The organism is Tsukamurella sp. USMM236 (assembly GCF_037148755.1).
Taxonomy (GTDB): Bacteria; Actinomycetota; Actinomycetes; order Mycobacteriales; family Mycobacteriaceae; genus Tsukamurella.
The window spans coordinates 1-111,193 of record NZ_JBBCSS010000004.1 but is presented as its reverse complement, the minus strand read 5'-3'; the positions used below and the strand labels follow the sequence as shown (position 1 = coordinate 111,193).

Sequence of the window (111,193 nt, the reverse complement as noted above, 5' to 3'; positions counted from 1 at the left end):
CCGGCAGCAAGGCCGTCACGCAGCCGCGGATCTACTACGGCGAGATCATCGGCTCCGATCCCGGCTTCTACTCCGTCGTCGGCAGCACGGGCGACCCGCGCGAGCTCGACAGCGACACCGAGCGCTCGCGCTACGAGGGCGACGGCGGCGTCGGGATCGGCAACTGGTTCACCCGCCTCGCCTACGCGATCAAGTTCACCGAGCGGAACATCCTGCTCAACGGGAACATCGGGCCGGACTCGAAGATCATCTACCAGCGCGACCCGCGCGACCGGGTCAAGCAGCTCGCGCCGTTCCTCACGGTGGACACGAAGACCTACCCGATGGTCGACTCGCGCACCGGCCGGATCCTGTGGGTGGTCGACGGCTACACCACGCTGCCGAAGTACCCGTACGCGCAGCAGACCTCGCTGTCGGACGCCACCGGCTCGCGCCAGCAGACCACGCCCGGCCAGCAGGCGCAGCGCCGCCAGGTGGACGAGAAGGTGGGCTACATCCGCAACTCGGTGAAGGCCACCGTCGACGCCTACGACGGTTCCGTGCACCTCTACCAGGTCGACGAGAGCGATCCCGTCCTCAATGCCTGGAAGAGCGTCTTCCCCGGCGTGGTCGAGCCGAAGAGCGCGGTGCCCGCCGAGGTGGCGCAGCACTTCCGCTACCCGCAGGACCTGTTCGAGGTCCAGCGCTTCCTGCTGCAGAAGTACCACACGTCGGACCCCGACACCTTCCGCCGGCAGAACGACGTCTGGCAGGCTGCCGCGGCGCCGAACGAGACGCCCGACAAGGACGGCCTGCAGTCCCCGTACTACTCGGTGGCGTCGGCGCCCGGCGGTGGCCCGGCGCAGTTCCAGCTCTCGTCGATCCTGCAGGCGAAGGACCAGCCGTACCTCGCGGGGCTCGTCTCCGTGTCGTCGGAGGGTGAGGACGCGGGCCGGCTGCTGGTGCGCGACATGCGCGAGCTGCCCGGGCGCCGGACCCCCGGCCCGATGCAGGCGGCCGACCTGATCAAGGGCGCACCGCCGGTCGTGGCCGACAACGCCAACATCCAGGCGCTCAACCCGCGCTTCGGCAACCTGCAGGCGATCGCGCTCGCGAACGGCGGACTGACCTACGTCTGGCCGATGTACGCGCAGTCGACGGGGGAGCGGGCCGCGCCCAAGCTGATCAAGGTGCTCAGCCTCAACCCGGTCACGGGCGGCGCGGGCTACCGCACGACGGTCGCGGCGTCGCTCACCGACGCCGGGTACCGGGGCGTCGACGCCGCGCTCGCGACGGCGGCGACGGGCGTCTCCGGCCCGACCCAGGGCCAGACGGTGCCGGGCGCGACGCAGCCCGGCCCGGACCAGCCGCCCACGCAGGCGACCGTGCCCGGCGCCGACACCCCTGAGGTGCAGGCCGCGGTGAAGGCCGTTTCCGACGCCTGGAGCTCGGTGCTCTCGGCGCAGCGCTCCGGCGACCAGGTCGCCGTCGGCCAGTCGATGAAGCAGCTCGGTGACGCGATCACCAAGCTGCAGGCGGCCGAGGCGAAGGCGCGGGGCGGCAACTGATCTCAGCTCTCCGGCCGGGGCGGCGACGCCCGGCCCGGCCGGAGAGACGAGCGTCACGTTCAACTGATTTGCACATCGTGAGCGCATTCCAGTAACGTGGTGTTTACCCGACGCGGGGTGGAGCAGCTCGGTAGCTCGCTGGGCTCATAACCCAGAGGTCGCAGGTTCAAATCCTGTCCCCGCTACTAGGTCGAAGGCCCCCGGAGAAATCCGGGGGCCTTTCGCATTCCGGAGCCCTTTCGCATTCCGGAGCCCTTTCGCATTCTCCGGGTAGTTCCACGGCGGTGGGTACCGTCGGGGCGTGGCCACGGAACTCCATCGGATGCTCGCCGGCGAGCGCTACCGCGACAACGATCCGGAGCTCGTCGCGATGCGGAAGTCCTGCGGCCGGCTGCTCGACCGGTTCAACGTCACCGCCGCGGACGACGACGCAGTGCGCTCTCAGATCCTCCAGGAGCTCCTGGGCGGCATCGGCGAGGGTTCCTGGGTCATGCCGCGATTCCAGTGCGACTACGGGGCGCACATCACGATCGGCGCCAACAGCTTCCTCAACTACGACGCGATCCTCATGGACTGCGCGCAGATCACCATCGGCGCCGACTGCTCGATCGGGCCGCGCGTGCAGCTGCTCACCGCGCTGCACCCCGTCGAGGACCACGCCGCGCGGCGGGCGCGGTGGGAGACGGCCGAGCCGATCACGATCGGCGACAACGTCTGGTTCGGCGGCGGCGTCATCGTGTGTCCCGGCGTCACCATCGGCCGGAACACCGTCGTTGGCGCGGGCAGCGTGGTGACCCGCGACATTCCCGATCACGTCGCCGCCGTCGGCAATCCCTGCCGCGTCGTGCGCTCGCTCCCTGCCGAGTAGCTACCCGCTCGCGCGGACCTCGGCGACGCGCTGCCGCACGCGCGGCGCGACGTCCTCGACGAACCGCCGGCACTGCTCGTAGTCGTCGTCCTCGGCGCCGAAGACGAAGGTGTCCATGCCCGTGTCCACGACGAGACCGGTCAGCTGCTCCGTCCACTGCTCGACGGTGCCGCGGAAGGGCTCGTCCGACGGCTGGTCGTCGATGGACCCGAAGATGTTGTAGACGCGCCGGATCGACGCGGGATCGCGGCCGGCGGCGCGCGCACCGTCGTCGATGGCGGCGTGCCGTTCGGGCAGGGTCGCGGGCGGGAAGAAGGAGTTCGACGGTGCCCACCCGTCCGCGTGGCCGCCGAGGAAGCGCAGCAGTTTCGGCCCGCCGACGCCCAGCCAGACCCCGATGTCGTGCGCGGGGCGCGGGCCGGGATGCACCCCGTCGAGCCGGTAGTGCTCGCCGTGGAAGCGCACGGACCGGTCGCCCGACCACATCAGGCGGATCACCTCGACGGCCTCCTTGAGCGCCCCGGCGGCCTCGCCGGGGCTGCGCTCGGGGCCGCCCATCGCGGCGATCGCGGGCCAGAACGCGCCCGCGCCGAGGCCCAGCTCGAACCGGCCCTCGGACAACAGGTCGAGGGTCGCCGCAGCCTGCGCCAGCACGGCGGGCGGCCGCAGCGGCAGATTGGCCACGTCGGGGAAGACCCGCACCTCCTCGGTGCGGTCGAGCAGCGCGCCGATCAGCGTGAAGGTGTCGACGAAGGCCTGCTGGTAGGGGTGGTCCTGCACCCCCAGGAACTCGACCTTCCCGTCCGCGAGCTCGGCGAGGGCGAAGCAGTTGTCGAGCGCCGCGGCGGACGGGGTGACGAACAGGCCGAATGCGACGGGACGCAGGTAGTCCATGTCCGCCAGCCTAGGCCCCGCCGCGGGCCCGGGCAGCGGTACGGGCATCCGTCCGGATCGGCATCGGCGGCGCCCCGGCCTGGCTACGCTCGGCCTGTGCCGACCAGCGCAGACTTTCGGGCGTGGTGCGCCGCGAGCGGGTACGCCGAGGGCGCGATCCCGGAGGCGGACCGCCGCGGGCTGCGCCTCGTCTCACTCGCGGCGTACGCCTCGGCGGCGGTGAGCTTCGGCTTCGGGGTGATCGGCCTGGCCTTCGGCGGGCCGCACCAGGTGATGCTCGTCAACGTCGTCTCCGGGGCCGCGCTGGCGCTGGTCCCGGCGCTGGGGCGATTCGGAGCGCTGGTGGCGCCGACGGCGTTCTTCGCCGTCGCGACGGTCACGCTGTGGAGCCTGTGCGTCCTCCTCGGCGAGGGCGTGGGGCTGCTGTACTACTACCTGGTCATGGCGGTCGGCGTGCCGATGATCGTGGGCGTCCGCCGGATCGTCGCCGCCACCGCGGTGGTCGTCGTGTGTCTCTCCGCGATGATCTACCTGCACTTCACCGTGCCCGAGGACACGGGCCTGGTGCCGCACTGGTTCGCCACCACGGGCTTCGTCGTCAACGTGATCGCCGCGGCGTCCCTGGCGGTGGCGATCGTCGGGGCCGGGCTGTTCCAGATCGAGCGCGCGGACGCCGCGCTCGAGGAGGAGTTCCGGCGGTCCGAGGCGCTGCTGAACAACATCCTGCCGAGGTCCGTCACGGAGCGCCTGAAGGAGCCGGGCCACGCCGAGGTCGCGGACTCCTACGACGACGCCTCGGTCCTGTTCGCGGACATCGCCGGGTTCACCGAGATGTCCAGTCGCACCGCCCCCGCGGACGTCGTCCGGTACCTCGACCGGCTCTACACCACCCTGGACGCGCTGGTGGAGCGCCACGGGCTCGAGAAGATCAAGACCACCGGGGACTCCTACATGGTGGTGAGCGGCGTCCCCGAACCGCGCCCCGACCACCTCGAGGAGCTGGCGCGGTTCGCGGTGGCGCTCCAGGGCGCGGCGGCCGGGGTGACGAACGCCGACGGCCGCGCGACGCCGCTCCGGATCGGCCTCGCGGACGGCCCCGTGGTCGCCGGCATCGTCGGATCGAAGAAGTTCTTCTTCGACGTCTGGGGCGATGCCGTCAACGTCGCGTCCCGGATGGAGTCGACGGGGGTCGTCGGCCGGATCCAGGTGACCTCATCCGTCCACGACCGGCTCGGCCGGGCCTTCGCCTTCGAGGAGCGGGGCCTCATCGCGGTCAAGGGCAAACCGGACCAGCGGACCTGGTTCCTCCTCGGCGAGCACGCGCGGTGACCGCACCGCGTGGAGGGACGGTTCAGCAGCGGTCGCAGTACCGGTTTCGGATCACGCTGATCGGGACGGTTCCGATCCTGTGACGCGCTCGGCAGAGTGACCTGTCATATCCGGACGAGTCCCCTCGTCCGCCTCAGCCGCAGGAGACCAGCATGCCCACCCTCGTCATCGTCGCCTTCGTCGGACTGCTCGGGCAGCTCGTCGACGGCAGCCTCGGGATGGCCTTCGGAGTGACGGCGACGACCTTCCTGGTCGCGCTCACGACGCTCTCGCCCGCCGCCATCAGCGCGACGATCCACCTCGCCGAGATCGGCACCAGCGCCGTCTCGGGCGCATCGCACTGGCGCTTCGGCAACGTCGACTGGAAGGTCGTGCGCCGCATCGGCATCCCCGGCGCGATCGGCGCGTTCATCGGCGCGACGGTGCTCTCCAACCTCTCCACCGAGGTCGCGAAGCCGCTGATGTCCACGATCCTGCTGCTGCTCGGCCTGTACGTGCTGCTGCGCTTCACCTTCCGCGGCATCGATACCAAGAACCTGGGCAAGCCGCTCAAGTCGCGCTTCCTCGCGCCGCTGGGCCTGTTCGGCGGCTTCGTCGACGCCACCGGTGGCGGCGGCTGGGGTCCCGTCGGCACGCCGGCACTGCTGGCCTCGGGCCGGATGGAGCCCCGCAAGGTGGTTGGCACCATCGACACCAGCGAGTTCCTCATCGCGCTCGCCGCGTCGCTCGGCTTCCTCGCCAACCTCGGCGGCGAGGGCGTGAACTTCGCCTACGCCGGCGCCATCCTGCTGGGCGGCGTCATCGCGGCGCCGTTCGCCGCCTGGCTGGTGCGCCACTTCCCGCCGCGCCTCCTCGGCGCCTCGGTGGGCGGCCTGATCATCCTCACCAACGCCCGGACCCTCGTCGGCAAGAGCGGCCTCGCGCTCGATCCGGGGACGCAGCGCGTCGTGTACATCCTCATCGTCGCCGGCTGGATCGCCGCGTTCGCGTACTCCTTCGTGCAGTACCGCCGCGACGCCGTCCTCGAGTCCGCCGATTCCATCAGCGATCTCGCGGCCCGCAACGCCGCTGCGACCGAGGATCCGAAGGAGCCGGTCCCGGCCTGATCACCGCGCTGCTTCGTCTTTCCGTCCGTAGGCTGGGCGGCATGGACGTCTGGACCGCGGACCCGCAGCGCGACGCCGGCCTGGTGGCGACGCTGCGCTACGCGTGGGCCCGGACCTCCGGCGCCACCACCGATCCCCAGGACGACGCGTTCGTGGAACAGGTGCGGGCGTGGTGGATCCGCGACGAGCGCACCGTGTTCCTGGCGGGGGAGTCCATTCCGGGCGGCGGTGGCGCGGCCGCCGGCATGGTGACGCTCCACGAGTACCGGCGGATGCCGGTGCCGGGCGCGGCCCCATCGGCCTGGGGGTACCTGGGGCATCTCTTCGTCCTGCCCGCGGCGCGGGGCGAGGGGCACGGCCGGGCGTTGATCGAGGCGGTGCAGCGCGCCGCCCACGACCGCGGCTACCGGCGACTGGTGCTCTCGCCGAGCGAGGAGTCGATACCGCTGTACCGCCGCACCGGTTTCCGCGCGGCGGACGAGCTCATGGTGTGGGAACCGGGCCCCGCCGCCACGTCGTGATGGTGGCGGGCCCGACGCCCCGGTCGAGGCCGCGCACGAGCACGGCGCAGCCGATGCCCGAGAGCACCATGCCGATGGTGAACACGGCCGGGTAGCCGAGCGCATCGCCCACGGCGCCGCCGGCGAATCCGGCGATCCCCTGCGCCGCGACCACGGCGCTCGCGAGCAGCGTGTAATCGGCGCCCGCGTCGTCGCGCTCGCACGCGTCCATCATCAGCGTGAACAATGCGACCAACGCGGCGCCGCCGAAGACGTGCTCGAGCAGCGTTGCCGCGATCACCATGCCGCCGCCGCCGATCCCGAGCGCCGCGATCACGTACAGCCCCACCGCCAGGCTCTGGCTGACTCCGCCGAACAGCAATGCCGTGCGCCGCCCGTGCCGGAAGGCGAGCCAGCCGCCCACGGCCGATCCGGCGAGGGCGCCCGCGGAGCTCAGGGCGCCGCTCACCAGCGCGATCTCCCGCAGGCCCAGGCCCGCGTCGTGCAGGAACGGGCCGGAGACGGACGACGCCATGGCATTGCCGAACTTGTAGGCGGCCAGGAGCCCGATCAACGGGATCACCCCGGGCCGGCGCAGGCGGTGCCACCACGCCGTGCCCAGGCCCTCGCGGCGGACGTGCTCGACGGGGCGGGGCGCACCGTCGGCGGGCTCGTCCCGCGCCAGCAGGACGACGGGGACCGTGCACAGCAGGATCAGCCCGCCCAGGGTGAGCAATAGGACGCGCCAGCCGCTCTCCGCGTAGATCCACAGCAGCCCGCCGCCGCCGGCGATCATGCCGAGCCGGTAGGCGCCCGTCTGGATGCCGTTGCCGAGGCCGCGGTCGCGGGGGCCGAGGAGCCGCACCGCGAGGCCGTCGGTGGCGACGTCCTGGGTGGCGGAGAGCAGGTTGATGGCGGCGATGGCGACGAACAGCCACCGCAGGGACCCGGTGAGGTCGGTGGCGGCCAGGGCGAAGGCGACGCCGGCGGAGCCGAGCTGCGTGGCGAGGAGCCACCGCCGGCGCGTGCCGATCCGGTCGACGGCGGGCGCCCAGAGGAACTTCAATCCCCAGGGGAGGTAGAGGAACGAGGTGAGGCTGATCGCGGTGAGGGACAGGCCCGCCTCGCGGAGCAGGACGGGGATCGCCTGCGTGAAGAAGCCGAACGGGAGTCCCTGGGCGAAGTACAGCCCCGTCAGCAGGAGGAGCACGCGCAGTCGCACCCCGCGATTCTGGCAGTTCGCGCCGGAAGCGGGGCGACCAGGTCTCAGCGGGCGGGACGAGGCGGTCCTCTGGGGTGCGACGCGAAAACGCCTGTGGCGGCCGATTCACGAGGAATCGACCGCCACAGGCGTCAGTCTCTGTACAGCGGGTGCGACTTAGCCGCGGCCGCCGCAGCTCGGCCACGCGCCGATGCCCTGCGAGGCCAGAACGTTCTCCGCGACGCGGATCTGCTCGGCACGCGAGGCGTTGTGCGGCAGGCCCGAGCCACCGTTGGCGGACCAGGTCGACGGGCTGAACTGCAGGCCGCCGTAGTAGCCGTTGCCGGTGTTGGTGTTCCAGTTGCCACCCGACTCGCAGGCCGCGATGGCGTCCCAGTTCACGCTGTCGGCGTTCGCAGCACCGGTGCCGAAGGCAACGGGAGCGGCGACGATCGCGCCGGTGACGGCCATCATGCCCAGGGTCTTGCGGATGTTCTTCAAGGTGTTCCTTTCGCCGGTGCGCATGCCAGGACACAGCCCGATTGGGGCGGAGGTGTCGGGGAAAGACATGGACCGTGCCTTCTCTGTCGGGCACGGCGGTGGGCTGAGGACGATCGCTCAACCGGCTTCGGCGACGTGGTGCGTCACGCTGGAAGCGGTCCGGCGCCCGAGGAAGATGCTCTCGTTTCGGCGGCGGGCCCACACATACGCGGTGGTTCGTGGATTCAATTGTGTTCCCGCTGAGCGGGTCGAGATGAACACTAGGGGCCTATCGGCGCGGTGTCATCCCCGCCGCGGGACGGTCGCGGTTTGATAACGCTTCGGTCACGATCGGCTGTGAGGACCGTAAGACCAGGTCACCCCGGAGATCGCTAGCAATAGCTTGCATAGGCAATGACCTGCGAAAAGTGATGGCAATCACAAGGGAAATGTGGCTCCCGTCACGGAGCACGAGGTTACGGAACGGTGTACGTGATCGCGCCTCGACCGACGACGAACGGCGGCGGTGCCGGCCTTTCCGCCGTCACCGCCGCCGTCCGGCAGCGCTCTTCTCCGTCGCTAGTGCGCGGTCGCCACGACGTCGCCGTCGTGGTCGTCCACCCGCCCGCTACTGGTGGCTCCGCCGCCGCTGAAGCGCTGCAGGAAGGCGTCGCGGTACGCGGGGAACCGTCCCTCGTCGATCGCGCGCCGGGCCCCGGCGGTGAGCGCGGTGAGGAACCGCAGGTTGTGCCGGGTCACCGCCTGCACCGCCGACGGTGCGTCGGTGCGGTAGAGGTGGTGCACGTACGCGCGGTTCGGAGACGGTGCCGCCCCGTCCCGATCGGGGGCGGCGTCGAGCGGACGCACGTCGTCGCGGAAGGGCCGCGTGGACACCGCGATGGGACCGTCCGCCGTCAGCGCGATTCCGCGGGTCGCGAGGTCCTGCGGCGCCGGGGATTCGATGAGATCGACGCCCGCGCCGATCGCATGCAGCAGTTCCTCGGGTCCGCGGACCGCGGCGAGGTACCGCGGAAGGTCCGCGTCCAGCGCCGCGGTGAGCAGGACGAGCGCATCGCCGGCCTGCGGATCGGTCGCGGCGCCGACGACCCGGACGCCGCCGAATCCCAGTCCGCCGGAACGGACGTCCTCCTCGTGGCGGGCGAGCAGATCGCGCAACGCGGCCCGGTCGTGGGCGAGGCGCAGGGGAACAGTGGCCCACAGCGACATCTCGCCCCGTCGCAGCGCAGTGAGCCAGTTGTGCTCGGCGAGAGCGCGCCGGGCGCCGCTCGCCGCCGCAGGTGCGAAGACGACGTCGCCGCCCAGCCGGTACGCCGCAGTGACGGCAGCGGCCGGATCGGAGGACGGGGCCGAGACGTCCACGAACAGTGGCAGATCCCACCCCGCGAAGGCGGCGAGGCCGCCGGCCTCCTCGACGGTCTCGGCGCCGGGGTGGAGTCCCAACCGGGCCCCGTCGACGGTGACACCGCTCGCGCCGAGCCGCGCGGCCGACGCGGGATCCACGCCCGGGATCGCGGCGAGCGGCGCGGATGCCACGAAGGCCGGCGTCGCGATCGCCCGGTGGGCCGTGTGCAGCGTCCCCGAGCGCGCGGCGTCCGATCCGCCCGTGACCTCGAAACGCACCGGGTCGGTCACGGATTCGGCCTGCAGCCGGGCGTGCGCGGAGAGCGATCGGTAGTCCGAACGCAGCTCGGAGAGCTCCGCCGCCAGCGCGCGATTGCTCGCGCGCAGCTCCGCCAGTTCGGCCGTGCTCCGCGGGGCCTGCGGCGCCCCGCCTCCCGCCCCGCCTCCCGCACCGGCGGGAGTCCGTGCGGGAATCAGCGTCGGGGTGACCGGCGGCGCCGCGATCGGGTGCGGTGCCGGAACGCGAGTCGAAGCCACCGTCGGCGCGGCGGCCGCGATCGCCGGGTTCTGCTGCACGGGTGCGGTGTCCGCGTCCGCGCCGGCGTCCATCGCCCGCAGCCCGTCGCCCTCCACGTCGATGCGGGGGAGCGCCTTGTCGAGCCAGCGCGGGATCCACCACGCGCGATCGCCGAGCACCGCCATCGCCGTGGGCATGATGATCATCCGCACGAGGAAGGCGTCGAAGACGATGGCCGCCGCCATCGAGAAGCCCATCAGCTTCAGGAAGGTCATGGAGGAGAGCGTGAATCCGGCGAAGACGGAGATCATGATGATCGCGGCCGCGGTCACGACGCGGGCCCCCGACCGGTAGCCGATCCGGATCGCCTCCAGAGCCGGCGCTCCGTGATGGTGCTCCTCCCGCATCCGGCTCACCAGGAACACCTGGTAGTCCATCGCGAGCCCGAAGACGATGCCGATGAGGAAGATCGGCATGAACACCAGGATCGGGCCGCGCTCCTCGGGCGCGATCCAGCCCAACCAGCCCTCCTGGAAGACGCCGACGGTGACGCCGAAGGTGGCGGCGATGGAGAGCAGGAAGCCCAGCGACGCGATCACGGGGATGATCACCGAGCGGAAGACGATCATCAGCAACAGGATCGCCAGGCCCACGACCACGATCAGGTACAGCGGCAGCTTCGAGGTGAGCGTCTCGGAGAAGTCGGCGTTGATCGCCGCGGCGCCGCCGATGCCGATGTAGGTCGACGTGGCGCCGCCCACGGTCTCCGCGCGGTCCCGCAGCTCGTCGAGCAGGGTCGCGGTCTGCTTCGTCGACGGCCCCGACTCCGGGACGATGATGAACTGCGCCGCGTCGCCGGTCGCGTTGGGCACGGGACCGATCACGCCGTCGTGGGCGATTCCCGGCAGCGTGCGGGCCTGATCGGCGAACCGCTGCGTCGCCGCCTTCAGGTCCCCCTTGCCCTGGGTGTCGACGACGGCGACGAGCGGCGACGACTTGCCGGCGCCGAAAGCGTCGCTCTGCATCTGCACCGCCGCCTTGTCCGACGGCGCGGCGAAGTCCAGGCCGAGCTCGATCTTCCCGATGGGGATGGCCGCGAGCGCGAGGATCGCGACGGCACCCACGAGGAAGGGGAGCGGCTTGCGGGTGAGGAGGTCGCCGATGCGCTGACCCATCGGGCGGCGCTCGGTCTGCTCGGGCGTCCAGAGCAGCGGCAGCCGAGGCTTGAACACGGTCGACTTGAACATGCCCAGGAGGGCGGGGAGCACCGTCAGCGCCACAAGGACGGCGAGCGCGACGGTGACCGCGGCACCGAGGCCCATCTGGGACAGGAACGACATACCCGTGATCGACAGCCCGCACAGCGCGATGATCACCGTGGCACCGGCGAAGACCACGGCGCTGCCCGCGGTGCCGACCGCGAGGCCCGCGGCGTGCGACCGGTCCGACGTGGTCATCAACTCCTGGCGGTACCGCGAGATCACGAACAGCGAGTAGTCGATGCCCACCGCGAGCCCGATCATCATCGACAGGCCGGTCGTGGAGGTGCCGAGCGTGAGGAAGGAGGTGCCGATCGCGATGATCGACGTCGAGAGCCCGATGCCGATCAGCGCCGCCCCCAGCGGCATCAGCGCCGCGAGCAGTGCCGCGAAGGTGATGATCATGACGATCACCGCCACCACGATGCCGATCATCTCCGCCGGCGGTTCGGCCTCGGTCTCGTTGGCGGAGCCGGCGCTCTCGACCTTCAGGCCCGCGTCGGTGCCCGCCTTCTTCGCCGCCGCCACGGCCTCGATCGACTCCTCCGAGACCTCCTTGACGTCGCCGAAGGAGAAGTGGATCTGCGCGGTCCGGCCGTCGCTGCTGAGGTTCTCGGCGGCGGCCGCCCCCACGGTGGGGTTGATGACGGCGGCCTTGTCGGCGGCGGTGAGTTGCGGCACCTGGCGCAGCTTGTCGACCACGGCGTTCACGGCCGTGGCGTTGCCGCCCTGGTCCAGCCGCTGCCCGTTGGTCGACTGCAGCACGACAGTGGCGGTGGGCGCCTGCGTCTTCGCGGTCTCGGGGAACTTCTCCTGCAACACGTTCTGCGCCTCGACGGCGCGGCTGCCGGGGAGGTTGAAGTCGTCCTTGAAGGGCTTGGACAGCGACGATCCCGCGGCTCCGATCGCGAGGAAGGCGACGATCCAGAGCACGAGGACGAGCCACCATTTCCGGTAGCAGAACCGTCCGACCTTGTAGAGGAATGATGCCATGCCATCCAGTGTGGCCACCGGGAGCGACGCACGGTAGGCCTCGAAAGCCCTTGTGGACGACCGATGTCCACTTCGTAGACGATGGTCGGACCGGGGCGCCGGCGACCCCCTACGAAAGTCGTACGGGTGGCACCGTCGGCCTAACGGGGCGTGAGACCGGCGTCGTGCGCGAGGATCGCGAGCTGCACCCGGTTGGCCACGTCGAGCTTGTCCAGCAGCCGCGAGACGTGGGTCTTCACCGTGGCCTCGCTCATGAACAGCTCCCGGCCGATCTGGGCATTGGATCCGCCCCCGGCGATGCCGAGGAAGACCTCGTGCTCGCGGTCCGTGAGCACCGCGACCCGGGCGAGCGCGACGCGGCGGCGGTCCTCGCGCGGATCGTCGGCGAAGCGGGCGATGAGCTTGCGGGTCACGCTGGGGGAGAGCATCGCCTCGCCCGAGGCGACCACGCGGACGCCGTCGAGCAGCTGGCGCGGCGGGGTGTCCTTGAGCATGAAGCCGGCGGCGCCCGCCTGCAGGGCGCGCAGCACGTAGTCGTCGAGGTCGAACGTGGTGAGCACGATGACCTGCGGCGGTTCGGGCTCCGCGCGCACCAGCGCGGTGGCGGCGAGACCGTCGACGGACGGCATGCGGATGTCCATGAGCACCACGTCGGGACGGCATTCGCGGACCAGGTCCACGGCCTCGGCGCCGTCGCCGCCCTCGCCGACGATCGTCAGGTCCTCGGCGGATTCGATGATCATGCGCAGGCCGGACCGCACCAGCGGGTCGTCGTCGATGATGACGATGCGGGTCACGGGTCCTCCTGGGGTCGTGACCATCCTGCCACGGCCCCCGGCGGGTCAGGCCCGCTCGACGGGGACGGGCAGCTCGGCGTAGACGCGCCACCCGCCGGCAGCGGTGGCGGCGGAGGTGATCTCGCCGCCGGCGAGCTGCACCCGCTCGGCCAGGCCGATCAGGCCGGAGCCCGAGCCGGGCAGGGGAGACGCGGGAGAGTGCGGGCGGTCGTTGACCACCTCGATGGAGAGCCGATGCGCGTGCAGCCGCACCGCGACCCGGACGGCCGCCGGGCCGGCGTGCTTGCGCACGTTCGTCAGGCTCTCCTGGACGATGCGGTAGGCGGTGCGGCCCAGGGCCTCCGGCACGGCGTGCGGCGCCGCGGAGGCCTCGTCGATCAGCAGCTCGACGGTGGCGCCGCCCACCCGGGACTCCTCGACCAGGCGGGCGAGGTCGGCGAGATCCGGCTGCGGCGCGAGCGGCTCGGCGTCGGACCCGCGCAGCACGCCGAGCACGCCCCGCAGGTCCTCGAGGGTCTCGTGCGCCGTGGTGCGGATCTCCGCCGCCGCCCGTTCGACGGTGCCGGACGCCGCGCCGGCGTTGACCTCGAGCGCGCCGGCCTGCAGCGCGATGAGCGAGACCCGGTGCGCCAGGACGTCGTGCATCTCCCGCGCGATGCGGGAGCGCTCGGCGGTGCGGGCCTGGACGGCGCGCAGCTCGCGTTCGGCCTCGGCTCGCACGGCGCGCTCGCGCAGCGACTCGATGAGGTCCCGGCGCGCGCCGACGTACGAGCCCCAGAGCGCGAAGGCCGCGGCGAGCGCCACGCTGGTGAGGGTGTCGCCGAGCTGCCACGGAACGCTCGACCACGGGCGTGGCACGGCGAGGCAGGCGGCGACGAAGGCGGTCGCGATCACCAGGACGCGGTCGCGCCGCCGCACGGCGAGGGTGAACAGGCCGAGGAGGGCCACGCCGGGGAATCCGACGGCCGCGGTGAGGATCCCGCCGATCACGGTGACTTCGAGCGGCCACCTGCGACGCCACCACAGGAGCGGCGAACCGGCGAGGCCGACCACGAGCGCGAGATTGCCGTAGGCGGTGGACCCGCCGCGCCACTCCACCGCTGCGGTGGCGACCGCGAGGAGGACCGAGAGCACGACGCATGCGCCGTCGCGGAGGCGCGGGGCGGTCCACCACCGCTGCCACCGCGGCCCGTCGACGCTCGAATCCATGCGTCCACGGTACTGGCGAGGCGCAGCGGCGGGGAGCCGCCGAAGGTCGCGGCGCGGGCCCGCGCGACTACGACTTTCGTCGCGGTCGGGTCGCGCACGCGAACGGGGCGCCGCCGCGGTCCACCGCGCCGACGCCCCGTCGTACCTCCCCTGGCTTACTTGAGCTGCGAGCTCGTGAGGTCCAGGTGACGGCGCGCGATGATCAGCTGCTGGATCTGCTGCGTGCCCTCGAAGATGTCGAGGATCTTCGAGTCGCGTGCCCACTTCTCGAGCAGCGTGCGCTCCGAGTAACCCAGCGCACCGGCCAGTTCCACGGCCTTGAGCGTGACGTCCGAGCCCACCCGGCCCGCCTTGGCCTTCGCCATCGACGCGTTCATCGAGTTCGGGAGCTTGTTGTCGGCCATCCAGCCCGACTTCAGCGTCAGCTGGTAGGCGGCTTCCCAGTCGGACTCGAGGCGGATGAACTCTGCCGCGGCGTGCGGCAGGGTGTTCACCGGCGCGTCGTAGTCGATGACGATGCCCGCGTTCTCGAGGACGGTGCGCAGCTCCTCCAGCGACGCCCGTGCGACGCCGATGGCCATGGCGGCCACCAGCGGACGGGTGTTGTCGAAGGTCTGCATGACCCCGGCGAAGCCCTTCTCGACGTTCACCTCGGGGCTGCCGAGGATGTTCTCGAAGGGGATGCGGCAGTCCTCGAAGCGGATCTCCGCGGTGTCCGAGGCGCGGATGCCGAGCTTGTGCTCGAGCCGGGCAACGGTGACGCCCGGGTGCTCGCGGGGCACCACGAAGGACTTGATCGCGGCGCGGCCGGCGCTCTTGTCCACGGTCGCCCACACCACGATGTGGTCGGCGCGCGAGCCCGAGGTCACGAAGATCTTGGTGCCGTTGAGGACCCACTCGTCGCCGTCGCGGGTCGCTGTCGCGGTGACGGCGGCCGAGTCCGAGCCGAACGACGGCTCGGTGATCGCCATGGACGCCCACACCTTGCCGAAGCGCTCGAGCTGCTCGTCGGTCGCGACGGCGGCGATCGCGGCGTTACCGAGGCCCTGGTAGGGGAAGGCGAGCATGAGGCCCGCGTCGCCCCAGCACATCTCGATCGCGTTGATGATCGACTCCATGGTGCCGCCGTTGCGGCTGCCCGCGGTGACATCGGCCGGCTTGGGCTTGGGCTTCTCCTCGCCCTCGCCCTTCTTGCGGTCGCCCGTGGCGGCCGACGGGGCCTGGCCCGCGTCCGCGAGCCCGTCGTAGAGGGCCGCGATGGTGTCGAGTTCCTTGGGGTACTCGTGCTCGGCGAGGTCGTACTTGCGCGAGATGGGGCGGAAGATCTCGGCCGCACCCTGGTGCGACATCTCGGCCGACGCCTTCAGCTTCTTGGGGAGTTCCAGATTGATTGCCATGAGGGTTCTTTCTTCTGCTCTGAAGTCGAAGGGGCCTAGAGGACGACGACGCCCTCGGCGATGCCGACGGCGCGCAGGTCGCGGTACCAGCGCTCCACGGGGTGCTCCTTCGTGAAGCCGTGCCCGCCGAGCAGCTGGACGCCGTCCAGGCCGATCCGCATGCCCTTGTCGGTGGCGAACTTCCGCGCGAGCGCGGCCTCGCGGCCGAAGGACAGGCCCTGGTCGGCGCGCGCGGCGCCGCGCCATACGAGCAGCTCCAGGCCCTCGACCTCGGTCGCCATGTCGGCCACGGCGAAGGCCACCGCCTGCCGGTGCGCGATCGGCTCGCCGAAGGCCTCGCGCTCCTTGACGTACGGGGTGACGTAGTCGAGCACGGCGCGCGACGTGCCGAGCGCGAGCGCCGACCAGCCGAGGCGGGCCAGGCGCACCACGTCGGTGTAGTTCTGGGTAGCGGTGTCGAGGTCGACCTCGCCCAGCAGCGCGGTCGCGGGAACCTTGACGTTGTTGAGGTTCAGGCGGCCGAGCGCGGCGGCGCGCAGGCCCATGCTGGGGTCGCCCTCGACGATCACGCCGTCGGTGCCGGACTCGACGATGAACAGGGCGGGCTTGCCGTCCAGCTCGGCGCCGACCACGAACAGTTCGGCCGAACCGGCCTGTGGCACCATCGACTTCACGCCGCTCAGGACGTAGCCGCCCGTGGTGCGCGTGGCCTTGGTGGACAGCGCGAACGGGTTGAACAGCGCGCCGGGCTCGGCGATCACCACGGAGGACTGCGGCACGGACTCGCCGGCGTACTCCTTGAGGTAGGTCTGCTGCTGGCCGTCGGAGCCGAACTGCGACAGCGTCACCGCGACGCCGCTGGGGGCGAGGATCGGCAGCGCGAGGCCCATGTCGCCGTGGGCGAGGGCCGCGGCGACGAGGGCGTTGGTCACCGCGCCGCGGTCGCTGCCGGCACCGTCGAGCTCCTCGGGCACGTTGATCATGGTGATGCCGAGCTCGGTCGCGCGCTCGAGCAGCGACGCCGGGGCCGCGGTCGCCGCGTCGGCGTCGAAGGCCGCCGGACGGACGATCTCGGCTGCGAAGTCCCGCACCGTGTCGACGATCATCTGCTGCTCGTCGTCCGGGGTGAGGTCGTAGTTCGACTTCGTGCTCGAGCTCAGCCGCTTCGGCTTACCGGTGCCGGCGACCACCTTGAAGGTCCGGTTCGCGGCGCCGAGCGCCTTGAATCCGTGCTTGGTGCCCTCGTAGGCGACGCGGTTCACCACGTCCTGCAGGCCGCGGTTCTGGACGAAGGGCGTCTGCACCACGGCCATCAGGGCGCGGATCAGCTGGCCCGTGGGGTTCCGCCGGATCGGGTTCTTCCCGATGGCGCTGGTGTCCCGGGGATCGGTTGACGTGCTCATCTCCACCATCTCGTCGTCGTGGCGGCGCTGGTCGCGGGGGTGATCCCGGCGTCCTGGCCGCCAACTTACTCATCAGTCAGATGAGACCTTACTCCTCGGTAAGTTAAGTGCCAAGAGATGGGACGAAAACCGTGTCGGCGTGTCAGGGAGTGAGACGTGCCAGCACCTGGGGGTGCAGCGCCGGGTTCGCGGCCACGGCCGAGCCCGCGTGCGGGCCCGGCGTCCCGTCGGTGCCGGTGAACACGCCCCCGGCCTCGCGCACCACGATCTCGACAGCGGCCAGATCCCACAGGGACACTTCGGGTTCCACCGCGATGTCCACCGCGCCCTCCGCGACCAGGCAGTAGCTCCAGAAGTCGCCGTAGCCGCGCAGGCGCCACGCGTCGGCGGCCAGCGCCAGGAAGCGCTCGCGCGATCCGGCGTCGGGGAAGTACGACAGGTCGGAGAAGGAGATCGACGAGTCCGCGATCTCCTGCACGCCCGAGACCGCGATCCGGCGCGGCTCGGCACCGTCGAAGGAGACGAACGAGCCGACGCCCGCGCCGGCGAACCAGCGGCGCTTGAGCGCGGGGGCCGAGACCACGCCCACCACGGGCACGCCGTCCTCGAGGAGCGCGATCAGCGTGCACCAGACCGGCACCGCGCGGACGTAGTTCTTCGTGCCGTCGATGGGATCGATCACCCACTGCCGGCCCTCGAAGACGGCCTCGCCCCCGAACTCCTCGCCGAGCACCGCGTCGCCGGGGCGTTCCGCGGCGAGCCGCTCGCGGATGAGCGTCTCGGTGGCGAGGTCGGCGTCGGAGACGGGCGTGAGGTCGGGCTTGGCGTCGACCTTCAGGTCCAGCGCGCCGAACCGCGCCATGGTCAGCTCGTCGGCCGCGTCCGCGAGGGCGAGGGCCAGGGCGAGGTCGGGGTTCACGGGGTTCGACGGTGCGCTCGACATGCGAGAACGGTAGCCGAGGCCGGTCACGGGCGCGGGGCGGTCCCCGTCGGTAATCTGGACATATGGAATGGATCTGGGTGCTCATGCTCGCCGCGATGCTGGGCGCGCTCGTCGTCATGTGGCAGCGCTCCAAGCGGGGCACGCTCGGGACCGCGCCGGCGGGCCCGGGCATGGAGGACGGGATGCTCACGCTCAGCGGCGTGAGCCCGCGCCCGGTCGAACCCGATCAGAAGGGGCAGGCCTTCGTCACGGTCTCCGGCACCGTCGAGGGCCCGACCACCCCGCCGACGCACGTCTACCGGCGGCTGATCGTGGACTTCACTGAGCGCTGGCCGGAGGTCGGGGACCGTCTGCCCGTCTACTACAAGGTGGGCAAGGTCGACAGCTCCTGGCAGCTCGGCTCGCTGCAGCCGCCCGCCATCTGATCGCAGGGCCTAGGTGGTGAGGAGCCGCCACAGCCCGATGGTGCCGACCACCACGATGATCGTGCGTAGCGCGGTGGGGGAGAGGCCTCGGCCGAAGCGCGCGCCGAGCGCTCCGCCGATCAGGGAACCCACCGCGATGACCCCGGCCACAGGCCAGGCGATCCGGTCGAAGGCGAACACCAGGTAGAACACCGCCGCGACCACGTTGACCAGCAGGGAGAGCAGGTTCTTCGCCGCGTTGATGCGCTGCAGGTCGTCGTGCACCAGGACGCCCATCGCGGCGACCAGCAGGATGCCCTGCGCGGCGGTGAAGTAGCCGCCGTAGATGCCGATCGCGAACGTGGCGGCGACGAGCGCGGCGAGCCGGCCCGTCGAGGGCGGTGTGTCGGCATCGTCGTGCGGGGCGGTCCACCGCTGGATGCGGGGCTGCAGGACCACGAGCGCCAGCGCCAGGACCAGGAGGATCGGGACGATCGTCTCGAACACCGTCTCCGGCAGGTGCAGCAGGAGGAACGCGCCGACCACCGCCCCCGCCACCGACGCCGGCATCTGCCAGCGCAGCCGGTCGAACTGCCCGGAGAGCTCGCGGCGGTACCCCCAGGTGCCGGAGATCCCGCCCGCGACGAGGCCGATCGCGTTGCTGATCGTCGCGGTGACCGGCGGGACGCCGAAGGCGACGAGCGTGGGGAAGGTGATGAGGGTGCCGCTGCCGACGAGGGAGTTGATGAAACCGGCCCCGACACCGGCCGCGAGGACGATCAGCAGCTCCCATCCGTCCATGACGCGACCATAGTGCGCCGTCGGCCTCGGCCATCGCGGCGGCCCAGTATCCTGGGTGACTGTGCATCCTGACGTAGCCGCAGACATCGACAGCCTCGACACCACCCTGCAGACGGTGGAGAAGGTGATCGACCTCGACGAGCTGCGCCGGCGCGTCGACGAGCTGGAACACAAGGCGTCCGACCCCGAGCTGTGGAACGACCAGGCCAACGCCCAGCAGGTCACGAGCGAGCTGTCCTACGCCCAGGCGGAGCTGCGCCGCGTCACCGACCTGCGGCAGCGGCTCGACGACCTGCCCGTGCTCTACGAGCTGGCCGACGCGGAGGAGGGCGACGACAAGGCGGCGGCGCTCGAGGACGCCGACGGCGACCGCGCCCAGCTGCGCACCGAGATCGAGGCCATGGAGGTCAAGACCATGCTCTCGGGCGAGTACGACGCCCGCGACGCGCTGGTCAACATCCGCGCCGGCGCCGGCGGCGTCGACGCCGCGGACTGGGCCGAGATGCTCATGCGCATGTACATCCGCTGGGCCGAGAAGCACGGCTACGGCGTCGAGGTCTACGACACCAGCTACGCCGAGGAGGCGGGCCTGAAGTCCGCCACCTTCGCGGTCAAGACGGACTACGCCTACGGCACCCTCTCGGTCGAGATGGGCACCCACCGCCTCGTGCGGATCAGCCCCTTCGACAACCAGGGCCGCCGCCAGACCTCCTTCGCCGAGGTCGAGGTGCTGCCGGTGGTGGAGACCACCGACCACATCGACGTCGACGAGAACGAGGTGCGCGTCGACGTGTACCGCTCGTCGGGCCCGGGCGGCCAGTCGGTCAACACCACCGACTCCGCGGTGCGGCTCACGCACATCCCCACCGGCATCGTCGTCACCTGCCAGAACGAGAAGAGCCAGCTGCAGAACAAGGTCTCGGCCATGAAGGTCCTGCAGGCCAAGCTGCTCGAGCGCAAGCGGCAGGAGGAGCGCGCGCAGATGGACGCGCTCAAGACGAACGAGGGCGCCTCCTGGGGCAACCAGATGCGCTCCTACGTGCTGCACCCGTACCAGATGGTGAAGGACCTGCGCACCGAGTACGAGGTGAACAACCCGTCGGCCGTGCTCGACGGCGATCTGGACGGCTTCATCGAGGCGGGTATCCGCTGGCGGATGCGCGGCGATGACGAGTAGCGCGCTGCTCGCGAACTCGATCCTCCCCGACGTCACGGGGTGGCGCCTCCTCATGTTCGAGCGGGTCCTGCCGATCATGCTGTGGATCATCGCCGCGGTCCTGGCGAACCGGTTCGTGAACTGGTTCTCGGCGCGGGTCACCATGCGGATCGACGCCCAGTTCAAGAACAGCGACTCGCTGGTGCGCTCGGAGTCCGCGAAGCACCAGCACGCGCTCATCCAGGTGATCAGCTGGGTCGCGATCGCCGCGATCTACCTGTTCGCCGCCTATCAGATCGTCAAGGCGCTCGGCGTGCCGATCAACGCCCTCGTCGCGCCGGCCACCGTCATCGGCGCGGCCCTCGGTTTCGGCGCCCAGCGGGTGGTGCAGGACCTGCTGGCCGGCTTCTTCCTCATCACCGAGCGGCAGTACGGCTTCGGTGATGTGGTGAACCTCTCGCTGACCGGCGGCTCGGAGGCCGAGGGCACCGTCTCCGACGTCACGCTGCGGGTCACCAAGCTCCGCAACACCGACGGCGAGGTCATCACCGTGCCGAACGGGCAGATCGTCAAGGCCACCAACCTGTCGAAGGACTGGGCGCGCGCCGTGGTCGACATCCCGTTGCCGAAGACCGTCGACATGGGGAAGGTCAACACGCTGCTGCACCGCGTCGGCGAGCGGGCCTATCACGACCCGAAGATGTCGACGCTGCTGCTCGACGAGCCCACCCTCATGGGCATCGAGTCGATCGACCTCGACCGGGTGAACCTGCGGATGGTCGCCCGCACCCTGCCCGGCAAGCAGTTCGAGGTGGGTCGCAACCTGCGCGAGCGCATCGTCCGCAGCCTGGCGACGGCCGGCATCGACGTCGCGCCCGTCACCGACACCGTCGAGGACGAGGAGGAGGTGACGCCGCAGTGAGCGACATCTCGAAGGGGTCGCCGGACGAGCCCGAGAACGACGCCGACGCCACGACGGAGATCCGCGCCCAGGCCGCGCCGCCCGAGCCGCCTCCCGCGCCGTCCGAGCCCACCCGGGCGCTCCCGGCCGCGTGGGAGCGCATCCCGAAGACGATCCCGCACACCCGCGCGCGCACCAGCACCGTCGTCCTGGGGCTGCTGTTCCTGGGGCTGATGTGGTGGTACCTCGACCTGTACGCGCAGTTCGTCCCCGAGGAGCAGCGCCGCACCGGGCAGACGCCGGTCGCCACCACGACGGCGCCCGCGCAGGAGGAGCCCACGTACGACGCGCCGGTCACGACCACGCCCCCGCGGGCACCGTCGAGCGCGGTCCCGTCGAGCGGTGGGCCGGGGGAGTCCGGCGCACCGTCGTCGACGGTGCCGGGCCGCTCGGGTGAGCCGGGGACCGCCACCACCACGGGAGGCGCGACGACCACCTCCGCGCCGGGCGGGATCGTGCTGCCGGGCGGGGTCACGCTGCCGGGGATTCCGGGCGCGACGACCGAGCCGCCCACCACCGGCGGCGCACCGACGACGGTGGTTCCGCCGGGCTAGTGCGCGGCGTCAGTAGACTGGGCGCTCGTGATCACGCTCCAGAACGTCACGATGATGTACAAGGCGTCGGCCCGGCCGGCGCTCCACGACCTGTCGCTCGAGATCGGCAAGGGTGAGTTCGCCTTCCTGATCGGGCCCTCGGGTTCCGGGAAGTCGACGTTCTTCCGGCTCCTGCTCAAGGAGGACAAGCCGACGAGCGGCGACGTCTACGTGGGCGATTACCACGTGAACAAGCTCTCCGGGCGCCGCGTGCCGCAGCTGCGGCAGTCGCTGGGGTGCGTCTTCCAGGACTTCCGCCTGCTCCAGCAGAAGACGGTGGCCGAGAACGTGGCCTTCGCCCTCGAGGTCATCGGCAAGCCGCGCAACGTCATCGACCGGACGGTCCCGCAGGTGCTCGATTACGTGGGCCTCGGCGGCAAGGCGAACCGCATGCCCAGCGAGCTGTCGGGCGGCGAGAAGCAGCGCGTGGCCATCGCCCGCGCCATCGCCAACCGGCCGCTGCTGCTCCTCGCCGACGAGCCGACCGGCAACCTCGACCCCGACACCTCCGCGGAGATCGTGGACGTGCTCGACCGGATCAACCGGGCCGGGACCACCGTGGTCATGGCCACGCACGACCGCCACATCGTGGACTCGATGCGCCGCCGCGTGATCGAGTTCCGCATGGGCGAGATGGTGCGCGACGACGCCACCGGCGTGTACGGGCTGGGCCGCTGACGGCGCCCGCCGCCCCCGCCGCCGCCGACGACGAACCGAAGGACTGAATTTCCAGTGCGAGCCAGTTTCATCACCAGCGAGGTCTTCACGGGCCTCCGCCGGAACGTGAGCATGACGATCGCCATGATCCTCACCACCGCGATCTCGCTCGGCCTGTTCGGCGGCGGCCTGCTCGTGGTGCGGATGGCGGACAAGAGTCAGGACATCTTCCTGCAGCGCGTCGAGATCCAGGTGTTCGTCGACGACAAGGTCGCCGCTGACGATCCCGACTGCCAGAAGGCCGTGTGCCAGGCGATCGAGTCGAAGATCAAGGCGCAGCCGGGCGTCGACTCGATCGACTACATCTCGCAGGACAAGGCGCTCGAGACCGCGAAGACCAAGACCTTCGCCGACCAGCCCGAGCTCGCCGAGCTGGTGCGGCCCGGCGTGTTGCCCGCGTCCTTCAAGGTGCGCGTGGGCGACGAGACGAAGTTCTCCGCGGTGATCGACGCGGTGAAGGGACAGCCCGGCGTGGCCGGGGTCCAGGACCAGCGTGAGCTGGTGGAACGGGTCTTCTCCGTGCTCAACGGCGCGCGGAACGCCGCCTTCTTCGTCGCCCTGATCCAGGCCGTCGCCGCGGTGCTGCTGATCGCGAACATGGTGCAGGTGGCCGCGTACACGCGGCGCACCGAGGTCTCGATCATGCGCCTGGTGGGCGCCTCCCGCTGGTACACCCAGCTGCCCTTCCTGCTGGAGGCGGTGATCGGCGCCGTCATCGGCGCGGTCCTCGCGATCGCCGGCCTGTTCGCGGGCAAGGCCCTGTTCTTCGACCGCGCCCTGCGCGAGATGTACGGCGTGAACATCCTGGCGCGGATCACGAACACCGACGTGCTGCTGGTCTCCCCGTGGCTGCTCCTCGTGGGCGCCGGCTTCGCCGCCATCACCGCGTACGTCACGCTGCGCTTCTACGTCCGGGAGTAGCCCCGCCGATAAGTCGCTTTCCGCGCACCGTCGCATCCCCGTACGATGGAGTGGTTGTCCAGCGTGACCGGCACTCGGTCGCGGCGTACGGAAGGGAAGGGACGATGGCGAAGGAGAAGGGGCGCTCGGTGATCGCGAGCAACCGCAAGGCGCGCCACAACTACGCCATCCTCGACACCTTCGAGGCCGGCGTGGTGCTGGTGGGTACCGAGGTGAAGGCGCTCCGCGAGGGCAAAGCGTCTCTGGTGGACGCCTACGCCACGATCGACGACGGCGAGGTCTGGCTACGCGGCCTGCACATCCCCGAGTACGGCAACGGCTCGTGGACCAACCACACGCCGCGCCGCACGCGGAAGCTGCTCATGCACCGCCGCGAGATCGACTCGCTGACCGGCAAGATCCGCGAGGGCAACCAGACCCTGGTGCCGCTGTCGATGTACTTCAACGAGGGCCGGGTCAAGGTCGAGCTGGCGCTCGCCAAGGGCAAGCAGGACTACGACAAGCGCCAGGACATCGCCCGCCGCACCGCCGAGCGCGAGCTCGTCAAGGAGCTCGGCCGGCGCGTCAAGGGCATGCGCGGCTGATTTCTTTCCGACGGTGCCCGGCGTGGCGCGTTGAGTTCCGGTCTTGGCGGGCGTTCACTTGAGATACGAGTTACTGATGTGACTCGTGGGACTCAAGTGAGGAGCGGATCCATGAGTGTCGAGAACAAGGCCAAGGTCGTTTCGCTGGCGCATCGCATCGGAGCGGTGCTGCTCACCGTGCTGATGAACATGAACGCCTCCGCCGCTGGCGTGCGGCTGCGCACCGTCTGATAATCGCTGGACAGTCGCCGATGCCGGTGCGGTAGTATGGAACTTCCACTCCGCATGGGGTGGGCTTCCGCAGAGCGGACGATGAGGGGCCGATCGGTTTCGACTTCGTTTGTTGACGCGGGGGAAGCGTGCCGGTGCAGGCTGGAGACCACCGTAAGCGTCGCAGCAACCCTATAAGCGCCGATTCCAATCAGCGCGACTTCGCTCTCGCTGCCTAAGCAGCCAGGCGAGTCTGTCAGTCCGGGTTTGCCCTCGGCCCGGGTACTGGCATCAGCTAGAGGGATTCACCCCGCGGTGCGGTCGCGGTATCGCGGGGGACATCAAACAGCGACTGGGATCGTCATCCCGGCTCGTCCGTGAGACCGGGAGATCCGAGTAGAGACAGAGCGGACTGCGCACGGAGAAGCCCCGTAGAAATGACGGAGGACCCGGGTTCAATTCCCGGCGGCTCCACAGCGAAGCGCCCCCGGCCATCGGCCGGGGGCGCTTTCGTGTCCGGTGCTACTTCTTCACCTCGCAGGCGATCCCGTCTCCGTCGCGGTCGAGGTGGCTCGCGTACCCGGGATCGCCCTTGAGCAGTGGGGCCTTGCCGGCTTTGCGCACCTCGGTGCAGTTCTTGTAGTACGGGTCGGCGTGCGACACGGCGGCGGGGGCGGCGAGGGCTGCGATCGAGAACGCGGCGACGACGACGCGGGTGAAGGTGGGGGACATGGGTACTCCTGCAGACCGGGGGAAGCGACGACCGCGGGACGGTCCCTCTCCCGCGGTTCTTACGGTGTACGCCTTTGCGGCGGCAAGCCGATTGCCGGATATGGGTAATTAGCCGGGAAAGTGACCGCATCGCACGATTCGGCGGCGATGGTGGAGCGGCCGGGCCGGACGGCTGTGGGTGAAACAAGTTCTAGAAATGTCTCTCAGTACGACGTGGGTTGGGCTATCGTCCGTGAGCATGAACCTGCGCTCCGTATGGCGACGGGCGGCCGTCGCGGCGGCCGGCATCGCGCTCCTGGCGGCGGCACCGTCGACCGCGGCGCCGCTGCCCGAGAACTTCAACTTCTTCGGCGGCATACCGTCGGAACTGACGAACGCGAACGGCTCGCTGCCGGGGACGAACGACTACTCCTGCAGGCCGACGGCTCGTCATCCCAATCCCGTCGTGCTGGTGCACGGCACCGGCGGCGGCTCGCAGACGAACTGGGGCGCGTACGCGCCGCTGCTCAAGAACAACGGCTACTGCGTCTTCTCCTTCACCTACGGCGCGCTGCCCGGCGCGCCGTGGCCGGTGAATCAGATCGGCGGGACCCGGCCGCTCGCGGCCAGCGCGCAGCAGCTCAAGCAGACGGTGGAACGCGTTCTCGCATCGACCGGCGCGAAGAAGGTCGACCTCATCGGCCACTCGCAGGGCACGCTCATGCCGTCGTACTTCGTGAAGTACCTGGGCGGCGCCGACAAGGTGGGCAAGTACGTCTCACTCGCGCCGCTCTGGCGCGGCACCGGCGGCGACCTCGGGCGCGCGGCCTCCGTCTTCGTTCGCGGCCTGAACATCCGCGATCCGTACTTCCCGGTTTTCGAGTCGATCGGCGACATGCTGCCGGGATCGCGCTTCCTCGACAAGATCTGGGCCGACGGTACGCCCTATGCGCGCGGCGTCGAGTACACGAACATCTCCACCCGCTTCGACGAGTTGGTGCTGCCGTACACGAGCGGCCAGCTCGACGGCCCGCCCGGAATCAAGGTCACCAACATCGTCGTGCAGGACACCTGCGGCCAGGACTTCTCCGACCATCTGGCCATCGCGGGTTCCCGGCGCGCGGCGTACTTCGCGCTCAACGCCCTCGACCCGCAGCATCCGCGGCCGGTGCCCTGTTACGTGGTGCCGCCGTTCACGGGGTCCTGACCAGCTAGCCTCCGCTGGCGGCCCGGCCCGCCGGGTACAGGGTGTTCGCCGCCTGGATCGAGCCGGCGGCCTCGTCGGCGCGCACGCCCTCGCACCGTCCGGCGACCGCGGCCTGGACCTGCGCGATGACGCGCGGGTCCACGGGCTCGACGGTGTGGTCGAATCCGCCGTTCCCGGTGGCCGACGGGACGGGCGTCATCCGGCACTGCGGTCCGGTGATGCGGCCGTCGGCCCACTCCTTGGCGCTCCGGATCGAGAAGTACTGCGTGGGTCCGACGGCCCCGACGCCGCTGTTCAGTGTGGCGAGGAAGCCCGAACCGGGGCACACCTCGCGGGCGGTGCCGGACTGCGAGCAGGCGGCGGGGCTGCCGTACTGCGCGGTGCCGATCGCGACGTAGTGGGTCACCTTCGGGGCTCCGCCCAGCGCCTTGAGGTAGTAGCGGGCGCTGAGGCCGCCCACGCTGTGGCCGACCAGGGAGACGGGGCCGCCGCCGGCCTTCGCCCGGTCGACGGCCGCGCCGATCGCGGCGGCGTCGGAGCGCAGGTCGAGGCCCCGCAGGTTCAGCACCTCGACCCGCGACCCGGACCGCTCGAGGGCGGCCTTCATTGGCTGGTAGGGCAGCGAAGCGATGTACTGGCCGGGAACGATGACGACGGTGCCCTGCGCGGGCGCGGCGGCAGCGGGTGCCGCGAGGGCGCCGGTCGCGGCGACGGCCGCCGCCAGGGCGAGGAGGGAGCGTCCTGCATTCATGCAGGGGAGCCTAACCTAAACAATCAGGGTTGAGAAGGATCGTGTCGCGGCTCACTCCGAGCGGTACGCCTCCCCGTGGGGCTCGTCGCAGTGGTCCTCGGCGCCGTCGTGATCGACCTGGAGGGTCGCGTGCTCGATGCCGTACTCGTCGTGCAGCATGCCGCTGATCTTCGAGCGGACGGCGTGGCAGTCCGCGGCCGCGTCGACGAGGACGTGCGCCGACAGCGCGGGCTGGCCCGAGGTGATCTCCCAGATGTGCAGGTCGTGCACCTCGGTCACGGACGGGACGGCCGCGACGTCGCGCCCGACCTCGGCGGGGTCGATGCCCTCGGGCGCGGCCTCGAGGAAGATCCGCCCCGACGCCTTGACCAGCCCCCAGCCGGCCTTGAGCATGAGCGCGGCCACCACCAGCGCGGCGATCGCATCCGCCTGACCCCACCCCGTGGCCCAGATGATCGCGCCCGCGATGGCGGTGGCGATGAAGGCGTACAGGTCGTTGAGGATGTGCTGGTAGGCGCCCTCGACGTTGAGGCTGGTGCGGTTGGCGCGCCGGATGCACCACGTGGCGGCGAGGTTCACGGCGCAGCCGGCGAGGGCGGTGAAGAAGACCAGCCGGCCGTCGACGTCGGGCGGCGTGATCAGCCGCGAGATGCCCTCGTAGACGAAGAACGCCGCGAGGAGCAGGAGGGTGATCCCGTTTGCCTGCGCCGACAGGATCTCCACCCGCTTGAGGCCCCAGGTGTACCCGCCCTTCGCCGGCTTCGCGGCGATCTTGATCGCGACCAGCGCGAGCACGATCGCCGCGGCGTCGGTCAGCATGTGCGCGGCATCGGTGATCAGCGCGAGGGAGCTCGCGATGATGCCGATCGTCACCTCGATCGCCATGAAGCCGACGATGAGCGCCAGGGCCAGGCTCAGCCAGCGCTTGTCGGCGTCCGCCGACACCCCGTGGTCGTGTCCCGCGTGTCCGCTCATCTCAGCTCCGCCCCTCGTCCGATGAGATCACCGGACGAACATACATGGCTGTATGCGCATGTATCAATGGGCGGAGCGCGGCGACGATCAGTCGAGCACGGCGAGCGCGTCGATCTCCACGAGCATGACCTCGTGCGGGAGGTCGACGAAGACCGTCGTGCGGCAGGGGAGCGCGGCGCCCTCGGGCACGTTCTCGGCGATGAACGCACCGTAGACCTCGTTCATCGGGGCGAAGTCGTCGCGCGTGGTGAGGTAGACGCGGAACATGAGCACGTCGGCCACCGAGGCGCCGCCGGCCTCGAGGATCGCCTTGACGTTCTCCAGGGTGCGCCGGGTCTGCTCCTTGACGTCGCCCTCGGCGATGTACTGGTTCGTCGCCGGGTCCATCGGGCCCTGGCCCGAGACCTGCAGCATGTTTCCGCGGCGCACGCCCTGGGAGAAGAAGTGGGCGGGAGCGGGCGCGTCGGTGGTGGAGACGGCGGTCGCGGTCATGGTGGTGATTCCTTTGCTCTCGTGAGTGTTTCGGTGTTCCCCGGGGTGTCCGGGAGGTTCAGCGCGGGCGATACCCGCAGTCGCGCGAGATGGCGGCGCACGTCGCGCGCAGCGGCTCCAGCAGGCCCAGCAGCTCGTCGAAGGGCAGGACCACGTCGGGCACCGACACGGACACCGCGGCGACGACGGTGCCGCTCGCGTCGCGGACGGGCGCGCCGATGCAGTTGATCGTGGGCTCGTTCTCCTCGCGGTCCACGGCCCAGTCCTGCGTGCGGACGCGCTCGATCTCGGCGAGGTAGTCCTCGGGGGTCACGATGGTGTTCGGCGTGCGCCGGGTGAAGTCCATCCCGGCGACGAATCGTCCCAGCTCGTCGTCGGGCAGCGTCGACAGCATGAGCTTGCCGACGGCGCTGGAGTTGAGATTGACCTCCATGCCGACCCGCGAATACATGCGGATGAGGTCGCGCGACTCCAGCTTGTCGATGTAGACGACGGCGTCGCCTTCGCGGGCCGCGAGGTGCGTGGTGCGGCCGTACTCGCGGTTGAACGCGACCAGGTGGGGCGCGGCGATCTCGCGGATCCCGCGCTGTTCCGAGGCCCGGGCGGCCAGGTCGAAGACGCGCGATCCGAGGTGGTAGCGGTGCGCCTCGTCGTGGTACGCGAAGCGCGCCTCGGTGAGCGGCCGCAGCAGGCGCAGCACGGTGGTCTTGTGCACGCCGAGCTCGTCGGCCAGCTCGTCGAGCGAGGCGGGGCCCTCGCCCAGCAGGCGGAGGATCTCCAGCGCGCGCGTCAGGCTCTGGCTCATGGTGCTCCGCTCTCGCGGGGCGGCGGGAAGTCCGCACCGCCCACGCGGATCCCGTCCGGGCCGATGTGCGCGGCGAACCAGGCGTCGTCGTTGCAGGTCAGTAACGCCGTCATCGCCTCGGGCGGCAGGGTGGCGAAGTCGGCGCGCACCGTCAGGGTCGCCGCGGCGCCCGCGTGCCCGCGGCGCAGGCAGGTGCGCATGTCCTCGTCGTGCGCGAGTCCGTGCAGGAAGCCGGCAGCGAAGGAGTCGCCGGCGCCCACGGGCTCGATCACGTCGACGGACAGCGCGGGGACGGTGATCTGCGCGCCCTCCCGGTCGACGGCGATGGCCCGCACGGCACCGTCCTTCACGACGACGGTGCGCGGTTCGGGCAGGAGCGCCCGTACCTCGGCGGGGGAGCCGGTGCCGAGCACGCGCTCGGCCTCGTCGGATCCGACCAGGACGACGTCCGCGCAGCGGGCCAGCTCGATGACCAGCGACGGGTCGCCGTCGGGCCAGAGCTGTTCGCGCCAGTTGACGTCGAAGGTGACGGTGCCGGTGATGCCAGTCCGGTCGCGGAGCAGGGCGCGGGTGAGGGCCGCGCACGACGGGGAGAGGGCGGGCGTGATGCCGCTGGTGTGCACGATCCGCGCGGTGTCGAGGGCGGCCGCGACCGCGGGGCGCGTGAGGAAGTCGGGGCCCATCGCCGCGGCCGCGCTGCCCGCGCGACGGTAGGTGCTGGCGGTTGCGGGCTCGCCGTCCGCGTCGACGCCCTCGGTCTTGGCGTACCGGCCGGTGAACCCGCTTCCGTCGACCTCGATGCCGTCGGTGAGCACGCCGTGCGCGCGCAGATGCTCGACGATCCGTCGCCCCTCGGCGTCCCCGCCGACCCGGCTGAGGAAGGCCGTGGGGGTCCCCAGGACCGCGGTGCCCGCGGCGACGTTGGCCTCCGCGCCGCCGGCGTGCATGGCGGGAGCGGGCGCGTCCAGGTCCGCTGCGGCGACCAGCGCCAGCGGTTCCCCGAGGCACGCGATCCAAGCTTCCGTCACCGTCTCGCACCGTTCTTTCATCTCGTGGTTGTGCAGGTCCTCGCCGCAATGCTAGCGTCTGTGACACGCATCACGCAACGGTGATTGCAATATACGCAACGTAGCAGATTGGGAAGCATGATGGCCAACGGGAACGGCGCGCGGCCGGCGGAGCTGAGTGTGCTCGACAAGGCGGTGCCCGCGTGGGCGAACGGCATGACGACGGCCGATTTCCTCGCCCGCGCGCCGCGCCTCGCGGAGCTCTCGACGCCGGTGCTCGTCCTCGACCGCGCGGCGATGGCCGACAACGTCGCCGAGTTCGCCCGGTGGACCGCCGCGCACGGCTTCGACCTCGAGCCGCACGGCAAGACCACGATGGCGCCCGCGCTCTGGCAGGACCAGCTCGACGCGGGGTCCACCGCCATCACCGTCGCGAATCTCCCGCAGCTGCAGGCCGCCGTCGCCACGGGCTTCCGGAACCTGCACGTGGCCAACGCGATCGCCGACCCGGCCGGCATCCGCTGGCTCGGCGAGGCGCTCGACGCCGACCCCGCGCTCGAGGTCACCCTGTGGGCGGACGGGCTCGGCACCGTCGACGTGCTCGACCGCGGCCTCGCCGAAGCGACCCGGCAGCCCACCGTGCTCGTCGAGCTGGGCGGTACCGGCGGCCGCACCGGCGCGCGCACCCTCGACGAGGCCTTCGCGATCGGCGAGCGCGTCGCCGCCTCCCCGCGGCTGCGCCTCGGCGGCGTCACCGGCTACGAGGGCGCGTTCGCGCACGACACCTCGGCTGCGGCGCTCGGCACCGTCGACGACTACCTCCGCACGCTGAAGGACCTGCACGTCCGGCTGCGTCCGCTGTACCCGGAGGGTCGCATCGTCGTCTCCGCCGGGGGCAGCGCCTATTTCGACCGCGTCGCCGCCGTCCTGGGCGACATCGACGACGCGCGGATCGTCGTCCGCTCGGGGGCGTACATCATCCACGACGACGGCTTCTATCGCGGCATCACGCCGTCCGGCCGCGAGGCCGACGCACCCCGGCTGCGGTCGGCGATGCACGTCTGGGCCCGCGTCATCTCGCGGCCCGAGCCCGGCCTGGCGCTCCTCGACGTGGGCCGCCGCGACGTCTCCTTCGACGAGGGCCTGCCCGAACCGCAGGTCGCCGCACCGGGACTCGGCGATCCCGCCCGCCCCCTGGAGGGCGAGATCTCCGCGGTCAACGACCAGCACGCCTTCCTGCGCCTGCCCGCCGGCGACCCGCTCGCCGTCGGCGACGTCGTGCGGCTGGGCTTGAGCCACCCGTGCACCGTCTTCGACAAGTGGCGCGTCATCCCCGTCGTGGCCGACGACAGCGAGAACCCGCAGGTCGTCGACATGATCTCGACGTACTTCTAGAGCGGAGTCATCATGCACGACACACTGATCCGCGCCGCCGCCGTCGTCGACGGCACCGAGGCGCCGCGCTACACGGCGGACGTCGCGATCACCGACGGTGTCATCACCGCGATCGGCACCGACCTCGGGCCTGCGCACCGCGTCATCGACGCCGACGGTCTCGTCCTGAGCCCGGGCTTCATCGACATGCACGCGCACTCCGACCTGCAGGTCCTCCTCAATCCCGAGCACCCCTCGCGGATCACGCAGGGCGTCACGTGCGAGGTGATCGGCCAGGACGGGCTGAGCTACGCCCCCGTGTCCGACGAGACGCTCGCCGTCGTGCGGCGCCAGATCGCCGGGTGGAACACCGACCCCGAGGACTTCGACTTCTCGTGGCGCACCGTCGGCGAGTACCTGGACCGGCTCGACGCCGCCGGCACCGCCACCAACCTCGCGTACCTCGTGCCGCACGGCCTGCTCCGGGCCCTCACGATCGGCTTCGGCGACGGTGTCGCGTCCCCGGCCGAGGTGGCCCGGATGCAGGAGATCCTGGCGCAGGGCCTGCGGGAGGGCGCCGTCGGCCTGTCCACCGGCCTCACCTACACCCCGGCCATGTACGCCGACGACGCCGAGCTGGCCGCGCTCATGCGCACCACGGGCGAGCTCGGCGGCTACTTCTCGCCGCACCACCGCAGCTACGGCGCGGGCGCGATGGAGGCCTACGCCGAGATGATCGACCTGTCGCGGCGCACCGGCTGTCCGCTGCACCTCGCGCACGCCACCCTCAACTTCGGGCCCAACAAGGGCCGCGCGCCGGAGCTCCTGGCGCTGCTCGACGAGGCGGTCGCGGCGGGCGCGGACGTCTCCCTCGACACCTACCCCTACCTGCCGGGCGCCACGACGCTCGCCGCGATCCTCCCGAGCTGGGCCGCGGCCGGCGGCGCCGACGCCACGCTCGCGCGCCTGCGCGACCCGCGGGACCTCGCCCGCATCCGGGAACACCTGGAGCACACCGGATCCGACGGCTGCCACGGCGTGATCGCCGAATGGAACACCATCGAGATCAGCGGCGTCGGCAGCGACGACCTGGCGGGCTACGTGGGCCGCACCATCGAGCAGATCGCCGCCGACGAGCGCCGCGACCCGTTCGACGTGTGCATCGGGATCCTCCTCGACGACCGCCTCGCCACCGGCATCCTGCAGCACGTCGGGCACGAGGAGAACGTGCGCGCCATCATGGGCCACCCCACGCACACCGGCGGCAGCGACGGACTGCTCGTCGGCGGCAAGCCGCACCCGCGAGCCTGGGGCACCTTCGCCCGCTACCTCGGCCACTACAGCCGCGACCTGGGCCTGATGAGCCTCGAGGAGTGCGTGGGCCACCTCACGGGCCGCGCGGCCCGGCGCCTGAAGCTGGTCCGACGGGGCCTCGTCCGCGAGGGCTACGCCGCCGACCTGGCGCTCTTCGACCCCGACGCAGTCATCGACCGCGCCACCTACGACGCCCCGCGCACGCCCGCAGCGGGATTCACGCACGTCCTCGTCCGCGGGGTCCCCGCGCTCGACGACGGCAACCTCACCGGCGCGCTCGCGGGCGGCGCGCTGCGATTGACCGAAGAAGGGGTCCTGTGACCGTGACCGACCATTCCGGCCTGCTCGATGCGCTCGCCGCCGACCGGGCGCTCACCGTGGTGCGCGCCCCCGAACTCCCCGACGCGGCGGCCCTGTGCCGCGCGCTCGCCGAGGGCGGGATCCGCACCGTGGAGCTGACGTTCACCACGCCCGGGGTGCTCGGCCACCTCGAGCGGGCCGCCGGCGTCGAGGGCACGAACCTCGGCGTGGGCACCGTGCGCTCCGCCGCCCAGGCCCGCGACGCCGTGAACGCCGGCGCCCGCTTCCTCGTCACGCCCGACGTCAACGAGGAGGTGGCGCAGGCCGCTCGCGACCTCGGCGTGCCCGTCTTCCTGGGCGCGCTCACTCCCACGGAGGTGGCCCGCGCGGCCGCGCTCGGCTCGGTGGCCGTGAAGATCTTCCCCGCCCGCGCGTTCGGGCCGGGTTACCTCAAGGACCTGCACGGTCCGTTCCCCGGCCTGCCGCTCCTGCCGTCCGGCGGGGTCAGTGAGGCCAATGCCCGCGAGTTCCTGGGTGCCGGCGCGGTCGCCGTCTGCGCCGGCACGTCCGTCGTGCCCCCCGACACCGTCGCCGCCGGCGACTGGGCCGACATCACCATCCGCGCCGCGCGTTTCGTCGCCGCGCTCTAATCCCCTTCCAGAACGGGAGTACCACTCATGTCCTCGGCCATCGACTGGCTGCAGCACGACACCGGGGGTCTGCTGACCCTCGCCGCGGTGTCGATCGCGGTCCTGCTCCTCCTCATCATCAAGGTCAAGCTCGAACCCTTCATCGCCCTGATCATCGTCTCGGTGGGCCTCGCGCTGGTCGCGGGCGTCTCCGTCGAGAAGCTCGTCGGGTCGCCGCAGAAGGGCGCGGCGCAATCGATCCTGGAGACCGGCTTCGGCGGCATCCTCGGGCACATCGCCCCGATCATCGGCCTCGGCACGGTGCTCGGCGCCATCCTGGAACGCTCCGGCGGCGCCGACGTGCTCACCAGCTGGCTCCTGAAGCTGTTCGGGCCCAAGGGCGCGCCGCTCGCGATGGGCGTCACGGGCCTCATCCTGGGCATCCCGGTGTTCTTCGACATCGGCATCTTCATCCTGGCGCCGCTGGTCTACGTCTGCGCCAAGCGCGGCGGCAAGTCGCTGGTCATGTACGCGATGCCCATGCTCGCGGGCCTGTCGATGACACACGCCTTCCTGCCCCCGCACCCCGGCCCCGTTGCCGCCGCGGGCCTGCTGCACACCTCGCTCGGCTGGATCATCATCATGGGCCTCGTCTGCGGCATCCCGGCGTGGTTCGCCTCGGGCATCGTGTGGGGCACGTGGATCGGCAAGCGCGTCATCGTCGACGTGCCGGAGGAGTTCGTCCCGGAGGAGGAGCACGCGAGCAAGGACAAGCCTCCGCTCGCGCTCATCGCCTTCATCATCGCGGTGCCCATGCTGCTCATCCTCGGCGGCACGTTCGGGTCCGTGTGGCTGACGCCGGGCACGAAGCCCTTCTCGATCCTGGTCTTCCTCGGCACGCCCGCGATCGCCCTGACCATCGCCGTGGTGATGGCCTTCTACCTGCTCGGCATCCGCCGCGGCATCAACGCCACCCAGCTCGCCGAGATGACGGGCGCGGCGCTCAAGCCGATCGGCATGATCCTGCTCGTGGTCGGCGCGGGCGCGCTGTTCGGCGCGGTCCTGCGGGCGACGGGCGTCGGCACGGCGCTGACGGAGTCGATGTCGAACCTGGGCCTGCCGCTCATCGTGACCGCGTACCTGGTCAGCTGCGCGCTGCGCATCGCGCAGGGCTCGGCGACGGTGGCGATCACCGCGACCGCCGGCATCATCGGCGAGTCCGTGGCAGCGGGCAACTTCTCGCAGGCGCAGATCGCGCTTATCGTCATCGCGATCTCCGCCGGCTCGATCATCCTCAGCCACGTCAACGACGGCGGCTTCTGGATCGTCGCGAAGTACTTCAACATGACGGTCAAGCAGACCCTCATGACCTGGTCGGTCCTCGAGACCATCCTGTCGGTGGTCGGCTTCGCGATGGTGCTCGTCGTCTGGGCGATCGTCTGACGATCGCGGCGTCGCGACGGTCCGCCGTCGCGACGCCGCGTCGCCGTCCCACCACCCCGGCCCCCGCTGGTGCGCCGGATTACCGCGCGCGGAACCCGACTCGGCGATACGTTGGACGACAGCGGCCGTGCGATCCGCGGCCGCGTTCCCGCACTGACGAGGTGGACTGAAGATGGCTCATGCGCGTGCCGGTCAACCGGCTCTTCCCGAGGACTTGATCGACGTCGAAGCTGTTCGTGCTGCGTACTATTCGGTCGTGCCGGACCCCGGCGACCCGGATCAGCGCGTGGCCTTCGGCACGTCGGGGCACCGCGGCACGTCGCTGAACGGCAGCTTCAACGAGAATCACATCGCGGCCACCACGCAGGCCATCGTCGAGTACCGCGCGGCGGAGGGCGTGCGCGGCCCGCTGTACCTCGCGAAGGACACGCACCTGCTGTCCGGGCCCGCGTGGGAGACGGCGGTCGAGGTGCTCGCCGCGAACGGCGTGGACACCCTCATCGACCACGACGACCGGTACACGCCGACGCCGGCCCTGAGCCACGCGATCCTCACCTTCAACCGCCGGCACGGCGGCGGCATCGAGGCCGACGGCATCGTCGTCACCCCGTCGCACAACCCGCCCGCGGACGGCGGCTTCAAGTACAACCCGTCCACGGGCGGCCCCGCCGATACCGACGCGACCTCGGCGATCGCGGCCCGCGCCAACGAGATCCTCGAGGGCGGCCTGCGCGACGTGCGCCGGATCCCGCTCGCGCAGGCCCTCGCCTCGGACGCGGTCCAGCGCTTCGACTTCCTCGACTCCTACGTCGGCGACCTGCCTTCCGTGCTGCACCTCGACAAGATCCGCGACGCCGGGATCCGGATCGGCGCGGACCCGCTGGGCGGCGCCGCCGTCGGCTATTGGGGCGCGATCGGCGACCGCTACAACCTCGATCTCACGGTGGTCAACCCGACGGTGGACCCGCAGTTCGCCTTCATGACGCTCGACACCGACGGCAAGATCCGGATGGACTGCAGCTCGCCGAACGCGATGGCCTCGCTCATCGCGAACAAGGACCAGTACGACATCGCGACCGGCAACGACGCGGACTCCGACCGGCACGGCATCGTCACCCCCGACGGCGGGTTGATGAATCCGAACCACTACCTCGCCGTCGCCATCGACTACCTCTTCGCGTCGCGGGGCGGCTGGCGCGACGACGCCGCCGTCGGCAAGACGCTGGTCAGCTCGTCGATGATCGACCGCGTGGTGGCCGAGCAGCGCCGGAAGCTCCTCGAGGTCCCTGTCGGCTTCAAGTGGTTCGTGCCCGGCCTGCTCGACGGGAGCGTCGGCTTCGGCGGCGAGGAGTCCGCGGGCGCCTCGTTCCTGCGGCATGACGGCTCCGTGTGGACCACTGACAAGGACGGCATCATCCTGGCGCTGCTGGCCTCCGAGATCCTCGCCGTCACCGGCAAGAGCCCGTCGCAGCACTTCGCGGTGCTGGGGGAGCAGTACGGCGTGCCCGCCTACGCCCGCACCGACGCGCCCGCCGGCCGCGAGCAGAAGGCCGTCCTGGCGAAGCTCTCGCCCGAGCAGGTCACCGCGGACGAGCTCGCGGGGGAGCCGATCACCGCCAAGCTCACCCGCGCGCCCGGCAACGGTGCGCCCATCGGCGGCCTCAAGGTGACCACTGAGAGCGCGTGGTTCGCGGCGCGGCCGTCGGGCACGGAGGACGTGTACAAGATCTACGCCGAGTCCTTCCGGGGGCCGGAGCACCTCGCGCAGGTGCAGGCCGAGGCGAAGGCGCTCGTGGACGGTGTATTGGGCGCCTGACGCCGCCTGACCTGCGCACTCGCCGACTGCCGCTATTGTGGTCGGCGTGAGCAAGGGTAAGAACGCGAAGTACGTTCCCGCGAAGCAGTCCAACACCATGACCTACGTGCTCGGCGGCATCGCCGTGCTCGTGGTGATCGTGGTGGTCATCGGTGGCGTCCTGCTGCTGAGCAAGAAGGAGGGCACGCCCGTCGACAAGGCGCAGGCCGCCATCGACAAGGCCACCCCGGCCTTCGTCCTCGGCAAGGCCGACGCCCCGACGAAGCTGACCTTCTTCGAGGACCCGTACTGCCCCGCCTGCGGCAACATGGAGCGCCAGTACGGCGAGCAGGTCACCAAGGCGATCGAGGACGGCAAGCTGCAGGTCAAGTTCTTCATGCTGTCGTTCCTGAACCGCCAGAGCCCGTCGGGCGACTACTCCGACCGCGCCGCCGGCGGCCTCCTGGCCATCGCGAAGTCCTCGCTGCCCGACGACCAGAAGCAGAAGGCGTGGCTGGGCGCGCACACCGCGATGTACGCGAACCAGCCCGAGGAGGGCAAGGGCGACAAGACCAACGCCGAGATCGCCACGATGCTCGCCGACGGCTCCAAGGCCAAGGGCGTCGAGCTGCCCGCCGACGTGGTCAGCGCCATCCGGGACGGCAAGTACACCGTCGAGTCCGCTCAGAACGCCGGCGCCGGCAGCCAGCTGATGCAGGACATCGGCAGCACCGGTACCCCGACCGTCGTGCACAACGGCGAGAAGATCACCGTGCAGGGCGACTGGCTGACCCCGCTCCTCAAGTAAAACCGGCACTGACCAGCCGATTTGGTGCACGAGAGCTGCCTCCTGTAATGTTCTCCGGGCGGGAAACCGCAGGTGAACAACGCAATACGGGGCTATGGCGCAGCTGGTAGCGCACCACACTGGCAGTGTGGGGGTCAGGGGTTCGAGTCCCCTTAGCTCCACAATCGAGAAACCTCCTCCGAACTGGATCGGAGGGGGTTTCTTCTTGTCCTAGGCGTGGCCGCTCGGCTCGGAAATGTCCTAACTCTGTCCTATCGCCTTCGAGAACACGTCGGCAGCGGCCTTCAGCCGGTCGTCGCTCACGCGGCCGTACACGCCCGTCGTCATCCGTTCGCTGTGCCCGTGCCACGCGGCCACCACGTCGGCGGGTACTCCGGCCTCGCGCATCCGGGAGACCGAGCTGTGACGCAGGTTGCGGAGCGTGATCGCCGGGAGGCTCGCGGCCTTCCGGCGGTCGGTGAACAGCCGCGTGTACTCCCGCACGGGTAGGGGAGTGCCGTCCATCCGGGCCAGGATCAGCGCGTCATCCGGGAGGTGCTGGCCCACGGCCAGGCGCTCCCGCCGATGGGCTGCGTGCATGGTCTTCAGCATCGCCAGCTCGCGTGGCGGGATCGGTAGATCGCGGACGCTGCGGGCGTTCTTCGGGTCGCCGACCACCTCGCGGCCGTTCACGTCGACGCGGGCCTGGCGGATGCTCAGCTCGCCCGCAGTGAGATTGAGATCCGACCAGCGGAGGCCGCCGACTTCCTCACGGCGCAGCCCGAGCAGAGTCAGCGCGAAGCACCCGGCGAGGCGGTGCTCGGCCACGGAGTCGAGGAACGTCTCCATCTGCGCGGGGCTCCAGATCTCCCCCTCGGCCACCGCGACGATGACCTTCTGGCTCGGCGGCGACAGGTGCTCGGCCGGGTCGAAGCTGATGAACCGGAGCCGCTTGGCGTGGGCGAACACCGCCTTGACGGTGACGATGGCGCGGCGGCGGGTCGCCGGAGCCAGCGGCTTCCCGGGCTTCTCGGTGCCGTCGGCGTTCGTGCCCGGCTTGGTCGTGAGGTTCAGCGACCAGTCGATCAGAGCTTCGGGCGTGACCTTCTGCACCGCCACCGGGCCGAAGGCGCGCCGGGCGTAGGCCAGCGACTCGCGATCGGCGCGCACGGTGTTCTCGCGGGTGCCGTCGTCGGCGACGCGGACCTTCAGCCAGTGGTCGGCCACGTCGTCGAACGATCGCTCGGACTTGGCCGACCAGGTGCGCTCGCTCCACTGTTTGCGCTGGTCGGTGATCCAGTCCCGCGCCGCGCCCTTGGTAGCGAAGATCTTCGTCGGCCGGACTTGCTTGCCGGTCACAGGGTCGGTGCCCAGCGTCGGCCGCGCGCGCCACTTCCCGCTATCCAGCCGCCGAATGGAGTCGTCGGTGCGGTCGCCCCGCTGGCGCGTGTCGGTCGTTGCCTCGGTGCTCATCGGTCCCGGTCCTCGGTCGTATGGTCGCGCTGGCGCGGCTGGGGGCGGCTGAGAAGGTCGTGATCGTCGAGCCACCGCTCGTCCTTCGCCCGCCGGATCAGCCGGTCGATCGTCGCGGGGGAGTAGCCGGTCTGATCCTGGACGTAGCGGCGAACGGTGCGTCCCTGCTCCTGGGCGGCGTGGACCAGTTGCGCGATCAGAAAGGCCCGATCGTCGGCCGTCTCGGGCCGCCGCTCGACTTCCTTGCGGGTCTCGCGGCCGGTGTCGATCCCGGCGGCGTGCAGCTCACGGATGGCCCTGCGCGCCGCGGTAGCGGCGAGGCGGCGCAGTGGGATGGCGCGCACCGTCGGATAGTCGACGGCCGCTCCGTCGTCGGCCTGGACCGTCAGTCGGGTGATAGCGGGGCCGCCCTCGGCGGGGGTGGCGCTGACGATGTAGGTGACGGGGTGTTCGTGTAACCGGATCTCGGTGCCCTCCGGCGTGTCGGTGACTCCGACGACATCGCCCCTGGCGGGAGCGCCTTCGCATTGTTTGCTCATAGTGATGAACATACAGTCTTGCATGATGAAGGTCTAGGCGGCACAGTTCTACACATGAGCACACAGACTGAATCTTCCACCGCCGCCTCGGATCTCTCGCTCGACGGCCTCCGATCCGGCCCGCCGACCGTCAGCGTCCCCCGCGCGGGGCAGTACATCGGCGTCAGCAAGGCGTACGCGTATCAGATGGCCCGCGAGGGTCGCCTCCCGACGATCCGCCTCGGCGAGCGGCGCGTGCGGGTGCCGGTCGTCGGGCTGCTGCGACTTCTCGGCGCGGAGGACTAGACCAACCGGCCGGGGCCTACTCCAGCCCCACCTCTCAGCGGCGGCGATCGAACGGCTACGGGCCTGGTTGCCGCCGCTGAGGCGTGCTCACCAAAAATACGACCACAGTAGGTAATTCGCCTCCACCGGGTGACCACCACAGACGCGCCGACGCCCCGCGAACCAAGCCGCGGGGCGCCGTACCACAGGATTCGATTATCGAGAGGACACCCACCACGATGCCCGAGGGCAAGAATACCCCGAACGACGGCGCAGCGGGGGAGCCGGAGGACGCGCGCTACCTTTCGCCGACTTACCTGGCGCACCTGGTCGGCAAGGACGCCGGAGCCACGGCGCTGGAGCTGATCGAGGACACCGACGCCCGCCGGGAGCTGACCACTTTCGCCATCCGGTGCGGTCTCGCGCTCGACGCCGAGACTTGGCTGGGGGATCTGCCCGCGATCCCCGCAGTGGTCGCGCACCACCTCGGGCAGCAACCCACCCGAGCCGACGTAGCCCGGTGGTCCGCTGAGACGGGCGAGATCGACCCGCACGAGATCGGCGCGGAACTGGAACAGGCCGCGGAGCGCCTGAGTGCGGACAAGCGCGAGCAGGCACGCGCCCGGCGGGAGCTGAGCAGGCAGTCGAACGGGACCGTCCGGCTCACGACAGCGTTCTCGTTCTGGACTGTCGCGGCGCTGGACACGCCCGAGGCCGAGCGTGCGGTCGCGGAGTTCTGGCGGAGCAACCGGCTTGCGTGGCGCTCTCGCGGCGCGACCAAGCGATACGAGCGGTACGAGGTCACCGCGTCTGAGCTGCGCGACTGTGGGGTTCCCGTGGCTACGATCGCGGAGATGCCGCCCATGAGCGGCGATGACATGGACCGGGCGGTACGCGAGGTCGCGCTGGCGCGTGAGACGGATCGTCGGGAACAGCGGCGTGAAGCCGAGCGACTGGAGGCCGAGCACGCGGCGGCTGACGTGGCGATTCCGCCGCGCATCGACCTGGCGACCTACGAACCGAGCCCGACGCCGTGGGTCGTCGAGAGCCTGTTGGCTCAGGGGGCCGTGCTCGGGCTGTTCGCGGAGCGCAAGGCGGGGAAGACCACCGTCGTGCGCGAGCTGGTCCGCGCGGCGGTGGATGGTGAGAAGTTCCTCGGCCGGTTCGGCGTGACGCTGGCCGACGGCGCGAGGGTCGTGGTGCTCGACACCGAGATGCCGATCGACACGCTGCACCGGGAGTACAGCCGGGCCGGTGTCGTCTCGCTCGATCGGCTGGACCTGCGGTCGCTGCGGGGTGCTGAGCGGTCGCTGGATGCGCGCACCGATGCGGTCCGGGATCGGTGGCGTCGCGAGATCGCGCCGGGTTCGCTGATCGTGGTCGACTGCATCTACACTCTGTTCGGCGCGCTGGGGGTCTCCGAGAACTCCGACGAGGTGGTGACGGTGCTGGCCGGCCTGCGCTCGTTGGCCACCGAATGCGAGGCCGCGGGGATGGTGCTGGTGCATCACCTCGGGAAAGATGCGGACAAGGGCGCGCGCGGTCACTCCAGTCTGGAGGGCTTCCCGGACGCCATCGCGCGGATCGAGTTGGAAGGCTCGCTTGCCCCGGACACGCCGCGCACCTTCTCGGCCCTCGGCCGCGACGGCGTCGCGGTCGATCGCGGCCTCCTCACGCTCGGCGACGACCACAGGCTGACGCTGGGGGTTGATCCGAAGCACGAGCGCATCGCGGCGCAGCGGGTAGGCGATGACGACGCCGTGCTGGCTCTCATCGTCGCCCACCCTCGGAGCAGCTTGCGCAGCCTCACAGATCTATCCAAGGCGACCAACGGCCTCTCTCGCCGACGGGTCCAGGCGGCACTCGCGCGCCTCGACAACACCCGCCAGATCGAGAACCAGGGCACCCCGAAGAATGCCGAGTGGGTCGCGACACCGGGGTGCGATCCGTTCGGTTCACCGCTCTCCCTGGTGCCCGGAAACGGGTCCGAATAGTGGCCCGATCCGCCGCTCGGTACGTCCCTTGCATGGGGAGGTGCGCCACTTACAGGTGGCGCACGTGTATAAGCAGCTCAGAGAGCATTTCGATCAGATCCGCCAGTTTCGGTGCGCCAGGTGCGCCGCGGTGCGCCAGTTTCAGGGTGGCGCACGATTCTCGCAGCTCAGATGCTATTTCTTTACCTAGTGCACCACCATGCGCCAGTGCTCCGGGCGAGGGGTGCGCCGGTGCGCCATCCCCCTGTGGGGGTGGCGCACTGGTGCACCTCGGGGCACGCCCGGTTTATCGGGATCAGGGAAGGGGTGGGGTTGGTGCGTCGGCGGGTGTTCTCGTCGCCCGTCGGCGGGGATCGCTGGACGACGGTCACGGGCCGAGTCCAGGGTGGCGCAACATGTCAGACCCCAGCCGTAGAACAGCGAGTATGACTGGATATTTCATTACCGCGGCAGCAGCGCTATTGGTGGGCTTCTTCGGTGGGCGCGTGGTTGACGTCTACAAGCGTGCGCAGGATCGGCGCGACGAATTGACGCTCGCTGCCGATGACGTTCTCGATGTCGTGGCTCAGATGCACGAGGACGGCGGGATGACGCAGGAAGCAATCGGCACGTTGTTGGACCGTGCACGCGGTCTACGGCGAGCAGCGAGCCGATACCTCGATGGTCGCGAGGTTGACCGGAGCAAGCATTGGAAACGGCGGGACGAACTGGCGGCACGTCTCCGTCGTCTGGTGATGTCCGGGCACGACAGGCACAGTGATTGGATAATCACGTCTCAGCTCCACCTAGAGCTGCGTTATCGCATCCGTGATCTGCCGACGTGGTCTGAAAAGTTCTTTGCGGCTGAGGCAAATTCGGGTGGTGCTCACGCTGATTACTATCACGATCAAGCTCTTAGTGAGGTCCGTTATTGTGCGCAGATTGCGCTCCGAATCCGAGACGCCGCGACTGGTCGGCCCTGGTCTCGCAACAGAGGCGGTAGCACCGCGCGGTACCTGTTTAACCAAGGCCGTCTCCCGAACCTCACGTTGACGGACCGCGTGGCAGTCGGCGGTGCTGAGATCGACAAGTGGTGATCGCCAGATCGATCCGGTGGCAGCGGCTTGAACCACCGGATAACACTGGGGGACAACAACTACCACCAGAGTAGGCGATATGGACGAATGCACGTGCATGAGGCATCTTTGAGGCCATGGTGCACACGATGCCGTTGGCGCAGAGTCGGGAGCGGGCCGAGAAGGCGAGCTTCCTGCGCGCCTGCGGAATGAGCTGGCGAGAGATCGGCCAGCAACTCGGGTACTCGTCCCACGGTGCTGTTCAGCTCGCCGTGCAGCGACACCGGAGGCGGAACCCACCGCCCTCGCCGCAGGACACGTTCATCGAGATCGGGCTGCGTCGTCAGCACGTCAACGCCACCGTCTTGCGGCAACTGGCTGTAGCGGCAGCAGGCGGCGACTCGAATGCGGTCGCGAGCCTGGCGCGGACGATCACCGCGGCCGACGAGTCGACGGCACGCATGTACGGACTGAACGCCCCTGAACGACATGAACACCTTGTCGCGGCTGCACCGGCCGACGCCGTCGCCCGGCTGCGCGGCGAGCTTCTGGACGTGATCGACGCGGAGGTTGAGCAGTGAGCACGGGAGCGGCGAGCAAGGCCCAGCGCAAGGCTGCGGTGGGCGCGGCGGTGACCCTGGCCCAGAAGATCGCGGAGACGAAGGACATCCCCGCGGACACGCTGGAGACGATCGCCGCCGGGCTCGCGACCGGCGTCGAGTTGGCCGAGGGCGGAGGTGCGGTGGATCTTGACGCTGAGATCGCCGAGACGATCACGGAGACCTTCGGCACCGTCGAGCGCGGCGGGCCGTTGTGGGAGCTGCAACTGCGGGTTGCTCGGACGGTGCTGACCCGGCTTCAGCCCGAGGAGGTCGACGAGCTGGTCAGTGCGACCCGCTGGGCCGACGACGATGCCCTCCGGTCGTTGCCCGTCCCGAACCGGGAGCCCTGGGAGGAGGCGGCGGTGCCCGTCCTGGCGCTGAGCGCCACAGAGATCGACGAACCGGCCGATCCACAGGGGTTGATTCCCTCGGAGGCGCAGAGCGGCAATGAGCCGGTCGAAGTCGTTGAGGCTGAACTGGTCGACGAGCCGGAGGAGATCGAGCAGACCACCTCCGCCCAGACTCGGTATCGGCTGCCCCAGGGGCAGAGCTACGCGCCCGGCCGTCGGTTCGGCCAAGCGCTCGGCAGCAGCGAACCACATGCGCGCGAACGTGCCGCTGCTCAGCGCCGGTTCGGGAACGACGTGTTCCTCGGCGGCTGATCAAGGTGTACATCTGGGCTGTACCTGTACGAGACACAGATCCCCGACGGTCAACGCGTACAAATAGAGTTCATATCGGATTTGATTGACAGATGTATAGCAAACCCTTAGAGTCTAAGTGTACAGATCGGCACCCGGAGGGCATCATGCGCGTTGGCTACCAGCGAGTCTCGACCATCGACCAGAACACCGAGCGTCAGCTCGACGGCATCGAGGTGGAGCGCACGTTCACCGACAAGGCCAGCGGCAAGAACACCGACCGGCCCGCGCTCGCCGAGGCGCTGAGGTATGTCCGGGACGGCGACACCCTCGTGATTCACAGCATGGACCGCCTGGCCCGGAACCTCGAAGATCTCCGGCGCATCGTCCGCGCGCTGACTGGCCGTGGTGTGCGCGTCGAGTTCGTCAAAGAGGCCCTGACCTTTACTGGTGAGGACTCCGCGATGAATACGCTCTTGCTGTCGATGCTGGGTGCGGTGGCCGAGTTCGAGCGGTCGCTGATCCTGGAGCGGCAGCGGGAAGGTATCGCGCTGGCGAAAGCTCGCGGCGCGTACAAGGGCCGCAAGGCCAAGTTGACAGAGGCGCAGGCCGAGGAACTGCGTGCCCGTCTCTTGGCTGGTGAGTCAGCCACCGCCCTCGCGAGTGAGTACGGCGTGAGCCGCCAGACGGTATACAACGTCAAAGCCGCTGCCTGAGCGCCAACAGGTTGATTGCTCTCGCAGGTCGCCGGGGTAATCGCTGGGGTTCAGGCCACGTCGGTCGGTGTGCTCCGCTAGCCTGCTGACCATGACTGAGTCCGCTGACGACGATAGCCGGGTCGTCGCGGCTATACGCCTCAGCGGGCATCGGTTCGAAGCCGCGGGAGTGCCCGCTGAATCACTCGTGGAGATCTCTACCGTCGCCGAAATTCTGCGTTCACTCGTCACGCATTACTGGCGTGGTCGGCACCCCGCCAACAAACGCGTCCCGAATGGCTATTCCGATCGGATTGCGTTGCGTCTGGTCCGGAAGATCGGTGAGGGATCGACCCGCGCAACGCTCGAATACGACCTTGGCCCTGGCGTGGTTGACATGTACGTCGAGGCAGAGCTGGAACAGGACTACGAGAGAGCCCTCAATACGGTTGAGGAGTTCATCGAGTTCGCGCTCAGCGGCGACGGCCAGATTCCCGCCGACATCCGTCAGCTTCCAGCCAGTATGGTCAAGCGGCTCGGGAACACAATGCAGCCGGGCGATGCGATCCAGGTTGCCCGCACTGAGGCCGTCGAGTGGAACACCGTGCCCAGGTACACGGTTACAGCTCGGGCCAACGCCATCGACAGCCTCGACGTCGAGACGCGCAAGCCCGCCACAGTCAAAGGGCAGGTCATCGATTTCCACGTTCTCTCGGGCAAGATGACCGTCCGCGATCGAGGATACAAGCGCGACATCACCATTCCGTATCGGGAGTCCGACGTTACGGTCGAGATCGCCTCAGCGCGACAGCTATTCGAGTGCAAAGCCGAGGGGATGGGCGAGTTCAACGCTGACGGCCAACTGACCAAGCTCGCCACCGTGAAGACGCTCAACGTCGTCGACGTCACCGAGGACGCGCGCGCCGCCCGGGCAGCGGTCGACGCGCTCGCCGACCTCGACGAAGGTTGGCTCGACGGGGAGTCAGGCGAACCGGTTGCGGCGGCGGTGATCGAAAGGGGTCGAGCGGTGATTGACGCGATGATCTCCCTGAGCAACATTACTCGGGCAGCCTTTCCTACTGAGGCTGGCGGCATCCGCTTCTTCTGGCCCGAGGCTGAGAATCAGCTCTCGATCGAAGTTGAGCCAAGTGGGGCGCTGTATGTCCATGCGACCGACCGACCCGCTGGCACCTTCTCTGAAGACGAGATCGCCCCCGACGTGGTCGATCTCGTTGTCGCCCTCGACTCCTGGCTATCGGAGAAGACCTCATGAGCGCGGGTGCGGAGAAGACTCGCGAGCGTATCACCGAGCCCGATCAGATGCTCTACCGGCCAATTGCGCGCGCATTCGTTGCTGAAGGCGTCGTTGCGCCGGATGCATTCTTGCTGAACTCCAACGACAAGGCCGATTCGAACCGACTCTCGATCACGCGGGGCTCGGTCGCGACAGCCGAGGACGCCTACAACGAGCGCGCCGCCACCCTCAAAGAAGGTTGCGAGAAGCGAGGCGTGCCGTACCGACCCCCCGTAGGCGTCCTGGGCGTGACGGTCGAAGAGGTTGAGTCCGTCGAGATCAAGTCCCCGGAAGGTTCCGAGGTGCGTCGGCCACTGACCGCGTGGGATGACTCGATGAATGAGGGTGTCTGTGACACCCACGGCCACATCGACTACAACGACGTTCCGTTCTCTGAGAAAGGTGCGCATCTCAACACCGCGAAGGCTCTGCTTGCCCGGGCGGTCGACCACGGTTGGAAGTTCGGTCCACTCGCGTAGAGATGCGCGTCGGTTGCTCATTGATCGACACGCCGGAGGCGCGACCGCGTGTCGACGAGTTCTCCCACATCCCCACTTTGTCTGACCAGCAACGACGATGACAATCACCACTAGAGTAGGTGAATTATGTTGCTGGACAACACTTGTCACGTTGGGTCAACGTCTGTAAACATTGTCGCGTGAGCAGTGACCCGCACGACTTCATGACCACCGCCGAGGTGGCGCGCCGCCTGGGCGTGGCCGAGTGGACCGTGCGGGCCTGGGCGCGGACGGGTCGACTCCGCGGGTTCCGCATTGGCGGCGGCCCTCGTGGTCGCTTGCGGTTCCGCGCCGAGGACGTGGACGCGTTGCTCACGCCTGCCGCCCACGGCGGCTGACCTGCGAACCCCCAGGGCTTGGGAAACGACCCGGAGATGACGACACGCCAGAAGATCACCAAGACGACCACAGCCGAGACCGGCGACCTCGACCTCGCAGAGATCGCAGCGGCCTTCAGTCCGTGCCCGGCGTGCGAGCGGCGCACCTACGAGGCGCTGCGTGTGGCGATCCTCGCGATGCCCGAGGGAAAGCCGGTGCGGTGGCCCGCCCTGCGCCGTCGGTTGCCGGAGGACTCGGCCGACGGGCTGGAGGCAGCGACGGCGCTGCACAAGCTCGCGGCCGAGGGCGTCCTGGTGGTGTTCGGCGGGACCGGCGGGGCCACCTGGGTCGCCCGCGCAACCGACGCCGACCGGGCGCTGTTGAACGAGGAGCGTGACCCACGCAACGGCATGCCGAACGGCATGAAGCACTACGGCTGACCCACACGGATTACGAACGGAGACAATGATCATGGCCCTGAAGGGATTCATCAGGCCCCGTCGGCCGCTGCCTGATCCGAAGCCGATCAAGTACTCGGCGGCTCAGCAGCGTGACCGGCGGCGCAATCACCTGCCGCTCGTCCTCGGTCAGGACTTCGACCTGGGCGCGGAGGTGCTCGCGGTTACCGGGCCGGTGGCCGAACGACTGAGCCGCGAGCCGCACCCGTCCGGCCGCACCGCGCTGGCGAGCGTGGCCGCGATCTCGGAGGCCGTCGCCAACCTCTGCATCGTTGCGGGTGAACTCGTCGCCGTCGATCGCGCCCGCGGTGTTGACGGGGCGGAGCAGAAGGTGAGGGCCGCGAACGCTCTGAAGGCCGTGACCCACCGAGCGGCGCTCCCGTTCGGCGCTGACGAGCTGGCCTCGGGTGCCTGGGCGGCGACCTTGGCCGACTTCGCCCGGCCGCTATCTGGCCCGCTGGCCGCGGTGTTGGGCCGGGCAGCGCGCGATCGCACCCGGCACCCGGGCGAGTCCGACCGGATGCTCGACGCGCTTCGTGAGCTGGACCGCGCCGTCCGTGATCTCGATCGGAAGATCGAGCAGACCGCTGCGTACCGTGCCGCGCTGCCGACGCCGCGGGCCGCGGCGGTGCGCGATCTCTCCTCGGCGATCGCCGCCTTGGAGGACAGCGGCGTCGAGTACGCCGACCTGATCACCGACAACGAAGGAACCGCACGATGACGACCCCGACACAGCAGAAGCTCTTGCCCGTGGAGTTCGAGGCTCCGCTGGTCAACCCGACGAGCATCGGACTCTATGGCGTGACCACGTGGGCGGCCCCCGACACCGTCCCTCGGTGGCTCCAGAGTGGCGTCCGCATTCGGCCACACAACTTCGACACCGAGAACACCGGGGTCTGGGGTGCGGATTGGTGCGACCCGGAGCCCGGCGAGGTGAAGGACGGCGAGCGGGCCGAGCTGCCCGAGCCGCACGAGGCGGTGACGGTGTGGGCGTACGACGAATGCGACTTGACCGCACCGTCGCAGGCTGAGGTCCGCACCCGCGCGCAGCAGAACCTCCGGTTGCGCGAGGAGACCGCCGTCGAGCGTGAGTTCGCCGGTCGCATGAAGCTGGACGCGGGCACCGCGGGCACCGCGGCGTCGCTGATCCTGGCCGTGGGCAAGCTGGAGGAGGCCCTGGCAGCGACGAACACCGTCGGCGTCATCCATGCGAGTGCGCGGTGGGCAGCGGCGGCGGCTGACGCAGGGGGGTTGGCCCGTACGGGTACAGGGTTCCTGACGCCGCTGGGGCATCGATGGGTGTTCGGCGGCGGCTACGCGCCGGTCCTGGGCAACGAGCTGATCGCCACGTCGCCGACGTACGGCTGGCGCACGGCGCCCGAACTGCGGGAGACCATCGACCACACGCACAACCGGTTCCTCGTGATCGCCGAGGCGTCCATCGTCGTCGGCTACGAGCAAGCGGTCGCGGCCGTCACGATCACGCCGTAACCGATGAACTTGTCGGGCGCACGGGCAAGCGCTCGACGAGGCGCGGCGCGGCGGTCCGTTCTCCTCGGTCTCTCCACCAGAAACGGACTCCGCGCCCGCTGCTTGCTCCCTCACCTCGACGACGACAGGACGACACCATGACCCCCACGAAGCGCCCACCGGATGCGACCCGTGAGGCGGCGACGCAGATCGAGGCTGCGCGGGAACGAGCAGCGATGGCGGTCCATGAGGCGGCACACGCGGTGGCGGCGGTGCTCCTCGGCGGCCACGTCGAGCTGTCTGTGCTCGACCCCGAGGACAGGTCCGACCTGAAAGGCTTGACCACGGTCGCTGAGGACTCGCTGACCGCCGACGCGCAGGCTCAGATCGCCTGGGCAGGGCCGTACGCGGAGGCCAGGTTCGACGCCGGTCGGCGACCGACCTGGCGTGGGATTGACGCCGCGATGGCGCGCAGCGGGCACGGAGATCTCGCGATGATCACCGCGGCGGGAGGCCCCGTTCAGGCCGACGTGGGCAGGGTCGAGAAGATCGTCGAGGACGAGTGGCCCGCGGTGCTCCGGCTCGCGCGGCGGATCGCTCGCGACGGATACGGGACGCATTGGCACGCTCTCGCTGAACTTGGGTTCCCGGCCGGTGACACGGGCGGTCCGACGAGCTTCACGCTCAGCTGCATCCGCGCCGGGATGCGCCCAGCCCCACGCCGCTGACTTCCACGAACTCCGATCCGCTCCGCCCTCGCGGAACCTGTCTCCCGCGAGCGGCGTCATCCGGTTGGTCGCCGGGAGCAGCGGATCGGCGGGCGGCCCCCGGTTCCGGGGTGGGGCCGTCAGGCTGGCGCGGTGGCGGGGCTTCTCCGACTCCGTCGCCGCGTCGGCCACCTCACCTCGGTTGCAGACCGGGCGGCGGTGGGATCGGGGCTGTGTGTTCCGTCCACTGCGCGCCGTCCCAGTACCGCAGTAACCCCGGGGTGCCCCGCGGGTCCGCGTGCCACCCCGCAGGTGGCAACGTGGGCGGGAGTGGTGGCACCGCCGCGGCCTGCGGAGCGCAGTCAGCGACCGCCTCGACCGACTGGGCAGGGAGGACGGGATCGAGCGTTGCGTATGGCGCCACGGGCGCTGGTTCGGGTACCTCGTCCAGGGCCTCTGGCACGGCGGCGGGTGCAGTGTTCCCGGCCTTCTGCTCGGCCTTGATCATGGCCTTCGCCTGCTTGATCGCCCGCTTCGCTTCGGCCTTGTGTGTCTCGATCTCGCGGGCAACCTTGAACGATTCCGGCTTCAATCCCGACCACGAGCGGAGCTTCGCCTCTGCGTCCGCGAGCGCAACTTCACCCGGGGTGTGGGTGCGAAGAAACGCCTCGCGGGCGACGGTCTCCTCGTCGGTGCGCGGAATTGGCTTCCGCTCGGTCTGCGTAGCCGGGGATGCCCACTGCCTCGGGCTGTCGGTCGGCTTGTTCACCGAGCCGCACCCCGCGCACCGGAGCTTCTTTCTCGCCGCCGCCGCCCCGATCAGGCCGACGGGGCCGACCAGCACCGCCCCGATCGCCGCTTTGCCGATCATCCCTCCGCCGGACCTGCCCGTGCTGAGGTTGACGCTGCCGCACTTCCAGCAGCGGAGACGGCCGTCGGCGTCGATCTGGACTTCCTCGCTCATCTCGCTACCGCCCGCCCGTGCGCGCTGCAGGTGCTCCGACCAGGGCGATTGCGGTAGTTAGGAAAACGGATATAACCGACTTCTTGATCATGCGCGAACGGTAGCAGCGCAGAGGACGCGCGGGCGCGCTATCCCCGACGACCGCATGACAAGATCACGCGGTGGATGAGAGACGGTACCGCTCGCGGGACTACGACCGGATGGCCGACGAGGTTCGCGCCTTCCGGGAGAAGGTCTCAGAACTGGTCGAGCACACGGCCTTTTTCGGGCCGCCCGGGATCGGATTCGAGACTCCGCTGGAGGGCCAGGAAGGGGTTGTAGGGAGGCTCCGAGGGGAAGTGTCCCGCCTGGCGGGCAGCGCGCAGGTGGGCTTTCTGGTCACAGGCTCGCTGATCCAGACTGCACGGGAGACCGGGCAGCTAACGACGCTGAACCCCGCTGCATCGTGGATGACCATGATGCAGCCGAAAGCGATGCTCGGCCGTGAGGACATCATCGAGGCGGCGAACCTCGCCGAGGGCAGACTCCGCTCACTCGCCCGGCAACGGGAGTCTGAGGAGCGGAGTGTGGCCGGGAAGATCGCCGCCCTGATCCGGTTCCCCAAGCACGTGCGGGAGTTGACGGGATACTCGGCGGACAGTAAGGCCGGGAAGGCGACGACCTGGTCAGTCGGTGCCCTCATGCTCGGTGTCACCGGCAGTTTGGTTGCGTCGGGGATATGGGCGATCGGCACCTACGTCTTCTAGCTCGGCGTGTCCTAACTCTGTCCTAACTCTCGGAGATACGCCGGAATACGCCCTAGACGAACCCAGCCTGAAAAGACTGGTCAGAGTGGATATTGCGTCACGCAGTAGACGTGCTGATACGCCCATCTTCACACTGGCAGTGTGGGGGTCAGGGGTTCGAGTCCCCTTAGCTCCACCGAAGAAATCCCCTCCGACGCAGGTCGGAGGGGATTTCTTGTTCTCGCGGTGATGGCGGGGTCAGTCGAGGCCCTCGACGATGCGGAAGTCGCGCTCCACGCCGTCCCCGAGCGCTGCCAGCGCCTCCTGGTAGGCGGCGCTCTCGCGGGCGGCGATCGCCTGCTCGAAGCTCTCGAACTCGATCACGATGGTGCGCTCGGAGATGCCGGCCTCGTAGGCCGCGACGCGGCCGTCGCGGGAGAGCAACCTCCCGCCGCCGGCGGCGACGGCGCGGGCCGCCAGCACGTTGTAGGCCTCGAGCTTGTCGGTATCGAGAATCGCGCGGTAGTTGCTGACCCAGTAGCCCTTGGCCACGGTGCCTCCTGTGCTCGGAGTGGTTGTCCGCGATCGGACGCGATCGCGCCGACGGTTCGGCGGGGACACCTCGATTGTGTCCCCACGTGCCCCGCCGATCGGTGGCAGGATCGAATCATGACCGACGACGCAGTGCACACCCGGATCGACGCCCTCATCGCGGAGGAGCACGCGCTCCGGGAGAAGCTCGGCGCGGGCGAGATCAGCGAGAGCGAGGAGCACGCCCGGCTCCAGGTGCTCGAGACGCAGCTCGACCAGGCATGGGACCTGCTCCGGCAGCGCCGGGCGCGGCGCGAGTTCGGCGAGAACCCGGACGACGCGGCGACCCGGTCGGCGAACACCGTGGAGAACTACCGCAACTGACGGCCGTCAGGGGACCGGCGTCAGCATCCGGTGCCGCGTGCGCAGTGCCACGGCGACCGGGTCGTCGCGCCGCCGCGGGTTCGGCCCCTCGCCAGGGCGGGTGTCGATGTCCCGCACCGTCGGGACGATGCCGCACCGTGGGCACAGGCCGGACTCCGCCAGGTCCGTCCCGCAGGTGGCGTGCGCGAAGATCCGCGCGGGGAAGTCGCCGTCGAGGTGCCGCTCGCCCCACCGCACCAGGCCGAAAACGGTGGGCCACAGGTCCTCCCCGGCGGGCGTGAGCTCGTATTCGACGGTCCGCCCGACCTTGCGGCGGGTCGCGACTCCGGCGGCGACCAGGGTGTCGAGCCGCTCGGTGAGCACGCCGCGGGAGACGTCGAGGTGCTCGAGCAGGTCGCTGAAGTGCCGCACGCCGTAGAAGAGGTCGCGCAGGATCAGCAGGGTCCATCGTTCGCCGACCACCTCGAGCGCGCGTGCCAGGTAGCAGGGCTGCGCCTCGTATCCGGTCCCCAGAGCCATGCCTTCAGCATAGTCGAAAGAGTCTTGTGAATGGACTCGTCATGGGTCATGATGAGTCTCATGACCAGACTTGAGTCCGGATACGAGCGGGTCCTCGCGACCGTCGCCGCCAGCACGCTGCTGGCGATGCTCGCGTACGCGGGACCGCTGGGCAACGCCGTCACGCTCAACGGCGCGCTGCGCGCAGGCCCGGCGGCGGCCACGTGGATCCTCGCGTCGATGAGCGTCGGGCTCGCGGCGGCCCTGGTCACCGCGGGTGTCGTCGCCGACCGCATAGGCCACCGACGGGTCTTCCTCGCCGGCGCAGCCGTCTTCGTCGTGGCGAGCCTCGCGTGCGCGGCGGTGGCCTCGGCGCCGCTGTTCGTGGCCGCCCGGATCGTCGCGGGAGTCGGGGCGGCGGGGATGATCGCCACCGGGCTGGGCCTCGTCGCCGCGGTGAGCGAACACGACGGCCACCGCGCCCGCACCGCGGTGTGGTGGAGCTCGTCGATGGGTGCGGGGATCGCCCTCGGGCCGATCCTCACCGGCCTCCTCGACCTTGCCGGCGCGTGGCGCCTGTTCTACCTCCTGCTCGCGGCGGGCGGCGCGGCGCTGTGGGGCTCCGCTCGCCGGATCCCTGCGCGGCCGGCGCACAACCCGGACCGCCCGCTCGACATCCTCGGATTCGCACTGCTCACGGGTGCCCTCACCGCCGCGGTCGCGGCCCTCGTCGAGGCGCGCGCCGGGGCGGGCGCCCTGGCGGCTGCGCTCGGGGTGGCGTCCGTGGTTCTTGCCGTCGCACTCGTCGCGAGCCAGCGCTACGGTCGCGCGCGCCTCGTCGACCCGGGCCTGTTCCGGCGGCCCCGGTTCCTCGCCGCGACCCTCGCCGCCTTCGGCACAGGTATCGGTGTCATCTCCGCGATGTCGGTCGCCGGCACCTTCGTGGTCCGTGGACTCGGACTGAGCACGCTGCAGGCGGGCGGTCTGCTCGCGCTGTGGGCGGGGACGAGCGCCGTGGCGGCGCTGGGCTTCTCGCGCCTCGCTGAGGTCCTCTCCGGTCGGGTCCACCTCGTCGGCGGGCTCGCCGGCGTGGCGTTGGGCCTGCTCCTCACCGCGGGTCTGTCCGACGGTGCCTCCCCGCTCCGCCTCGTCCCGGGTCTCCTGGTCGCGGGCGTCGCGTCCGGTCTGCTCAACACCGGACTGGCGCGCGAGGCGATCGCGAGCGTCCCCGCGGCCGACGCCGCGATGGGGAGCGGTGTGAACAACACCGCCCGCTACGTCGGCTCCGCGCTCGGCATCACGATCGCTGGGGTCCTCGCGGCGGGCACCGGCGCCGTCGCCGGGTGGAACCACATCGCGCTGGCCGCCGCCGGAGCCTCGCTCACCTGCGCTGTCGGCGCCTGGGCGCTCACGCTCCGGTCAGGTGCTCCCGCAGCCGGTCGAGGAACGCCGACTGCGCCTTCACCAGCTTCTCCGCGGCCTCCCCGGGGCTGAACCAGCCGGCGCGGTCGATCTCGGGGAAGCTCTGCATCCGGCCGGAGCCGCGGGGCCACTCCAGCTCGAACTCGTTGGAGCGGATGGTCTCCGCGTCGAAGTCGCCCTCGCGGGCGAAGACCGTCACCGTCTTGCCCCCGGACTGCCGGACGGAGCCCAGCGGCACCGTCGGGCCCGTTGGCGCGGGGGAGCCCATCTCCTCGGCGAACTCGCGCTCCGCGGCGGCCAGGGGCTCCTCGTCGGTGTACAGCCCCTTGGGGATCGACCAGGCGTGCGCGTCCTTGCGGCTCCAGAACGGGCCGCCCATGTGGCCGAGCAGCACTTCGACAGCGTCGTCGGTGCGGCGGAACAGCAGGAGCCCGGCACTGGTCGTGGTCACGTCCTCAGTGTGCACCTCACACAACTGGTCCAACCAGTTGACCAGAATCTGGAGCCGTGCCATGCTGCTCGCCATGGACGTCACCCCCATCGCCAGGACGGCGGTCTCGGACGAGGTGCTCGCGCGCATCGTCGACGAGATCCTGTCCGGGCGCCTCGCCCCGGGCGACCCGCTGCCCGCGGAGCGCGAGCTCGCCGAGCGCTTCGGCGTGAACCGCCACGCGATCCGCGAGGCCCTCAAGGGCGTGCGGCAGGCCGGGTTGGTGCACATCGCGCAGGGCGGCAAGACCCGTGTGCTCGACTGGCGGGAGAGCGCCGGGCTGGACGTGCTCAGCGCCGTCGCCGCCGCGGGCGTCGTACCACCGCTGCGGGTGCTGCGCGACGTCACCGAGATGCGCCGCACCATCGCCGCCGACGCCGCGCGGCTGTGCGCCGAGCGCGCTACCGCGGAGCAGAAGGCCACGATCGTCGCGCTCGCGCAGGGCTATCCGGACGGCGGGTACGCCGCCGACGCCGCCTTCTGGACGGCCGTGATCGACGGCTCCGGGAACCTCGCCTATCGGCTCGCGCTCAACACCCTTCTCGCCGGCATGCGGGGCGTGGGCGAGCAGACCTTCGGCGCCCTCGGGCTCGACGGTGAGCTGCTGGACCGGCAGGCGCACCTCGACCTCGCGCGCGCCATCGCCGACGGTGACGGCGATGCGGCCCACCGGACGACCTCCGACCTCCTGGCCGGCGTCGTCGCCGCCCTCGACGCCGCCTCGGCGACCTCCTAGAAAGCACCGATGCCACCGTGTTCGACCTCATCCGCGCCGCCATCCCGGTGTTCGTGCTCTGCCTCGCGCTGGAGTACCTGTCCTTCCGGTTCCGGCCGGACGACGACGAGCTCGGCTACGACCTGCGCGACGCGCGCACCAGCCTCACCATGGGGATCGGCAACGTGGTGATCAACCTGGGCTGGAAGCTGGTGGTACTGGCGGCGTTGGCCGGCGCGTACCTGATCGCGCCGGTGCACCTCCCGGCGACGAACCCGCTCACCTGGGTGCTGCTCTTCGTCGCCGACGACCTGGCCTACTACTGGTACCACCGCACCCACCACACCGTGCGCGTGCTCTGGGCGAGCCACGTCGTGCACCACTCGAGCCGCTTCTACAACCTCTCGACCGCGCTCCGCCAGACCTGGACGCCGTTCACCGCGCTGCCCTACTGGATCCCGCTGGCGCTCATCGGCATCCCGCCGTGGATGATCCTGCTGCAACAGTCGGTGAGCCTGCTCTACCAGTTCTTCATCCACACCGAGCGGGTCGGGAAGCTGTGGCGGCCGATCGAATTCGTGATGAACACCCCGTCGCACCACCGCGTGCACCACGGCTCGAACGCGGCGTACCTCGACCGCAACTACGGCGGCATCCTCATCGTCTGGGACCGCCTGTTCGGCACCTTCGAGCCGGAGGGGGAGCGGGTGCGCTTCGGGCTGACGAAGAACATCGAGACGCACAACCCGCTCAAGGTCGCGACGCACGAATACTCCGCGATCCTCGCGGACGTGCGGGGTACGCGCTCGTGGCGCGAGCGATGGGGCTACGTGGCGAAGGGACCGGGCTGGTCGCCCGCCACATCAGCGCTGCCCGCGGCGGCGTCGGCCGACTGACGCCGCGAGAGAATGGCGTTCGCGACGCCCGCACCCAGCACGACGAGGGCGGCGACCAGCGGCGCGCACTGCGCCGCCGCGGTGCCGACGTTCTCCGCGAGCGCGCCGTTCACCGCCGACGCCAGCGACTGGCCCAGGATCAGGCTGCTGCCGAGGATGGTCATGACGGTGGCGGAGCGGCCCAGCGGGCTGCGCTCGGCGCCCAGGCTGAACTCGGTCACCAGGGTCGGGCCCACGCCGATGCCCGCGATGGCCAGTCCTGCCACCAGCAGCGGGAGCGAGGGCGCGGCGGCGATCAGGGCGGCGCCGAACACGAGCACCGTGGAGAAGCTCACCCACCGCGCGGCGATGCTGAACCGCTCGGGGAGGAGTGCGGAGCCGAGGGCGAGCGCGGCGGAGCCGACGCCCATGACGCCGTAGAAGAGCCCGGCGGACTCCGCGTTGCCGGCGTCGCGCATGAAGGCCGTGAGGCCGGTGAGGGTGGAGCCGAAGAACAGGCCCATGCCGAAGACGCCGGCGATCACGGTGAACAGCAGGGGATTCGCGAGCTCGCGGGCCGGCGCCTGCACGACGGCGCCGTCGCCGTGCTGCTCGGGCGCCCGGCCGCTGGGGTGCAGGGCGAAGGCCGAGACGAAGAGCACCGTGAGCACGGCCGCGCCGATCATCGGCGCGGCGGGCGACATCGTGGTCGCGAGCAGGCCGACGATGACCGGACCGAAGACGAAGATCACCTCGTCGGCCGCGGATTCGTAGGCCATCACCGAGAGCAGCGTGCGCACCCGGCGTCCTTCGGGGAGCTTCGTGGTGATCATGGTGACCAGGCGGCTGCGCGACATCGGCCCGACCTGCGGGGCGCTCGCGCCCACCAGCGCGGCCGAGGCGAGCACCGCCCAGCCGGGCAGCGGGCTGAAGACGACCCACGTCATGAGGAGCAGCGCAAGGCTGTTCGCGATCCCCGCGGCGAGCACCGTCCGGCGCTGGCCGAACCGGTCCGCCGCCGCGCCGACGAGCGGACCGACTGCGGCGGAGCCGATGCCCACCATCGCGGAACTCAGGCCGCCGAAGGCGAGCGAGTCCCGGCCGGCGACCACCAGGGTGAGGACGCCGACCACCATCATGGCGAAGGGGAGCCGCGCGACGAAGGCCACCGGGAAGTAGCTGCGCCCGGCGACCGACATCAATGTCGGTGCGGGGGAAGGGGTCTCCTGGGGGGACGTCTCGTGGGACATGGTGGCGGTCACCGTCGTCGGGCCTTTCCGCGGCGCCGCGGCCGCCATCGTTGTCGACGTGCCGCCTTGGGTGCCCGGAGGCCGTGCCAGGTAGATACACGGAGCTGTCGCCGCGGCGTCATCGCGGCCGAATCATCCTATCAATTCTCGGCCGAGGATGCGCGCGTGCAAGAACCGGACAGCTTGTCCAAACTAATAAAACCCCAGGTAAAGAGGGGTTTTGTCCGATTGGTCACACCGGATAAGTAAGGCTAGTCTCACTCGACTATGACGAGCCTTACCTTGCATCTCGCCGCGGCCGCACCGGCCGCTCCTCCGCTGTGGCGCATCCTCACGCAGATGGGCTACTTCGGCGCACTGTCGCTGTCCGGCGGGCTGTTCCTGGCACTCGCCTTCCTGCTGCCGGCCACTGCCCGGGGCGGCGCGGCCGAGCGTGCCCTCCGCGGCCTGGTGCCGTACGTCGCGGTCTTCATCGTGGTCGCCGCCTACGCGCAGTACGCGGGGCGCATCGCGCGGAGCAAGCTGGGGCTCTCGTTCGCCGAGTCGCTCTCGCCGGCCCGATTCGGCGCGTACCTCGACCTGCCGAAGGAGAAGGGCGCGTGGATCTCGGGCGCCGCGATGGCCACGGTGCAGCTCGCCCTGTTCGCGCTCGCGGTCGTGCTGCTGCTGGCCCTGCGGCGGCTGCACGGCCGCTCGATGGCCGTCGTGGCGACCGCGGGATTCGCCGTCGTGATGCTCGCCGCGTCGGCGCCCAGCCTCACCACGGCGGTGGTGGGCATGGACGCGGCGGCCAATCGCGTCCTCAAGCTCGCGCACATCCTGGCCTGCGTCGTCTGGCTCGGCGGGCTGTTCGTGCTCGCGGCCGCCGGCCTGCGGGCGCGGCGCTCCGGGGTCGACGGTGCCGGCGCCTTCGAGCGCATGTGGGTCCGGTTCAGCGCGTGGGCGATGGGCGCCGTCATCGCGGTCGGCGTGAGCGGTCTGTGGCAGACGTGGGTGCACGTGGGCTCGTTCACGCAGTTCGTCACCACGCCGTACGGCCGGTACCTGCTGATCAAGCTGGTCCTGGTTGTGGGCATGGTGGCGGCGGGCGTCTACAACGTGCGCGTCCTCATTCCGGCGATCCGGCGGGCGCGCCTCGCCGGTGACGAGGACACCGTCGTGCGGCTGGCCCTGCATCACTTCCCGAGGGTGGTCGCGGCCGAGGCCGTGGCCGGCGTCGGTGTGCTGGTGATCGTGCCCTTCCTGTCCGGTTCCGCGCGCAAGCAGGCCGACGGTGCTGCCGCCGGCCCGTTCGACTGGGAGACCTTCGGCATCGGCGCGCTGCTCGTGGTGCTGCTGATCGGCGCGTGTGCGGCCGCGGTTCGGCTGGGCTCGGAGCGCTCGTCCGGCGCCACGGGCGTCCCGGCGGCCTAGTACCTAAACCGCGGGGACGCGGATCACCTCGAGGGGGACCGTGCTGGTGTGGAGGAAGCCCATGGCGTCGTAGAGCTTCTGCGCCGGGTTGTCGTCCGAGGTGTGCAGGAAGGGGACGTCGCCGCGCTCGCGGATGCCGTGGGCGACGGCGCGGATCAGCCGGGAGGCCAGGCCCCGCCCCCGGGCCTCGGGCGCCGTGCACACCGCGCTGATCTCGGTCCAGCCCTGCGGGTGCATCCGCTCGCCGGCCATGGCGATGAGGGCCCCGTCGGCGTCCCGGATGCCGAGGTACGTGCCCAGCTCGATGGTGCGCGGCAGGAACGGGCCGGGCTTGGTCCGTTCGACGAGCGCGGTCATCTCCGGGACGTCGGCGGCGGTGAGGCGCACGGCCTCCGGCTCCGGCGAGGTCTCGACGGCGCTGCCGTCGTACTGCACCAGGCCGATCGTCTCGACCACGGTCCATCCCGCCGGGAGCGGTGCCGAGCGGTCGCGCAGGAGGGCGATCCGGTCCGCGCCGGTCAGGCGCGCGACGTCGGCGTAGTCCTCGTCGGTGAGCTCGCGCGGGTGGCCGTAGAACACCGAGACGTCCGGGTGGTACCGCTGGATCCGTCCCGAGGCCTGCCGGAACCGCGCGTGCGGGCCGGAGAGGGCGGAGTTGACGGGGTCGGCGAGAACGGTGCGCTCGGTCACCAGCCGATCATGGCAGACGTGCCGGCGTCAGAGCGCGGCGGCGGTCTCCGCGAGGCGCGGCAGCACCACGTCTCGCCAGCCCGGACCCATGCGGTCGAAGGCGGCGGCCATCCGCTTGTCGTCCAGGTCGAATCCGCTGTGCTCCAGGAGGACGCGGGTGCCCCGCCCCTCCGGGCGCAGCGTCCACGCGAGGGTCCACGCGGGGGTGAAGGTGTAGACGAAGCGCTCGGGCGCCACCGACTCCAGGACGCGGCACGGCTGCGCGCCGAAACCCGGCATGTCCAGGGTGAACTCGTGGCCGACCTCGGGCCCGATGTCGCCCTCGGCCCACCATCGCCGCACCAGCTCCGGTTCGGTGAGGGCGCGCCACACGGCGGCCGGCGTGGCGGCGAAGAACTGATCCAGCGTGATGACGGCCATCTCACAACTCCTCTGCGACGTCGGCGAGCGCGGACAGGCGTGCGCGCCAGAACTTCTCGAACGGATGCAACCACTCGCCGAGGTCCGCCAGCGGCTCGGCCGTCAGCCGGTAGATCCGGCGCCGGCCGTCGGGGGAGTCGGCGACGAGCCCCGCGTCGCGGGGCACCCGGAGGGGCGGCCCCGCCGCCGGGCGGCGCCCCGGGAGACGCGCGCAGGGCGCGCCCCCCGCGGCCGGCCGCCCCGGGCCCCCGCGGGGCGCCGCGGGGGGGGCCGCGCCCCCCCCCCCCCCGGGCCGCCCCCCCCGGCGCGCCCCCCCCCCACGGCCGGGCGGCTCAGCGTGAACCGCTCGCTGAGCTCGCCCGCGGCGAGCGGCCCCTCGGCGAGGATGCGAAGGAGTTCGCGGCGAACGGGATTGGCGAGCGCGAGGAAGACGCGATCGGCGCTTTCCGTCTTGGTGGTCACGCCGTCGATGATATGTCGGAGATTCCTGACGTGTCAATGTTCTCCGACACTTCTCTGCCGGGCGCGAGCGGCACCGTGTCGATCCGCTCCCGCTGCAGGCGGTCGCGCCCCCAGGCGCCGAGCGGCGCGAGCGCCGCGTTCAGCGCCAGGCCGGACGCGGTCAGCGAGTACTCGACCTTCGGCGGCACCTGCGCGTACACTTCGCGCATGACGAGGCCGTCCTCCTCCATCTCCCGCAGGTGCTGGGTGAGCATCTTCTCGCTCACTCCCGGCAGTCCTCGGCGCAGCTCCGCGAACCGCCGCACGCCGTGGGCCTGCAGCTCCCACAGGATGAGGCCCTTCCACTTCCCGCTCACCACGTCCAGCGCGGCGTCGATGCCGCAGATGTACGGGCCCGATCGTGTCGATCTCGCCATGACCACCTCACTCACCAGAAGGTAAGTACCCCAGTAAATAGTGGGTACTTACGGAACCGACTGTTCCTCTCGATGATCGAGGCATGACACCGCAGAACGCAAGAGCACACGAGCCGCAGACCCTGTCGATCCTCGGACTGGGGGCCATGGGCACCGCCCTCGCCGCCGCACTCCTGGACCGCGGCGACCCCGTCACCGTCTGGAACCGCAGCCCCGGGCGCGGCGACGGCCTCGTCGAGCGCGGCGCGCACCGCGCCGGCACCATCGACGAGGCGGTGGGCCGGAGCGAGGTGATCGTCACCTGCCTGCTCCGGTACGCCTCGGTCCGGGAGACCCTCGACCCCTTCGCGGAATCGCTCCGCGGCCGCACCCTCATCGACCTCACCACCACGACGCCGGACGAGGCGCGCGAGCTGGGGCGGTGGGCCACGGAGCACGGGATCCGCTTCCTCAACGGCGCGATCATGGCGACGCCCTTCCAGATCGGCGCGCCGGGCGCGCGGATCCTCTACAGCGGACCGTCGGAGCTGTTCGAGAGCAACCGGGATGCGCTGGCCGCGTGGGCCGAGGGCGTGTACGACGGGCCCGACGTCGGGGCGGCGTCGCTGATCGACCTGGCGATGCTCTCCGCGATGTACCAGATGTTCGTCGGCATGTTCCACGGCGCGGCGATGGTGGGCTCGCAGGGGATGCCGGCCTCGGCGTTCGCCGAGCGGGTGATCCCGTTCCTCGAATCGCTCGTCCATCACTTCGCGACCGATGCGGCGATCATCGACGACGGGGACTACACCGTCGCGGGGCAGCAGGACCTGTACTTCTCCGACCTCGGCGACATCGTCCGGACCAGCGACGAAGCGGGGGTCGACTCGTCGACGATCGCGGCCGCGCAGGGCCTGATCCGGCGTCAGGTCGACGCGGGCAGGGGACAGGAGGGCTTCGCCCGGATCTACGAGAGCCTGCGCTTCCCGCGCGGCGGCGAGCAGCAGGAGCGGATCGCATGACCGCCGACGTCACCGTGCTCGGCCTCGGCGCCATGGGGCACGCGATCGCAGCGGCCTTCGTCGACGCCGGACACCGCGTCACCGTGTGGAACCGGACCCCGGGGAGGGCGGACCGTCTCGTCGCCCGCGGCGCGCGGGAGGCGGCCACCGCGGCCGAGGCCGTCCGCGCGTCCGATCTCGTCGTGGTGTGCCTGCTCGACCAGACGGCCTCCCGGGCCGTGCTCGGCCCGCTCGCCGCGGACCTGCGGGGCCGGGTGCTGGCGGACCTGAGTTCCGATGTCCCGCAGCGCGCCCGGGAGGCCGCCGCGTGGGCGAAGGAGGAGGGACTCGACTACCTGGACGGCACCATCGTCGTCAACGTGCCGATGGTGGGCGCCGACGACGCGCTGGTCCTGTACGCGGGCCCGCGGTCCGCGTACGAGCGGCACGAGCGCACCCTGCGGGCACTCGGCGGCGCCACCACGTACCTCGGCGAGGACCACGCCCTCGCGGCCGCGTACGACGTCGCCGTGCTCGACTACTTCTGGACGAGCATGGCGGGGATCGTGCACGCCTTCGCGCTGGCCCGCGCCGAGGGGATCGCGGCCGCCGACCTCGCGCCCCACCTGCTCGGCAACGGCGGACTGCTGGCCTCGATCATCCCCGCCATGGCGGCGGACGTCGACGCCGGCGAGTACCCGGGCGACGAGGACAACCTGGTCATGGACGCCGCCGGCGTCGAGCACGTGCGGCACGCCGCCGCGCATCACGGCCTGGACGTCTCCGTGCTGCGGGCGGTCGGCGAGGTGGCGCAGCGGGCGATCGCGGAGGGGCACGGCGCCGAGGGCTGGACGGCGACGGTGGAGGCGGTCCGCCGGCCCGCATAGGTGGCCCACAATGAGTGGATTCGGCGCAGATCCTCTCATCGCACCCCTACGATGGGCGGCTATGGACCTCAAGGGCATCGTCACCACACCGCTGCGCGTCGCCTTCTCGACCGCCGACGCCGCGATGTCGGCGATCGAGGGCGGCGTCGCCGTCACCCGATTCGCCGTGCAGAACGTCGACACGGAGGTGAGCAACGCGCTGCACGTCGAGGCGGGGATGTCCTCCGCCACGCCGATGCAGCTGCTGCAGCGCCTCGCCTCGCTGCTCGAACCCGACCGCCCCGTCGGCATCATCCTCTCGCGCGGCGGGCCCCTCGACCGCGTGCTCAAGTCCGGCGGCGTCGTCGACCGGCTCACCGAGCCCGGCGGCATGCTCGAGAAGCTCACCGCCCCCGGTGGCCTCCTCGACCAGGCGACCAAGGAGGACAGCCCCGTCACCCGCCTGACGCAGGAGGGCGGACCGCTCGACCGGCTCACCCGCCCCGGCGGCGTCGTCGACCAGATCACGGAGTCCGAGGGCGTCCTCGAGCGCCTCACCTCCGAGGGCGGCGTCATCGACAAGCTCACCGCGCCCGACGGCGTGCTCGAGAAGCTCATGTCCAAGGACGGCGTCCTCGACAAGCTCACCGAGAAGGGCGGCGTGCTGGACAAGCTGGCCGCCAAGGACGGCGTGCTCGACAAGCTCACCGGCCAGGACGGCCTCATCGACAAGCTCACCGAGCCGAACGGGGTCATCGACCGCGCGATCGCCGACGGGGGCATCGTCGACCAGCTCCTCGGCCAGGAGGGCGCCATCGAGCGCGCCATCGCCCCCGGCGGCACGCTGGACGCCGTCTCCCAGCTCCCCGACGTCGTCGCCGAGCTCAACGAGGCCGTCGCGCTGATGACCGCGGCGGTGAACCCGATGAGCGACCTGGTCAACCGGCTGCCCAAGCGCATCCTCAAGGGCCGCGAGGGCCGGGAGCCCCGCCGCGGCTCGTCCGCGTACGACGGTGCGCCCTCGGCCCCGTCCGGCCCGGCGAGCGCGGCGGCACAGGCGCCCCGACCGAGCGCGCCCGCGCCCCGTCCCGCCGCGCCCGAGGCGGACGATCCCGCCGCTCCGCCCCAGTAACGCCGAGGCGAACCCGAGGCCACCCCGAGGCGAACGCGGGGGATCGCGGCGGGCGCGCTCGTGAATCTCCGCGTAACCCTTGCCCAACTCCGGCGCGCGGCCCTTCCGTGTCGCCCTGGTGCCGACCTACTTTCGGCGCATGAAGATCACAGTGCTGGGTACGGGGTACCTGGGAGCCACGCACGCGGCGTGCATGGCGGAGCTGGGCCACGAGGTGCTCGGTGTCGACGTCAACCTCAGCAAGATCGCCGCGCTCTCGGAGGGCAAGGTGCCCTTCCACGAGCCGGGGCTCCCCGCGGTGCTCAAGCGGAACATCGAGGCCGGCCGGCTGCGCTTCACGGACTCCTACGAGGAGGCCGGCGCGTTCGGCGACGTGCACTTCATCGCCGTGGGCACGCCGCAGCGCAAGGGCGAGTTCGCGGCCGACATGACCTACGTGAACTCCGTGATCGATTCGCTCGTGCCGCACCTGCGCCGCGACGCGGTGATCCTCGGCAAGTCGACGGTCCCCGTCGGCACCACCGACCTGCTCCGGGCCCGCGCCGCCGAGCTGGTGCCCGCCGGCGTGAGCGTCGAATTCGCCTGGAACCCCGAGTTCCTGCGCGAGGGCCACGCCGTCAAGGACACGCTCGAGCCCGATCGCCTGGTGCTCGGCGTCGAGCCCGGCGGCCGCGCCGAGGAGGTCGCCCGCGAGGTCTACGCGGAGATCCTCGCCCGCGACACCCCGTTCTTCGTCACCGACACCGCCACCGCGGAGCTGGTGAAGATCTCCGCGAACGCCTTCCTGGCGACCAAGATCTCGTTCATCAACGCCGTCGCCGAGGTCTGCGAGGCGGCGGGCGCCGACGTGGTGGCCCTGGCCGACGCGATCGGCGTCGACTCCCGCATCGGCCGCAAGTTCCTCGGCGCTGGAATCGGTTTCGGCGGCGGCTGCCTGCCGAAGGACATCCGCGCCTTCATGGCCCGTTCGGGCGAGCTCGGCGCCGGCCACATGCACGGCCTGCTCCGCGAGGTCGACGCGATCAACATGAGCCGCCGCACCCGCATGGTGGACCTGGCGCGGGAGGCCTGCGGCGGCTCGCTGCTCGGCGCGAAGGTCGCCGTGCTCGGCGCCGCCTTCAAGCCGGACTCCGACGACGTGCGCGACTCGCCGGCGCTCAACATCGCGGGCCAGATCCAGCTGCAGGGCGCGGCCGTCTCGGTGTACGACCCGGAGGCCATGGACAACTCGCGCCGCGTCTTCCCGACGCTGGACTACGCCACCACCGCACTCGAGGCCTGCGAGGGCGCCGACGTGGTGCTGGTGCTCACCGAGTGGACCCAGTTCCGCGAGCTGGACCCGGCCGTGGTCGGCGCGGTCGTGCGCAACCCCGTATTGCTCGACGGCCGCAACTGCATGCCGTCCGCCGAGTGGGTCGCCGCCGGCTGGGAGTACCGCGCCTGACGTCGCCGCTGGACAGTTCGAGTGCACACTCGTACACTCGATCTTCGTGAGTGTTGTCGAAGATCGCCGTCGCGCCGAGGTGCGTGCTCTCGCTGAGCTGGGCTGCAGCGAGATAGCGGGCGCCGCTGACGGCGTGCACGGCGTGCACCGGGCGATCTCGGACCGGGTCTTCCGCTACGTCCGCCTGGGCGTCGGCCCTGCGGTCGCGCCGGTGCGCGCCCTGCACGACGGCATCACCGACGGCGTCTACGCGACCATCAGCACCGTCGCGCGGACCGTGGGGCGGGTCGCGGCCGTCGGCGCGGATTGGCCGGGGGACCGGCCACCGTCGGAGACGATGCGCGGGGCGACGCTGATCGGCGCCGTGCTCGGGCTCATCGGCGACGACCTCGAGACCCGGGCCTCGCCGCTGGCCGCGGACCCCGTCACGGTCCGCATCGACGGCGCTGTCGTCCACCTGGGTGAGGGGCCCGTCCCGCCCGGCCGGCTGGATCCGGCGGAGGTCTTCGACGGCGCGACGGGCCGCGTGGTGGTGCTCCTGCACGGGCTCACCGAGACCGAGCACGCGTGGGGCGTGGGCGGCCTGGAGGCCGACGACTACGGCGTGCGGCTGGCGGTCGACCTCGGCGCCACCCCGGTGTACGTGCGCTACAACAGCGGGCGACACATCAGCGACAACGGGCGCGATCTGGCGGAGCTGCTGGAGCGGCTCGTCGCGGCCTGGCCGGTCCCCGTCACGGACCTCGTGCTCATCGGCCACTCCATGGGCGGCCTCGTCGCCCGCAGCGCGGCGCATCTCGCCGACGAGGCGGTGATGGCGTGGCCCGCAGCGGTATCGGCCACCGTCAGCCTGGGGACGCCGCACCTGGGTGCCCCGCTGGAGCAGGCCGCGCACTACGGCAGCGCGGCCCTGACCGCGATCCCGGAGACGGCGCCCTTCGGACGGCTACTGCGCCGCCGCAGCGCGGGGATCCGCGACCTGCGTGGGGGTTCGATCGTCGACGAGGACTGGCGGGGCCGCGAGGCCGACGCGCTCGGCGCCGCCGCCGCGGCGGAGATCCCGCTCCTGGAGGGCGCGGAGCACTACTTCGTCGCCGCCACCTTCACCCGCGACGCGCGGCACCCGGTGGGGCGCCTCCTGGGCGACGGCCTCGTGCTCGCGCCGAGTGCGGCGGGCCGGGGAAAGGCCCGCCGCATCGGGTTCACCGCCGAGGCGGGGATGCACCTCGGCGGAGCCCATCACTTCACCCTGCTCCGCTCGGACGCCGTCTACGAGCGGATCCTGAGCTGGCTGGATCAGCCCCGCGAGCGCGCGGGGGTCACGGGCGCGTAGTCCGAGGCATCGCCCTTGAGCGCCACGCCCTCCCGGCCGTCGACGCCGACGGGCAGGTCGCCCGCGAGCGTCACGCGGCGCAGCAGGCGCTTGTGGTCGCCGTAGTCGTTGATGCCGAAGTGCTGCGTCGAGCGGTTGTCCCAGATCGCCACGTCGCCCGGCTGCCACGCCCAGCGGACGGTGTTGTCCGGGTTCTCGATCCGCCGCTGGAGCAGCGCGAGGATCGGCGCCGAGTCCTGCGTGCTCAGGCCCGCGAAGGACTTCACGAAGTGGCCCAGCAGGAGCGAGCGGCGGCCCGTCTCCGGGTGCACGCGCACCACGGGGTGCTCGGCCTCGAAGATGTTGCGGATGAACTCCTTGTGGTACTCGGCGCGCTGGTAGGTGGCGTTGTGGCCGGCGTAGTCGTAGTCGTTGGTGTGCAGCGCGCGCAGGTTCTCGGCGAGCGCCTTGAGCGGCTCCGGCAGCCGGTCGTAGGCGCGCGTGGTGGACGCCCACGTCGTGTTCCCGCCGTGCGGCGGCAGCTCGACGGGCCGCAGGATCGACGCCTTCGGCACGCGGTCGACGAAGGAGACGTCGGTGTGCCAGCTGTTCGCCGCGCCCTCGATGGGCAGCAGGTCCGAGTTCGAGCGGACCGTCGGGTGCGGGGTCGTCGGCACGCCGAGGCGCGCGGCGAAGGCGTGCTGGCCGGCGTCGTCGAGGTGGTCCTGGCCGCGGAAGAAGATGACCTCGTGCTCGGCGAGCAGGTCGAGGATCGTCTCCGCGGTCGCGTCGTCGATGTCACCGCCGACCCGGACCCCGTGCACGATCGCCCCGATGTGCTCGCCCAGCTTGGTCACGGTGATCTCGGGCGCGGTGGTGGTGGGCTCGAGCGTTGCGGTCATGGCTGCCTCCGGGGTGCGTTGCGTGCGTGGTAGACCCAGCTCACCCGATCCGGGCCGACGGGGCCAGGGTTGCGTTCAACGCGGGCGCAATCCGCTCAGTCCGCCTCCTCCTCGGCCTCCTGCTGCAGGCGGTCGATGTCGTCCGACGGGACGCCCACGGGGCCCGGCGTATACGTGACCGCGTGCAGCGCACCGGAGTACGGGAACGTGCCGCGGCGCTCGCGCAGCTCCCACGCGACCGGCCCGCGGGCGTCGAGGCCGACGGAGATCCCGGTCCACGGCGCCATGCCGATGAGCTGGACGCGGTCCGGGAGCACGGTTGCCTCGGCGCCGTCGACCGCGAGCGCGAGGTCCCAGCGCAGGTTCGGGCGCACCGTCGCCGTGAGCGTGACGGTGCGGCGTCCCGGCTCGACGGGGCCCGAGCGCGCCGCGGCGTACCGGCCGTAGGCGTTGTAGCCGACGACGACCGCTCCGTCCTCGACGTAGACGAGGTAGCCGCCCAGGGCGTCGCCGTGCGCGACGAGGACGCCCTCGGCGCCGTCGGCGAACTCGACGTCGATGTCGACGCGGAAGTCCCGGTACTGCACGAGTTTCGCCGAGCGGTACCGCTCGAGCACGGGCGTGCCGGGCAGCAGGCGCACGGGATCGGAGAGGCGCCGCTCCGCGGGATTGCGGGTGGAGCCGTCGATCACGATGGGGAAGACCGTGTTCCGCCAGGCCTCGTGCTCCCACTCGGCGGCCAGTTCGGCGACGAGGTCGGGGTGCTGCGCGGCGAGGTCGGTGGTCTCGGCGGGGTCCGCCCGGTTGTCGAAGAGCTGCCAGCGCGGCGCGAGCGGATCGTCGCCCCGGCCGTGCAGGCTCAGCAACTTCCAGCCGTCCCGGTAGTAGCCGCGGTGTCCGCGGAACTCCGAGTACTGGCGCGTGCGGGCCGATGGGGCGGCCGCGTCGGACCAGGCGGCGCGCTGCGAGAGGCCGTCGCGCTCCTGCGCGGGGAGCCCGTGCCGCGCGGCGGGCGTCGGCACGCCCGCCAGGTCCAGCAGCGTGGGCGCCACGTCGGTGACGAAGGAGAACTGCTCACGCACGCCGCGCGCCTCCGGCAGGCCCCCGGGCCAGGACAGGACGAGGGGCACGCGCACGCCGCCGGCGAAGGTCTGGCCCTTGTAGAACCGGAAGGGCGTGTTGGACACCTGCCCCCAGCCGCGCGGGTAGTGCACGCCGAGCCGCGCGGTGCCGATGAGTTCCTCGGGGTGGTCGACGTCGCCCTCCCAGCCGTCGGGCCCGATGCCGTCGGCGAACTTCACGAACTCTGCGAAGTAGCTGCGGGTGCCCTCCGGGCCGCCCTCGGCGGTGCCACCGTTGTCGGAGGTGAAGACGACGATCGTGTCGTCCAGCTCGCCCAGCTGCTCGACCGTCTCCAACAGCCGGCCCAGGCTGTCGTCGACGGTGCGCACCATCGCCGCGTACACCTGCATGTACCGGGCGAACCGCCGCTGCCGCTCGGGATCGAGCTCGTCCCACGGCGGCACATCGTAGCCGGGCTCGCTGTTGCGCTGCGCCGGCCGGACGTCCGCGCCGAACAGGCCGAGCTCCTGCTGCCGAGCGAACCGCTGCGCGCGCACCGCGTCCCAGCCGCGGGCGTAGTCGAGGTCGCCGCGCGGCAGATCCTCGCCGCGCACCTGCAGCGGACCGTGCATCGCGATGTGCGCGAAATAGAGGAAGAAGGGCTTCTCCGCGTCGTGCGCCCGCAGGTCCTTGATCCACGAGACCGCCGTGTCGGTGAGCGCGTCGGTGACGTAGAAGTCCTCCGGGTACTCGGTCACGGGGTCGACGGTGTTGTCCCGCACCAGCTGGTTCGGGTGGAAGAAGGAGTTCAGGCCCTCCAGGGAGCCGTAGTAGTGGTCGAAGCCGCGCTGCAGCGGCCACGACGAGCGGTCGGCGTCCGGGCCGAGCCGCGAGTCCTTCGCCAGGTGCCACTTGCCGACCGCGTGGGTGGCGTAGCCGGATTCGCGGAGGATCTCCGGCAGGGTGAGCACGTCGTCGGCGAGGCTCAGGCGCAGGTTGGGGAAGCCCGGATCGGAGTTGGCGACCGAGCCGTAGCCAGCGCGGTGCGGGTTGAGCCCGGTGAGCAGCGCCGCACGGGCGGGCGAGCACACCGGGGTGGTGTGGTGGTTGGTCGAGACGATGCCGCGGGCGGCGAGCGCGTCCAGGTGCGGGGTGGGGATCTCCGAGCCGTAGGGCCCGATGTCCGAGAAGCCCATGTCGTCGACGAGGACGACGATGATGTTCGGCGCACCGGGCCTGGCCCGCACCTCCGCCGGCCAGGCCGGCTCCGATTCGGCCTCGGAGCGGCCGATACGCCCCGTGAAGCCGTCGTACCCGCGGGCGTGATCGGGGATCGTCATGCGGTGGCGGCCACCGCCGAATCCTGCTCCACGCCCAGGGCGTCGAGCAGCGAGCCGCGCAGCTCCGCGAACCCGGACTCGCCCGGCCGGCGCCCGGCACCGTCGGCGAGGGTGACGTCCACGGAGAGGATCCCGTGGTCCAGCACGAGGATCCGGTTGGCGAGCGCGATGGCCTCGTCGACGTCGTGCGTGATGAGCAGGACGCCCGGCCGGTGCCGCGCGACGAGGCGCCGGAGCAGGTCATGCATCTTGAGCTTGGTCAGGGCGTCGAGCGCGCCGAAGGGCTCGTCGGCCAGGAGAACGGCCGGCTCGCGCACCAGGCTGCGGGCGAGCGCGACGCGCTGCTGCTGTCCGCCGGAGAGCTCGCGCGGCCAAGCCTTCTCGCGCCCGTCCAGCTCCACCTCGCGCAGCAGTTCGCGGCCCACGTCCTTGGCATCGGCGCCGCCGAGGCCGAGGATGACGTTGTCGAGCACGCGCGACCACGGGAGCAGCCGGGAGTCCTGGAAGACCACGGCGCGCCGCGGATCGACGTCGAGCACACCGGATCCGGGGACGCCGTCGTCCAGTCCGGCGATGGCGCGCAGCAGCGTCGACTTGCCGGAGCCGGACCGGCCGAGCAGCGCGACGAACTCGCCGCGCCGGATGGTCAGGTCGATGCCGCGGAGGACCGCGCGGCCGTCGAAGCCGCGCACCAGGTTCCGCGCCTCGATCACCGGACCGTCGCTCTCCGGCGTGGCGGTCGGCGTGCTCAGTGGGCCAGGGTGCTCTGCCATGACAGGGCCTTTCGTGCGGAGAAGCGGACGAGGAGGTCGGTGCTGAAGCCGAGGAGCGCGTAGACGGCGAGGCCCACGACGATGACGTCGGTCAGGCCGTAGAGCCGGGCCTTGTACATGAGGTAGCCGATGCCGTCGGAGGCGCCGACCTGCTCGACGACGACCAGGGCGAGCCAGGCCACCGTCGCCCCGAGCCGCAGGCCCGTGAAGAAGCCGGGCAGGGCACCGGGGATCGCGATGTACCGCACGAACTTCGCGCGACTGAGGCCGACGGTCTCCGCCAGCTCCACGTACTTGCGGTCGATGCCGCGCAGGCCCGCGTGGGTGTTGAGGTACACCGGCGTGGCGACCGCGAGGGTGATGAGGACGATCTTCATCTCCTCGCCGATGCCGAACCAGACGATGAACAGGGGCAGCAGCGCGAGCGCGGGAATCGCGCGGTAGATGGTGACGGTTCCGTCGATGAGAGCCTCGCCGGGGCGGGTGAGGCCCGAGAGGAGTGCGAGCACGACCGCCAGGGTCACGCCGAGGACGCCGCCGATGATCGCGCGCTGCGCGGAGGCCCAGATGTTGGACCACAGCGAGCCGTCGAGCGCGAGGTTCCAGGCGGTGTTCGCGACCGTCCACGGCGCGGACAGGACGGTGTCCGGGATGATCCCGGTCGCGGAGCCCGCGGCCCACAGGGCGACGACGAGCGCGGGGCCGGCGAGGATCCACGCGCCGATGGGGCGGGAGTCGACGAGGGCGCGGCGCGTGGACGTGCGGGGCAGCAGCTCGTGGTCGGGATCGAGGGCGCCCGGTCGCTGCTCGGGCGCGGAATCGTGGGCGAGGCCGCTGCCGAGGCGGCCGGTCGGGGGAGAGGTCACGGGAGGGCCCTTACGTTGCGGGGTGGGTGTCGAACCGGAAGTCGACGGAACCGTCGGCGGAGACGCGGCCGCCGGGGATCTCGCCGAAGTCGGCGAGGACGTCGATGGTGCTCTGCTGGCGCGCGACGAGGGCGCGGTCGAGCGGCACGGAGCGCCAGCTGCCCTGGCCCTCGTAGGCGACACGGCCGACGGCGGCGGGGATCTTCAGCGCCCCCGCGTAGTAGGTCTGGATCCAGCGGTCCTTGTCTGCGTCCACCCACGCGCGGGCGCGGTCGACCGCCGCCGAGAGTCGCTTCAGGGCCGCGGCCCGGGCGGGATCGGCCAGCGCGGCCTGCGGTGAGTAGAGGAACATCAGGCCGGACTGCGCGGCCTGGTTGAGCTGGTCCGGCAGCACCTGCGCGTCCGGGTGGGCGAGCCGGTACTTGGTGCTGATCGGCTCCATCAGCGGGGCGATGTCGATCTGGCCGGCGCCCAGGGCCTCGCCCACCTCGGTGAGCTGCAGCGGTACGAGCTGGACGTCGTGCTTGGAGAGGCCCGCCGAGCGCAGCAGCCGCAGGACCATCGCCTGGTGGGCGGTGCCCTCGGCATAGCCGATCTTGCGTCCGCGCAGGTCGGCAGCGGTGCGCAGTTGCACACCGGGGCGCGCGACGGTGGAGACGCCGCCGCGGTCGAGCTGCCAGGCCTTGATGATCGGGCTGGGGAACCGCGCGATCCGGGCGTGGATCGGCGGCACGTCGGCGACGATCGCGACCTGCGTCGCGTCGGCGCGGAAGGACTCGAGGATCGCGGGCCCGCCGGCGAAGTCCGCGAACTTCACGCCGAACCCCAGCTTCGCGGCCTCCCCGGACGCGGTCAGCATCGTCTTGAGGATGGACTGCTGGTCGGCGACGGTGATGACGGTGCCGGCCGGGACCTGGTCGGCGATCGGCGCGGACGGGTCGTACGCGGGCCCCGTCGACGACGCGCACGCGGAGACGCCGAGCACCGCGACGAGGGCGGTGGCGAGCGCCGCGGCGCGGCGGGGGAGGCGAAAAGGCATGGGGGCCATTGAAGGGGAGCGGGGGCGTCGTCGGAACCCTTGGACGCAGGCTGAGCGCAAGGCGGCCCGGATAGAATGGTGGGCGTCATGGGCAAGGTCGTGCTGTTCTACGTGTTCGCCCCGCTGGCCGACCCGGAGGCGATCCGGCTGTGGCAGCGGGCGCTGTGTGAGGCGAACGGTCTCCGCGGCCGGATCATCGTCTCCCGCCACGGGATCAACGTCACCGTGGGCGGCGAGATCCGGGCGGTGAAGCGGTACGTGCGCGCCGTGCGCGAGTACCCGGCCTTCAAGGGCGCCGACGTGAAGTGGTCCGAGGGCTCCGCCGAGGACTTCCCCAAGCTCTCCGTCAAGGTGCGCGACGAGATCGTCACCTTCGGCGTCCCCGACGAGGTGGAGGTCGACGCGGACGGCGTCCGCGGCGGGGGCGTGCACCTGACGCCCGACGAGGTGCACGCACTCCTCGCCGAGAAGCCCGACGCCGTCTTCTTCGACGGCCGCAACGCCATCGAGGCCGAGATCGGCCGGTTCGCCGGCGCCGTCGTGACGTCGGCCACGACGACCCGCGACTTCGTGACCCTGCTCGACGCGGGGGAGTACGACCACCTCAAGGGCCGCCCGGTCATCACGTACTGCACTGGCGGCGTGCGCTGCGAGGTGCTCAGCGCCGTGATGCGTAATCGGGGGTTCGGCGAGGTCTACCAGCTCGACGGCGGCATCGCGCGCTACGGCGAGCGGTTCGGCGACCGCGGGCTCTGGGAGGGCTCGATGTACGTCTTCGACCGGCGCATGAGCATCGACTTCTCCGACCGGGCGAAGCGGATCGGTCGCTGCACCGAGTGCGGCGCGCCGACCTCGAACGTCGCGAACCTCGCGCCGCCGCAGGACCGGGAGCTGGCGGTGCTGTGCGAGGACTGCGCGCCGTGAGCGGCGGTCCCGTCCCCGTCGTCGTGGTGGCCGGCTACCTGGGCGCGGGCAAGTCGACGCTGCTCAACCACCTGCTGTCCGGCGCGGGGGACGCCCGGATCGGCGTCGTGGTCAACGACTTCGGCGCGGTCAACATCGACGCGATGCTCGTCTCGGGCGCGTCCGGCGGTGGATCGGTGCGGACCGTCTCCCTGAGCAATGGGTGCGTGTGCTGCACCGTCGACGACGACGAGCTCGAGGACGTGCTCTCCTCGCTGGCCGCGCGCGACCTCGACCTCGTGGTGGTTGAGGCGTCCGGGCTCGCCGAGCCCGCGGCGATGGTGCGGCGCGTGGTGCTCGCGGAGGATCCGCGGATCGACTACGGCGGGCTCGTGTACGTCGCGGACGCCGCGCACCTCGCCGGCACGATGGAGCGGCACCCCTCGCTGCGCCACCACCTGGCGCTCGCCGACCTGGTGGTGCTCAACAAGATCGACCTCGCCGCCGACCCGGACGCCGCGCGGGCGCTGGTGCGCGAGCACGCGCCGTCCGCCCCGGTGGTGGGGACGGTCGACGCGGTGGTGCCGGTGGAACTGCTCATCGACGCGGAGGTCCTCGCCCGTCGCGCCGCGCAGCGGCGGGACTCCCCGCGCCAGCTGACTCTCGACGAGGCGCTGCGTGAGCACGACCACCGTCACGATCACGAGCACGGCGAATCGCACCGGCACCTGCACGACGACTACGCCGCCGTCACCGTCGAGACCGGGCGGCTGGACGCCCGGGCGACCGCCGCGCTGCTCGCCGATCCGCCGCGGGGCGTCTTCCGGACGAAGGGCTTCGTCACCGCCGCGGACGGCACACGGCTCGAGGTGCACGCCGTCGGCCGGCACGTGCGGACGGCCCCGGAGCGCGGCCGGCGGGGCGGGGCGGCGTCGGTGCTCGTCCTGCTCGGTATCGGGCTCGACGAGGAGGCGATCCGCTCCCGGGTCGAGGGATGCTTGGCGGACCCGGACGCCCCCGCCGACCCGCGGGCAGTGCTTTCCCTGCTGCGGTACTCCGCTGCGGCGCAAGCTGATTCGGCGATCCTCGAGGACTGATCGACGTCGTTCGTTGGTAACGATCCGGTAACGATCAAGGTCGAGGTTTTCCTAAAGTCTCAATTGATGGTTGACTGTTTCTCGTGTGACTGATGTGACGAAAGTTGCACAAGAGACTTGGAAGGAGAGCGGCGCCACTTCCCCGGCGCCCAGCTACCCATGAAGAAGACCCGTGTCCTCGCAGGTTCGCTTGCGACTGCGGCCGTCGCGCTGTTCGGCGTGCCCGGCTTCGCATCCGCCGACCCCGCCCCCGCCGCACCGGCGAAGCCGCTGAACGGCAAGACCGTGTTCCTCGACGCCGGCTCGTCCGTCGCGTCGGCCGTCGAGCAGGCCCGCAAGGTCGCCGACGGTCGCGGCGGCCAGGTGCCGTGCGTCAATCCGGTGGCGATCGCCTCCAACGGCACCGCCGACCACTCCGTCAACTTCGCCGTGGCCAAGATGGTCGAGGCGGCGCTCAAGACCCAGGGCGCCAAGGTCATCCTCTCCCGCGCGGACGACGCCGGCTTCGGCGGTTGCGTCGACCAGCGCGCCACCGCCGCGAACAAGTCCGGCGCCGACCTCGCCGTCAGTATCAACAGCGCGGTCCAGGATGCGGCCCAGCGCGGATTCGTGCTGGAGACGGCCGCCCCGGGCGCCACCGACCCCAAGGTGACGGCCCAGCAGGCCGTCAGCGACCCCGCGACCACGGTGCTCCGCGACGCCACCCGCGCCGGCGGCTTCGTGCCTGCGCAGTACTTCGGCGGCCAGGACGGCATCGCGAAGACCACCAACGCCCTCGCCTCGCTGGTCAACATCCCGCTCGTCTACGCGAACCTCGGGAACCTGGCCAACGCCGACGATGCGGCGCTGCTCACCTCGCGTGAGGGCCAGACCCAGTACGCCTCCGTGCTCACCAACGGCGTGATCCAGCAGCTGACCGGCAAGGTCAAGCCCGGCGGCGTCGTCGAGCAGCCCGTCGTGGCCCAGCCAGTCGCACCGCAGGTCGACCCGGTCGTGCCGGTGACCCCCGCGGCTCCGGCCGCGCCCGCGGCGACGGCTCCCGCCGCGACCGCTCCGGCCGCCACCGCTCCGGCGGCGACGGTGCCGACCGCCCCGGCGCAAACGCCGATCGTTCCCGCCGTGCCGGGCGCGCCCGCCGCTGCGGCTCCCGTGACGCCCAGCACCGGGACGGGGACCTCCCCGATCGTCTCGGGCGTACCGATGCTGCAGGGCGGTGCGACCCCGTCGGCCGCCACCGCGCCGCAGGCGACCGCTCCGGCGGCGACCGCGCCGCAGGGCACCTCGGTGACCATCCCCGGCCTGGGGCAGGTGGCGCTGCCGCAGCTCCCGACGGTGACGATCCCCGGGCAGGCCCAGCCGCTGGGCGTGAACTCGCTCTTCGAGATGGGGCCCAAGGCCGCCGAGTTCCTCACCAGCTCGCAGGGGACGCAGCTCGTCAACACGCTGATCTCCAGCCCGCAGGCCTTCAACTCCCTGCAGTCCGCGCAGGGACCGGCCGCCGCGCAGGAGATCCTCAAGGCGATCCTGAGCGCCGGCGCGATCCTGCCGAAGTAGGCGTCACACCGCACCGACTTCCGCCGGGGACGTCACGCCCCGGCGGGAAGCGGTAGCGCGGCCCGATCTGGCAAGCTGGCTGATATGGCACTCCGCAATATCGTCCGGCTCGTCCACATGGCCCCGCCGATCAAGGACCTGAAGGGGAAGAAGGTCCTTGTCACCGGCGCGGCCAGCGGGATCGGCCGCGCTACCGCGAATCTCCTCGCGGCGCACGGCGCCGAGCTGGTGTTGACCGACATCAACGCCGAACAGCTCGACGCCGTCACCCGCCACGTCACCGCCCTGGGCGCGAAGGTCATCGCGTCCAGGGCGTTCGACGTCTCCGACTACGACGCGGTCCGCGCGTTCGCCGACGAGGTGCACGCGGCCGCAGGCGCCCTCGACATCGTGATGAACGTCGCCGGCATCGCCGTCTGGGGCACCGTCGAGAACCTCACCCACGAGCAGTGGCGCAAGACCGTGGACGTGAACCTCATGGGGCCGATCCACGTGATCGAGACCTTCATCCCGCCGATGATCGCGGCGAAGCGCGGCGGCCAGCTGGTCAACGTATCGTCCACGGCCGGCCTCATCGCACTGCCCTGGCACGCCGCCTACTCGGCCGCGAAGTTCGGCCTCGTCGGCGTCTCCGAGGTGCTCCGCTACGACCTGCGCCGGCACGGCATCGGCGTCTCCGTGGTGGTGCCCGGCGCCGTGGAGACCGGCCTGGTGAAGACCGTCGAGATCAACGGCGTCGACCGCACCAACCCGAAGGTCAACAAGGGCATCGACGCCTTCCCGAAGGTCACCGCCGAGAAGGCGGCGCAGGCGATCGTCGACGGGGTGCTCCACAACCGCTTCATCGTGTACACCTCGCTCGACACCCGCTTCGGCTACTTCTGGAAGCGGAAGTTCGCGCTGCCCTACGAGATCGCGATGCGGGTGGCCAACGACCGGTTCGCCTACCTGGCGAAGATCTCAGAGCGCGGCCACTAGGCGCACGTGCTCCGTCCAGACTGCCTCGAGCTCGTCCTGAGTGACGCCCGAGGCGAGCTGGTGGAGCACCCATGCCGGGCTGAGCGTGGCCATCAGCGCCGCCGCCCACACGTCCACCTGCGCCGTGCGCCCCGCCTCGACGAGCATCGCGCGCACCGTCATCGTCGACACCCGCCACGGCGGGGCGTCGTACGGGTCGCGGGCGGCCTGCTCGGCGCCCCGCAGCAGGTCGCCGTGGCGCGCGATGAGCTGCATCCGGGCCTTGCCGTACTCGGTGAGCCGGTGCACCGGATCGCCGCCCGGGCCCAGCGGCGGCGGGCCGAACATGAAGCGGTGCTGCAGCTCGGTCTCGTCGTGGTCGAGGAGCGACTGCAGGAGCCCGGCGCGCGAGCCGAAGCGCCGGAAGACGGTGCCCTTGCCCACGCCGGCCGCCTGCGCGACGGCGTCCATGCTCACCGCGTCGACGCCGTGCTCGGCGAAGAGCCGCTGCGCCGCGTCGATGAGCAGCTCGCGGTTGCGGGCCGCGTCACGGCGCGGCTCGGTCTGCGGCTGCGCGAGGGGCAGGAGTGGTCCGGTCATCGGATGGAGCCTACCGTGCGGGTTTTCGACTCACCATGATCCCGGGGAAGAAATCCGGACCGAAGTCCGTTAACTTGTGCGGATGCGGCCCGACGGGGTCGCTCGGAACGTCAGGAGAACTGAGGATCATGTCGGACATCACCGTGCTCGCCGTCGTCGGATCGCTGCGCAGCAGCTCACTCAACCGCGAGCTGGCCGAGGTCGCCGTCGCGAACGCCCCCGAGGGGGTGCGCGTCGAGATCGCCGAGGGGATCGCGGACGTGCCCTTCTACAACGAGGACATCGACGGCGAGGGCGCGCCGGCCACCGCCGCGGCCCTGCGCGACCGGATCGCCGCCGCCGACGCCCTCCTGCTGCTCGCCCCGCCGAATAACGGCACCGTCAGCGCCGTGCTCAAGAACGTCATCGACTGGGGCTCGCGGCCCTACGGCGCCAGCGCGCTCTCGGGCAAGCGGGTCGCCCTGGCCGGTGTGGGGCACCGTCTGGACACCACCCTGGCCGACGCCGAGCGGGCCGTCACCATCGCCGGTGGCGAGGTCCCCGAGGGGCTCGTCGAGGAGTTCCCCATCTCCGGCCTCGACGGCAAGTCCGTCCGCGAGCACGACGCCGTCGCGCAGCGCGCGGGCGACCTCCTCGAGCGCCTCGTCGCGCCCGTCCGGTAGGGCGGTCCCGCGCGTCCGGTAGGCCGTCGCGAGCGGTGTTCCGACGGTGTCGGGCGTGTCGGATCGGCGTGTCGTCGATCCTCGGCGTGTCCTGGGGATTCACGATGAAAAACGCCCGAAAGACCGTCTTGCGAGCTGGTAATTTCACGAATGTTGTTCGCAAGTGGTTGTGTCGCTTCCTCGGGGCCACCACTAGGTGTAGTGTTCAGTCCACTGCGAGAGCGGACGCGCCGAAAGGCCGCCCGGGAGGCATGAGGACGTCGCTGAGGGGTCCGCTGGCCGACTGAGTTCACGCAGGTAAACGTGGCGAGAAAACTTGTCAGTCCGTAGGTCGATAATCGGGTTCCGAGCAGTCTTCGGGACCGTCCAGCGAAGGGGAGCCGTCCATGAGCCAGGTCGAGATCACCGTCTACACCAAGCCCGCCTGCGTGCAGTGCAACGCCACGTACAAGGCGCTCGACAAGGCCGGCCTCGAGTACCGCGTGGTGGACATCACCGAGGACTCGGACGCCCGTGACTACGTCATGGCGCTCGGCTACCTGCAGGCCCCCGTCGTCGTCGCCGGCGATGCGCACTGGTCGGGCTTCCGTCCGGACCGGGTCAAGGCGCTCGCCGCCGTCGCCGCCACGGCGTAGCGATGGCTGCGCCCCTCGTCGTCTACTTCTCGTCGGTGTCGGAGAACACGCACCGATTCGTCGAGAAGCTGGGCATGCGCGCCCTGCGCATCCCGGTGACGCGGGCGTCCGATCCGCTCACCGTCGACGAGCCCTTCGTCCTGATCACCCCGACGTACGGCGGGGGGAAGCAGGCCACCGCGCTCTCGGGCGGGGGATACGTCCCCAAGCAGGTGATCCGGTTCCTCAACGACCAGCACAACCGTTCCCTGATCCGTGGAGTGATCGCGGCGGGCAACACCAACTTCGGCGAAGAGTTCTGCTTCGCAGGGGATGTGATCTCGCGCAAGTGCCGGATCCCGTACCTCTACCGCTTCGAGCTCATGGGCACCACTGACGACGTGGATCGCGTCCACATCGGGCTCACCGAATTCTTCGCCGGAACCGTCTCCACCCTCGAAAAGGAAAGCGCGCGCTCATGACCGCAACTCAGGAAGACCTCGTCCCCTCCGCGAGCCAGTCCGGCGTCCACGGCGGCCCCGGCCACAGCGAGCTGGACTTCCACGCCCTGAACGCGATGCTCAACCTGTACGACAAGGACGGGCGCATCCAGTTCGAGAAGGACCGGGAGGCCGCGCGGCAGTACTTCCTGCAGCACGTCAACCAGAACACGGTCTTCTTCCACAACCTGGACGAGAAGCTCGACTACCTCGTCGAGGAGAACTACTACGAGCCCGAGGTGCTGGACAAGTACAGCCGCTCCTTCGTCAAGGGCCTGTTCGACGCGGCCTACGCCAAGAAGTTCCGGTTCCCCACCTTCCTGGGCGCGTTCAAGTACTACACCAGCTACACGCTGAAGACCTTCGACGGCAAGCGCTACCTGGAGCGCTTCGAGGACCGCGTCTGCATGGTCGCGCTCACCCTCGCCGACGGTGACGAGAAGCTCGCCGTGAACCTGGTGGACGAGATCATCGCCGGCCGCTTCCAGCCCGCCACCCCCACCTTCCTCAACTCGGGCAAGAAGCAGCGCGGCGAGCCCGTCTCCTGCTTCCTGCTCCGCATCGAGGACAACATGGAGTCGATCGGCCGCTCGATCAACTCCGCGCTGCAGCTGTCCAAGCGCGGCGGCGGAGTCGCGCTGCTGCTCAGCAACATCCGTGAGCACGGCGCGCCGATCAAGAAGATCGAGAACCAGAGCTCGGGCGTCATCCCGATCATGAAGCTGCTCGAGGACTCGTTCAGCTACGCCAACCAGCTCGGCGCCCGGCAGGGCGCGGGCGCCGTGTACCTGCACGCGCACCACCCGGACATCTACCGCTTCCTCGACACCAAGCGGGAGAACGCGGACGAGAAGATCCGCATCAAGACCCTGTCGCTGGGCGTGGTGATCCCGGACATCACCTTCGAGCTCGCCAAGAACAACGACGACATGTACCTGTTCTCCCCGTACGACGTGGAGCGCGTCTACGGCGTGCCCTTCGCGGACGTCAACGTCTCGGAGAAGTACCACGAGATGGTCGACGACTCGCGGATCCGCAAGACCAAGATCAACGCCCGCGAGTTCTTCCAGACCCTCGCCGAGCTGCAGTTCGAGTCGGGCTACCCGTACATCATGTACGAGGACACCGTGAACCGCGCGAACCCGATCGCCGGCAAGATCACGCACTCCAACCTGTGCAGCGAGATCCTGCAGGTCTCCACCCCGTCGACCTACAACGACGACCTGTCCTACGCCGAGATCGGCAAGGACATCTCCTGCAACCTGGGCTCGCTGAACATCGCGAAGACCATGGACAGCCCCGACTTCGGCGCCACCATCGAGACCGCGATCCGTGGCCTCACCGCCGTCTCGGACCAGACCGACATCAGCTCCGTGCCGTCGATCGAGAAGGGCAACAACCTCTCCCACGCGATCGGCCTCGGGCAGATGAACCTGCACGGCTACCTGGCGCGCGAGCGGGTCTTCTACGGCTCCGACGAGGGCGTGGACTTCACGAACATCTACTTCTACACGGTGCTCTTCCACGCGATCCGCGCGTCGAACCACATCGCGCGCGAGCGCGGCCAGTCCTTCGGCGGCTTCGAGAACAGCAAGTACGCCTCGGGCGAGTTCTTCGACAAGTACACCGAGCAGGAGTGGAAGCCGGCCACCGACAAGGTCGCCGGGCTCTTCGCCGACGCCGAGATCCACGTCCCCACGCAGGACGACTGGCGCGAGCTCAAGGCCGACGTCCAGAAGCATGGCCTGTACAACCAGAACCTGCAGGCGGTGCCGCCCACCGGCTCGATCAGCTACATCAACCACTCCACGAGCTCGATCCACCCCGTCGCGGCGAAGGTCGAGATCCGCAAGGAGGGCAAGATCGGCCGCGTGTACTACCCGGCGCCGTTCATGGACAACGACAACCTGGAGTACTACCAGGACGCGTACGAGATCGGCTACGAGAAGATCATCGACACCTATGCGGCCGCCACGCAGCACGTGGATCAGGGCCTGTCGCTGACGCTGTTCTTCAAGGACACCGCGAGCACGCGCGACGTGAACCGCGCGCAGATCTACGCGTGGCGCAAGGGCATCAAGACCCTGTACTACATCCGCCTGCGCCAGATGGCGCTCGAGGGCACCGAGGTCGAGGGCTGCGTCAGCTGCATGCTCTAGTGGTTCCGTAGCTCAAGTCGCCGGCCAGGGGGAACATCCCCTGGCCGGCGTTCTTGTTTTCACTGGTCGATCGAAACGAGCAAACTCGGCCGCGCGAGGCGGTGGGCGGCCTAGTTTGGATGAGTCCACACATCCTCGTCCGCAAGGCGGTTGGACCATGAGCTTTCTCGATCGGGTCATCAACAAGGCCCAGGCGACCATCCCGATGGAACGGCAGGTCCAGGGCCTGCACCTCTTCCAGAAGGCGAAGACGCTGGCTCTGGGTGACCGGCAGCCGGAGTTCGTCGAGGAGGAGATCTCCGACGTCGACGCGGTGTCGCTGACCGAGATCGACATGAGCAACCCGTTCATGTGGCGGCAGGGCCAGTGGCGCCCCTACTTCGAGCGCCTGCGCAACGAGGCGCCGGTGCACTTCCGGGCGTCGAGCGAGTTCGGGCCGTACTGGTCGGTCACGCGGTACGACGACATCGTCGCGGTGGACCGGGACTTCGAGACCTACTCGGCCGAGCCGCAGATCGTCATCGGCGTACCGCCCGACGGGCTGGACATCGAGATGTTCATCGCGATGGACCCGCCACGCCACGACGAGCAGCGCGCAGCGGTGCAGGGAGTCGTAGCGCCCCAGAATCTCGAGGAGATGCAGGGACTGATCCGGGCGCGCGTCCAGGAGGTCCTCGACGACCTGCCGGTCGGCGAACCGTTCGACTGGGTGGACAGGGTCAGCGTCGAGCTGACGTCCCGGATGCTCGCCACCCTGCTCGACTTCCCCTACGAGGATCGGCGCAAGCTCGTCCACTGGACCGAGTTGGCAGGCGCGAGCGCCGCGGCCACCGGCGGCGACGTCGACATGGACGAGATGTACCAGGGCGCTGCCGAGATGGCGAAGAGCTTCAGCGCCCTCTGGCACGACAAGGCGGGGCGCCTCAAGGCGGGCGAGAAGCCGGGATACGACCTGATCACCCTGATGCAGATGTCCGAGGACACCAAGGACCTGATCAACAGGCCGATGGAATTCCTCGGCAATCTCATCCTGCTCGTCGTGGGCGGCAACGACACCACCCGCAACTCGATGTCGGGCGGCGTGTACGCACTGAACCTGTTCCCGGACCAGTTCGATCGTCTCAAAGCCGATCACAGCCTGATCCCGAAGTTCGTCCACGAGAACATCCGCTGGCAGACGCCGCTGGCCTACATGCGGCGCGTCGCCACGAAGGACACCGTCCTGGGCGGTCAGTTCATCCGCAAGGGCGACAAGGTCGTCATGTGGTACGCCTCGGCGAACCGGGACGAGCGCACCTTCGAGAATCCGGACGACTTCATCATCGACCGGCACAACGCCCGCCACCATCTTTCGTTCGGCATCGGCGTGCACCGCTGCATGGGCAGTCGCGTGGCCGAACTGCAGCTGCGGATCCTCTGGGAGGAGTTGCTCGCGCGGTTCGAGGACATCGAAGTGGTGGAGGAGCCGGAATACCTCCAGTCGAACTTCGTCCGGGGCTACACGAAGATGATGGTCACGTTGACGCCGATCGGGCAGAAGCCGCGCCCCCGCGACCAACGGACGCTGCAGCCCGCCGCGGTACGGGCCCCCGCTCGCCCACCGATTCGCCGCTCCCGCGAAGCGACTACAACCACGGAGACGGAGGTCGACGTTCAGGTGGCGGGCCGGCGCGAGGTGGCGGACGGGGTCGTCGAGCTCACCCTCAGCGACCCCGCGGGTGCACCGCTCCCGTCGTGGACCGCCGGGGCCCATATCGACCTGCTCCTGGAGCCGTCGCTGACGCGGCAGTACTCGCTGTGCGGCAGCGCCTCGGACGAGTCGTCGTGGAAGATCGGCGTCCTTCGCGACCCGGACGGCCGAGGGGGCTCGGCGTACGTCCACGAGAAGCTGACGGAGGGCGCGACCGTCCGCGTGCGCGGGCCGCGCAATCACTTCCCCTTGGTGGCCTCCGCGAACTACCGATTCGTCGCGGGCGGGATCGGGATCACGCCGATCCTCCCGATGATCGAGGCCGCTCGGGCCCGCGGGGCGAACTGGAGCCTGCTCTACTGCGGCCGCTCCCGCGAGTCGATGGCGTTCCTGGACCGATTCGAGGACACCGATCGGGTCACGATCTGGCCGAGCAGCGAGAACGGTCGGATCGACCTGGCGGCGACGCTCGGAACGCCCACGCCGGACACGGTGGTCTACTGTTGCGGCCCCGGCGCTTTCCTCGACGCCGTGGAGGAGGCGTGCGCGCCGTGGCCCGACGGCAGCCTGCACATCGAGCGCTTCGCGGCCAAGGAGGTCGCGGCGTCCGAGGATGCGCTCGACTCGTTCGAGGTCGTGTGCTCGCGCTCGGGAGTGAGCGTGTCCGTCCCGGAGGGCACCACGATCTTCGACGCGGTCGAGAAGGCCGGCGTCGACGTCCTCGGGTCCTGCATGGAAGGCATCTGCGGCACCTGCGAGGCCGACGTGCTCGAGGGCACGCCCGAGCACCGTGACTCGATCCTGTCCAAGGCGGAGAAGGAACGAGGCGAGACGATCATGCTCTGCGTCTCCCGCTCCCTGTCGAAGAAGCTGGTGCTGGACGTATGAACGACACCGCTCGGAACCGTCCCGTCGTCGACTACCCGAGGGACTGCTGGTACGTCGTCGCCACCGCTGCTGAGGTCGGATACGGATTCACCGCGCGGCGCGTCCTCGACACACCGGTCGTGCTCTTCCGTCTGTCCGACGGTGCGATCGCCGCGCTGGAGGATCGCTGTGCGCATCGGCCCTACCCGTTGTCGGCGGGACGCCGCGAGGGTGACTTCGTCGTGTGCGGCTACCACGGCTGCACCTACGACGCGACCGGACGTTGGGTGAGCGTGCCGTCGCAGGACAACCCGCCCTCGTCCGTGCGGGTGCGGGCCTTCCCGGTCGTCGAGCGCGGGCCTTTCGTCTGGATCTGGGCGGGGACGCCGGGCGGCGAACGGTTGCGGCCACCGCCGGCGACACCGTGGTTGCACGGTGACGGCTGGACGAGCGTCGGGGAGCGGCGCGAGGTGGCCGCCAACCTGCAACTTCTGCACGAGCACTACCTCGACCTCTCCAACGTCGTCGCGATGCACCCGGAGATGATGCCGCCCGGCATCGAGGCGCTGCCGCCGCTGGAGGACGTCGAGGTCTCCGAGGTGTCGGTCTCGTATCGGCGAGAACTGCCCGAGGCGCCGCTGGCTCCGTGGGAAGCCGCGGTCACGGGGCTGGACGACGCCACCGCGTCCGCGTCGTTCGGCCGGACGGAGACGGGCACGTTCGTGACGCCGGGCCTGCACAAGCAGACCTACACCATCGTCGGCGCGACCGGTCCGGAGCTGGAACTCGTACGGACGCACGGTTTCACCCCCCGGTCGTCCGGAGTCACCCACGTCTTCCTGCAGATCTCGTGGCGAGGCGCCGCGGTCTCGCCCGACATCGGCGAGCAGTTGATCCAGGTCTTCCACGCGATGGCCGACCGGGACGTCGCCGTCCTCGAGACCATGCAGCGGTGCCTCGATGAGGACCCGGTCCCACGGCGCTACGTCAACGTCAAGGCGGACCGGGCCGCCGTGCGCGCACGGCGGATCCTGACGACGATGGTGGAGGACGAGCGGGGGATCTAGCTCAGTCGCCGTCGGAGTCGCGGCGTGCCCGGCGCATCCCGTCGACACCGTCGTCGGTGCAGAACCCGGTCCTGCTGGCCTTGAGGCACAGCAGCCCCAGCAGGCGCAGGTCGTCGTCGACGACGGCGAGCCGGCGGATCCCGGTGGTGATCATGTGGGAGCGGAGCCGGTCGGCCGGTGCTCCCGGCGGGGTGGTGCGCTCCGTGAGGGATGCCACCGCGAGCGCGGGCGCCGCGTCGTCCGCGCCTCCGGTCAGGTCGTCGCGGTCGAGCGTTCCGGCGAGCGCGCCGTCGCGCATCAGCAGGAGCAGATGGAGCTTGGGGCTCGTCTCGAACGCCGTGCGCGCGGCGCCGACGGTGATCTCGGCCGGGTGCACGGTCGGGCGCCGCAGCATCACGTCGGCGACGGTCACCGTCGGCGGCGTCATGGTGCGACCGGCTCGATGCGGGCGGGAACGTACTTGTGCCACGGGGTCCCGGCGAACCAGTCGCGGTACTTCGCACTGGTGAGCTCGTTCGGGGCGATGCCGGGACGCGCGAGTCCATCGGCGTCGGGGTAGTCGAGGCCGAGGCCGTTGGGCAGCGAGACGTGGCCGGCGCGCATCATGTCGCTGATCTCGATCGAGGACTCCAGCGAGCCCGCCTCGGTGGTGATCCGCACTCGCGACTCCGCCTCCAGGCCGAGGCGGTCCGCGTCCTCGGCGCTGATCCGCAGTGCGCCACCGGCGTCCCGCCGCCGCCACGCGGGATCGCGGATGATCGTGTTGGCGGTGAAGGCCCGGCGTTCGCCGGCCATCAGGACGAACGGGAACTCGTCCGTGGTCCACGACGACGGCGCCTCGCGGAGCGCGTCGGCCTTCGCCAGCAGCTCGGGGATGGCGACGGTGAAGCGATTGTCCTTCCGCAGCACGTAGTCCCAGGCGTTCTCCCACTCATCGACGGAGAAGGTGACGCCGGAGCGCTCGCGGAGGATCGCGTCGAAGAGCTGCTGGCCCGGCCGCATGCCCGAGCCGGTGAAGCCCGCGCGGGCGACGGAATCCGGACGGGACAGGGCGCACAGGTGCGCCGCGCCCCAGAGGATCGCGGCGCTGCGCGCACCGTCGGGCAGGGTGGGGCCGAGCGTCTCGTACAGGACGTAGCCCACGAGGCGGAGCAGCGACGGGTCGGCGGCAGCGGCGGAGAAGAACGCGAGTGCGAACGCGTCGGTGCCGGCCGCGAGCGCGGTGCGGAGCCGGTCGAGGAGTCCGGTGTCGACCGCGCCGAGCTCGCGGAGCAGGCGGGCGTAGATCTCCGGCTCGGGCAGGGTGCCCGGCCGCGGATCGAGGAGCGGCGCACGCAGCTGAAACGCGTTGTGCGGGAACTCCATGGTGAAGAAGGTGCACTCCCACTTCTCGAACTGGCTCGAGGCCGGGAGTACGTAGTCGGCCTGGCGCGCGGTCTCGGTCATCGCGACGTCGACGACGACCGTCAGCTCGCACGCCTGCATCGCCTCGATGAACCGCCGCGACTCCGGCAGTGAGTGGGCGGGGTTCGAGCTGTCGATCCACATGGCGCGGAGGCGATCCGGATGATCGGTGAGGATCTCGTCGGCGATCGAATTGCACGGCATGAGGCCGCCGATGATCCGCGCGCCCGTGACGGGTGTGGTCCGCTCGGTCTTCGGTTGCTGCTCGGCGGCGAGCCCCGCGCTCATCATCGGTGCCATCCGAGTGAGCAGCGCGTGCGCGGCGGAATCGATGAGCGCGTGGGGAAGCGGCGTCCCGGCGGCCGCGGGCACGGCGCGCGAGAGCCCGCTGGCGCCGAGGGCGACGCCCTTCGCGATCGTCCGGCGCGCCGCCTTCGTCGCCCCGCTCGACGGTGCCCGACGCGCGCGCCGGGGATCGCCCCCGGGGGCGGCGACGGGGGAGGAGAACCACGAGTGCAGGAACATCGTGCCGGGGCGCCCGAAGTTGCCGGTGAGGATCCACAGCAGCTTGTTCAGGTACGAGACGAGCGTGCTGTTCGGCGCCTGCTGGACGCCGAGGTCCTCGTAGGTCGTCGCGCTCGCCGCGGTCGCGAAGCGGCGGGTCGCCGCGCGGATGAGTTCCTCGTCGACGCCGCAGGTGGCCGCGTACTGGCGGATGGGGATCCGCCGCAGGACGGCCAGCACGTCGTCCATCCCGTCGGTGTGCTCGTCGACGAACGCGTGGTCGATCAGGTCCTCCTCGACGAGGACCGCGAGCATGGCGCCGACGCACCAGGCATCGGTTCCCGGCAGTACCTGTAGGTGGAAGTCCGCCATCGCGGCGGTCTCGCTCCTGCGGGGGTCGAGCACGATCATCGACCGCGCGGGATCCTTCGCGATCTCCTTGAGGACGGGCCGGGCCCGCGGGAACGAGTGGGTCTGCCAGGGGTTCTTGCCCAGGAACAGCACGACCTCGGCGTGCTCGAAGTCGCCCTTGGTGTGCGTGCCGTACAGCTGCTCGTCGACCCAGCCCTCGCCCGTCTTCTCCTGCGCGAGCGCGTTGGAGTAGTAGCGCATGCCGAGCGCGGCCCGGAGCGACTGGCCGTAGGCGGCGGGCAGGTGGTTCCCCTGGCCGGCGCCGGAGTAGTAGAGGATCCGCTCGCCGCCGTGCGTCTCCTTCACGGCGGTGAGCCGCGCGGCGATCTCGCGGACGGCGGTGTCCCAGTCGATCTCCTCGTAGGTCCCGTCCGGCCGGCGGCGCAGCGGCGAGGTCAGCCGGTCGCGGCCGTTCTGATAGAGGTCCAGGCGGAGGGGCTTCTCGCAGGTGTAGCCGTGCGAGGTCGCATGCTCCTTGTCGCCGCGGATCTTGGCCAGCCGCCCGTCCTGCACCTGGATCTCCAGGCCGCAGTTGCACTCGCAGAGGATGCACGCGGACTTCTGCCAGTCGGTGGTGGGCGCCTCGGGGTTCATGGGCCTAGTATGGACTAGGCCATAATTCATAGCAAGGGTGGAGAGGGGTGCACCGTGGCACCACGGCGGGACACGCGACGTCGGATGCTGCTCAGCGCTGTCGATCTGATGCGGGAGCGGGGCGCCGCCGGGGTGACGATCGACGCCGTGCTCGCGCGCAGCGGTGCCCCCCGCGGTTCCGTCTACCACCACTTCCCGGGTGGCCGCGCCGAACTCGTCGCGGACGCGCTCGATTTCGCGGGGGAGTCGATCACCGCGCTCGTCGAGGGCGCGTCGGGCGACGGTGCCGTCGCGGCGCTGCACCGGTTCTCGGCCTTCTGGGTCGCCGTCCTGCGCGGCTCGGACTTCGCTGCGGGCTGTCCCGTCGTGTCCGTCGCCGTGGGCGGTTCGTCCGACGAGGAGCACCTCCGTCCGGTGGTCGCGCACACGATGCGGCGTTGGCGCGAGGTCCTGGCCGCGGGGATGGTGGCCGACGGCTTCGAGCCGCCGGCGGCCGAGAGCCTCGCGACGATGGCGATCGCCTCGATCGAGGGGGCGATCATCCTCTGCCGGGTGGAGCGATCCGTCGAGCCCTTGGATCAGGTCGTCGGGCACCTGGAGGCACTGGTCGCGGCCGCCTCCCCGGTGTGACCCGGGCCCGGGCTCGCCGGGTCGGTGCGGTCAGCGCCGGGCGACCGCCTCGGTCGACGCGCGGATGCCGGCGAGGGTCCGCTCCATGCCCTCCTCCAGCAGTGCGGTGAACGCCTTCTGTCCGCCGAGGTGGTTCTCGGTGAGGTCGAGGGAGAACCGCGAGATCCCGTCCGGGGTCTCACGGCGCTGCGTGAGCAGGGTGTCGGCGCCGTCGGCCGTGAGTGTGAACGACCAGATCGTGTAGTTCTCCGCGATGCGGAAGGCGATCTCCTGCGCGGGTTCGTGCCTTACGATCTCGCCGTGCGTGACCCATTCCAGGTCGCCCAGGCGGTTGAGGTTGGTGAACCGGGTGCCGAGACGGATGTCGTCCTCGGGTGCCCGTAGTCGCACGGACGTCACCTGCGGGCTCCACTCGGGCATGCGGCGCACGTCGCCGACCGCCTCCCAGACCACGGCGGGCGGGGCGGCGATGGCGATGCTGCGCTCGAGGAGCGGCGTGAACGCGTTGTCGGGCATGGTCCTCCGTTCATGCACGACCAATCGGTCGTAAACATGGCTCGACGGTACGCCCCGGGCGGCACCCCGTCCAGGCCGGTCCGCGTGGCTACAGTGAACGCATGACGAAACCGGCGGCCGCCGACGGCCGGCGCGCACGCGGCGACGCCACCCGGCGGCTGGTCGCGCGGACCGCGGCCGACGTCGCGACGGTGGACGGGCTGGACGGCATCACCGTCGGCGGCCTCGCCTCGTCGACGGGGGTGAGCAAGAGCGGCATCCTCACCGTCTTCCCCACGCGCGAGGCGATCCAGATCGCGGCGGTCGCGGAGGCGCGGCGCGTGTACGTCGACGTGGTGATCCGGCCGGCGCTGGCGGCCTCGCCCGGCGCGGACCGCCTCCGTGCGCTCCTCGACGCCTGGGTCGCCTACCTCCGCGCAGGCACGTTCCCCGGCGGATGTTTCGTGACCACCACCTCCGCTGAGTACGGGCACCGGGTGGGGCCGGTCGCCGACGCAGTGCGGGAACTCAAGCGGGAGTGGCTCGATCTCCTCGAGCGGGAGCTGGCCGCGGCGGGGTCGCCGGACCCCGCGACGGACGCCTTCCGCGTCGACGCCTACCTCGCCGCGGCGAACACCCGTCGCGAACTCTTCGGCGACGATGCGGAACTCGACCGGGCGCGCGCCCTGGCGACCGCGATCGTCAACGACATGGGCGGCTCTCACATCGGGGCGTAGCCGTCCTTGACGTTGAAGCAGAAGTCGCAGGTGTCGCCGTCCTCGCTGCCGAAGTCGGCGAACGCGGCGATCGGTTCGATCGCCGTGCGGGCGACGGCCGGCTCCAACAGCGGCTCACGGCCACCGCCGAGCGGTTGCAGCCGAGAGAGGCTCGTGTGGAACGGGGAGGAACTGCTGCCGGGGGTCACGTCGACGACGGCGGCGCCGCCGACGAACAGGGTCAGCAGATTGTGTTCGGGGAAGCCGTGATTGACCCGCAGGACCCACCAGGCATCGTCGTGCCGCGCGGCGTAGGGGAAGTATCGGAAGCCGGTCCGGTACCACTCCGGGCTCGCGGCACGGACGTCCTCGATGTGCATCAGCAGTCGATTCCGTCGAGGTGCATGGGACTCATTCTGGTGCACATCGGAGGCGCAGCCCTACGGCTCCGCAGATCCGCCGGGCCCGACCGGCCCTCGTTCCCGAGCCGGAGGCGATCCGGGCTACGGCGTGATCGCGGGGTAGATCAGGCAGGTGGTGGTGCCGTGCGCGACGAGCCTGCCACGCTCGTCCTCGACCCGGCCCTCCGCAGTCGCGACCTGACGGCCGGCGTGAATCACCCGACCGGTCGCGATGAGGCGGACGCCGTCGGTGGGCACCGTCCGCACGTAATTCACCTTCAGTTCCAGGGTTCCGTAGCCCACGCCGGGGCCGAGTGTGGTGTGCACGGCGCAACCCATCACCGAGTCCAGCAGGGTGGCGCAGATCCCTCCGTGCACGCTGCCGAGCGGGTTCGCGAAGTCGGTGCGGGTGTCGAGGCTGAAGGTGACCTCGCCCTCGTTCACCTCGTCGATGCGCATCCCCAGCAGGCCGCCGATGCCGTGCTCAGTCACAGGCGTCGCGGCAGCGGCACGCAGCAGCTCCAGGCCGCTGGGGATCTCGCTCGTGGTCGACATGTTCGCTCCTTCGATCGGATGATGCGCTTACGGCACCCGCGAGTATACCGATCGGTATACTCGCGGGACGATGGGTACCGCGCACGGCGGCGCGGCGCCCCCGAACCCGACAGGCGGAGAGATGACTTCCAGGGATGACCTGATACGCACCACCATCGCTCTGATGCGTGAGCAGGGCGTGGCCGGCACGGGCATCGCCGACATCATCGAGGGCAGCGGTCGATCGCGACGCACCGTCTACGTCAACTTCCCCGGCGGGAAGTCGGAACTGGTGGATACCGCGACGCGGGCGGCGGGCGGCTACATCGCCGGACTGATCGAGGCGGCGATCGCGAAGTCGACCGGTCGCACCGACATGCTCGAGCAGGTAGGGGCTGCATGGCGGCAGGTCCTGGTCTCGTCCGGGTTCCGGTCGGGGTGTCCGATCGTCGCCGCAGCGCTGGGAAGGGCGGATTCCGCGCCAGCGGCGGATGCGGCCGGTGAGGCGTTCGAGACTTGGATCGCGCTGCTGGCGAACCGGTTCGAGGAGTGCGGCGGAGGGGCGAAGGCGGCGCGTCAGGCCGCGACCACCATCATCGCCGCCATCGAGGGCGCGGTCATCGTGAGCAGCGCGACGCGATCCACGCAGCCGCTCGACGATGTCGAGGCGTCGCTGCTCGCGATGTACGGCGACCGCTAGGCGGATATCAGGGCGCGTCGACGAACGTGATGCGCACGCTGATCGGATCGGAGGCGAGTGCCCGGAACGCGGACGTGGTGATTCCCTCGAGCGTCGCGCTGGGTGCGAACGTCCGCATCCGAGCGTGGGTGTCGTCCTCCGGGCGGAACTCCGCCGTGCCGGCGCGCCAGATCTCGCCCTCCAGGATCCGGACCTCGGGATCGGCGCTGACGTTGAGCGCCCAGCCGGACCGGCGGCCGTGTTGGCTCACGATCCAGGCGCCCTCGTCGTCGAACGTCGCCGCGACCGGCACTGCTCGGGGCTCGCCGCTCTTCCGACCGGTGGTCTCCAAGGTGGTCGCGAGCGAGGTGCGCACGCCGAGGCGCTGCAGCCCGCTCACGATCGGATTCGCGACGTATCGACCGATCAGCCTCTCGCGTTGGAATTTCCGGATCGCACGTTGCTGCGCACTCGGATCTGGACGTCGTGGCATGGCGGCCCTCTCGATCGGTGTCGTCCCGCTAGGTAGACCATACGGTCTACCTAGCGCGGCCGCTACTGAAGGCGGAACCGCAGGGTCGCGATCACGTCGTCCAGGGCCTCGGTGAGCACGCGCACTCGGTCGGCGGGACCGGGTGCGGCGAGCGCCCGGTGCCGGTCGGCGTCGGCCAGCGGCAACTCCCGGGCGAGGTAGTAACTGCGCTCCACCAGGTTCTCCGGGAGCTTCAGCTTCGGCCACGCGCGCGGCCGGGCGCCCTCGCTGCGGGCGAGTCGCGCTGCGAGTCTTTCGATCTCGTTGCGTTTGCCGAGCAGTGGGATCAGGTCGACGGCGGGCTGGACCTCGTCCGGCCAGGCCTCCGCCTCGGCGAGGGGGTAGGGATCGTCGGGCAGCCAGCGAGTGACCCGGACGCGGTCCGTGCCCTGACAGATCAGCGTGAACTCGCCGCCGGGGCGGCGCACGTACCGGTCGATGAGCGCCACGGTGCCGACGTCGGTGCGCACGTCGCCGCCGCCCACCTCGCTGCCGCGCTCGATGAGGACCACCCCGAACCGGCCGTCGGTCGCGAGGCACTCCTCGATCATGCGTCGGTACCGCGGCTCGAAGACGCGCAGCGGCAGCTCCTCGCCGGGCAGGAGCACGGCGCCGAGCGGGAACATCGGCAGTTCGGTCACCGCTACAGCATGCACTGCAGGCGGTATCGTCGCGGCCATGACGGCCCCGAACGACTGGTTGGCGGCGCTGGAGCGGGACGGCGGCGCGGTCGCCGCCACCCCGCCGGAGCGGCTGGCCCTCGACGTCCCGAGCTGCCCCGGGTGGACGGTGCGCGACCTCGTCGTGCATCTCGGCGGAGTCCATCGCTGGGCCGCGACCTTCCTCGCCGAGGGCCCGGATTCGACGAACCGGTTCGCCCCGATCGAGGACGACGCGCCCGCCGGGGCGGCCGTCACCGCCTGGTACCGCGACCGCCTCGACGGACTGCTGGCCGAGCTGCGTCGCCACGACGCGGACGAGCCGGCCCGAGCCTTCACCGGCCGCGTCACCGCCGGCTTCTGGATGCGCCGCCAGGCCCACGAGACCGCCGTGCACCGCTGGGACGCCGAGAACTCCTGGAACGCAGCGCGACCCGTCGAATCCGTGCTCGCCGGCGACGGGATCGAGGAGTGGGCCGAGGTGTTCGCCGGACGGTTCCTCTCCCGCGGTCCCGGCCTGCCGGACGGGCTCGTCGGGCGGACCGTCCACCTGCACGGCACCGACCGCGACGACGCGGAATGGACCCTGACGCTCGCGCGGGAGTCCATCGCCGTCGAGCGTGGGCACGCGAAGGGCGACGTCGCGCTCCGCGGCGCCACGTCGGACCTGTACCTCGCGCTGTGGCGTCGGGTGCCGCTCGCCGACCTCGCGATCTTCGGCGACGCCACCGTTGCCGCGGCATTGCTGGACGCCGTGCAGGTCACGTAGCCTGGAGCGATGACGAATCATGGAAGGGGCGCCACGCCTCACACCGTCTGATGGCCGAGCTGCGGGTGAAGTCCCGCTCCGAACTGCGCCGCGCACGGCGGCGCCAGGGCCACTCCTGTTGGGATCACCTCATCGTCGCCCCGCTCTGGGCGCAGCACGGCGCGAACCTCGGCACCCTGCTGCGCACCTGCGACGCCGTCGGCGCCTGCATGGCGGTCCCGTCGCACGACTGGGTGAAGGGTGCTCTGCGCAAGGGTAATACGCTGCCCGGGCCCAGCTGCATCCACCGCGTCGGCAACCCGCAGAACTGGCTGCTCAAGCAGCGCGAACGAGGCTCGCACATCATCGGCGTGGAACTCGCCGAGGGCGCCACGCGCCTCGGCGACCTCCCGCCCGCGCGGGGGCGCACCGTCGTCGTGCTGGGTCACGAGTTCTCCGGGATCCCGAGCGACACCCTGCACCTGCTCGACGAGGCCGTCGAGATCCCCATGATCGGCCGCGGCGCGAGCCTCAACGTCGCGGTCGCGGGGTCGTTGGTGCTGTATCGGCTCGCGGGCCTGTCCTGAGTTCGTAAGGTCGGGGTATGACCGCTCAGCTCTGGCTCGACTCCATCGCCGCCGACGGCGCCCGCATCGCCGCCATCGACCCCGCCCACCTCCCGCTCCCCGTCCCCAGCTGCCCCGGGTGGACGGTGCGCGACGGCATCGTCCACACCGCCGGCGCGCATCGCTGGGCCACCGCCTTCCTGCAGGGCGGCCCGGATTCGAAGGAGCGCTTCATCCCCGACGTCTCCGACGCGCCCGACGGCGACGCGGTCCTGGGGTGGTACGCGGGCGTCAACGCGGCCCTGATCGACGAGCTCCGCCGGCATGCGCCCGACGAGCCCGCGCGCGCCTTCATCGGCCGCACCGTCGCCGCGTTCTGGATGCGCCGGATGACGCAGGAAGTGTCCATCCATCGCTGGGACCTGCAGAACTCGCTGCCCGACGGTGCCGAGCCGCTCCCGGCGTGGACCGCCGCCGACGGCATCACCGAGCTGACGCAGATGCAGATCCCACTCATCGTCGGCAAGAAAGGGCTGCCTGAGGGCCTGGTGGGGAAGGTGATCGCGATCGAGGCGACCGACACAGGGGACCGGTGGACGCTGCGGCTGCGCGCCGACGGCATCGACGTCCTCGACGAGCCGGTTCCGGCGGACGTGACGCTGCGCGGCACCGCGTCCGACCTCGACCTGGTGCTGTGGCGACGGGCCGAGCCCGGCACCGTCGAGCTGGACGGCGATCGGTCCGTGCTCGACGGGCTGCTCGACGTCGTGATCATCTGAGCGACGCCGTGCGGTGGATAGTGCCCGCTGAGCGGCGAAAATCCACCGCAGGGCGCGGCTAGGAGCCGGGGCGCTCCAGGTACCGCTTCATATCGGCGAGGTCGGCCTCCACCGCCTTGCGCACCGATCCCGTGAGGGGCTTGGTGAGGACGGCGAGGATGCGGCTGACCGTCGTGGTGGGCTCGCCGCCGAAGGTCATCGTGACGCGGGTGCCGGCACCGTCGTCCTCGAAGCGGAACTCGGTGCGGTACCGGACACCTGGCCCGTCGGCCTCGACGGTGTAGCCCGACGGTGCGTCGAACGCCGTGATCTCCATCTCCTCGGTGGCGGCGCGGCCGTACATACGGCGCGTCTCGCGCCAGCGGGTGCCGAGCCCGGTGCGGACGTCGGAGACGAACTCGACGCTCTCGATCCCGGACATCCGAGCGGGCGCGTTCTCGATGTCGCGAACGCCGCGAAGACCGCGGCGCGGGGCGCGGCGATGGCGACCGTGCTGGTGATCTGCATGCGCGGAGGCTACCCGGCGGCACCGACGGGCGACACGCCGAACTGGCGCGATGGCACTAGGTGTTGCGTTTCCCGGACTTGTCGGCCCCAAGGGGTAGTGTCATGAGCGTTGAAATCCAGCTCCGCGAAAACCGAGGTGTCATGTCTGAAACCGCCGCTCACAGCCCCGCCGACGGAGCTCCGCTCAAGCTGGTCAGCCGGGTGTCGGCGATCAACTGGAACCGGGTGCCGGACGAGAAGGACGCCGAGGTCTGGGACCGGTTGACGGGCAACTTCTGGCTGCCCGAGAAGGTGCCGGTCAGCAACGACATCCCGTCGTGGGGCACGCTCACCGACCACGAGAAGCAGCTCACCATGCGCGTCTTCACGGGCCTGACGCTGCTCGACACGATTCAGGGCACCGTCGGCGCGGTCTCGCTGATCCCCGACGCGCTCACCCCGCACGAGGAGGCGGTGTACACCAACATCGCGTTCATGGAGTCGGTGCACGCGAAGAGCTACAGCTCGATCTTCTCCACCCTGTGCAGCACGCGCGAGATCGACGACGCCTTCCGCTGGTCGGAGGAGAACGAGAATCTGCAGCGCAAGGCGGCCATCGTCATGGGCTACTACAGCGGCGACGACCCGCTCAAGCGCAAGGTGGCCTCGACGCTGCTCGAGTCCTTCCTGTTCTACAGCGGCTTCTACCTGCCGATGTACTGGTCCTCGCGGGCCAAGCTCACCAACACGGCCGACATGATCCGCCTGATCATCCGCGACGAGGCCGTGCACGGCTACTACATCGGCTACAAGTACCAGCGCGGGCTGGAGACGCAGAGCCCGGAGCGCCGCGAGGAGCTCAAGGAGTACACGTTCGACCTGCTCATGGAGCTGTACTCGAACGAGGAGGACTACACCGAGTCGCTGTACGACGAGGTCGGGCTCACCGAGGACGTGAAGAAGTTCCTGCGGTACAACGCCAACAAGGCGCTGATGAACCTGGGCTACGAGGCGCTGTTCCCCAAGGACGCCACCGACGTGAACCCGGCGATCCTCTCCGCCCTGTCGCCCAACGCCGACGAGAACCATGACTTCTTCTCCGGTTCCGGCTCGTCGTACGTGATCGGCAAGGCCGTCAACACCGAAGACGAGGACTGGGACTTCTGACCCCGGACGACTCCGGCGAGACCCGCCCGCGGACGAGCCTGTGGTGGCTCGTCGGGGCGGGTCTTCTCGTTCTCGCGTTCGTGTTCCTGCCGCGAGCGGTGTACGGCACGGACGTCGAGGCCAGGGCCGTCGATGTGTTCCCGCCCTGGCTGCTCGGGGAGCGGGCGGAGCCGACGGCCGGGTTGGAATCGCTCGTCGATGACTGGGCGGGCTTCCACCTCATCAAGGCGGTGTGCGCGGCGCTGCTGCTGGCGCTGGCCCTGTACTTGGGGCACCGCGCGCTGGCGCTGATCCCGGCGGTACTGCTCATCGCCAATGTGCAGGGCGTGATCGCGCCGCTGTCGTCGGCGTTCTCGCTGCTCGACCCGGTGCGTTTGCGCGACGGGGAGCCCGGACGCGCGCTCGCACTGATGCGCTCCGAGCTGCGGGCGACGCCGTCCGGCCCGGTCCAGGCGCTGGTCGACGACTTCGCGCGGTACCACCTGGCCGTCGTGGTCATGGCCGGCGTGCTGACCGTCGTGCTGCTGGTCTTCGCCGTCCGTGCCTGGCGGCAGGATCGCCGACGGTGGGCGGTGGCGACGCTGGTGGCCGCCGTCGTCACCGGTGTGGTCACCGTCGCCAACGTCACGAATGCTCTCGATCCCGTCCGCGGTCTGCTCGACTTCATCGGCGGTTCCTAGCGGTTTCGGCGGCGACATCCTGGGGATTCGTTCGTCGGAACCGCACGGAACTGCGACAGTGGGCGGCAAGGAGGTTCACATGCTGGAGATCAGGCCGAACTGCGAGTGCTGCGGGCGCGACCTCGCGCCGGACGCACGCGACGTGCTCATCTGCACCTTCGAGTGCACGTGGTGCGCGGACTGCAACGACGAGAAGCTGCACGGCACGTGCCCCAACTGCGGCGGCGAGCTCGTCCGCCGCCCGATCCGCCCGGCGGCCCTGCTCGAAGCCCATCCCGCCTCGACGGTCCGCGTCGTCAGCGAGACCTGCCGCTAGGTCGTCCGCCCTAGGCCGGCGCCACCTCGCGCAGCCGGCCGGTGGCCACGTCGAAGACGAAGCCGCGCAACGACGTCGTGGACGGGATGAACGGACTCGCCGCCACGCGCTTGAGCGACTGCCGCACGTCGGTGTCCAGATCGGCGAAGGCTTCGGCGGCCCAGGCGGGTTTGATGCCGGTCTCGGCCAGGATGTCGGCCTTGAACCCGTCGTCGGTGAACGTCAGCATGCCGCAGTCGGTGTGGTGGATCAGGATGATCTCGGTGGTGCCCAGCAGCCGCTGGCTGATCGCCAGCGAGCGGATCTGGTCCTCGGTGATCACACCGCCGGCGTTGCGGATGACGTGCGCCTCGCCCTCCTGGAGGCCCAGGGCGCGGTAGACGTCGAGCCGGGCGTCCATGCAGGCGACGACCGCGACGTGTTTCGACGGTGGGAGGGGAAGCGGGCCTGAGAAGGCCTCGGCGTATGCGGCGTTGTTCGTGAGCAGGTCATCGGTGACGGTCATGGGATCCATGGTCGATCGCGCATGGGGCGCTGCCCACCGTTGCGCTCCCGCTGCGTCAATCGGCGAGGGGGAGGTCGTCGCGGTCGGCCCACTCGACGAGGGTGTCCAACGAGAAGGCCTCGTCGTCGATGGATGCGTGCAGGTCACCGAGGTCGGCGAAGCGGGCGGGGAGGGTGCGGATCGTGAAGTCGTCGGGGTGCACGTCCGGCACCTCGTCCCAGGTGATCGGGGCGGAGGCGGTGGCGATCGGGGTGCCGCGCAGCGAGTACGCGCATGCGATGGTGTGGTCGCGGGCGTTCTGGTTGTAGTCGAGGAACACCGCCGCCGGGTCGCGGTCCTTGCGCCACCACACCGTCGTCACGTCCGACGGTGCCCGGCGCTCGACCTCCCGGGCGAAGGCGAGGGCGCACCGTCGGACCTCCGAGAACGTCCAGCGGGGCTCGATCCGCACGTACACGTGCAGGCCGGAGCCGCCCGAGGTCTTGGGGAAGCCGCGGATGCCGAGCTCGTCGAGCACCTCCCGCACGACCGCGGCCACCCGCTGCACCCGCTCCCACGAGCAGTCGGGCATCGGGTCGAGGTCGATGCGCCATTCGTCGGGATGGTCCAGGTCGCCCGCGCGGCAGTTCCACGGGTGGAACTCGACCGTCGACATCTGGGCCGCCCAGATCACCGAGCCGAGTTCCGTGACCACCACCTCGTCGGCGGTGCGGCCGAACCGCGGGAAGTAGATCTCCACCGTCTCGAGCCAGTCGGGCGCGCCGGCGGGGATCCGCTTCTGGTGCACCTTCGCCCCGTCGACGCCCTTGGGGTAGCGGTGCAGCATCGTCGGCCGATCGCGCAGCGCCCGGACGATGCCCGGGCCCACGGCCTCGTAGTACCGCACGACGTCGAGCTTCGTCGCGCCGATCTGCGGGAAGTAGACCCGGTCCGGGCTGGAGACGCGCACGACCCGGTCACCGACGGTCAGTTCGATCGGCTCGCCGTGCGCGGAGGAGGCCACGGCGCTGAGAGTACGCGCCCGGGCGGGACTACGCGCCCAGGAAACGGCCCAGCGGGCGCTTGCGCTTCCCCGACGGACGGCCCTTGATGACGCCGGCGACGACGTCCTCGGCGAACTTCTCCACCGTCTCCTGCGAGTCGGTCTTGTTCGTGCCGATGAAGCCGTTGGGGCCGCGCTTGATCCAGCCCGTGACGTACACGCCGGGGAGCGGCGCACCGTCGTCCCCGAGGACCCGGCCGGCCTCGTTCGGCAGCACCGCGCGGCGGTCGTCGAACGGCAGGCCCGGCACCGGGACGCCCCGGTAGCCGACGGAGGTGAACACCATGCCGACGGGCAGGTCGATCGCCTCGCCGGTGACGGAGTGCTTCGCGTGCAGGACCAGGCCGTCGTCGGTGGCCTCGATCGACTCGGGCGTGGTGAGGAAGCGCAGGCGGATGCGACGGGGCGCGTCCGACTGGGTCTCCAGCGACTCGAGGAGCTCCAGCTTGTGGCTGACCAGCTCGGAATCGCTGCCCGCGACCAGCGTTTCGGCGACGTCGGGGTCCGGGTGCACGATGACGGTGCGCTCGTCCGCGAGGCCCAGGGCCTCCGGCAGGGTGAACGCGGCGTGCTCGGGGCCGCGGCGGGCCACGATCACGACCTCCTCGACCTTCGACTCGCGCAGCGCGGCGAGGGCGGCGGGGGAGATGGTGGTGCCTTCGAGCTCCTCCGGCTCCGCGGTGAGGATGCGGGCCGCGTCGAGCGCGACGTTGCCGTTGCCGATGACGACGATGCGGTCGTGCGTGAGGTCGACCGCGTCGCCCTTGTGCTCGGGGTGGCCGTTGTACCAGGCCACGAAGTCGGTGGCGCTGCGCACGTTGGGCAGGTCCTCGCCGGTGATGCCCAGCTTCTTGTCGGTGCTGGCGCCGACCGCGACGACGATCGCGTCGTGGCGCTTCCGCAGCTCCTCGAGGCTCACGTCGGTGCCCACCTCGGTGTTCAGGTGGATCGTGAAGTTCGGGTCGGCGGCGACCTTGTCGAACAGGCCCGAGACCTTGCGGGTGCGGGTGTGGTCGGGGGCGACGCCGAACCGGGCGAGGCCGTAGGGCGTGGACAGCTTCTCGTAGACGTCGACGGTGACGCCCGGGTAGCGCAGGAGCTCGTCGGCCGCGTACATCCCGGCCGGGCCGCTGCCGATCACGCCGACGCTGATGACGGTGCCCGACGGGATCGGGAGGACCTTCGGCGGCACGGTGTGCGCCATCGGCGGGCGGCTGCGCTCCTGCGGGTTGGGGCCGCCGAGCGAGGAGTTGGCCGGGTCGGCGGCCGCGAGCGAGCGGTTGAGCTCGATGTAGACCTTGTGCTCCTCCGGCAGGCGGTGCGCGGGGCCGATCGCGTCGACGGGGCACGCCGTCACGCAGGCGCCGCAGTCGACGCAGGTGGTGGGATCCACGTACAGCATCTCGGCCGTCGCGAAGCCCGGCTCGTCGGGCGTCGGGTGGATGCAGTTCACCGGGCACGCGAACGTGCACGAGGCGTCGCTGCAGCAGGACTGGGTGATGACGTGGGGCATCGAGGAAGCTCCTCCGGGGTGTTCGTATCCGGGCCGGGATACGGGTCCGGCTCGGCGGGTGACCGCCGAGCCGGATATTCGGGGTGGTTCGAGACTACTGCGCGGTGTACGACGGCTCGCTGCGGAATCGCGAGGTCCGTCCGTGGATGCCCAGCACGCGCCACAGCACGCGGGAGACCGGGTTCATCAGGTCCGTGCGCTCCGCGAGCAGGCGGACGTCGCCGAAGATCTCCTGGCGCATGGCCTTCGACTCGGGCGAGCGCCAGAAGATGTCCTTCTTGACCGACCGCGGGATGTCGAAGGTGTCCCAGAACTGCTTCGGCGGGACCATGATCGCGCCGAGCAGGATGCGCATGACCAGCGGCATCGCCAGCGACAGCAGGAAGCGGGGGATCGGGCCGCGGGTGGGCACCTTGTGCTCGAGCAGCTGGTGCGCGAACGAGATGTGACGGGCCTCCTCGGCCACATGGATCTGCATCACCGAGGTCATCGCGGGGTGCTGCGTGTCGGCCGAGCGCAGGAACTGCTTCTGCAGGTGGTCGATCGGCTCCTCGCCGGCGAGCACGCCCATGTAGAAGATGTTCGGGAAGGTGGTGGCCGCCAGCGGGATGATCGGCGACAGGCGGCGGAACCACCACGCGCCGCCGGGGACGTCCATGCCGACGCGGTTGACGAACTCCTGGAACATCAGCGTGTGCTGGCACTCCTCCTTCGCCTCGTGCGTGGCGTAGCGGAACTCGGGGGAGTTGTTCGGCTGCACGGCGGTGTACTGCATGATGCCGCGGATCAGGATCGACTCGAACTGCAGGCCGACCTTGGCGACGTTGGCCTGGCGCCACATGCCGATCTCGATCTGCTTGGCCAGCGGCTGCTCCTGGTACCAGGGGTGGCGGCCGATCGGGTCGAAGCGCGGGTTGCAGACCCAGCGCGGATCGTCGGGGACGATCGCGAGCTCGGGGGAGTCCCAGTCGATGTCGACGTAGGGATCGAAGTTACGGCGCACCGAGGCCTCGGAGAGGTCGTTCAGCGTCTGCTCGTACTCGGCCTGGCCGGGGAACGAGCGGCCGCGCATGCGCGCCATGTGGGTCACTCGGGGCATGTTCAGCAGGGCCATGATGGATCCTTTCCTGGCACCCTCGACCGGCTCGTACCTGGTGTTTCTTCCGTGACCCTGTGGGAAATCCCACAGGCGTCTGTGCTGGTAGAAGCCGTGTATGAGATTGAATCGTCCTCAGACTATCACTTGAAACAAGCATGAATGAAGGCTCTTCGACCGGCAATCCGTGAACAGGTGTACACCGAGCTCTTGGCCAGCGGTTTTACCCGGCGGATGTGAGAGGCGTCACGGAGGAACGTTCGCGTTCCGGGGTGTTTTCGCCCCTGCGCGGGGGGGCTGTGGCGGACGCACGCCGAGCACCCCGTCGGGACGCGACGGGGTGCGGGGGAGGGGGATGCCTAGGAGGAGGCCTTGATGGTGTTGCCGACGTCGTGCAGCACGATGCCGGCGGCGACGGGGCCGCCCGCGGAGAACCACGCGGAGTCCTCGACCAGGAGTTGCCGTTTGGCGACCACGGCGCGAAGTTGCTTCCAGGGCTTCGTGGTCATGACGGCCATGCCGTGCTCGCGGCCCTTGTCGCCCTGATAGCCCACGTAGATCAGGTCGGCGTCGGCGGCCGAGACGTCGTCGCCCGACATCTCGACGGCCTCGGGCTTGCGCTGCGGCTCGGGTCGCACGACCTTGAGGTCCGCGAGGACCTGCGCCGCGAGCGGCGCGGTACCCAGCGCGAGGTTCTTGCCGTCCGCCGTGAACCGGACCAGGGAGACGGTGTTGTGCACCGCGTCGATCTTCACCGACTTCTCCGCCGCGTCCCGCTGGTAGCGGTCCAGCACCGCCCGCGCCTCCGCGGGCATGCGCACCGCGTCGGCCAGGGCGAGGAAGCTGCGGCGCCAGTCCGCCGACGGTGCCGGGATCGTCACCGTCCGGCCCGCGCGACGGTTCGCCTCCGCCGAGTCCGCGGTGCCGACCGCGACGTCGGCCTGCGCGCCGTCGGCGAGCTTCGGGACCTTCGCGAGGGTGGCGCCCAGGTACGACGGGACGTCGCCGCCGACGGCCTTCACCCGGTTCTGCAGGCCGAGCGCACACAGGCCGTCGAGGAGCGCCGGATCGGCAACGACGATCGCGGCCGGGGCGGCGCCACCGGCGACGGGGGCCGCGCAGGCCTCATCCGGCTTGCGGTCGAGGCCGATGATGTTCGCCGACGCGAGGCGCGTCGTGGTGGTGGAAATCGAGGCGAAGGGCTGCTGGATCGGCTCCGAGCCGCCGCACGCGGTGAGCACCGAGCCGGCGACGACGGTGAGCGCGATCGCGGCGCCCACCCTGGATGTTCCGAGCCTGTTCACGGCAACTGTCCTCACCTGTAGTTCCGACCGTGCGCCACGGTAGCAGTCGAGGCCTTTCCGACCGCTTCCGCGACGCGAGTACGACGCAGAGTAGGACCGCGGGGACAAGCCCGGGTGCGAGGCGCTACGCTAGCTCCACGAGGGTGGCGTCCGCCGTGAGCGAACACCGCCCGAAAGACCTGATTGAAGAGGCCGTACGCCGATACCGACAGCCGCGGTACCGGGAGGCCCAGGGCAGGAGGATTTGTGACCGCGCAAGCGCATCGTCCGGCAGTCGAGGTGACCGCCGCACGTCCGTATCCGCAGCGGACCGGGCCCAAGGGCTCGTTCATCTACAAGCTGGTCACGACGACCGATCACAAGACGCTGGGCATCATGTACATCGTCACGTGCTTCGCGTTCTTCCTCATCGGTGGCCTGATGGCGCTGCTGATGCGCGCCGAGCTCGCCAACCCGGGCCTGCAGTTCCTCTCCACCGAGCAGTTCAACCAGCTGTTCACCATGCACGGCACCGTGATGCTGCTGCTGTACGCGACGCCGATCGTGATCGGCTTCGCCAACTTCGTGCTGCCGTTGCAGATCGGCGCGCCCGACGTCGCCTTCCCGCGCCTGAACGCCTTCGGCTACTGGCTGTTCGTCTTCGGCGCCATCATGGTGATCGCCGGCTTCATCACCCCCGGCGGCGCGGCCGACTTCGGCTGGACCGCGTACACCCCGCTGACCGACGCCCTCCACTCGCCTGGCCCCGGCGCCGACCTGTGGATCATGGGCCTCGCGGTCGGTGGCCTCGGCACCATCCTCGGCGCCGTCAACATGGTCACCACCGTGATCTGCATGCGCGCCCCCGGCATGACGATGTTCCGCATGCCGATCTTCACCTGGAACATCCTGGTGACCTCGCTGCTGATCCTGCTGGCCTTCCCGCTGCTGACCGCCGCGCTCATGGGTCTCGAGGTCGACCGCCAGTTCGGCGCCCACATCTACGACCCCGCCAACGGCGGCGTCATCCTGTGGCAGCACCTGTTCTGGTTCTTCGGCCACCCCGAGGTCTACATCATCGCGCTGCCCTTCTTCGGCATCGTCTCGGAGATCTTCCCCGTGTTCAGCCGCAAGCCGATCTTCGGCTACAGCGGCCTGGTCCTGGCCACGCTGGCCATCGCGGCCCTCTCGGTCGCGGTGTGGGCGCACCACATGTACGCCACCGGCGCGGTGCTGCTGCCCTTCTTCAGCTTCATGACCTTCCTCATCGCGGTGCCGACAGGCGTGAAGTTCTTCAACTGGATCCTCACGATGTGGAGAGGCCAGATAACGTTCGAATCGCCGATGCTGTTCTCGATCGGCTTCATCGTGACCTTCCTCTTCGGTGGCCTCACCGGCGTGCTCCTCGCGTCGCCGCCGCTCGACTTCGCGGTGTCCGACACCTACTTCGTCGTCGCGCACTTCCACTACGTGCTCTTCGGCACCATCGTGTTCGCGACCTACGCCGGCATCTACTTCTGGTTCCCGAAGATGACGGGCCGCATGCTCGACGAGGGCCTGGGCCGCTGGCACTTCTGGCTCACCTTCATCGGCTTCCACATGACCTTCCTGGTGCAGCACTGGGTCGGCGCCGAGGGCATGCCGCGTCGCTACGCCGACTACCTCGACACGGACGGCTTCACCACGCTGAACCAGATCTCGACGGTCGGCGCGTTCATCCTGGGTGCCTCGACGCTGCCCTTCGTGTGGAACGTCTTCAAGAGCTACCGCTACGGCGAGGTCGTCACGGTCGACGACCCGTGGGGCTTCGGCAACAGCCTCGAGTGGGCCACCAGCTGCCCGCCGCCGCGGCACAACTTCACCGAGCTGCCGCGCATCCGCTCCGAGCGCCCCGCGTTCGAGCTGCACTACCCGCACATGGTCGAGCGCATGCGCACCGAGGCCCACTCGGGCCCCGGCAAGGGCCACTAGCGCAGGCCCCTGCTCCACACCGAACGGCGTCTCCCGCAGGGGAGGCGCCGTTCGGCGTTCCACCAGGCGGCGACTACGATTTCCCCGTGCACGAAGCGACTTCGGATCCGACGATCCTCATCACCGTGACCGGCGGCGACAAGCCCGGCGTCAGCTCGGTCCTGTTCGGGGTCCTGGCCCGCAACGAGGTGAGCGTCCTCGACGTCGAGCAGACCGTCATCCGCGGCCGCCTGACCCTCGGCGTGCTCGCCGCGGTGCACGGCGACCCCGAGCACGTGCAGGAGCTCGTCGAGCAGGCCATGGCCACCGTCGGGATGGACGTGGCGGTGGAGATCACCGCCGAGCAGCCGCCCCGGCCGCCCGTCCCGACGCACGCCGTCGTGCTGCTGGGCGCCCCCGTCAGTGCCCGCGCGCTCTCCGCGCTCGCGACCGCGCTCGCCGGGCGGGAGGTCAACATCGAGTCGATCGCCGGCGTCGCCGACTACCCCGTCACCGCGCTCGAGCTCATGGTCACCGTGCCCGACGGTGCCGACGAGGTCGCCTTCCGCGCGGAGCTCGCGGCCGTCGCCAAGGAACAGGGCGTCGACATCGCCACCTCGCGCGCCGGCATCGCGCGCCGCTCCAAGCGGCTCATCTGCTTCGACGTCGACTCCACCCTGGTCCAGGGCGAGGTCATCGAGATGCTCGCCGCCCGCGCCGGCAAGGAGGCCGAGGTCGCGGCCGTCACAGAGGCCGCGATGCGCGGCGAGCTCGACTTCGAGCAGTCCCTGCACGCCCGCGTGGCGAACCTCGCCGGGCTGCCCGCGTCGGTCATCGACGACGTTGCCGCCGGCCTGCAGCTGACCCCCGGCGCGCGCACCACGATCCGCACCCTCAAGCGCCTCGGCTACCGCTGCGGCGTCGTCTCCGGCGGCTTCACCGCCGTGATCGAGCCGCTCGCGCAGGACCTGGAGCTCGACTTCGTCCGCGCCAACACGCTCGAGGTGATCGACGGTGTGCTGACCGGTCGCGTGATCGGGGAGGTCGTCGACCGGCCGGGCAAGGCCCGCGCGCTGCAGGAGTTCGCCGACACCTTCGGCGTGCCGGTCGAGGAGACCGTCGCCGTGGGCGACGGCGCCAACGACATCGACATGCTCTCCGCGGCCGGACTGGGCGTCGCGTTCAACGCCAAGCCCGCGCTGCGCGAGGTCGCCGACGCGGCGCTCTCGCACCCCTACCTCGACGCGGTCCTGTTCGTGCTCGGCGTGACCCGCGACGAGATCGAGGCGGCCGACGCCGTCGACGGCCGCCTGCGCCGCGTGCCCATCGAGAGCTGAGCCCGGCGCGAGCCGAGCCGGTCAGACCTGCTGGAAGGCCAGCACCGTCGGGCCGGAGACGGTGACCTCCGCGCGCGACGGGTACACGGTGTGGCCCGTGGGTTCACCCGTCGGGAGCGTGGTGTCGACGATGAGCTCCCAGTCGTGCGTGCACGACTCGGGCCCGCCGAGCACGACGGTCGCGTCGCCGCCCGCGTGCCAGATGATGAGCGCGTCCTTCTCCGCGACGGCGGCGTCGTGGCCGGGCGCGCGGACGTCGGACCCGTCGACCCACGCCTGCAGCGTGCGCTCCTCGGGCGACTGCCAGTCCTCGCCGGGCATCTCGGCGCCGTCGGCACCGAACCACGCCAGGTCGGGCTCGCCGTCCCGCGTCGCGCGGCCATCGAAGAACTCGTGCTGTCGCAGCACGGGCGCGGCGCGGCGCACGGCGGCGACCCGGGCGACGAAGGCCGTCAGGTCGGCGTCGGCGGCGTCCCAGTCCACGGCGAACGCGTCGGCCGCGGGGGTGCCCTCCGGCACGCAGTACGCGTTGTTGTTGCCGAACTGGGTGTGGCCGAGCTCGTCGCCGCCGAGCAGCATCGGCGTGCCGGTGGAGAGCAGCAGTGTGGCGATCAGCGCCCGGACGTGCGCCGCCCGCGCCGCGAGGATCGCGGGATCGGTGGTGCCGCCCTCGAAGCCGTGGTTGACGGAGTGGTTGTTGTCGGTGCCGTCCCGGTTCTTCTCGCCGTTGGCCTCGTTGTGCTTGCGCTCGTAGCTGACCAGGTCGCGCGCGGTGAATCCGTCGTGGGCCGTGACGAAGTTGATCGACGAGAAGGGCGTGCGGCCCTGCGCGCCGAACAGGTCCTGGCTGCCGGAGACCCGGGACGCGAGCGCGCCGACGGTCGCGCCGCCGGCGAAGAAATCGCGGACGGTGTCGCGGTAGCGGTCGTTCCACTCGGCCCACACCGGCGGGAAGCCGCCCACCCGGTAGCCCTCGCCGGTGGCGTCCCAGGGCTCGGCGATGAGCTTGCGGGCGGACAGGATCGGGTCGGCCGCGATGGCGGTGAGCAGCGGCGCGCGGTGGTCGAACGGGATGACCGGGCCCTGCGGCCCGGTCCCCGTGCGGCCGCGGCCGAGGACGCTCGCGAGATCGAACCGGAAGCCGTCGACGCCGAACTCGCCCGCGAAGTACCGCAGGCTGTCGAGCACCATCCGCACCGAGGCGGGGGAGGCGCAGTCGACCGTGTTGCCGCAGCCGGTGTAGTCGAGGTCCTCGCCGTTCTCGAGCAGGTAGTAGCCGGGCGCGTCGAGCCCGCGCCAGGACAGCGACGGGCCCGCCACCGACTCCTCGGCGGTGTGGTTGTAGACCACGTCCATCAACACCTCGAGGCCGGCGGAGTGCAGCGCCGAGACCATCTCCGCGAACTCCTCGACCTCGTGGCCGGGCTGCGCCGCGTACCGCGGGTCCGGCGCGAAGTAGGCCCCCGTCGAATAGCCCCAGTGGTTGCGCATGCCGCGGTCCCGGACGCCGGGCTCGGTGAGGCACGCCTGGACGGGCAGCAGCTCGACGGCGGTGACGCCGATGCGCCGCAGGTGCTCGATCACGGCGGGCTGGGCGAGGCCCCGGTACGTCCCGCGGAGCTCTTCGGGGACGCCCGGGTGGCGCGCGGTGTACGAGCCGACGTGCACCTCGCAGATCACCGTCCGGTCCCACGGGACGCTCGGGCCCGGCTCCGGCGCCGGGGGTGTTCCGGTGACCACGCACAGCGGGATGTCGGGGAGCGAATCCGTCTCCGACGGTGCGCCGTCCGTGCCGTACGGCAACAGGGCGGTGCCGTCGCCGAGGGCGCCGTCGAGCCGGCGGGCGTACGGGTCGATGAGGGCCTTGCGCTCGTTGAAGCGCAGACCGTTCTCCGGCTCCCACGGGCCCGCGGCGCGCAGGCAGTAGCGCGTGTCCTCGCCGATCCCCGCGACGAAGCCGTGGTGGACGCCCGCCGTCTGCGCGGGGAGTCGCAGGCGCTGCTCGCTGCGCACCCCCGCCTCGTCGGTGTCGATCAGGCACACCCAGACGTCGGTGGCGCGCGGGGCGTGCACGGCGAAGTTCACGCCGCCGGGCTGCGGGGCGGCGCCGAGGGGGTGCGCGGCGCCGGGGGTGGGGGAGCGGTGGTCTGTGGACACGGGGACCATCCTGCCAACCGCGACCGGTCGCGTGCGGCAGGATGGTGATGTGTCCGATCCCGCCGCCGCCTCCAGCGCGCCCGCCCCCGACTCCGCCGCCGAACCCGACCAGGACCTGGTGATCGACTTCCGCGGCGTGAGCCTGCGGCGCGACAGCCGAACCCTGGTGGGCCCCATCGATTGGCAGGTCGAGCTCGACGAGCGGTGGATCGTCATCGGCCCCAACGGCGCGGGCAAGACCTCGCTCATGCGGCTCGCCTCCGCGCAGGACTTCCCCAGCGCGGGCACCGCCCACATCCTGGGAGCGGTGCTCGGGAAGACGGTGGTGCAGGACCTCACCGCGCGGATCGGCGTGTGCTCGGCGGCGCTGGCGTCGCGGGTGCCGGACGACGAGCTGGTGACCGACCTCGTCGTCTCCGCGGGCTACGCCGTGCTCGGCCGGTGGCGCGAGCGCTACGACGAGGTGGACATCGGTCGCGCCGTCGACGTGCTGGAGTCCATGGGCGCCGAGCACCTCGCGAACCGCCGCTTCGGCACGCTCTCCGAGGGCGAGCGCAAGCGCGTGCTCATCGCCCGCGCCCTCATGACCGACCCCGAGCTGATGCTCCTCGACGAGCCCGCCGCGGGCCTCGACCTCGGCGGCCGCGAGGAGCTGGTCGCCCGCCTCGACACCCTGGCGCAGGATCCCGACGCCCCCGCGACCGTGCTCGTGACGCACCACGTCGAGGAGGTGCCGCCGGGCTTCACCCACGCGCTGATGCTCAAGGAGGGCGGCGTCGTGGCGCAGGGCCTGATCGGCGACGTGCTCACCGCCGAGGTGCTCTCGGAGACCTTCAGTCAGCGCATCCTGCTCGACGAGGTGGACGGCCGGTTCTTCGCCCGACGGGCCTCGCGCCCCGGACGCCGGAGGCTGCAGGCATGAGCGGCGACGAGGCGGCGCAGGTGCACCGCGCGGAGGGCGCCGACCATCGGCGTGACCTCCCGGACGTGCCCATCCGGCCCGCGGCCACCGTCCTGCTGCTGCGGACGGCACCGTCGGGCCTGGAGGTCTTCGTGCAGACCCGCGCGAGCGGGATGGAGTTCGCGCCCGACGTGACGGTCTTCCCGGGCGGCGGCATCGAGCCGTCGGACGGCGACGACTTGCGGGTGACCGCGGCGCGGGAGACGCACGAGGAGTGCGGCGTGCGGGTGCACCCTGACGACCTGGTGCCGCTGTCGCGGTGGGTGACGCCGCCCGGGCGGCCGCGCCGGTACGACACGATGTTCTACCTGGCCGCGCTGCCCGCGGGGCAGGAGGCGACGTGCGTGACCACCGAGGCCGTGTCGGCGGGCTGGCACGCGCCGCAGGCCGTGATCGACGCGTGGCTCGCGGGACGCAACAAGCTCATGGCGCCCACCTACTCCCAGCTGTTCCAGTTGCTGCCCTTCGACACCGTGGAGGACGTGCTGGGCTGGGCCGCGGAGGCGGCGGACCTGACGCCCGTCGCCATCGTCGACGGGATGACGCGCGAGGAGCGACGGTTCCCGGGCTGGGCGGAGTACGCCGAGGGCTCGACGATCTACTGACCGTGGCGCCCGCCGGATTTACGTGGACGTCCAACTAAATTTTCCGGCACCCGGTAGCCTCTGGGGTCATGACTGAATTCGTGACCCTCGAGACCTCCGATGAGCACCCCGGCATCGGCACGATCCGCCTGAACCGGCCGCCGATGAACGCCATCAACTCGCAGGTCCAGGACGAGCTCATCGCCCTCGCCGCCGAGGTGAACACGCGCGACGACATCAAGGCCGTCGTGGTCTACGGCGGGCCGAAGGTCTTCGCGGCCGGCGCCGACATCAAGGAGATGCAGGCGATGGGCTACGCGGACATGAGCGAGGCCATCGCCCGGCTGCAGGGCGGCCTGTCGGCGATCGCGTCGATCACCAAGCCGACCGTCGCCGCCATCACCGGCTACGCCCTCGGCGGCGGCCTCGAGGTGGCGCTCGGCGCCGACCGTCGCATCGTCGGCGACAACGCGAAGGTGGGCGTCCCCGAGATCCTGCTCGGCGTGATCCCCGGCGGTGGCGGCACCCAGCGCCTCGCCCGCCTCGTCGGCCCGGCCAAGGCCAAGGACATGGTCTTCACCGGCCGCTTCGTCGGCGCCGAGGAGGCTCTGCAGATCGGCCTGGTCGACGAGGTCGTCGCCCCGGACGACGTCTACAACGCCGCCCTGACGTGGGCGAAGCAGTTCTCGGGCGCCGCCTCGCAGGCGCTGCGCGCCGCCAAGCAGGCCATCGACCAGGGACTCGACACCGACCTGAACACCGGCCTCGCCATCGAGCGGCACCTGTTCGCCGGGCTGTTCGCCACCGAGGACCGCACCATCGGCATGACCTCGTTCATCGAGAACGGGCCGGGCAAGGCGAAGTTCGTCGGCAAGTAGCCCGAACGCCCCGCGGCGGGGGGCCCGGGGGCGGGGGGGCGGCCCCGGGGGGGGCCCGGGGGGCGGCCCCCCCCCCCCCCGCGCCCGACTCCCGCGTCGAGTGGCTCGCCGCGCTGTTCCCGGCGCCCACGTCGCCGCAGGCGGAGAAGGCCGCGACCGGCACCCACGCGAACGC

The 111,193-nt window shown here is 70.7% G+C and carries 113 protein-coding genes, 2 tRNA genes, 1 other RNA gene and 3 pseudogenes (1 of these 119 cut by a window edge); 71 read left to right on the top strand and 48 right to left on the bottom strand.

The features are described 5' to 3' along the window. The 3 genes from WFK95_RS14630 to WFK95_RS14620 all read left to right on the top strand — a co-directional run. Positions 1-1,547: the 3' portion of a UPF0182 family membrane protein gene (locus WFK95_RS14630; protein ID WP_336671123.1), read on the top strand. Its footprint begins 1,420 nt before the window's first position; 1,547 of the gene's 2,967 nt are visible here — the last part of the coding sequence; the start codon falls outside the window, past its left edge; its stop codon occupies positions 1,545-1,547. Between the two features lie 111 nt (positions 1,548-1,658). Then, positions 1,659-1,732 (top strand) — tRNA-Met (locus tag WFK95_RS14625). A gap of 137 nt (positions 1,733-1,869) precedes the next feature. Further along, on the top strand, positions 1,870-2,415 hold the full coding sequence (locus tag WFK95_RS14620; protein WP_336671302.1) for a sugar O-acetyltransferase: 546 nt from the start codon (positions 1,870-1,872) through the stop codon (positions 2,413-2,415). Here the strand turns inward: WFK95_RS14620 and WFK95_RS14615 are convergent, their stop codons facing one another. Then, complete coding sequence (locus tag WFK95_RS14615) at positions 2,416-3,309, bottom strand: LLM class flavin-dependent oxidoreductase (RefSeq protein ID WP_336671122.1); 894 nt, start codon at positions 3,307-3,309, stop codon at positions 2,416-2,418. Between the two features lie 96 nt (positions 3,310-3,405). On the opposite strand from WFK95_RS14615, the gene WFK95_RS14610 reads away from it, so the two are divergent. The 3 genes from WFK95_RS14610 (at position 3,406) to WFK95_RS14600 (ending at position 6,265) form a co-directional block, all read left to right on the top strand. Beyond that, a complete protein-coding gene (locus WFK95_RS14610; RefSeq protein WP_336671121.1) occupies positions 3,406-4,638 on the top strand; it encodes an adenylate/guanylate cyclase domain-containing protein in 1,233 nt (410 codons plus the stop codon). A 152-nt stretch (positions 4,639-4,790) separates the two neighbouring features. Then, positions 4,791-5,744, top strand: coding sequence for a sulfite exporter TauE/SafE family protein (locus WFK95_RS14605; RefSeq protein ID WP_224647949.1), 954 nt, complete (start codon positions 4,791-4,793; stop codon positions 5,742-5,744). 41 nt (positions 5,745-5,785) lie between these two features. Further along, a complete protein-coding gene (locus WFK95_RS14600) occupies positions 5,786-6,265 on the top strand; it encodes a GNAT family N-acetyltransferase (protein WP_336671120.1) in 480 nt (159 codons plus the stop codon). On the opposite strand, the gene WFK95_RS14595 is transcribed toward WFK95_RS14600, so the two are convergent. The 8 genes from WFK95_RS14595 to hisN all read right to left on the bottom strand — a co-directional run bounded on the left by WFK95_RS14595 (position 6,228) and on the right by hisN (position 17,805). Next, complete coding sequence (locus WFK95_RS14595) at positions 6,228-7,466, bottom strand: MFS transporter (RefSeq protein ID WP_224647951.1); 1,239 nt, start codon at positions 7,464-7,466, stop codon at positions 6,228-6,230. The two genes, WFK95_RS14600 and WFK95_RS14595, sit on opposite strands and share 38 nt — an antisense overlap. Positions 7,467-7,622: 156 nt before the next feature. Next, positions 7,623-7,946, bottom strand: coding sequence for a transglycosylase family protein (locus WFK95_RS14590; protein WP_224647952.1), 324 nt, complete (start codon positions 7,944-7,946; stop codon positions 7,623-7,625). 558 nt (positions 7,947-8,504) lie between these two features. Next, complete coding sequence (locus WFK95_RS14585) at positions 8,505-12,056, bottom strand: tRNA-guanine transglycosylase (protein WP_336671119.1); 3,552 nt, start codon at positions 12,054-12,056, stop codon at positions 8,505-8,507. A 140-nt stretch (positions 12,057-12,196) separates the two neighbouring features. Continuing rightward, on the bottom strand, positions 12,197-12,853 hold the full coding sequence (locus tag WFK95_RS14580; RefSeq protein WP_224648863.1) for a response regulator: 657 nt from the start codon (positions 12,851-12,853) through the stop codon (positions 12,197-12,199). A gap of 45 nt (positions 12,854-12,898) precedes the next feature. Then, positions 12,899-14,062, bottom strand: a complete 1,164-nt coding sequence (locus WFK95_RS14575) for a histidine kinase (protein ID WP_224648861.1) — start codon at positions 14,060-14,062, stop codon at positions 12,899-12,901. Between the two features lie 155 nt (positions 14,063-14,217). Then, entirely contained in the window at positions 14,218-15,459 is a 1,242-nt protein-coding gene (locus tag WFK95_RS14570; RefSeq protein WP_224648858.1) for an acyl-CoA dehydrogenase family protein, read from the bottom strand. Positions 15,460-15,494: 35 nt separating this feature from the next. Further along, the gene (locus WFK95_RS14565; protein WP_374201340.1) at positions 15,495-16,871 is read right to left on the bottom strand and encodes an acyl-CoA dehydrogenase family protein; all 1,377 of its coding nucleotides are present in this window, start codon (positions 16,869-16,871) and stop codon (positions 15,495-15,497) included. Positions 16,872-17,004: 133 nt separating this feature from the next. Continuing rightward, entirely contained in the window at positions 17,005-17,805 is an 801-nt protein-coding gene (gene hisN / locus WFK95_RS14560; protein ID WP_224648854.1) for a histidinol-phosphatase, read from the bottom strand. A gap of 62 nt (positions 17,806-17,867) precedes the next feature. On the opposite strand from hisN, the gene WFK95_RS14555 reads away from it, so the two are divergent. Next, on the top strand, positions 17,868-18,230 hold the full coding sequence (locus WFK95_RS14555; RefSeq protein WP_224648852.1) for a hypothetical protein: 363 nt from the start codon (positions 17,868-17,870) through the stop codon (positions 18,228-18,230). 9 nt (positions 18,231-18,239) lie between these two features. On the opposite strand, the gene WFK95_RS14550 is transcribed toward WFK95_RS14555, so the two are convergent. After that, positions 18,240-19,010: a sulfite exporter TauE/SafE family protein gene (locus tag WFK95_RS14550; RefSeq protein ID WP_224648850.1), complete on the bottom strand. Its 771-nt coding sequence runs from the start codon at positions 19,008-19,010 to the stop codon at positions 18,240-18,242. 61 nt (positions 19,011-19,071) lie between these two features. On the opposite strand from WFK95_RS14550, the gene prfB reads away from it, so the two are divergent. The 7 genes from prfB (at position 19,072) to ssrA (ending at position 24,629) form a co-directional block, all read left to right on the top strand. Further along, positions 19,072-20,187, top strand: coding sequence for a peptide chain release factor 2 (prfB, locus tag WFK95_RS14545; RefSeq protein ID WP_224648848.1), 1,116 nt, complete (start codon positions 19,072-19,074; stop codon positions 20,185-20,187). Beyond that, positions 20,177-21,088, top strand: a complete 912-nt coding sequence (locus WFK95_RS14540; RefSeq protein WP_224648846.1) for a mechanosensitive ion channel family protein — start codon at positions 20,177-20,179, stop codon at positions 21,086-21,088. Before prfB ends, WFK95_RS14540 begins: the two co-directional genes overlap by 11 nt. Continuing rightward, on the top strand, positions 21,085-21,681 hold the full coding sequence (locus tag WFK95_RS14535) for a hypothetical protein (protein WP_224648844.1): 597 nt from the start codon (positions 21,085-21,087) through the stop codon (positions 21,679-21,681). The genes WFK95_RS14540 and WFK95_RS14535 overlap by 4 nt, the downstream gene beginning before the upstream one ends. 27 nt (positions 21,682-21,708) lie before the next feature. Then, positions 21,709-22,398, top strand: a complete 690-nt coding sequence (ftsE, locus tag WFK95_RS14530; protein ID WP_068521966.1) for a cell division ATP-binding protein FtsE — start codon at positions 21,709-21,711, stop codon at positions 22,396-22,398. Between the two features lie 54 nt (positions 22,399-22,452). Next, positions 22,453-23,358: a permease-like cell division protein FtsX gene (gene ftsX, locus WFK95_RS14525; protein WP_224648842.1), complete on the top strand. Its 906-nt coding sequence runs from the start codon at positions 22,453-22,455 to the stop codon at positions 23,356-23,358. Between the two features lie 104 nt (positions 23,359-23,462). Continuing rightward, positions 23,463-23,942, top strand: coding sequence for an SsrA-binding protein SmpB (gene smpB / locus WFK95_RS14520; RefSeq protein ID WP_224648840.1), 480 nt, complete (start codon positions 23,463-23,465; stop codon positions 23,940-23,942). Between the two features lie 316 nt (positions 23,943-24,258). Continuing rightward, positions 24,259-24,629, top strand: a transfer-messenger RNA (tmRNA) gene (gene ssrA, locus WFK95_RS14515). 45 nt (positions 24,630-24,674) lie between these two features. On the opposite strand, the gene WFK95_RS14510 is transcribed toward ssrA, so the two are convergent. Then, complete coding sequence (locus WFK95_RS14510; RefSeq protein WP_224648827.1) at positions 24,675-24,884, bottom strand: excalibur calcium-binding domain-containing protein; 210 nt, start codon at positions 24,882-24,884, stop codon at positions 24,675-24,677. A 238-nt stretch (positions 24,885-25,122) separates the two neighbouring features. Here WFK95_RS14510 and WFK95_RS14505 point away from each other — a divergent pair, with 238 nt between their 5' ends. Next, entirely contained in the window at positions 25,123-26,070 is a 948-nt protein-coding gene (locus tag WFK95_RS14505; RefSeq protein WP_336671118.1) for an esterase/lipase family protein, read from the top strand. Between the two features lie 4 nt (positions 26,071-26,074). Here WFK95_RS14505 and WFK95_RS14500 read toward each other — a convergent pair whose 3' ends face one another. From WFK95_RS14500 to WFK95_RS14480, 5 genes are all read right to left on the bottom strand, one after another. Further along, positions 26,075-26,821 carry an esterase/lipase family protein gene (locus WFK95_RS14500; protein ID WP_336671117.1) on the bottom strand — a complete coding sequence of 249 codons (747 nt, stop codon included), beginning with the start codon at positions 26,819-26,821 and terminating at the stop codon, positions 26,075-26,077. 51 nt (positions 26,822-26,872) lie between these two features. Then, complete coding sequence (locus tag WFK95_RS14495) at positions 26,873-27,796, bottom strand: cation diffusion facilitator family transporter (RefSeq protein ID WP_336671116.1); 924 nt, start codon at positions 27,794-27,796, stop codon at positions 26,873-26,875. Positions 27,797-27,883: 87 nt separating this feature from the next. Next, a complete protein-coding gene (locus tag WFK95_RS14490) occupies positions 27,884-28,288 on the bottom strand; it encodes a RidA family protein (RefSeq protein ID WP_146430997.1) in 405 nt (134 codons plus the stop codon). 58 nt (positions 28,289-28,346) lie between these two features. Continuing rightward, positions 28,347-29,093 (bottom strand): IclR family transcriptional regulator, encoded by a 747-nt coding sequence (locus WFK95_RS14485; RefSeq protein ID WP_336671115.1) that lies wholly within the window; start codon positions 29,091-29,093, stop codon positions 28,347-28,349. Beyond that, entirely contained in the window at positions 29,090-30,142 is a 1,053-nt protein-coding gene (locus WFK95_RS14480) for a sugar kinase (protein WP_336671114.1), read from the bottom strand. The genes WFK95_RS14485 and WFK95_RS14480 overlap by 4 nt, the downstream gene beginning before the upstream one ends. A gap of 99 nt (positions 30,143-30,241) precedes the next feature. Here WFK95_RS14480 and WFK95_RS14475 point away from each other — a divergent pair, with 99 nt between their 5' ends. From WFK95_RS14475 to WFK95_RS14445, 7 genes are all read left to right on the top strand, one after another. Continuing rightward, entirely contained in the window at positions 30,242-31,495 is a 1,254-nt protein-coding gene (locus tag WFK95_RS14475; RefSeq protein WP_443081564.1) for an amino acid deaminase, read from the top strand. Positions 31,496-31,507: 12 nt separating this feature from the next. Beyond that, positions 31,508-33,109, top strand: a complete 1,602-nt coding sequence (locus tag WFK95_RS14470; protein WP_336671112.1) for an N-acyl-D-amino-acid deacylase family protein — start codon at positions 31,508-31,510, stop codon at positions 33,107-33,109. 2 nt (positions 33,110-33,111) lie between these two features. Continuing rightward, on the top strand, positions 33,112-33,738 hold the full coding sequence (locus WFK95_RS14465; RefSeq protein ID WP_425998138.1) for a bifunctional 4-hydroxy-2-oxoglutarate aldolase/2-dehydro-3-deoxy-phosphogluconate aldolase: 627 nt from the start codon (positions 33,112-33,114) through the stop codon (positions 33,736-33,738). Between the two features lie 27 nt (positions 33,739-33,765). Next, a complete protein-coding gene (locus WFK95_RS14460; protein ID WP_336671110.1) occupies positions 33,766-35,160 on the top strand; it encodes a GntP family permease in 1,395 nt (464 codons plus the stop codon). A gap of 172 nt (positions 35,161-35,332) precedes the next feature. Then, positions 35,333-36,976, top strand: coding sequence for a phosphoglucomutase (alpha-D-glucose-1,6-bisphosphate-dependent) (gene pgm / locus WFK95_RS14455; protein ID WP_336671109.1), 1,644 nt, complete (start codon positions 35,333-35,335; stop codon positions 36,974-36,976). A gap of 46 nt (positions 36,977-37,022) precedes the next feature. Continuing rightward, a complete protein-coding gene (locus WFK95_RS14450) occupies positions 37,023-37,763 on the top strand; it encodes a DsbA family protein (protein WP_336671108.1) in 741 nt (246 codons plus the stop codon). Between the two features lie 88 nt (positions 37,764-37,851). Further along, positions 37,852-37,924 (top strand) — tRNA-Ala (locus WFK95_RS14445). Positions 37,925-38,003: 79 nt separating this feature from the next. Here WFK95_RS14445 and WFK95_RS14440 read toward each other — a convergent pair. Together WFK95_RS14440 and WFK95_RS14435 are read right to left on the bottom strand one after the other, a co-directional pair. Next, positions 38,004-39,215 (bottom strand): tyrosine-type recombinase/integrase, encoded by a 1,212-nt coding sequence (locus WFK95_RS14440; RefSeq protein WP_305111931.1) that lies wholly within the window; start codon positions 39,213-39,215, stop codon positions 38,004-38,006. Next, a complete protein-coding gene (locus WFK95_RS14435) occupies positions 39,212-39,766 on the bottom strand; it encodes a hypothetical protein (protein WP_336671107.1) in 555 nt (184 codons plus the stop codon). Before WFK95_RS14435 ends, WFK95_RS14440 begins: the two co-directional genes overlap by 4 nt. 42 nt (positions 39,767-39,808) lie before the next feature. Between WFK95_RS14435 and WFK95_RS14430 the strand changes: the two genes are divergently transcribed. The 13 genes from WFK95_RS14430 (at position 39,809) to WFK95_RS14370 (ending at position 49,791) form a co-directional block, all read left to right on the top strand. Beyond that, positions 39,809-40,039, top strand: a complete 231-nt coding sequence (locus WFK95_RS14430) for a helix-turn-helix transcriptional regulator (protein ID WP_305111929.1) — start codon at positions 39,809-39,811, stop codon at positions 40,037-40,039. A gap of 218 nt (positions 40,040-40,257) precedes the next feature. Further along, positions 40,258-42,012, top strand: coding sequence for an AAA family ATPase (locus WFK95_RS14425; protein ID WP_305111928.1), 1,755 nt, complete (start codon positions 40,258-40,260; stop codon positions 42,010-42,012). Positions 42,013-42,437: 425 nt separating this feature from the next. Next, on the top strand, positions 42,438-43,088 hold the full coding sequence (locus WFK95_RS14420) for a hypothetical protein (RefSeq protein WP_305111927.1): 651 nt from the start codon (positions 42,438-42,440) through the stop codon (positions 43,086-43,088). Between the two features lie 116 nt (positions 43,089-43,204). Continuing rightward, positions 43,205-43,648 carry a hypothetical protein gene (locus WFK95_RS14415; protein WP_212555063.1) on the top strand — a complete coding sequence of 148 codons (444 nt, stop codon included), beginning with the start codon at positions 43,205-43,207 and terminating at the stop codon, positions 43,646-43,648. Then, complete coding sequence (locus WFK95_RS14410) at positions 43,645-44,331, top strand: hypothetical protein (protein ID WP_305111926.1); 687 nt, start codon at positions 43,645-43,647, stop codon at positions 44,329-44,331. The genes WFK95_RS14415 and WFK95_RS14410 overlap by 4 nt, the downstream gene beginning before the upstream one ends. A gap of 146 nt (positions 44,332-44,477) precedes the next feature. Then, positions 44,478-45,026 (top strand): recombinase family protein, encoded by a 549-nt coding sequence (locus tag WFK95_RS14405; protein ID WP_305111925.1) that lies wholly within the window; start codon positions 44,478-44,480, stop codon positions 45,024-45,026. A gap of 91 nt (positions 45,027-45,117) precedes the next feature. Next, entirely contained in the window at positions 45,118-46,278 is a 1,161-nt protein-coding gene (locus tag WFK95_RS14400) for a hypothetical protein (RefSeq protein ID WP_305111924.1), read from the top strand. After that, positions 46,275-46,778, top strand: coding sequence for an endo-1,4-beta-xylanase (locus tag WFK95_RS14395; protein ID WP_305111923.1), 504 nt, complete (start codon positions 46,275-46,277; stop codon positions 46,776-46,778). The genes WFK95_RS14400 and WFK95_RS14395 overlap by 4 nt, the downstream gene beginning before the upstream one ends. Before the next feature lie 179 nt (positions 46,779-46,957). Next, complete coding sequence (locus WFK95_RS14390) at positions 46,958-47,155, top strand: helix-turn-helix domain-containing protein (RefSeq protein ID WP_212555066.1); 198 nt, start codon at positions 46,958-46,960, stop codon at positions 47,153-47,155. A 36-nt stretch (positions 47,156-47,191) separates the two neighbouring features. Beyond that, entirely contained in the window at positions 47,192-47,575 is a 384-nt protein-coding gene (locus WFK95_RS14385) for a hypothetical protein (RefSeq protein ID WP_305111920.1), read from the top strand. A 31-nt stretch (positions 47,576-47,606) separates the two neighbouring features. After that, positions 47,607-48,314 (top strand): hypothetical protein, encoded by a 708-nt coding sequence (locus WFK95_RS14380; RefSeq protein WP_305111918.1) that lies wholly within the window; start codon positions 47,607-47,609, stop codon positions 48,312-48,314. After that, positions 48,311-49,084: a hypothetical protein gene (locus WFK95_RS14375; RefSeq protein ID WP_305111917.1), complete on the top strand. Its 774-nt coding sequence runs from the start codon at positions 48,311-48,313 to the stop codon at positions 49,082-49,084. Before WFK95_RS14380 ends, WFK95_RS14375 begins: the two co-directional genes overlap by 4 nt. Before the next feature lie 137 nt (positions 49,085-49,221). Continuing rightward, a complete protein-coding gene (locus tag WFK95_RS14370) occupies positions 49,222-49,791 on the top strand; it encodes a hypothetical protein (protein ID WP_305111916.1) in 570 nt (189 codons plus the stop codon). A 172-nt stretch (positions 49,792-49,963) separates the two neighbouring features. Here WFK95_RS14370 and WFK95_RS14365 read toward each other — a convergent pair whose 3' ends face one another. Then, complete coding sequence (locus WFK95_RS14365) at positions 49,964-50,734, bottom strand: DUF2510 domain-containing protein (RefSeq protein ID WP_305111914.1); 771 nt, start codon at positions 50,732-50,734, stop codon at positions 49,964-49,966. A gap of 161 nt (positions 50,735-50,895) precedes the next feature. Here WFK95_RS14365 and WFK95_RS14360 point away from each other — a divergent pair, with 161 nt between their 5' ends. Continuing rightward, entirely contained in the window at positions 50,896-51,480 is a 585-nt protein-coding gene (locus tag WFK95_RS14360) for a hypothetical protein (protein WP_305111912.1), read from the top strand. Between the two features lie 237 nt (positions 51,481-51,717). On the opposite strand, the gene WFK95_RS14355 is transcribed toward WFK95_RS14360, so the two are convergent. Then, positions 51,718-52,011 carry a DUF1330 domain-containing protein gene (locus WFK95_RS14355; protein WP_336671106.1) on the bottom strand — a complete coding sequence of 98 codons (294 nt, stop codon included), beginning with the start codon at positions 52,009-52,011 and terminating at the stop codon, positions 51,718-51,720. 117 nt (positions 52,012-52,128) lie between these two features. Between WFK95_RS14355 and WFK95_RS14350 the strand changes: the two genes are divergently transcribed. Continuing rightward, entirely contained in the window at positions 52,129-52,374 is a 246-nt protein-coding gene (locus tag WFK95_RS14350) for a DUF2630 family protein (RefSeq protein ID WP_336671105.1), read from the top strand. Between the two features lie 6 nt (positions 52,375-52,380). On the opposite strand, the gene WFK95_RS14345 is transcribed toward WFK95_RS14350, so the two are convergent. Beyond that, positions 52,381-52,893 (bottom strand): winged helix-turn-helix transcriptional regulator, encoded by a 513-nt coding sequence (locus WFK95_RS14345; RefSeq protein ID WP_336671104.1) that lies wholly within the window; start codon positions 52,891-52,893, stop codon positions 52,381-52,383. Between the two features lie 60 nt (positions 52,894-52,953). On the opposite strand from WFK95_RS14345, the gene WFK95_RS14340 reads away from it, so the two are divergent. Continuing rightward, positions 52,954-54,366 carry an MFS transporter gene (locus WFK95_RS14340; RefSeq protein ID WP_336671103.1) on the top strand — a complete coding sequence of 471 codons (1,413 nt, stop codon included), beginning with the start codon at positions 52,954-52,956 and terminating at the stop codon, positions 54,364-54,366. On the opposite strand, the gene WFK95_RS14335 is transcribed toward WFK95_RS14340, so the two are convergent. Then, a complete protein-coding gene (locus WFK95_RS14335; protein WP_336671102.1) occupies positions 54,281-54,745 on the bottom strand; it encodes an NUDIX domain-containing protein in 465 nt (154 codons plus the stop codon). The two genes, WFK95_RS14340 and WFK95_RS14335, sit on opposite strands and share 86 nt — an antisense overlap. Positions 54,746-54,818: 73 nt before the next feature. Between WFK95_RS14335 and WFK95_RS14330 the strand changes: the two genes are divergently transcribed. Together WFK95_RS14330 and WFK95_RS14325 are read left to right on the top strand one after the other, a co-directional pair. Further along, positions 54,819-55,520, top strand: a complete 702-nt coding sequence (locus WFK95_RS14330) for a FadR/GntR family transcriptional regulator (RefSeq protein ID WP_336671101.1) — start codon at positions 54,819-54,821, stop codon at positions 55,518-55,520. Positions 55,521-55,537: 17 nt separating this feature from the next. After that, on the top strand, positions 55,538-56,395 hold the full coding sequence (locus tag WFK95_RS14325) for a sterol desaturase family protein (RefSeq protein ID WP_336671100.1): 858 nt from the start codon (positions 55,538-55,540) through the stop codon (positions 56,393-56,395). Here WFK95_RS14325 and WFK95_RS14320 read toward each other — a convergent pair. Then, positions 56,326-57,636, bottom strand: coding sequence for an MFS transporter (locus WFK95_RS14320; protein WP_336671099.1), 1,311 nt, complete (start codon positions 57,634-57,636; stop codon positions 56,326-56,328). The genes WFK95_RS14325 and WFK95_RS14320 overlap by 70 nt on opposite strands. Positions 57,637-57,891: 255 nt before the next feature. Between WFK95_RS14320 and WFK95_RS14315 the strand changes: the two genes are divergently transcribed. Further along, a complete protein-coding gene (locus WFK95_RS14315) occupies positions 57,892-59,037 on the top strand; it encodes a CopD family protein (protein ID WP_336671098.1) in 1,146 nt (381 codons plus the stop codon). 3 nt (positions 59,038-59,040) lie between these two features. Here WFK95_RS14315 and WFK95_RS14310 read toward each other — a convergent pair whose 3' ends face one another. The 5 genes and pseudogenes from WFK95_RS14310 to WFK95_RS14290 all read right to left on the bottom strand — a co-directional run bounded on the left by WFK95_RS14310 (position 59,041) and on the right by WFK95_RS14290 (position 61,025). After that, positions 59,041-59,727, bottom strand: coding sequence for a GNAT family N-acetyltransferase (locus WFK95_RS14310; protein WP_336671097.1), 687 nt, complete (start codon positions 59,725-59,727; stop codon positions 59,041-59,043). A gap of 27 nt (positions 59,728-59,754) precedes the next feature. Next, on the bottom strand, positions 59,755-60,147 hold the full coding sequence (locus WFK95_RS14305; RefSeq protein WP_336671096.1) for an SRPBCC family protein: 393 nt from the start codon (positions 60,145-60,147) through the stop codon (positions 59,755-59,757). A gap of 1 nt (position 60,148) precedes the next feature. Beyond that, positions 60,149-60,319, bottom strand: a pseudogene (locus WFK95_RS14300) (transcriptional regulator); the annotation flags it as partial. Between the two features lie 146 nt (positions 60,320-60,465). Next, positions 60,466-60,609, bottom strand: a pseudogene (locus WFK95_RS14295) (ArsR family transcriptional regulator); the annotation flags it as partial. Further along, positions 60,606-61,025, bottom strand: coding sequence for a winged helix-turn-helix transcriptional regulator (locus WFK95_RS14290; protein WP_336671095.1), 420 nt, complete (start codon positions 61,023-61,025; stop codon positions 60,606-60,608). The gene WFK95_RS14290 and the pseudogene WFK95_RS14295, both read right to left, overlap by 4 nt. An 83-nt stretch (positions 61,026-61,108) precedes the next feature. On the opposite strand from WFK95_RS14290, the gene WFK95_RS14285 reads away from it, so the two are divergent. The 5 genes from WFK95_RS14285 to WFK95_RS14265 all read left to right on the top strand — a co-directional run bounded on the left by WFK95_RS14285 (position 61,109) and on the right by WFK95_RS14265 (position 66,780). After that, complete coding sequence (locus WFK95_RS14285) at positions 61,109-62,026, top strand: NAD(P)-dependent oxidoreductase (protein WP_336671094.1); 918 nt, start codon at positions 61,109-61,111, stop codon at positions 62,024-62,026. After that, on the top strand, positions 62,023-62,892 hold the full coding sequence (locus WFK95_RS14280; RefSeq protein ID WP_336671093.1) for an NAD(P)-dependent oxidoreductase: 870 nt from the start codon (positions 62,023-62,025) through the stop codon (positions 62,890-62,892). The genes WFK95_RS14285 and WFK95_RS14280 overlap by 4 nt, the downstream gene beginning before the upstream one ends. A gap of 61 nt (positions 62,893-62,953) precedes the next feature. Then, a complete protein-coding gene (locus WFK95_RS14275; RefSeq protein WP_336671092.1) occupies positions 62,954-64,003 on the top strand; it encodes a hypothetical protein in 1,050 nt (349 codons plus the stop codon). Between the two features lie 139 nt (positions 64,004-64,142). Next, positions 64,143-65,447, top strand: a complete 1,305-nt coding sequence (locus WFK95_RS14270; protein WP_336671091.1) for a UDP-glucose dehydrogenase family protein — start codon at positions 64,143-64,145, stop codon at positions 65,445-65,447. 46 nt (positions 65,448-65,493) lie between these two features. Continuing rightward, positions 65,494-66,780, top strand: coding sequence for an esterase/lipase family protein (locus WFK95_RS14265; RefSeq protein WP_336671090.1), 1,287 nt, complete (start codon positions 65,494-65,496; stop codon positions 66,778-66,780). Here the strand turns inward: WFK95_RS14265 and WFK95_RS14260 are convergent. From WFK95_RS14260 to WFK95_RS14240, 5 genes are all read right to left on the bottom strand, one after another. Further along, positions 66,744-67,661 carry a TauD/TfdA dioxygenase family protein gene (locus WFK95_RS14260; protein WP_224648733.1) on the bottom strand — a complete coding sequence of 306 codons (918 nt, stop codon included), beginning with the start codon at positions 67,659-67,661 and terminating at the stop codon, positions 66,744-66,746. The two genes, WFK95_RS14265 and WFK95_RS14260, sit on opposite strands and share 37 nt — an antisense overlap. Positions 67,662-67,756: 95 nt before the next feature. Continuing rightward, on the bottom strand, positions 67,757-70,063 hold the full coding sequence (locus WFK95_RS14255; protein ID WP_336671089.1) for an arylsulfatase: 2,307 nt from the start codon (positions 70,061-70,063) through the stop codon (positions 67,757-67,759). Beyond that, positions 70,060-70,836 carry an ABC transporter ATP-binding protein gene (locus WFK95_RS14250; RefSeq protein WP_336671088.1) on the bottom strand — a complete coding sequence of 259 codons (777 nt, stop codon included), beginning with the start codon at positions 70,834-70,836 and terminating at the stop codon, positions 70,060-70,062. The genes WFK95_RS14255 and WFK95_RS14250 overlap by 4 nt, the downstream gene beginning before the upstream one ends. Beyond that, the gene (locus WFK95_RS14245; RefSeq protein ID WP_336671087.1) at positions 70,812-71,702 is read right to left on the bottom strand and encodes an ABC transporter permease; all 891 of its coding nucleotides are present in this window, start codon (positions 71,700-71,702) and stop codon (positions 70,812-70,814) included. Before WFK95_RS14245 ends, WFK95_RS14250 begins: the two co-directional genes overlap by 25 nt. Positions 71,703-71,712: 10 nt before the next feature. Then, entirely contained in the window at positions 71,713-72,741 is a 1,029-nt protein-coding gene (locus WFK95_RS14240; protein WP_336671086.1) for an ABC transporter substrate-binding protein, read from the bottom strand. Positions 72,742-72,816: 75 nt separating this feature from the next. Here WFK95_RS14240 and trhO point away from each other — a divergent pair. From trhO to WFK95_RS14220, 5 genes and pseudogenes are all read left to right on the top strand, one after another. Beyond that, positions 72,817-73,479, top strand: a pseudogene (gene trhO / locus WFK95_RS14235) (oxygen-dependent tRNA uridine(34) hydroxylase TrhO); the annotation flags it as partial. Positions 73,480-73,527: 48 nt separating this feature from the next. Continuing rightward, positions 73,528-73,665, top strand: a complete 138-nt coding sequence (locus tag WFK95_RS24760) for a hypothetical protein (protein ID WP_443081563.1) — start codon at positions 73,528-73,530, stop codon at positions 73,663-73,665. Continuing rightward, entirely contained in the window at positions 73,662-74,741 is a 1,080-nt protein-coding gene (locus WFK95_RS14230; RefSeq protein ID WP_224650360.1) for a CobW family GTP-binding protein, read from the top strand. Before WFK95_RS24760 ends, WFK95_RS14230 begins: the two co-directional genes overlap by 4 nt. 159 nt (positions 74,742-74,900) lie before the next feature. Further along, positions 74,901-76,295 carry an N-acetylmuramoyl-L-alanine amidase family protein gene (locus tag WFK95_RS14225; protein ID WP_255604073.1) on the top strand — a complete coding sequence of 465 codons (1,395 nt, stop codon included), beginning with the start codon at positions 74,901-74,903 and terminating at the stop codon, positions 76,293-76,295. A gap of 84 nt (positions 76,296-76,379) precedes the next feature. Then, positions 76,380-77,273 carry an SDR family oxidoreductase gene (locus tag WFK95_RS14220; protein WP_224650364.1) on the top strand — a complete coding sequence of 298 codons (894 nt, stop codon included), beginning with the start codon at positions 76,380-76,382 and terminating at the stop codon, positions 77,271-77,273. Here WFK95_RS14220 and WFK95_RS14215 read toward each other — a convergent pair. After that, positions 77,256-77,852: a TetR/AcrR family transcriptional regulator gene (locus WFK95_RS14215; RefSeq protein ID WP_336671084.1), complete on the bottom strand. Its 597-nt coding sequence runs from the start codon at positions 77,850-77,852 to the stop codon at positions 77,256-77,258. The two genes, WFK95_RS14220 and WFK95_RS14215, sit on opposite strands and share 18 nt — an antisense overlap. Positions 77,853-77,980: 128 nt before the next feature. Between WFK95_RS14215 and WFK95_RS14210 the strand changes: the two genes are divergently transcribed. The 6 genes from WFK95_RS14210 to WFK95_RS14185 all read left to right on the top strand — a co-directional run bounded on the left by WFK95_RS14210 (position 77,981) and on the right by WFK95_RS14185 (position 85,411). Beyond that, on the top strand, positions 77,981-78,514 hold the full coding sequence (locus WFK95_RS14210; RefSeq protein WP_259142516.1) for an NADPH-dependent FMN reductase: 534 nt from the start codon (positions 77,981-77,983) through the stop codon (positions 78,512-78,514). Between the two features lie 386 nt (positions 78,515-78,900). Continuing rightward, positions 78,901-79,149, top strand: coding sequence for a glutaredoxin-like protein NrdH (gene nrdH / locus WFK95_RS14205; protein WP_224650371.1), 249 nt, complete (start codon positions 78,901-78,903; stop codon positions 79,147-79,149). A 2-nt stretch (positions 79,150-79,151) separates the two neighbouring features. Next, positions 79,152-79,610 carry a class Ib ribonucleoside-diphosphate reductase assembly flavoprotein NrdI gene (gene nrdI, locus WFK95_RS14200; protein ID WP_336671083.1) on the top strand — a complete coding sequence of 153 codons (459 nt, stop codon included), beginning with the start codon at positions 79,152-79,154 and terminating at the stop codon, positions 79,608-79,610. Then, the gene (gene nrdE, locus WFK95_RS14195; RefSeq protein ID WP_336671082.1) at positions 79,607-81,787 is read left to right on the top strand and encodes a class 1b ribonucleoside-diphosphate reductase subunit alpha; all 2,181 of its coding nucleotides are present in this window, start codon (positions 79,607-79,609) and stop codon (positions 81,785-81,787) included. The genes nrdI and nrdE overlap by 4 nt, the downstream gene beginning before the upstream one ends. Before the next feature lie 157 nt (positions 81,788-81,944). Further along, positions 81,945-84,365 carry a cytochrome P450/oxidoreductase gene (locus WFK95_RS14190; RefSeq protein WP_336671081.1) on the top strand — a complete coding sequence of 807 codons (2,421 nt, stop codon included), beginning with the start codon at positions 81,945-81,947 and terminating at the stop codon, positions 84,363-84,365. Continuing rightward, a complete protein-coding gene (locus tag WFK95_RS14185) occupies positions 84,362-85,411 on the top strand; it encodes an aromatic ring-hydroxylating dioxygenase subunit alpha (RefSeq protein WP_336671080.1) in 1,050 nt (349 codons plus the stop codon). The genes WFK95_RS14190 and WFK95_RS14185 overlap by 4 nt, the downstream gene beginning before the upstream one ends. A gap of 1 nt (position 85,412) precedes the next feature. Here WFK95_RS14185 and WFK95_RS14180 read toward each other — a convergent pair whose 3' ends face one another. Continuing rightward, positions 85,413-85,838, bottom strand: a complete 426-nt coding sequence (locus WFK95_RS14180; RefSeq protein ID WP_336671079.1) for a CBS domain-containing protein — start codon at positions 85,836-85,838, stop codon at positions 85,413-85,415. Continuing rightward, complete coding sequence (locus tag WFK95_RS14175) at positions 85,835-88,324, bottom strand: molybdopterin-dependent oxidoreductase (RefSeq protein ID WP_336671078.1); 2,490 nt, start codon at positions 88,322-88,324, stop codon at positions 85,835-85,837. Before WFK95_RS14175 ends, WFK95_RS14180 begins: the two co-directional genes overlap by 4 nt. 84 nt (positions 88,325-88,408) lie before the next feature. Here WFK95_RS14175 and WFK95_RS14170 point away from each other — a divergent pair, with 84 nt between their 5' ends. After that, positions 88,409-88,954, top strand: coding sequence for a TetR/AcrR family transcriptional regulator (locus tag WFK95_RS14170; protein ID WP_336671077.1), 546 nt, complete (start codon positions 88,409-88,411; stop codon positions 88,952-88,954). A 30-nt stretch (positions 88,955-88,984) separates the two neighbouring features. On the opposite strand, the gene WFK95_RS14165 is transcribed toward WFK95_RS14170, so the two are convergent. Then, complete coding sequence (locus tag WFK95_RS14165) at positions 88,985-89,470, bottom strand: SRPBCC family protein (RefSeq protein WP_336671076.1); 486 nt, start codon at positions 89,468-89,470, stop codon at positions 88,985-88,987. A gap of 101 nt (positions 89,471-89,571) precedes the next feature. Here WFK95_RS14165 and WFK95_RS14160 point away from each other — a divergent pair, with 101 nt between their 5' ends. Continuing rightward, positions 89,572-90,186, top strand: a complete 615-nt coding sequence (locus WFK95_RS14160) for a TetR/AcrR family transcriptional regulator (RefSeq protein WP_224650390.1) — start codon at positions 89,572-89,574, stop codon at positions 90,184-90,186. On the opposite strand, the gene WFK95_RS14155 is transcribed toward WFK95_RS14160, so the two are convergent. Further along, positions 90,171-90,545, bottom strand: coding sequence for a hypothetical protein (locus tag WFK95_RS14155; RefSeq protein ID WP_336671075.1), 375 nt, complete (start codon positions 90,543-90,545; stop codon positions 90,171-90,173). The genes WFK95_RS14160 and WFK95_RS14155 overlap by 16 nt on opposite strands. 123 nt (positions 90,546-90,668) lie before the next feature. Then, positions 90,669-91,121, bottom strand: a complete 453-nt coding sequence (locus tag WFK95_RS14150; protein ID WP_336671074.1) for a PaaI family thioesterase — start codon at positions 91,119-91,121, stop codon at positions 90,669-90,671. A 70-nt stretch (positions 91,122-91,191) separates the two neighbouring features. Here WFK95_RS14150 and WFK95_RS14145 point away from each other — a divergent pair, with 70 nt between their 5' ends. Further along, a complete protein-coding gene (locus tag WFK95_RS14145) occupies positions 91,192-91,800 on the top strand; it encodes a TetR/AcrR family transcriptional regulator (protein ID WP_336671073.1) in 609 nt (202 codons plus the stop codon). A gap of 7 nt (positions 91,801-91,807) precedes the next feature. Here WFK95_RS14145 and WFK95_RS14140 read toward each other — a convergent pair whose 3' ends face one another. Both WFK95_RS14140 and WFK95_RS14135 read right to left on the bottom strand, forming a co-directional pair. After that, positions 91,808-92,179, bottom strand: a complete 372-nt coding sequence (locus WFK95_RS14140; RefSeq protein ID WP_224650398.1) for a nitroreductase family deazaflavin-dependent oxidoreductase — start codon at positions 92,177-92,179, stop codon at positions 91,808-91,810. Between the two features lie 155 nt (positions 92,180-92,334). Then, entirely contained in the window at positions 92,335-92,952 is a 618-nt protein-coding gene (locus tag WFK95_RS14135; RefSeq protein WP_336671072.1) for an LON peptidase substrate-binding domain-containing protein, read from the bottom strand. 37 nt (positions 92,953-92,989) lie between these two features. On the opposite strand from WFK95_RS14135, the gene WFK95_RS14130 reads away from it, so the two are divergent. Genes WFK95_RS14130 through WFK95_RS14120 form a run of 3 tightly spaced genes read left to right on the top strand, consistent with a single transcriptional unit; the run spans position 92,990 to position 95,063 of the window. After that, complete coding sequence (locus WFK95_RS14130; RefSeq protein ID WP_224650402.1) at positions 92,990-93,739, top strand: maleylpyruvate isomerase family mycothiol-dependent enzyme; 750 nt, start codon at positions 92,990-92,992, stop codon at positions 93,737-93,739. Between the two features lie 50 nt (positions 93,740-93,789). After that, complete coding sequence (locus WFK95_RS14125; protein WP_224650404.1) at positions 93,790-94,305, top strand: TrmH family RNA methyltransferase; 516 nt, start codon at positions 93,790-93,792, stop codon at positions 94,303-94,305. Between the two features lie 17 nt (positions 94,306-94,322). After that, the gene (locus WFK95_RS14120; RefSeq protein WP_224650406.1) at positions 94,323-95,063 is read left to right on the top strand and encodes a maleylpyruvate isomerase family mycothiol-dependent enzyme; all 741 of its coding nucleotides are present in this window, start codon (positions 94,323-94,325) and stop codon (positions 95,061-95,063) included. 58 nt (positions 95,064-95,121) lie between these two features. Here the strand turns inward: WFK95_RS14120 and WFK95_RS14115 are convergent, their stop codons facing one another. After that, positions 95,122-95,661, bottom strand: a complete 540-nt coding sequence (locus WFK95_RS14115) for an SRPBCC family protein (RefSeq protein ID WP_336671071.1) — start codon at positions 95,659-95,661, stop codon at positions 95,122-95,124. A 50-nt stretch (positions 95,662-95,711) separates the two neighbouring features. Here WFK95_RS14115 and nrdF point away from each other — a divergent pair, with 50 nt between their 5' ends. The 3 genes from nrdF to WFK95_RS14100 all read left to right on the top strand — a co-directional run bounded on the left by nrdF (position 95,712) and on the right by WFK95_RS14100 (position 97,712). Then, complete coding sequence (nrdF, locus tag WFK95_RS14110; protein ID WP_224650410.1) at positions 95,712-96,716, top strand: class 1b ribonucleoside-diphosphate reductase subunit beta; 1,005 nt, start codon at positions 95,712-95,714, stop codon at positions 96,714-96,716. Positions 96,717-96,796: 80 nt separating this feature from the next. Continuing rightward, complete coding sequence (locus WFK95_RS14105) at positions 96,797-97,396, top strand: hypothetical protein (RefSeq protein ID WP_224650412.1); 600 nt, start codon at positions 96,797-96,799, stop codon at positions 97,394-97,396. 79 nt (positions 97,397-97,475) lie between these two features. Then, positions 97,476-97,712, top strand: a complete 237-nt coding sequence (locus WFK95_RS14100; RefSeq protein WP_224650414.1) for a DUF1272 domain-containing protein — start codon at positions 97,476-97,478, stop codon at positions 97,710-97,712. Between the two features lie 10 nt (positions 97,713-97,722). Here the strand turns inward: WFK95_RS14100 and WFK95_RS14095 are convergent, their stop codons facing one another. From WFK95_RS14095 to WFK95_RS14075, 5 genes are all read right to left on the bottom strand, one after another. Then, the gene (locus tag WFK95_RS14095) at positions 97,723-98,217 is read right to left on the bottom strand and encodes a beta-class carbonic anhydrase (protein ID WP_224650416.1); all 495 of its coding nucleotides are present in this window, start codon (positions 98,215-98,217) and stop codon (positions 97,723-97,725) included. A 55-nt stretch (positions 98,218-98,272) separates the two neighbouring features. Next, a complete protein-coding gene (gene ligD, locus WFK95_RS14090) occupies positions 98,273-99,220 on the bottom strand; it encodes a non-homologous end-joining DNA ligase (RefSeq protein WP_224650419.1) in 948 nt (315 codons plus the stop codon). A 28-nt stretch (positions 99,221-99,248) separates the two neighbouring features. Then, positions 99,249-100,772, bottom strand: a complete 1,524-nt coding sequence (locus WFK95_RS14085) for an FAD-dependent oxidoreductase (RefSeq protein ID WP_336671070.1) — start codon at positions 100,770-100,772, stop codon at positions 99,249-99,251. A 94-nt stretch (positions 100,773-100,866) separates the two neighbouring features. Beyond that, on the bottom strand, positions 100,867-101,871 hold the full coding sequence (locus tag WFK95_RS14080) for an AurF N-oxygenase family protein (protein WP_224650451.1): 1,005 nt from the start codon (positions 101,869-101,871) through the stop codon (positions 100,867-100,869). A gap of 356 nt (positions 101,872-102,227) precedes the next feature. Next, on the bottom strand, positions 102,228-103,172 hold the full coding sequence (locus WFK95_RS14075) for an ABC transporter substrate-binding protein (protein WP_224650433.1): 945 nt from the start codon (positions 103,170-103,172) through the stop codon (positions 102,228-102,230). Between the two features lie 246 nt (positions 103,173-103,418). Between WFK95_RS14075 and ctaD the strand changes: the two genes are divergently transcribed. Both ctaD and serB read left to right on the top strand, forming a co-directional pair. Then, positions 103,419-105,122, top strand: coding sequence for an aa3-type cytochrome oxidase subunit I (ctaD, locus tag WFK95_RS14070; RefSeq protein ID WP_068521706.1), 1,704 nt, complete (start codon positions 103,419-103,421; stop codon positions 105,120-105,122). A gap of 86 nt (positions 105,123-105,208) precedes the next feature. Continuing rightward, complete coding sequence (serB, locus tag WFK95_RS14065) at positions 105,209-106,438, top strand: phosphoserine phosphatase SerB (protein ID WP_336671069.1); 1,230 nt, start codon at positions 105,209-105,211, stop codon at positions 106,436-106,438. 21 nt (positions 106,439-106,459) lie between these two features. Here serB and glgX read toward each other — a convergent pair whose 3' ends face one another. Next, the gene (gene glgX / locus WFK95_RS14060; RefSeq protein WP_336671068.1) at positions 106,460-108,604 is read right to left on the bottom strand and encodes a glycogen debranching protein GlgX; all 2,145 of its coding nucleotides are present in this window, start codon (positions 108,602-108,604) and stop codon (positions 106,460-106,462) included. 40 nt (positions 108,605-108,644) lie between these two features. Between glgX and WFK95_RS14055 the strand changes: the two genes are divergently transcribed. The 3 genes from WFK95_RS14055 (at position 108,645) to WFK95_RS14045 (ending at position 111,018) form a co-directional block, all read left to right on the top strand. After that, entirely contained in the window at positions 108,645-109,517 is an 873-nt protein-coding gene (locus WFK95_RS14055) for an ABC transporter ATP-binding protein (RefSeq protein ID WP_336671067.1), read from the top strand. Continuing rightward, positions 109,514-110,161 carry an NUDIX hydrolase gene (locus WFK95_RS14050; protein ID WP_336671066.1) on the top strand — a complete coding sequence of 216 codons (648 nt, stop codon included), beginning with the start codon at positions 109,514-109,516 and terminating at the stop codon, positions 110,159-110,161. The genes WFK95_RS14055 and WFK95_RS14050 overlap by 4 nt, the downstream gene beginning before the upstream one ends. 68 nt (positions 110,162-110,229) lie before the next feature. Further along, positions 110,230-111,018, top strand: a complete 789-nt coding sequence (locus tag WFK95_RS14045; protein WP_224648415.1) for an enoyl-CoA hydratase/isomerase family protein — start codon at positions 110,230-110,232, stop codon at positions 111,016-111,018. Positions 111,019-111,193 lie beyond the last annotated feature (175 nt).

Coding starts and splice junctions, on each gene's coding strand:
- WFK95_RS14225 (WP_255604073.1), top strand. CDS start 74,901: ATGAAGAAGACCCGTGTCCTCGCAGGTTCGCTTGCGACTGCGGCCGTC.
- WFK95_RS14215 (WP_336671084.1), bottom strand. CDS start 77,852: ATGACCGGACCACTCCTGCCCCTCGCGCAGCCGCAGACCGAGCCGCGC.
- nrdH (WP_224650371.1), top strand. CDS start 78,901: ATGAGCCAGGTCGAGATCACCGTCTACACCAAGCCCGCCTGCGTGCAG.
- WFK95_RS14460 (WP_336671110.1), top strand. CDS start 33,766: ATGTCCTCGGCCATCGACTGGCTGCAGCACGACACCGGGGGTCTGCTG.
- WFK95_RS14495 (WP_336671116.1), bottom strand. CDS start 27,796: ATGAGCGGACACGCGGGACACGACCACGGGGTGTCGGCGGACGCCGAC.
- WFK95_RS14370 (WP_305111916.1), top strand. CDS start 49,222: ATGACCCCCACGAAGCGCCCACCGGATGCGACCCGTGAGGCGGCGACG.
- WFK95_RS14585 (WP_336671119.1), bottom strand. CDS start 12,056: ATGGCATCATTCCTCTACAAGGTCGGACGGTTCTGCTACCGGAAATGG.
- WFK95_RS14290 (WP_336671095.1), bottom strand. CDS start 61,025: ATGGCGAGATCGACACGATCGGGCCCGTACATCTGCGGCATCGACGCC.
- WFK95_RS14430 (WP_305111929.1), top strand. CDS start 39,809: ATGAGCACACAGACTGAATCTTCCACCGCCGCCTCGGATCTCTCGCTC.
- WFK95_RS14555 (WP_224648852.1), top strand. CDS start 17,868: ATGGAATGGATCTGGGTGCTCATGCTCGCCGCGATGCTGGGCGCGCTC.
- WFK95_RS14100 (WP_224650414.1), top strand. CDS start 97,476: ATGCTGGAGATCAGGCCGAACTGCGAGTGCTGCGGGCGCGACCTCGCG.
- WFK95_RS14505 (WP_336671118.1), top strand. CDS start 25,123: ATGAACCTGCGCTCCGTATGGCGACGGGCGGCCGTCGCGGCGGCCGGC.
- WFK95_RS14085 (WP_336671070.1), bottom strand. CDS start 100,772: ATGCCCCACGTCATCACCCAGTCCTGCTGCAGCGACGCCTCGTGCACG.
- WFK95_RS14165 (WP_336671076.1), bottom strand. CDS start 89,470: ATGCCCGACAACGCGTTCACGCCGCTCCTCGAGCGCAGCATCGCCATC.
- WFK95_RS14050 (WP_336671066.1), top strand. CDS start 109,514: ATGAGCGGCGACGAGGCGGCGCAGGTGCACCGCGCGGAGGGCGCCGAC.
- WFK95_RS14600 (WP_336671120.1), top strand. CDS start 5,786: ATGGACGTCTGGACCGCGGACCCGCAGCGCGACGCCGGCCTGGTGGCG.
- WFK95_RS14120 (WP_224650406.1), top strand. CDS start 94,323: ATGACCGCTCAGCTCTGGCTCGACTCCATCGCCGCCGACGGCGCCCGC.
- WFK95_RS14260 (WP_224648733.1), bottom strand. CDS start 67,661: ATGACCGCAACGCTCGAGCCCACCACCACCGCGCCCGAGATCACCGTG.
- WFK95_RS14575 (WP_224648861.1), bottom strand. CDS start 14,062: ATGGATTCGAGCGTCGACGGGCCGCGGTGGCAGCGGTGGTGGACCGCC.
- pgm (WP_336671109.1), top strand. CDS start 35,333: ATGGCTCATGCGCGTGCCGGTCAACCGGCTCTTCCCGAGGACTTGATC.
- WFK95_RS14400 (WP_305111924.1), top strand. CDS start 45,118: ATGACTGAGTCCGCTGACGACGATAGCCGGGTCGTCGCGGCTATACGC.
- WFK95_RS14550 (WP_224648850.1), bottom strand. CDS start 19,010: ATGGACGGATGGGAGCTGCTGATCGTCCTCGCGGCCGGTGTCGGGGCC.
- WFK95_RS14275 (WP_336671092.1), top strand. CDS start 62,954: ATGGACCTCAAGGGCATCGTCACCACACCGCTGCGCGTCGCCTTCTCG.
- WFK95_RS14255 (WP_336671089.1), bottom strand. CDS start 70,063: ATGACGATCCCCGATCACGCCCGCGGGTACGACGGCTTCACGGGGCGT.
- WFK95_RS14365 (WP_305111914.1), bottom strand. CDS start 50,734: ATGAGCGAGGAAGTCCAGATCGACGCCGACGGCCGTCTCCGCTGCTGG.
- WFK95_RS14250 (WP_336671088.1), bottom strand. CDS start 70,836: ATGGCAGAGCACCCTGGCCCACTGAGCACGCCGACCGCCACGCCGGAG.
- WFK95_RS14345 (WP_336671104.1), bottom strand. CDS start 52,893: ATGGCTCTGGGGACCGGATACGAGGCGCAGCCCTGCTACCTGGCACGC.
- WFK95_RS14175 (WP_336671078.1), bottom strand. CDS start 88,324: ATGAACCCCGAGGCGCCCACCACCGACTGGCAGAAGTCCGCGTGCATC.
- WFK95_RS14280 (WP_336671093.1), top strand. CDS start 62,023: ATGACCGCCGACGTCACCGTGCTCGGCCTCGGCGCCATGGGGCACGCG.
- glgX (WP_336671068.1), bottom strand. CDS start 108,604: ATGGTCCCCGTGTCCACAGACCACCGCTCCCCCACCCCCGGCGCCGCG.
- WFK95_RS14510 (WP_224648827.1), bottom strand. CDS start 24,884: ATGTCCCCCACCTTCACCCGCGTCGTCGTCGCCGCGTTCTCGATCGCA.
- hisN (WP_224648854.1), bottom strand. CDS start 17,805: ATGTCGAGCGCACCGTCGAACCCCGTGAACCCCGACCTCGCCCTGGCC.
- WFK95_RS14405 (WP_305111925.1), top strand. CDS start 44,478: ATGCGCGTTGGCTACCAGCGAGTCTCGACCATCGACCAGAACACCGAG.
- WFK95_RS14160 (WP_224650390.1), top strand. CDS start 89,572: ATGACGAAACCGGCGGCCGCCGACGGCCGGCGCGCACGCGGCGACGCC.
- WFK95_RS14480 (WP_336671114.1), bottom strand. CDS start 30,142: ATGAAAGAACGGTGCGAGACGGTGACGGAAGCTTGGATCGCGTGCCTC.
- WFK95_RS14485 (WP_336671115.1), bottom strand. CDS start 29,093: ATGAGCCAGAGCCTGACGCGCGCGCTGGAGATCCTCCGCCTGCTGGGC.
- WFK95_RS14180 (WP_336671079.1), bottom strand. CDS start 85,838: ATGACGCCGCCGACGGTGACCGTCGCCGACGTGATGCTGCGGCGCCCG.
- WFK95_RS14440 (WP_305111931.1), bottom strand. CDS start 39,215: ATGAGCACCGAGGCAACGACCGACACGCGCCAGCGGGGCGACCGCACC.
- WFK95_RS14145 (WP_336671073.1), top strand. CDS start 91,192: ATGGGTACCGCGCACGGCGGCGCGGCGCCCCCGAACCCGACAGGCGGA.
- WFK95_RS14170 (WP_336671077.1), top strand. CDS start 88,409: ATGCTGCTCAGCGCTGTCGATCTGATGCGGGAGCGGGGCGCCGCCGGG.
- WFK95_RS14415 (WP_212555063.1), top strand. CDS start 43,205: ATGGTGCACACGATGCCGTTGGCGCAGAGTCGGGAGCGGGCCGAGAAG.
- WFK95_RS14540 (WP_224648846.1), top strand. CDS start 20,177: ATGACGAGTAGCGCGCTGCTCGCGAACTCGATCCTCCCCGACGTCACG.
- WFK95_RS14285 (WP_336671094.1), top strand. CDS start 61,109: ATGACACCGCAGAACGCAAGAGCACACGAGCCGCAGACCCTGTCGATC.
- WFK95_RS14130 (WP_224650402.1), top strand. CDS start 92,990: ATGACGGCCCCGAACGACTGGTTGGCGGCGCTGGAGCGGGACGGCGGC.
- WFK95_RS14270 (WP_336671091.1), top strand. CDS start 64,143: ATGAAGATCACAGTGCTGGGTACGGGGTACCTGGGAGCCACGCACGCG.
- WFK95_RS14570 (WP_224648858.1), bottom strand. CDS start 15,459: ATGGCAATCAATCTGGAACTCCCCAAGAAGCTGAAGGCGTCGGCCGAG.
- WFK95_RS14125 (WP_224650404.1), top strand. CDS start 93,790: ATGGCCGAGCTGCGGGTGAAGTCCCGCTCCGAACTGCGCCGCGCACGG.
- WFK95_RS14490 (WP_146430997.1), bottom strand. CDS start 28,288: ATGACCGCGACCGCCGTCTCCACCACCGACGCGCCCGCTCCCGCCCAC.
- WFK95_RS14395 (WP_305111923.1), top strand. CDS start 46,275: ATGAGCGCGGGTGCGGAGAAGACTCGCGAGCGTATCACCGAGCCCGAT.
- WFK95_RS14615 (WP_336671122.1), bottom strand. CDS start 3,309: ATGGACTACCTGCGTCCCGTCGCATTCGGCCTGTTCGTCACCCCGTCC.
- WFK95_RS14420 (WP_305111927.1), top strand. CDS start 42,438: ATGACTGGATATTTCATTACCGCGGCAGCAGCGCTATTGGTGGGCTTC.
- WFK95_RS14425 (WP_305111928.1), top strand. CDS start 40,258: ATGCCCGAGGGCAAGAATACCCCGAACGACGGCGCAGCGGGGGAGCCG.
- WFK95_RS14080 (WP_224650451.1), bottom strand. CDS start 101,871: ATGCCCCGAGTGACCCACATGGCGCGCATGCGCGGCCGCTCGTTCCCC.
- WFK95_RS14190 (WP_336671081.1), top strand. CDS start 81,945: ATGAGCTTTCTCGATCGGGTCATCAACAAGGCCCAGGCGACCATCCCG.
- WFK95_RS14385 (WP_305111920.1), top strand. CDS start 47,192: ATGACGACACGCCAGAAGATCACCAAGACGACCACAGCCGAGACCGGC.
- WFK95_RS14500 (WP_336671117.1), bottom strand. CDS start 26,821: ATGAATGCAGGACGCTCCCTCCTCGCCCTGGCGGCGGCCGTCGCCGCG.
- WFK95_RS14605 (WP_224647949.1), top strand. CDS start 4,791: ATGCCCACCCTCGTCATCGTCGCCTTCGTCGGACTGCTCGGGCAGCTC.
- WFK95_RS14210 (WP_259142516.1), top strand. CDS start 77,981: ATGTCGGACATCACCGTGCTCGCCGTCGTCGGATCGCTGCGCAGCAGC.
- WFK95_RS14435 (WP_336671107.1), bottom strand. CDS start 39,766: ATGTTCATCACTATGAGCAAACAATGCGAAGGCGCTCCCGCCAGGGGC.
- nrdF (WP_224650410.1), top strand. CDS start 95,712: ATGTCTGAAACCGCCGCTCACAGCCCCGCCGACGGAGCTCCGCTCAAG.
- WFK95_RS14185 (WP_336671080.1), top strand. CDS start 84,362: ATGAACGACACCGCTCGGAACCGTCCCGTCGTCGACTACCCGAGGGAC.
- WFK95_RS14470 (WP_336671112.1), top strand. CDS start 31,508: ATGCACGACACACTGATCCGCGCCGCCGCCGTCGTCGACGGCACCGAG.
- WFK95_RS14095 (WP_224650416.1), bottom strand. CDS start 98,217: ATGACCGTCACCGATGACCTGCTCACGAACAACGCCGCATACGCCGAG.
- WFK95_RS14045 (WP_224648415.1), top strand. CDS start 110,230: ATGACTGAATTCGTGACCCTCGAGACCTCCGATGAGCACCCCGGCATC.
- WFK95_RS14620 (WP_336671302.1), top strand. CDS start 1,870: ATGCTCGCCGGCGAGCGCTACCGCGACAACGATCCGGAGCTCGTCGCG.
- WFK95_RS14155 (WP_336671075.1), bottom strand. CDS start 90,545: ATGCACATCGAGGACGTCCGTGCCGCGAGCCCGGAGTGGTACCGGACC.
- WFK95_RS14340 (WP_336671103.1), top strand. CDS start 52,954: ATGACCAGACTTGAGTCCGGATACGAGCGGGTCCTCGCGACCGTCGCC.
- nrdE (WP_336671082.1), top strand. CDS start 79,607: ATGACCGCAACTCAGGAAGACCTCGTCCCCTCCGCGAGCCAGTCCGGC.
- WFK95_RS14350 (WP_336671105.1), top strand. CDS start 52,129: ATGACCGACGACGCAGTGCACACCCGGATCGACGCCCTCATCGCGGAG.
- WFK95_RS14565 (WP_374201340.1), bottom strand. CDS start 16,871: ATGGTGGAGATGAGCACGTCAACCGATCCCCGGGACACCAGCGCCATC.
- WFK95_RS14305 (WP_336671096.1), bottom strand. CDS start 60,147: ATGGCCGTCATCACGCTGGATCAGTTCTTCGCCGCCACGCCGGCCGCC.
- WFK95_RS14380 (WP_305111918.1), top strand. CDS start 47,607: ATGGCCCTGAAGGGATTCATCAGGCCCCGTCGGCCGCTGCCTGATCCG.
- WFK95_RS14240 (WP_336671086.1), bottom strand. CDS start 72,741: ATGCCTTTTCGCCTCCCCCGCCGCGCCGCGGCGCTCGCCACCGCCCTC.
- WFK95_RS14150 (WP_336671074.1), bottom strand. CDS start 91,121: ATGTCGACCACGAGCGAGATCCCCAGCGGCCTGGAGCTGCTGCGTGCC.
- WFK95_RS14475 (WP_443081564.1), top strand. CDS start 30,242: ATGGCCAACGGGAACGGCGCGCGGCCGGCGGAGCTGAGTGTGCTCGAC.
- WFK95_RS24760 (WP_443081563.1), top strand. CDS start 73,528: ATGAGCATCGACTTCTCCGACCGGGCGAAGCGGATCGGTCGCTGCACC.
- smpB (WP_224648840.1), top strand. CDS start 23,463: ATGGCGAAGGAGAAGGGGCGCTCGGTGATCGCGAGCAACCGCAAGGCG.
- WFK95_RS14375 (WP_305111917.1), top strand. CDS start 48,311: ATGACGACCCCGACACAGCAGAAGCTCTTGCCCGTGGAGTTCGAGGCT.
- WFK95_RS14315 (WP_336671098.1), top strand. CDS start 57,892: ATGACGAGCCTTACCTTGCATCTCGCCGCGGCCGCACCGGCCGCTCCT.
- WFK95_RS14330 (WP_336671101.1), top strand. CDS start 54,819: ATGGACGTCACCCCCATCGCCAGGACGGCGGTCTCGGACGAGGTGCTC.
- WFK95_RS14220 (WP_224650364.1), top strand. CDS start 76,380: ATGGCACTCCGCAATATCGTCCGGCTCGTCCACATGGCCCCGCCGATC.
- nrdI (WP_336671083.1), top strand. CDS start 79,152: ATGGCTGCGCCCCTCGTCGTCTACTTCTCGTCGGTGTCGGAGAACACG.